The sequence below is a fragment of the Clostridiales bacterium genome, assembly GCA_015243575.1.
Classification (GTDB): Bacteria; Bacillota; Clostridia; order Peptostreptococcales; family Anaerovoracaceae; genus Anoxybacterium; species Anoxybacterium hadale.
On the sequence record CP042469.1, the window covers coordinates 2594804 to 2710146 of the forward strand.

At 43.3% G+C, this 115343-nt stretch carries 111 protein-coding genes, 1 tRNA gene, 1 pseudogene and 1 riboswitch (1 of these 114 cut by a window edge); of the genes and pseudogenes, 28 read left to right on the forward strand and 85 right to left on the reverse strand.

The window, feature by feature from the left end:
* The 10 genes from FRZ06_11465 to FRZ06_11510 all read right to left on the reverse strand — a co-directional run.
* Window positions 1-72, reverse strand: partial view of a hypothetical protein gene (locus FRZ06_11465; protein QOX63905.1) — the 5' end (the start) only. Its footprint begins 1401 nt before the window's first position; the window shows 72 of its 1473 coding nt (coding positions 1-72); the start codon lies at window positions 70-72; its stop codon lies off the left edge, out of view.
* 40 nt (window positions 73-112) lie between these two features.
* Window positions 113-1036: a hypothetical protein gene (locus tag FRZ06_11470; GenBank protein QOX63906.1), complete on the reverse strand. Its 924-nt coding sequence runs from the start codon at window positions 1034-1036 to the stop codon at window positions 113-115.
* 49 nt (window positions 1037-1085) lie between these two features.
* Window positions 1086-2384: a hypothetical protein gene (locus FRZ06_11475; protein ID QOX63907.1), complete on the reverse strand. Its 1299-nt coding sequence runs from the start codon at window positions 2382-2384 to the stop codon at window positions 1086-1088.
* Window positions 2385-2387: 3 nt separating this feature from the next.
* Window positions 2388-3149, reverse strand: a complete 762-nt coding sequence (locus tag FRZ06_11480; protein ID QOX65913.1) for a hypothetical protein — start codon at window positions 3147-3149, stop codon at window positions 2388-2390.
* A 133-nt stretch (window positions 3150-3282) separates the two neighbouring features.
* Window positions 3283-3582, reverse strand: a complete 300-nt coding sequence (locus FRZ06_11485) for a hypothetical protein (GenBank protein QOX63908.1) — start codon at window positions 3580-3582, stop codon at window positions 3283-3285.
* A 13-nt stretch (window positions 3583-3595) separates the two neighbouring features.
* Window positions 3596-4558 (reverse strand): exonuclease, encoded by a 963-nt coding sequence (locus tag FRZ06_11490; protein QOX63909.1) that lies wholly within the window; start codon window positions 4556-4558, stop codon window positions 3596-3598.
* Window positions 4559-4978: 420 nt separating this feature from the next.
* On the reverse strand, window positions 4979-5446 hold the full coding sequence (locus FRZ06_11495) for a hypothetical protein (GenBank protein ID QOX63910.1): 468 nt from the start codon (window positions 5444-5446) through the stop codon (window positions 4979-4981).
* Window positions 5447-5504: 58 nt separating this feature from the next.
* On the reverse strand, window positions 5505-6062 hold the full coding sequence (locus tag FRZ06_11500; GenBank protein ID QOX63911.1) for a hypothetical protein: 558 nt from the start codon (window positions 6060-6062) through the stop codon (window positions 5505-5507).
* A 31-nt stretch (window positions 6063-6093) separates the two neighbouring features.
* The gene (gene ligA / locus FRZ06_11505; protein QOX63912.1) at window positions 6094-8100 is read right to left on the reverse strand and encodes an NAD-dependent DNA ligase LigA; all 2007 of its coding nucleotides are present in this window, start codon (window positions 8098-8100) and stop codon (window positions 6094-6096) included.
* 173 nt (window positions 8101-8273) lie between these two features.
* Window positions 8274-8639, reverse strand: coding sequence for a hypothetical protein (locus tag FRZ06_11510; protein ID QOX63913.1), 366 nt, complete (start codon window positions 8637-8639; stop codon window positions 8274-8276).
* A 233-nt stretch (window positions 8640-8872) separates the two neighbouring features.
* Between FRZ06_11510 and FRZ06_11515 the strand changes: the two genes are divergently transcribed.
* The 3 genes from FRZ06_11515 to FRZ06_11525 all read left to right on the forward strand — a co-directional run bounded on the left by FRZ06_11515 (window position 8873) and on the right by FRZ06_11525 (window position 10984).
* Complete coding sequence (locus FRZ06_11515) at window positions 8873-9349, forward strand: DUF134 domain-containing protein (protein QOX63914.1); 477 nt, start codon at window positions 8873-8875, stop codon at window positions 9347-9349.
* 299 nt (window positions 9350-9648) lie between these two features.
* The gene (locus FRZ06_11520; protein QOX63915.1) at window positions 9649-10479 is read left to right on the forward strand and encodes an Mrp/NBP35 family ATP-binding protein; all 831 of its coding nucleotides are present in this window, start codon (window positions 9649-9651) and stop codon (window positions 10477-10479) included.
* A gap of 136 nt (window positions 10480-10615) precedes the next feature.
* Window positions 10616-10984: a dinitrogenase iron-molybdenum cofactor biosynthesis protein gene (locus FRZ06_11525; GenBank protein QOX63916.1), complete on the forward strand. Its 369-nt coding sequence runs from the start codon at window positions 10616-10618 to the stop codon at window positions 10982-10984.
* A 100-nt stretch (window positions 10985-11084) separates the two neighbouring features.
* Here the strand turns inward: FRZ06_11525 and pcrA are convergent, their stop codons facing one another.
* The 5 genes from pcrA to FRZ06_11550 form a co-directional block, all read right to left on the reverse strand.
* Window positions 11085-13337 carry a DNA helicase PcrA gene (pcrA, locus tag FRZ06_11530; protein ID QOX65914.1) on the reverse strand — a complete coding sequence of 751 codons (2253 nt, stop codon included), beginning with the start codon at window positions 13335-13337 and terminating at the stop codon, window positions 11085-11087.
* A 180-nt stretch (window positions 13338-13517) separates the two neighbouring features.
* Complete coding sequence (locus FRZ06_11535; GenBank protein ID QOX63917.1) at window positions 13518-14078, reverse strand: hypothetical protein; 561 nt, start codon at window positions 14076-14078, stop codon at window positions 13518-13520.
* A gap of 176 nt (window positions 14079-14254) precedes the next feature.
* Window positions 14255-14791, reverse strand: coding sequence for a rubrerythrin family protein (locus FRZ06_11540; GenBank protein QOX63918.1), 537 nt, complete (start codon window positions 14789-14791; stop codon window positions 14255-14257).
* Window positions 14792-15006: 215 nt separating this feature from the next.
* Window positions 15007-15930, reverse strand: coding sequence for a kinase (locus FRZ06_11545; protein ID QOX63919.1), 924 nt, complete (start codon window positions 15928-15930; stop codon window positions 15007-15009).
* Window positions 15927-17582 carry a nucleoside kinase gene (locus FRZ06_11550; GenBank protein QOX65915.1) on the reverse strand — a complete coding sequence of 552 codons (1656 nt, stop codon included), beginning with the start codon at window positions 17580-17582 and terminating at the stop codon, window positions 15927-15929. The genes FRZ06_11545 and FRZ06_11550 overlap by 4 nt, the downstream gene beginning before the upstream one ends.
* Before the next feature lie 134 nt (window positions 17583-17716).
* Here FRZ06_11550 and FRZ06_11555 point away from each other — a divergent pair, with 134 nt between their 5' ends.
* The 3 genes from FRZ06_11555 to FRZ06_11565 all read left to right on the forward strand — a co-directional run bounded on the left by FRZ06_11555 (window position 17717) and on the right by FRZ06_11565 (window position 20581).
* On the forward strand, window positions 17717-17917 hold the full coding sequence (locus FRZ06_11555) for a DUF378 domain-containing protein (protein ID QOX63920.1): 201 nt from the start codon (window positions 17717-17719) through the stop codon (window positions 17915-17917).
* Between the two features lie 899 nt (window positions 17918-18816).
* Window positions 18817-20115 (forward strand): phenylacetate--CoA ligase, encoded by a 1299-nt coding sequence (locus tag FRZ06_11560; GenBank protein QOX63921.1) that lies wholly within the window; start codon window positions 18817-18819, stop codon window positions 20113-20115.
* A gap of 85 nt (window positions 20116-20200) precedes the next feature.
* Window positions 20201-20581: a hypothetical protein gene (locus FRZ06_11565; protein ID QOX63922.1), complete on the forward strand. Its 381-nt coding sequence runs from the start codon at window positions 20201-20203 to the stop codon at window positions 20579-20581.
* A 282-nt stretch (window positions 20582-20863) separates the two neighbouring features.
* Here FRZ06_11565 and FRZ06_11570 read toward each other — a convergent pair whose 3' ends face one another.
* Window positions 20864-21118, reverse strand: a complete 255-nt coding sequence (locus tag FRZ06_11570; protein ID QOX63923.1) for a hypothetical protein — start codon at window positions 21116-21118, stop codon at window positions 20864-20866.
* A gap of 166 nt (window positions 21119-21284) precedes the next feature.
* Entirely contained in the window at window positions 21285-22229 is a 945-nt protein-coding gene (locus FRZ06_11575) for an AEC family transporter (protein ID QOX63924.1), read from the reverse strand.
* Between the two features lie 238 nt (window positions 22230-22467).
* On the opposite strand from FRZ06_11575, the gene FRZ06_11580 reads away from it, so the two are divergent.
* On the forward strand, window positions 22468-24021 hold the full coding sequence (locus FRZ06_11580; GenBank protein ID QOX63925.1) for an ABC-F family ATP-binding cassette domain-containing protein: 1554 nt from the start codon (window positions 22468-22470) through the stop codon (window positions 24019-24021).
* Window positions 24022-24170: 149 nt separating this feature from the next.
* Here FRZ06_11580 and FRZ06_11585 read toward each other — a convergent pair whose 3' ends face one another.
* The 37 genes from FRZ06_11585 to flgB all read right to left on the reverse strand — a co-directional run bounded on the left by FRZ06_11585 (window position 24171) and on the right by flgB (window position 59322).
* The gene (locus FRZ06_11585; protein QOX63926.1) at window positions 24171-25739 is read right to left on the reverse strand and encodes a hypothetical protein; all 1569 of its coding nucleotides are present in this window, start codon (window positions 25737-25739) and stop codon (window positions 24171-24173) included.
* 143 nt (window positions 25740-25882) lie between these two features.
* Entirely contained in the window at window positions 25883-29107 is a 3225-nt protein-coding gene (locus tag FRZ06_11590; GenBank protein ID QOX63927.1) for a HAMP domain-containing protein, read from the reverse strand.
* A gap of 114 nt (window positions 29108-29221) precedes the next feature.
* Entirely contained in the window at window positions 29222-30256 is a 1035-nt protein-coding gene (locus tag FRZ06_11595; protein ID QOX63928.1) for a chemotaxis response regulator protein-glutamate methylesterase, read from the reverse strand.
* A 260-nt stretch (window positions 30257-30516) separates the two neighbouring features.
* Window positions 30517-31011: a purine-binding chemotaxis protein CheW gene (locus FRZ06_11600; protein ID QOX63929.1), complete on the reverse strand. Its 495-nt coding sequence runs from the start codon at window positions 31009-31011 to the stop codon at window positions 30517-30519.
* 125 nt (window positions 31012-31136) lie between these two features.
* On the reverse strand, window positions 31137-31625 hold the full coding sequence (locus tag FRZ06_11605; GenBank protein ID QOX63930.1) for a chemotaxis protein CheD: 489 nt from the start codon (window positions 31623-31625) through the stop codon (window positions 31137-31139).
* Window positions 31622-32242 (reverse strand): CheY-P-specific phosphatase CheC, encoded by a 621-nt coding sequence (locus FRZ06_11610; GenBank protein ID QOX63931.1) that lies wholly within the window; start codon window positions 32240-32242, stop codon window positions 31622-31624. Before FRZ06_11610 ends, FRZ06_11605 begins: the two co-directional genes overlap by 4 nt.
* Before the next feature lie 9 nt (window positions 32243-32251).
* Window positions 32252-32590 (reverse strand): competence protein ComFB, encoded by a 339-nt coding sequence (locus FRZ06_11615; GenBank protein QOX63932.1) that lies wholly within the window; start codon window positions 32588-32590, stop codon window positions 32252-32254.
* A 358-nt stretch (window positions 32591-32948) separates the two neighbouring features.
* On the reverse strand, window positions 32949-33737 hold the full coding sequence (locus tag FRZ06_11620; GenBank protein QOX63933.1) for a ParA family protein: 789 nt from the start codon (window positions 33735-33737) through the stop codon (window positions 32949-32951).
* A gap of 77 nt (window positions 33738-33814) precedes the next feature.
* Window positions 33815-34459: a PilZ domain-containing protein gene (locus tag FRZ06_11625; GenBank protein QOX63934.1), complete on the reverse strand. Its 645-nt coding sequence runs from the start codon at window positions 34457-34459 to the stop codon at window positions 33815-33817.
* Window positions 34460-34492: 33 nt separating this feature from the next.
* Window positions 34493-35926, reverse strand: coding sequence for a DUF342 domain-containing protein (locus FRZ06_11630; protein ID QOX63935.1), 1434 nt, complete (start codon window positions 35924-35926; stop codon window positions 34493-34495).
* Between the two features lie 195 nt (window positions 35927-36121).
* Window positions 36122-36874, reverse strand: a complete 753-nt coding sequence (locus FRZ06_11635) for a flagellar hook-basal body protein (protein QOX63936.1) — start codon at window positions 36872-36874, stop codon at window positions 36122-36124.
* 49 nt (window positions 36875-36923) lie between these two features.
* Complete coding sequence (locus FRZ06_11640) at window positions 36924-37688, reverse strand: flagellar hook-basal body protein (GenBank protein QOX63937.1); 765 nt, start codon at window positions 37686-37688, stop codon at window positions 36924-36926.
* Between the two features lie 11 nt (window positions 37689-37699).
* Entirely contained in the window at window positions 37700-38467 is a 768-nt protein-coding gene (locus tag FRZ06_11645) for a FliA/WhiG family RNA polymerase sigma factor (GenBank protein ID QOX63938.1), read from the reverse strand.
* A 38-nt stretch (window positions 38468-38505) separates the two neighbouring features.
* The gene (gene flhA, locus FRZ06_11650; protein ID QOX63939.1) at window positions 38506-40566 is read right to left on the reverse strand and encodes a flagellar biosynthesis protein FlhA; all 2061 of its coding nucleotides are present in this window, start codon (window positions 40564-40566) and stop codon (window positions 38506-38508) included.
* Complete coding sequence (flhB, locus tag FRZ06_11655; protein ID QOX63940.1) at window positions 40563-41633, reverse strand: flagellar biosynthesis protein FlhB; 1071 nt, start codon at window positions 41631-41633, stop codon at window positions 40563-40565. The genes flhA and flhB overlap by 4 nt, the downstream gene beginning before the upstream one ends.
* Window positions 41634-41663: 30 nt before the next feature.
* Window positions 41664-42431, reverse strand: coding sequence for a flagellar biosynthetic protein FliR (locus FRZ06_11660; GenBank protein ID QOX63941.1), 768 nt, complete (start codon window positions 42429-42431; stop codon window positions 41664-41666).
* Between the two features lie 48 nt (window positions 42432-42479).
* A complete protein-coding gene (gene fliQ / locus FRZ06_11665; GenBank protein ID QOX63942.1) occupies window positions 42480-42746 on the reverse strand; it encodes a flagellar biosynthesis protein FliQ in 267 nt (88 codons plus the stop codon).
* Between the two features lie 16 nt (window positions 42747-42762).
* Window positions 42763-43416, reverse strand: coding sequence for a flagellar type III secretion system pore protein FliP (gene fliP / locus FRZ06_11670; protein ID QOX63943.1), 654 nt, complete (start codon window positions 43414-43416; stop codon window positions 42763-42765).
* 2 nt (window positions 43417-43418) lie between these two features.
* A complete protein-coding gene (locus FRZ06_11675) occupies window positions 43419-43778 on the reverse strand; it encodes a flagellar biosynthetic protein FliO (protein QOX63944.1) in 360 nt (119 codons plus the stop codon).
* An 18-nt stretch (window positions 43779-43796) separates the two neighbouring features.
* Window positions 43797-44156 (reverse strand): response regulator, encoded by a 360-nt coding sequence (locus FRZ06_11680; GenBank protein ID QOX63945.1) that lies wholly within the window; start codon window positions 44154-44156, stop codon window positions 43797-43799.
* A 31-nt stretch (window positions 44157-44187) separates the two neighbouring features.
* Window positions 44188-45441 (reverse strand): flagellar motor switch phosphatase FliY, encoded by a 1254-nt coding sequence (fliY, locus tag FRZ06_11685; GenBank protein ID QOX63946.1) that lies wholly within the window; start codon window positions 45439-45441, stop codon window positions 44188-44190.
* Window positions 45438-46448 carry a flagellar motor switch protein FliM gene (locus tag FRZ06_11690; GenBank protein ID QOX63947.1) on the reverse strand — a complete coding sequence of 337 codons (1011 nt, stop codon included), beginning with the start codon at window positions 46446-46448 and terminating at the stop codon, window positions 45438-45440. The genes fliY and FRZ06_11690 overlap by 4 nt, the downstream gene beginning before the upstream one ends.
* Before the next feature lie 11 nt (window positions 46449-46459).
* Window positions 46460-47272, reverse strand: a complete 813-nt coding sequence (locus FRZ06_11695; protein ID QOX63948.1) for an OmpA family protein — start codon at window positions 47270-47272, stop codon at window positions 46460-46462.
* A 72-nt stretch (window positions 47273-47344) separates the two neighbouring features.
* Complete coding sequence (locus FRZ06_11700) at window positions 47345-48175, reverse strand: motility protein A (protein QOX63949.1); 831 nt, start codon at window positions 48173-48175, stop codon at window positions 47345-47347.
* A gap of 26 nt (window positions 48176-48201) precedes the next feature.
* Complete coding sequence (locus FRZ06_11705) at window positions 48202-48396, reverse strand: flagellar protein FlbD (protein ID QOX63950.1); 195 nt, start codon at window positions 48394-48396, stop codon at window positions 48202-48204.
* 158 nt (window positions 48397-48554) lie between these two features.
* Window positions 48555-50051, reverse strand: a complete 1497-nt coding sequence (locus FRZ06_11710; GenBank protein QOX63951.1) for a flagellar hook-basal body complex protein — start codon at window positions 50049-50051, stop codon at window positions 48555-48557.
* A gap of 71 nt (window positions 50052-50122) precedes the next feature.
* Window positions 50123-50614 (reverse strand): flagellar biosynthesis protein, encoded by a 492-nt coding sequence (locus FRZ06_11715; GenBank protein QOX63952.1) that lies wholly within the window; start codon window positions 50612-50614, stop codon window positions 50123-50125.
* The gene (locus FRZ06_11720) at window positions 50526-51047 is read right to left on the reverse strand and encodes a hypothetical protein (GenBank protein ID QOX63953.1); all 522 of its coding nucleotides are present in this window, start codon (window positions 51045-51047) and stop codon (window positions 50526-50528) included. Before FRZ06_11720 ends, FRZ06_11715 begins: the two co-directional genes overlap by 89 nt.
* A 14-nt stretch (window positions 51048-51061) precedes the next feature.
* A complete protein-coding gene (locus tag FRZ06_11725) occupies window positions 51062-52567 on the reverse strand; it encodes a flagellar hook-length control protein FliK (protein ID QOX63954.1) in 1506 nt (501 codons plus the stop codon).
* A gap of 121 nt (window positions 52568-52688) precedes the next feature.
* A complete protein-coding gene (locus FRZ06_11730) occupies window positions 52689-53138 on the reverse strand; it encodes a hypothetical protein (protein QOX63955.1) in 450 nt (149 codons plus the stop codon).
* Window positions 53135-54439, reverse strand: coding sequence for a flagellar protein export ATPase FliI (gene fliI, locus FRZ06_11735; protein ID QOX63956.1), 1305 nt, complete (start codon window positions 54437-54439; stop codon window positions 53135-53137). Before fliI ends, FRZ06_11730 begins: the two co-directional genes overlap by 4 nt.
* Window positions 54436-55218 carry a hypothetical protein gene (locus tag FRZ06_11740; GenBank protein QOX63957.1) on the reverse strand — a complete coding sequence of 261 codons (783 nt, stop codon included), beginning with the start codon at window positions 55216-55218 and terminating at the stop codon, window positions 54436-54438. The genes fliI and FRZ06_11740 overlap by 4 nt, the downstream gene beginning before the upstream one ends.
* A complete protein-coding gene (gene fliG / locus FRZ06_11745) occupies window positions 55202-56206 on the reverse strand; it encodes a flagellar motor switch protein FliG (GenBank protein ID QOX65916.1) in 1005 nt (334 codons plus the stop codon). Before fliG ends, FRZ06_11740 begins: the two co-directional genes overlap by 17 nt.
* A 20-nt stretch (window positions 56207-56226) precedes the next feature.
* On the reverse strand, window positions 56227-57786 hold the full coding sequence (gene fliF, locus FRZ06_11750) for a flagellar M-ring protein FliF (protein ID QOX63958.1): 1560 nt from the start codon (window positions 57784-57786) through the stop codon (window positions 56227-56229).
* Between the two features lie 140 nt (window positions 57787-57926).
* A complete protein-coding gene (locus tag FRZ06_11755) occupies window positions 57927-58247 on the reverse strand; it encodes a flagellar hook-basal body complex protein FliE (GenBank protein ID QOX63959.1) in 321 nt (106 codons plus the stop codon).
* A gap of 215 nt (window positions 58248-58462) precedes the next feature.
* A complete protein-coding gene (flgC, locus tag FRZ06_11760; protein ID QOX63960.1) occupies window positions 58463-58903 on the reverse strand; it encodes a flagellar basal body rod protein FlgC in 441 nt (146 codons plus the stop codon).
* Between the two features lie 17 nt (window positions 58904-58920).
* A complete protein-coding gene (gene flgB, locus FRZ06_11765; GenBank protein QOX63961.1) occupies window positions 58921-59322 on the reverse strand; it encodes a flagellar basal body rod protein FlgB in 402 nt (133 codons plus the stop codon).
* 468 nt (window positions 59323-59790) lie between these two features.
* Between flgB and FRZ06_11770 the strand changes: the two genes are divergently transcribed.
* From FRZ06_11770 to FRZ06_11805, 8 genes are all read left to right on the forward strand, one after another.
* Window positions 59791-60111, forward strand: coding sequence for a flagellar biosynthesis anti-sigma factor FlgM (locus FRZ06_11770; GenBank protein QOX63962.1), 321 nt, complete (start codon window positions 59791-59793; stop codon window positions 60109-60111).
* Window positions 60108-60632, forward strand: coding sequence for a flagellar protein FlgN (locus FRZ06_11775; protein ID QOX63963.1), 525 nt, complete (start codon window positions 60108-60110; stop codon window positions 60630-60632). The genes FRZ06_11770 and FRZ06_11775 overlap by 4 nt, the downstream gene beginning before the upstream one ends.
* A gap of 17 nt (window positions 60633-60649) precedes the next feature.
* Entirely contained in the window at window positions 60650-62221 is a 1572-nt protein-coding gene (flgK, locus tag FRZ06_11780; protein ID QOX63964.1) for a flagellar hook-associated protein FlgK, read from the forward strand.
* Between the two features lie 28 nt (window positions 62222-62249).
* Complete coding sequence (flgL, locus tag FRZ06_11785; protein QOX63965.1) at window positions 62250-63287, forward strand: flagellar hook-associated protein 3; 1038 nt, start codon at window positions 62250-62252, stop codon at window positions 63285-63287.
* 50 nt (window positions 63288-63337) lie between these two features.
* Window positions 63338-63949, forward strand: coding sequence for a hypothetical protein (locus FRZ06_11790; GenBank protein QOX63966.1), 612 nt, complete (start codon window positions 63338-63340; stop codon window positions 63947-63949).
* Window positions 63950-63964: 15 nt separating this feature from the next.
* Complete coding sequence (locus FRZ06_11795; GenBank protein QOX63967.1) at window positions 63965-64417, forward strand: hypothetical protein; 453 nt, start codon at window positions 63965-63967, stop codon at window positions 64415-64417.
* Entirely contained in the window at window positions 64417-64656 is a 240-nt protein-coding gene (locus tag FRZ06_11800) for a carbon storage regulator (GenBank protein ID QOX63968.1), read from the forward strand. The genes FRZ06_11795 and FRZ06_11800 overlap by 1 nt, the downstream gene beginning before the upstream one ends.
* A 236-nt stretch (window positions 64657-64892) precedes the next feature.
* Window positions 64893-66611 carry a flagellin protein gene (locus tag FRZ06_11805; protein QOX63969.1) on the forward strand — a complete coding sequence of 573 codons (1719 nt, stop codon included), beginning with the start codon at window positions 64893-64895 and terminating at the stop codon, window positions 66609-66611.
* Window positions 66612-66775: 164 nt separating this feature from the next.
* Here the strand turns inward: FRZ06_11805 and FRZ06_11810 are convergent, their stop codons facing one another.
* Genes FRZ06_11810 through FRZ06_11820 form a run of 3 tightly spaced genes read right to left on the reverse strand, consistent with a single transcriptional unit; the run spans window position 66776 to window position 69156 of the window.
* Window positions 66776-67135: a type III secretion protein gene (locus FRZ06_11810; protein ID QOX63970.1), complete on the reverse strand. Its 360-nt coding sequence runs from the start codon at window positions 67133-67135 to the stop codon at window positions 66776-66778.
* Entirely contained in the window at window positions 67122-68750 is a 1629-nt protein-coding gene (locus tag FRZ06_11815; GenBank protein ID QOX63971.1) for a hypothetical protein, read from the reverse strand. The genes FRZ06_11810 and FRZ06_11815 overlap by 14 nt, the downstream gene beginning before the upstream one ends.
* A gap of 34 nt (window positions 68751-68784) precedes the next feature.
* The gene (locus tag FRZ06_11820; protein QOX63972.1) at window positions 68785-69156 is read right to left on the reverse strand and encodes a helix-turn-helix transcriptional regulator; all 372 of its coding nucleotides are present in this window, start codon (window positions 69154-69156) and stop codon (window positions 68785-68787) included.
* Between the two features lie 285 nt (window positions 69157-69441).
* On the opposite strand from FRZ06_11820, the gene FRZ06_11825 reads away from it, so the two are divergent.
* From FRZ06_11825 to FRZ06_11845, 5 genes are all read left to right on the forward strand, one after another.
* Window positions 69442-71658 carry a chemotaxis protein CheA gene (locus FRZ06_11825; GenBank protein QOX63973.1) on the forward strand — a complete coding sequence of 739 codons (2217 nt, stop codon included), beginning with the start codon at window positions 69442-69444 and terminating at the stop codon, window positions 71656-71658.
* Window positions 71659-71707: 49 nt separating this feature from the next.
* A complete protein-coding gene (locus FRZ06_11830) occupies window positions 71708-72517 on the forward strand; it encodes a protein-glutamate O-methyltransferase CheR (protein ID QOX63974.1) in 810 nt (269 codons plus the stop codon).
* 96 nt (window positions 72518-72613) lie between these two features.
* Entirely contained in the window at window positions 72614-74515 is a 1902-nt protein-coding gene (locus FRZ06_11835; protein ID QOX63975.1) for a hypothetical protein, read from the forward strand.
* Between the two features lie 37 nt (window positions 74516-74552).
* The gene (gene fliS / locus FRZ06_11840) at window positions 74553-74933 is read left to right on the forward strand and encodes a flagellar export chaperone FliS (protein ID QOX63976.1); all 381 of its coding nucleotides are present in this window, start codon (window positions 74553-74555) and stop codon (window positions 74931-74933) included.
* 61 nt (window positions 74934-74994) lie between these two features.
* Window positions 74995-75384, forward strand: a complete 390-nt coding sequence (locus tag FRZ06_11845; protein QOX63977.1) for a hypothetical protein — start codon at window positions 74995-74997, stop codon at window positions 75382-75384.
* Between the two features lie 108 nt (window positions 75385-75492).
* Here the strand turns inward: FRZ06_11845 and FRZ06_11850 are convergent, their stop codons facing one another.
* The 5 genes from FRZ06_11850 to FRZ06_11870 all read right to left on the reverse strand — a co-directional run bounded on the left by FRZ06_11850 (window position 75493) and on the right by FRZ06_11870 (window position 80249).
* Window positions 75493-76785 (reverse strand): diguanylate cyclase, encoded by a 1293-nt coding sequence (locus FRZ06_11850; GenBank protein ID QOX63978.1) that lies wholly within the window; start codon window positions 76783-76785, stop codon window positions 75493-75495.
* A 91-nt stretch (window positions 76786-76876) separates the two neighbouring features.
* Window positions 76877-77944, reverse strand: coding sequence for an HD-GYP domain-containing protein (locus FRZ06_11855; protein ID QOX63979.1), 1068 nt, complete (start codon window positions 77942-77944; stop codon window positions 76877-76879).
* A gap of 147 nt (window positions 77945-78091) precedes the next feature.
* Entirely contained in the window at window positions 78092-78967 is an 876-nt protein-coding gene (locus FRZ06_11860; GenBank protein QOX63980.1) for a PHP domain-containing protein, read from the reverse strand.
* Entirely contained in the window at window positions 78964-79503 is a 540-nt protein-coding gene (locus FRZ06_11865; GenBank protein ID QOX63981.1) for a DJ-1/PfpI family protein, read from the reverse strand. The genes FRZ06_11860 and FRZ06_11865 overlap by 4 nt, the downstream gene beginning before the upstream one ends.
* An 83-nt stretch (window positions 79504-79586) precedes the next feature.
* A complete protein-coding gene (locus FRZ06_11870) occupies window positions 79587-80249 on the reverse strand; it encodes a hypothetical protein (GenBank protein ID QOX63982.1) in 663 nt (220 codons plus the stop codon).
* Window positions 80250-80399: 150 nt separating this feature from the next.
* Here FRZ06_11870 and FRZ06_11875 point away from each other — a divergent pair, with 150 nt between their 5' ends.
* Window positions 80400-80894: a MogA/MoaB family molybdenum cofactor biosynthesis protein gene (locus FRZ06_11875; GenBank protein ID QOX65917.1), complete on the forward strand. Its 495-nt coding sequence runs from the start codon at window positions 80400-80402 to the stop codon at window positions 80892-80894.
* 158 nt (window positions 80895-81052) lie between these two features.
* On the opposite strand, the pseudogene FRZ06_11880 reads toward FRZ06_11875, so the two are convergent.
* From FRZ06_11880 to FRZ06_11895, 4 genes and pseudogenes are all read right to left on the reverse strand, one after another.
* Window positions 81053-83056 (reverse strand): annotated as a pseudogene (locus FRZ06_11880) (hypothetical protein).
* Window positions 83053-84576 (reverse strand): ABC transporter ATP-binding protein, encoded by a 1524-nt coding sequence (locus tag FRZ06_11885; protein ID QOX63983.1) that lies wholly within the window; start codon window positions 84574-84576, stop codon window positions 83053-83055. Before FRZ06_11885 ends, FRZ06_11880 begins: the two are co-directional and overlap by 4 nt.
* 91 nt (window positions 84577-84667) lie before the next feature.
* Window positions 84668-85780 carry a BMP family ABC transporter substrate-binding protein gene (locus tag FRZ06_11890; GenBank protein ID QOX63984.1) on the reverse strand — a complete coding sequence of 371 codons (1113 nt, stop codon included), beginning with the start codon at window positions 85778-85780 and terminating at the stop codon, window positions 84668-84670.
* A gap of 213 nt (window positions 85781-85993) precedes the next feature.
* Entirely contained in the window at window positions 85994-86578 is a 585-nt protein-coding gene (locus FRZ06_11895) for a xanthine phosphoribosyltransferase (GenBank protein QOX63985.1), read from the reverse strand.
* 376 nt (window positions 86579-86954) lie between these two features.
* Between FRZ06_11895 and FRZ06_11900 the strand changes: the two genes are divergently transcribed.
* Complete coding sequence (locus tag FRZ06_11900) at window positions 86955-87470, forward strand: ferritin (protein ID QOX63986.1); 516 nt, start codon at window positions 86955-86957, stop codon at window positions 87468-87470.
* Window positions 87471-87627: 157 nt separating this feature from the next.
* On the opposite strand, the gene FRZ06_11905 is transcribed toward FRZ06_11900, so the two are convergent.
* The 7 genes from FRZ06_11905 to FRZ06_11935 form a co-directional block, all read right to left on the reverse strand.
* A complete protein-coding gene (locus tag FRZ06_11905) occupies window positions 87628-89253 on the reverse strand; it encodes a hypothetical protein (GenBank protein QOX63987.1) in 1626 nt (541 codons plus the stop codon).
* A gap of 116 nt (window positions 89254-89369) precedes the next feature.
* Window positions 89370-90662 (reverse strand): copper amine oxidase N-terminal domain-containing protein, encoded by a 1293-nt coding sequence (locus FRZ06_11910; GenBank protein ID QOX63988.1) that lies wholly within the window; start codon window positions 90660-90662, stop codon window positions 89370-89372.
* Between the two features lie 273 nt (window positions 90663-90935).
* Window positions 90936-91400, reverse strand: a complete 465-nt coding sequence (locus FRZ06_11915) for a chemotaxis protein CheX (protein QOX63989.1) — start codon at window positions 91398-91400, stop codon at window positions 90936-90938.
* Window positions 91393-91818 carry a bacteriohemerythrin gene (locus FRZ06_11920; GenBank protein ID QOX63990.1) on the reverse strand — a complete coding sequence of 142 codons (426 nt, stop codon included), beginning with the start codon at window positions 91816-91818 and terminating at the stop codon, window positions 91393-91395. The genes FRZ06_11915 and FRZ06_11920 overlap by 8 nt, the downstream gene beginning before the upstream one ends.
* Before the next feature lie 125 nt (window positions 91819-91943).
* The gene (locus tag FRZ06_11925) at window positions 91944-92252 is read right to left on the reverse strand and encodes a DUF3892 domain-containing protein (protein ID QOX65918.1); all 309 of its coding nucleotides are present in this window, start codon (window positions 92250-92252) and stop codon (window positions 91944-91946) included.
* A gap of 98 nt (window positions 92253-92350) precedes the next feature.
* Window positions 92351-93163, reverse strand: a complete 813-nt coding sequence (locus FRZ06_11930; GenBank protein QOX63991.1) for an alpha/beta hydrolase — start codon at window positions 93161-93163, stop codon at window positions 92351-92353.
* 61 nt (window positions 93164-93224) lie between these two features.
* Complete coding sequence (locus FRZ06_11935; GenBank protein QOX63992.1) at window positions 93225-93506, reverse strand: hypothetical protein; 282 nt, start codon at window positions 93504-93506, stop codon at window positions 93225-93227.
* Between the two features lie 155 nt (window positions 93507-93661).
* On the opposite strand from FRZ06_11935, the gene FRZ06_11940 reads away from it, so the two are divergent.
* Window positions 93662-94585 (forward strand): tyrosine-type recombinase/integrase, encoded by a 924-nt coding sequence (locus tag FRZ06_11940; GenBank protein ID QOX63993.1) that lies wholly within the window; start codon window positions 93662-93664, stop codon window positions 94583-94585.
* A gap of 99 nt (window positions 94586-94684) precedes the next feature.
* Window positions 94685-95749, forward strand: a complete 1065-nt coding sequence (locus tag FRZ06_11945) for a hypothetical protein (GenBank protein QOX63994.1) — start codon at window positions 94685-94687, stop codon at window positions 95747-95749.
* Window positions 95750-95766: 17 nt separating this feature from the next.
* Here the strand turns inward: FRZ06_11945 and FRZ06_11950 are convergent, their stop codons facing one another.
* Together FRZ06_11950 and FRZ06_11955 are read right to left on the reverse strand one after the other, a co-directional pair.
* Complete coding sequence (locus FRZ06_11950) at window positions 95767-98193, reverse strand: hypothetical protein (GenBank protein ID QOX63995.1); 2427 nt, start codon at window positions 98191-98193, stop codon at window positions 95767-95769.
* A gap of 197 nt (window positions 98194-98390) precedes the next feature.
* The gene (locus FRZ06_11955) at window positions 98391-98654 is read right to left on the reverse strand and encodes a GlsB/YeaQ/YmgE family stress response membrane protein (GenBank protein ID QOX63996.1); all 264 of its coding nucleotides are present in this window, start codon (window positions 98652-98654) and stop codon (window positions 98391-98393) included.
* 264 nt (window positions 98655-98918) lie between these two features.
* Here FRZ06_11955 and FRZ06_11960 point away from each other — a divergent pair, with 264 nt between their 5' ends.
* Window positions 98919-99470 (forward strand): hypothetical protein, encoded by a 552-nt coding sequence (locus tag FRZ06_11960; GenBank protein ID QOX63997.1) that lies wholly within the window; start codon window positions 98919-98921, stop codon window positions 99468-99470.
* A 14-nt stretch (window positions 99471-99484) separates the two neighbouring features.
* Here the strand turns inward: FRZ06_11960 and FRZ06_11965 are convergent, their stop codons facing one another.
* From FRZ06_11965 to uvrC, 10 genes are all read right to left on the reverse strand, one after another.
* A complete protein-coding gene (locus tag FRZ06_11965; protein QOX65919.1) occupies window positions 99485-99949 on the reverse strand; it encodes a VOC family protein in 465 nt (154 codons plus the stop codon).
* 426 nt (window positions 99950-100375) lie between these two features.
* On the reverse strand, window positions 100376-101383 hold the full coding sequence (locus FRZ06_11970) for a CPBP family intramembrane metalloprotease (protein QOX63998.1): 1008 nt from the start codon (window positions 101381-101383) through the stop codon (window positions 100376-100378).
* 504 nt (window positions 101384-101887) lie between these two features.
* Window positions 101888-101974: transfer RNA gene (locus FRZ06_11975), tRNA-Leu, on the reverse strand.
* Between the two features lie 290 nt (window positions 101975-102264).
* Window positions 102265-103644 carry an NAD(P)/FAD-dependent oxidoreductase gene (locus FRZ06_11980; GenBank protein QOX63999.1) on the reverse strand — a complete coding sequence of 460 codons (1380 nt, stop codon included), beginning with the start codon at window positions 103642-103644 and terminating at the stop codon, window positions 102265-102267.
* Window positions 103645-103889: 245 nt separating this feature from the next.
* Window positions 103890-104186: a LysR family transcriptional regulator gene (locus FRZ06_11985; GenBank protein QOX64000.1), complete on the reverse strand. Its 297-nt coding sequence runs from the start codon at window positions 104184-104186 to the stop codon at window positions 103890-103892.
* 22 nt (window positions 104187-104208) lie between these two features.
* Window positions 104209-105174 carry a thioredoxin-disulfide reductase gene (gene trxB / locus FRZ06_11990; protein QOX64001.1) on the reverse strand — a complete coding sequence of 322 codons (966 nt, stop codon included), beginning with the start codon at window positions 105172-105174 and terminating at the stop codon, window positions 104209-104211.
* Window positions 105175-105379: 205 nt separating this feature from the next.
* Window positions 105380-105484, reverse strand: a riboswitch (glycine riboswitch).
* Between the two features lie 167 nt (window positions 105485-105651).
* Window positions 105652-107043: a sodium:alanine symporter family protein gene (locus tag FRZ06_11995; GenBank protein ID QOX64002.1), complete on the reverse strand. Its 1392-nt coding sequence runs from the start codon at window positions 107041-107043 to the stop codon at window positions 105652-105654.
* Between the two features lie 181 nt (window positions 107044-107224).
* Entirely contained in the window at window positions 107225-108616 is a 1392-nt protein-coding gene (locus FRZ06_12000; protein ID QOX64003.1) for a sodium:alanine symporter family protein, read from the reverse strand.
* A gap of 129 nt (window positions 108617-108745) precedes the next feature.
* The gene (locus FRZ06_12005) at window positions 108746-109051 is read right to left on the reverse strand and encodes a DUF1292 domain-containing protein (GenBank protein ID QOX64004.1); all 306 of its coding nucleotides are present in this window, start codon (window positions 109049-109051) and stop codon (window positions 108746-108748) included.
* Window positions 109052-109169: 118 nt separating this feature from the next.
* Window positions 109170-111014 (reverse strand): excinuclease ABC subunit UvrC, encoded by a 1845-nt coding sequence (uvrC, locus tag FRZ06_12010; protein QOX64005.1) that lies wholly within the window; start codon window positions 111012-111014, stop codon window positions 109170-109172.
* Window positions 111015-111669: 655 nt separating this feature from the next.
* On the opposite strand from uvrC, the gene FRZ06_12015 reads away from it, so the two are divergent.
* The 3 genes from FRZ06_12015 to FRZ06_12025 are packed head-to-tail and all read left to right on the forward strand — an operon-like array spanning window position 111670 to window position 115220.
* Window positions 111670-112200 carry an NAD(P)H-dependent oxidoreductase subunit E gene (locus FRZ06_12015; protein QOX64006.1) on the forward strand — a complete coding sequence of 177 codons (531 nt, stop codon included), beginning with the start codon at window positions 111670-111672 and terminating at the stop codon, window positions 112198-112200.
* Between the two features lie 13 nt (window positions 112201-112213).
* On the forward strand, window positions 112214-113479 hold the full coding sequence (locus FRZ06_12020) for an NADH-quinone oxidoreductase subunit F (protein ID QOX64007.1): 1266 nt from the start codon (window positions 112214-112216) through the stop codon (window positions 113477-113479).
* Window positions 113466-115220: a 4Fe-4S dicluster domain-containing protein gene (locus FRZ06_12025; GenBank protein QOX64008.1), complete on the forward strand. Its 1755-nt coding sequence runs from the start codon at window positions 113466-113468 to the stop codon at window positions 115218-115220. Before FRZ06_12020 ends, FRZ06_12025 begins: the two co-directional genes overlap by 14 nt.
* Window positions 115221-115343 lie beyond the last annotated feature (123 nt).

Genomic DNA, 115343 nt, shown 5'->3' on the forward strand with positions numbered 1-115343 from the left:
AGAAACAAATATTATTTCTTTTCCTTTTGAATCAGCATTAATACCGTTATTTGATACCATCACATCAAACACAACCAACCACCTCTTTTGAATAAGTTCAATATCTCATATTTTACAGTTTCGAAACAAACTCTTTAATAATTGGTATTAATTTATGATATAGAATTGAGTTAACCCTAGATCGATCTATACGATGAAAGAGGTCATTGCGAGTTTGAATAATCTCACTCAACAGATTTTCTGTTATTAGCTCTCTATCACCTGTAAACGAGTATGTATCTATGCCTTTAGAATTAAAATAATGTAATAATATTTGCCCGCGGTGCTTTTCAAGTCTGAAAGCTTGTCCTGGATTATTCTGTATCCAAATTTTTCGATAGGTGTTGATTATGTGCTGGCCCTCTTTTGATGCGAAGATCTTTTCGATGATCCCATACATTAGTACAAATCTTGATATTTTATCTCTCGCCACCAGAGCATCCAAATATAGTTTGAGATATTCTGAGGAATTCAGACAACATGGTTCTTTGGGTAAATAGAATTGAGCCTTAGCTGGGGACATTACCCCAATTGTCTTGTCCATAAAACAACGTGCTAACATCACAGTATCTTTAAAAACTTTACTTTCTTCTGCATATTGCATTGTTACGCTCATTTTTTTATGAGAGAAAACCGGGCTTCCTGAAGATTGAATTAAATTCGCTGCAGCGCTCTTAATTGTAAAAAAGTTACATAGGTCATTTAAGATATTGTCGCATTCTTCCTCTGTTATTACTTTATGTACAATAATAATAACGTCCCAGACGGATTCGCAGCGATCATCTTCTATGGGATTTATTATCGTATTTTTTATTAACTCGGTTGTTACGGATTCCACCAAGATTTCTCCAATGTAACAGTTTTCCTGATACTTTGGAAGATTAGTAATTCTCAGATACCAAATATTATCCTCATAATCACTTTTTGCAGCTCCAATGCGAATACTGGACGAAATGCGAGTATAGCTGTATTTCGTTATATCATTGATAGTACCCATAATATTAGGATGCCCTTTCCAGTCAAAAGATGCTCTGAAGGAACTTGCATTAGAGTTTTCCTTCATAATCAAGAAACTGAATTGCAACAGAAATTAATGATAGGCAACGTTTATAAAAATAGTCGTAGTGCCTTTTATCCTCAATATCTATTTTTGTAGTCTCATGGTGGCGGATTCTATAGTCATTACCAATCGCAGTGAGCTCATCAAATTCCTTCTTAAATAATTCTATGTAGGTATCTTTATTACCGCTCATATCACGAATGATTCTATTTGCTGATTTCTTCTTATCAAGCGATGGAGAATAGTATGTTTTCAGCCTTTCAAATGCATCCCAGAGTTTTTCAACAGCAATTGTTATATTCCCTTCATCGTAATATTTTGTGGCTTCCTGAATCAGCGCCTTAAGTCCCGCCTCCTGAATTTTGTGAACTGTGCTATTTTTTATCTGGCTGTCAATCGTACTTTCGATTCTACCATTATCTAATTTATAAGCAATACCGTTCAGTTTCAATATTGCATTAACTTGTATTTCAAAATCAGTAGAATGGTTATATTTTTCGAAGAACTCTATCGCATCCATAACACAAAAAGGCGAACTGTGGAATATAAAATCTTGAAGGCTACTAGTTTCAACATACTGCTTTTTATCGTTATAGCACATAGGGGTATAAAATTGCCGTATATCATTAAAAACATTCGCGCTTGTCGAGGTATCGTACTGCCAACCTGTTTCATCGGTATTTCTATAAATATTATTATACTTCTCCAACAGTTGGTATATCTGATTTCTTGCATTGAGTTTAATGGATAATGTTATTTTTTTCTCTTTCTTTGCTTCTGCGTTCCGTTGAGAAAAGGGAATGAAAATATTGCTTTCTCCCGGCTGGTATATTCTCCACCCATAAACATCACGTTTAGATATTTTTTCTGCCGGATAAAGTTCGTATCCATCGTTTTGCAACAATCTATTTATCTCAGAAAGAAACTCTTTCCAATAACCTTTTTCAGATCTGACTACTGGATGAAATATTCCACAAAGAAATTTTAAGTATATCTCATCACTTCCATTTTTCAGTTGAAAGCGTTCATCCTCAAATACCCAACAAAACTGATAGTCGTCATTGTTCACTGTGTGCTGCCTGATGTCACCCTCAGCGTCAGAAAATCTCGGATCCAAGCTTGGCATACTTTTCAGATCATATAACCTCTGGAGAAATTCAATTTCTTCTAACCCGCCAAAATAGAGATAGCTCACTTTTTCTGTTACAAAAAAATTATCTATTTCAATTCCATTGCGAAACAAATCGAAGATATCTCGCTTAGTTATCTCACTTATTCGGTTCACGGTTTAAATACCATTCCTTTCATGAGTGTCCCAAAGAAAACTTACAAGCGTTATGCTACTGCCAACAGCAAGTTTTGCGTGGCGCTCTTCAAGGCCTTTATATGTAGCACTTTTCCCATGTCCACTACCATATGGGTTGCGTAATGCTGCCAAGTTTGCAGCTATCACACGCAAATTACCCAAAATGGCTTTTATCTCAGTAGATCCTGGTACTGTGTCGGGTATGTCTCTGGGCATTAACTTGAGAATTTTCACTGTCTCGCCAGTCAGTTGCCCTACATCCCAGTTTTTATCCCATTCTACTCCATTTTCATCAAGAATGGTTTTGCAGCAACTCTCAATCAATTCCTTAGCTTTTCCAATTGCTTCAGTTGGGTTTTCAGACTGCATTTTTAGCATTAAATCAATCTGTGCAGAGAGATATGTACTTGAAAATTTCTCTTTTAACTCTACAGCGGTAGAAGCGAGCGGGTTTTTGTTATATAAGATACGATCCATTACGTCTTTACACCGTCTATATACTTTTGAATATTCATCATTATTTTCGATTTCATATTCGAAATGAGCTTCGTAGTAGTCCAACAAATCTTTAAACAACTTCAAAGTGTCATCCTCAGAAGCATCATTAATATAAGCCATCAATGATTTGCCTTTAGATTGTTTGTATGTCTCGCATAATGGCACCCCAATGCTTTCCAATGTGAATACATCAAATTCATTGGTGGAGAAATTTAGAATATAACCGCCCCTATTGAACAGCTTCATAAAAATTCCTTTTTCAATCTGAGTTAGTTTAGGCATCTTTCCTTACCTTTCCTTGGTTAATGTTCTAGTAAGACGTCTTCATTGTCTTTATATCCTTGCAAGAGGATAGACTGGGGAAAGAATTATTTACAGGTCAAATCTCTTCTTGATCCTCACTCTCAGCTAGTTCAAATTTACTAAAGTTCGGCTTTTGCATTTCTTTTAGATACGTTGGGTGAATAGATGAAATTTCTTCATCTATTTTAATAATAATTTCATTATCATCAACATAACCGATGACATCACATATGGTAGGCTTATCCGCATAATGCCCCTTATATGTAAGTGTTTTTATAATATTGGACTTCGGAGAAATCAGGCTCCATTGTTTTAACTTTTCAATTTTTTCTTCATTAGAAATAAAATCATTCCATTCACGTAGTAACGTAACCATTTTCAATATCCTTTCAAATTACTTGCTCAAGCATAAATAGCTTTAGGAAGTCTTCTTCATTAAGAATTCTAATATTCGAGCCGTTCATAATCATTTGGTATGCCTTTTCCTCTTTTGAACTCCGGCCATCTTCTCCAACTACGGACTTATCTTGTATACCAACAATTAAGAAATCCGTTTTATTAGAAACACTGCTCTTGACCACACCACCAACGTCTACTATCTTTTGAATTGCGATTGATCTTACCATTGTCTGAAGTTCTCCTGTTAAAACACAATTCTTTAAATAAAGTGGATGATTGGAATCAAATTCCGTCTGGCTGCAGCAAAATTCCGAAATTTTTATATGATTATATTTTTCATACTTTGAATTTTTCTTTATAAATGATTTGGTTGCATTAAGATTACAAAATTGTTTTGCAGGAAGGTTATTTAGAAGGGCAAGCCACACTATTGATGGGGTATTAAGTCTCACCATGGTTTCAGTAACTAATTTTGTGGCCACATATGCATCTTCTAGTGCATTATGATGGTTATCTAAAGGAATATTAAAATATGTAGCACGGTCTTTTAGGCCACTACCAACATGTTCCTCTAAGGCTAACGATGATATTGATATACTGTCGATATAAATGAAATCTGAGCAGGTCAAGTTGTATGTATCTAGACAATTTTTTAAAACTGACATATCAAACTGAGCATTATGCGCCACAACAATTCCACCTTCAAGATAATGTCTTATTTTTTCCCATAGTTCAAGAAATGTGTCTGCAGACTCAACATCTTTGAATGTAATTCCGTGGATCTTAGTATTAGATTCTCTGAATTGACCTCCAGGGGGTTTTATAAAATAATGAAGTTTATCAACAATATGTATCCCTTTAACAGTTACAATACCAATGGAACAAGCACTATCCAAATTATTATTGGCAGTTTCAAAATCAACAACAATAAAATCAAATTCTGAGTTTACCATAACTGTACCTCCAAAATAATCTTTGTATTTACAAATTATACCACATTTACAGCAATTCTTTTAGTAGGGCACACTTTTTTCTTAAAATTTTGCAATAATAATCCTCTCGGTTACCTAGATAGGGATTCTACGAACTGTTTATATCTAATTCTTAGTTTCTGTTTTATTTTATTTTCATCATATGTATTGTCCAGTAATGAGTGTACAATCTCAAGGAACAATTTTTTATCACATACTTGTATCGGCAATTTATAGGTATTATAAATACGGTCCACAATATCATCCGAGTAAAAACCCTTATAATCTCCAATAGGTCCAGTTATGCCCGGTGCAAACATAAATGAGACATCAAAAGAATCAGTGACTTCTTTTTTAATGTACATCGACCTCTACTCAATTTCTGATAAAGGGCGAGAGTTCTTAGAAAACAATATGGATTATGTCAAAATTCATCAACACAAAACCTGGCCATTTAATCATTGTATCTTCGCCGGCAATATCAAAAATCCGCTGAATAAGATCATCTTTTTTCCCACTGGTTGTTTGTCCCAATTCAGTTAGTATTGCTTTTAGTTCAGGAATTTTTAAGCCTTTAATTCTTTCTTTCGGGCTCGATTTTTCCAAGTATCCTTCGGTAATTAGCTCGCGATGGTATCGAGACGGATTTCTTATGCCACATTCAAAAAGAAAATATTGTGCATATTCATTATCAGTTTTTACCGAAGAACTTTTGTGATAAGCATGAAGAAATATGGCTTTTGCATAATCTCCCTGTACTGGCGGGATGTCCACTTTGGCGAGATTAGTACTAGCACTGGGTGAAAATCTTTCTACTTTTTGTGGAGCTTCTGTATTTTTCTTTCCAAAAATAACATCAAAAAATCCCATAACCAGACCTCCTTTTAGTGACAAGCCTATACTTTATACTTTCGATAACCGCTAGAAATCAAAGAACATTACGATTTAATCCGTAGAATATTTTCCGGTTTTCAAGATTTCTTCTATAGGCACATCCTGTTGAGTAAAGCTTATTTTCATGTAAGCACTTCCTCTCATCAGAGCATTTTTCAAATTTACTGCAACATCCAAAACTGGAACTTGATACATAATTTTCAATGCAATATACTACATTTGCCTTAATATAAGTATATAGGCTGTCCATCGATTCATCGAATATAATATGCTTGAAATTCTCGTCAGATTTTAATTCTTTCAGTTTCGCTTCTTCAGGTAATGGAATAGTGTTATACTGCTCATTTCTGATTAATAATTCAATTCCCGACTTTTGTTGTATATTCATAATTAAAGTTCCGTTTTTAGATCTAACTGATTTCTCTTGGGGTGGGTATTCCGGTTCAAAAATCTTTATAGACTTTGAAATTTCAATTCCCTTCTTATCCCCCTTGTTAGATTTGTTAGCATATAAGAAGATTGACGTTTTAGGTAATTCATTTTCTGTAATTATATCTTCAAGCAACTCATTCACCTTTGTTTCAAAGCTCATAAAACACCCTCCTGTAATTAGTAATCTATTTTCACGATAGTAAATCCACTAGTTCTTTCTCCGACAAAATTTGTTTATTCAAATTCTGCGCATCAGTCAATTTACTTCCAGCATTCTCCCCAGCTACGACATAGTCCGTCTTTTTAGATACTGAATTCGTTACTTTCCCTCCGAACGATTCAATTAATTGCGTTGCTTGGTTGCGATCCATTGTTGGAAGAGTACCTGTGATAACAAATATCTTACCACTTAGCCTTTTATCTGTATTACTATTTTGGGATGAATTCAAATTGACGCCATATTCATTAAGTCTGCGAATAATTTCTTGGTTATTGAGATCATCAAAAAAACTGCGAATAGACTCTGCACTGGCATCACCAATATCCGAAACCTGCTTCAATTCATCAACTGTAGCATACTGCAACTCTATTATTGATTTGAAATGTTTTAAAATTTCTTTTGCTGCAGCCTTACCAATATTAGGTATGCCAAGACCAGTCAATAATTTATGTGCTTCATTGGCTTTTGATTTATCAATATTTTCTAAGAGTTTATCTGTATTTTTTTCCTTTCCCAAAATGGAACGTTCAACTAATTCATCTCTGTATTTGAATAAAGAATAAATGTCAGCAATGTCTTTGATATATTTTTTTCTTATGAGCTCAACTACAAATGATTCCCCAAATCCTTTAATATCCATTGCTTGTCTACCAACAAAATTTATTATCAACTTTTCAAGTTGAGCAGGACAATTGGGATTTATGCACTTTAAATCAGCTGTGTCTTCTTCACGTACCGTTTTCTTGCCACATACTGGGCAAGCACTCGGTAACTTATAAGACACATTATTTAATAATGATTCTATTGTTCGTTTTTCAATTACAACGTTTTTAATCTTGGGGATAATTTCGCCAGATTTAAAAACAACAATTGTATCGCCTATGCGAATGTCCAGGTTGTCAATATTGTCTTGATTATGAAGTGTGGCCCTTGTGACAGAGGTTCCACATAAAGATATTTTTTTAAAGACCGCGGTCGGCGTAAGCCTTCCGGTCCTACCAACTGATGTCTCAATATCAAGTAGGATCGTCTCTTTCTCTTCTGGCGGATATTTATATGCTACCGCCCATCTAGGGACCTTTGACGTGCTTCCGACTGTTTCTCTATAACTTAAATTATTTAGTTTGACTACCGCTCCATCAATTTCATAATCCAAAGATCCACGATTCTCACCAATCTTAACAATTGCATCCCAAACCTCGTCTGCTGTTCTGCATAATGAATAGTTTTCAATAACTTTTATGCCTTGCTGTTTTAAGAACTCATACCCCTGAATATGCGTTTCAAAGGCCATTCCTTCAATGTCCTGAATATTAAATATAAAAAGTGATAGATTTCTTTCTCTAGCCACGTTTGGATCAAGTTGAAGTATTGTTCCTGATGCACAGTTTCGTGGGTTCGCAAACTGTTGTTTTCCCAGAAGTTCCTGCTGTTCATTGACTGCCTCAAATGCCTTGGAGGTCATGTATACTTCACCACGCACTTCTAGATACGGTACTTTTTCTTTTAGCTTACCTTTGACATCCTTAATAACTTTAATATTCTCTGTAACATCATCGCCTTCAGTTATACCGTCACCTCGAGTAGTAGCCACACTTAAGTCACCATTTTCATATCGTATGGCAATTGAAAGTCCATCAATTTTCTGCTCCACTACAAATTCAGGATTTTCAAATTGGCTTTGCATATCATTAACAAATTGATATATATCCTCTTTGTTAAACACATCCTGCAAACTAAGCATAGGAACTTTATGTTGGACCTTTACTCCACCTTCTCTTTTTGCACTACCCCCAACCCTTTGAGTAGGTGAATCAAAAGTGACTAATTCTGGATATTCTTTTTCAATTTGTTTCAGCTCTTGCATCAATAAATCATATTTAGTGTCAGAAATTTCCGGATCGCTGAGATCATAGTATTTTTCATTATGATAGTTAATAGTATTTCTAAGTTCATAAAGTTTTTGGTTTATGTCCATATAAATTTACTCCCACCTGCAGGATAACTATAACCAGTTATCCTAAATTAATTATAATTAATTTTCTTAGTTTTTTAAACAAAAGTCATAAAAAACAGGCCACCACTATTGTTTGTTTAATATTATGTAGAATAAACAAATCTACTTCAAGCATTGAATTTAACAATGTTTCTTCAAGCACAAATTGTGTTTTTACTTTTATTCATAAATATATACTTACCGTCTAATTTCCAAGAAAGCAGACCAGTCTGATTTCCCAGCCAATCCTTCAGTGCCCCCGCATCCTTGGTTTTATCAAGGGAAAGCATGGTTTTTTCATGCGCCTCTTTTGGAAGATCGCTGAGAAGCTCATATCCCACATGAATCGTCGGGCTGTTGGACAACACCGTTCCCGTCTCCCGCTCAAGCTCCTGCAGCTCGTCGTAAAGCCTGTCATATTCGATATTCGGCATAATCTCACGGTTTTCCTGGTAGTAAGCTTTTCCCGCCTCGTTTAAGACCTTGACTTTTTCTTTCATCAAATCCAATTTATTATTCATAGTTCCCCCAACTTCAGTTTCATCTTTGCTTTTATTAGGCGTATCCCATTTTTCAAGAACCGATAAGGTTTCAAAGGGAAATTCCTCGATAAAAACGAACCACTCTAATTTTATCGGTTATCAAGGGTTTCGTCAAACACGTTTCGTGAAACAGGTTTCCTCAAACTGTTGACATCTTCTATTTCTATCGATAAACTATAGATTAATCTACTTACAGGATGGAGATGATACTCATGGCAAGACCGACTAAATGGCGAAAAATTGAACATATCCCCACTGTCCCCTATTTTATACCGTCTGAGAAAGATTTCCCAGAGTCAGAGAAAAATATTCTCAAACTGGAGGAATTGGAAGCGATCCGCCTGAAGGATCTCCTGGGTATGGAGCAGGAAGAATGCGCGGCAAGCATGGAGGTTTCCAGACCTACCTTTCAGCGTATCCTGATTTCTGCCAGAGAAAAGGTTGCGGACAGCCTGATCAACGGAAAAACCATCCTGATCGAAGGCGGCAATTTTACACGGAATATCTGCCCTGTAAAATGTGCAGAGTGCGGCAAAGAATGGAAAGAAACCTACGAAAACTTAGACGCGATTAAAAGTGGAGACTACGTCTGCCCCGATTGCGGATCTCAGCAGGTATTCTGTGATCAGAGCTGCAAAGATAAGCCCTGCCGTAAAAGCTGCTGCAGACGTTATCTCTCAATGGACTGAATAAAGGTTGTTATTTTCCGACTTGAGTTTATTTTTATAATAATTTTCTCCTTCCTGATATTAAATTCTTGATTTCCTGCATTCTTCATCCCTATTTGGACATTCCCGAGAAGACCTATCTCTCAATAAATTTCTCCCAACACAGTTGTTGACATATGCTCAATACGGTACTATACTGATATTGTAATGGGCATATGCCAAAAATTCGAGAGCATTTGTCTCATTGATTACGGCAAATATATCATATTGTTTTCAAATGGATCGGTGTATTCATTCGAATCGGTATAAGGAGAAGCATTATGAGTGAAAATTGTAACCAAAGCTGTGGAAGCTGCAGCGAAGACTGCGCAGACCGAAAAAGTCAGCCTGCCAGCCTGCTGGAGCAGCCTCATGAGTGCAGTCACATTGGAAAAGTCATTGCAGTTGTAAGCGGAAAAGGAGGAGTGGGCAAGTCCCTCGTCACATCGATGCTTGCCGTATCTATGAATCGCCTCGGGTATCGCACTGCTGTTTTAGATGCCGATATCACAGGACCGTCTGTTCCAAAAGAATTCGGAATCAAAGAAAAAGCCGCAGCAACAGAATTAGGAATTATGCCCGTCACTACGAAAACCGGAATCGATATCATGTCCGTCAATCTAATCCTTGAGAACGAAACCGATCCGGTGATTTGGAGAGGCCCCATCATATCCGGCATGGTAAAGCAGTTTTGGACCGATGTCATGTGGGGGGATGTGGATTATCTGTTCATTGATATGCCTCCGGGAACAGGCGATGTTCCTCTCACCGTGTTTCAATCCCTTCCGGTGGACGGAATCATCATTGTTACATCACCTCAGGAGCTTGTTTCCATGATCGTTTCGAAAGCCGTAAAAATGGCTGCCATGATGAACATACCCGTCCTTGGACTCGTTGAAAACATGTCGTATTTGGAATGTCCCGACTGCCAGAATCAGATCCCGATTTTTGGAAAAAGCAACCTTGAAGAAATCGCCAAAACCCATGGAATTAAATTGATTGCAAAGCTGCCCTTGAATCCTGCGCTTGCAGAATTATGTGATACGGGAAGAATCGAAGATGCCGACGTCCACCATCTTCAGGAGATCACATCTGATCTGAGCAAGCTGTGAAATCGCCAAGCGTAAAACTGAGCAAGCTGTGAAATCGCCATAAACCCTTGTTTCAATTTCTCTGGCCTGGGTTCTGCCTTGCAGTTCCGGGCCAGGTAAACAATAGCAGATTTATAAAAAATGGAGGAAGAATGTAATGAAACTCGCGTTACCTACCCGTCAAAACCAAATTGACAGTCACTTCGGACATTGCGAATATTTTACTGTATTCACTGTGGACGATAGCCGCAAAGAAATTATTGGGCAAGATCTTGTGGGCTCCCCTGAAGGCTGCGGCTGTAAATCCAATATTGCCGCTGTCCTTGCGGAAATGGGCGTCTCTCTCATGCTTGCTGGTAATATGGGTGACGGTGCCGTCAACGTATTGAACAGTGTCGGAATCGAGGTTATGAGAGGCTGCTCCGGAAATGTCAGAGAAGTTGCTCTGAGCTGGCTCAGCGGTACCTTATCTGATTCCGGAGAAAGCTGCCACGAACACGAACATGGTCATGAATGTCATCACTAATGATGTTGTCTGAAAACTGCCCTCGGCAAGTTACTTTTTTCTCATAATTTGAAAAACTCCATTTCCTTTTGACGGGAATGGAGTTTTTCATTTTTATGGTTTAGATTTTCTTTATCGGAGCCAGGTCTCTTGCCAGTTTTTTCACACCGACTGAATCAAAGGCTACAGTAATCGTGCTGCCTTCGATGGAGAGTACCAGTCCTTCTCCGAATTTATTGTGACTGACCTTGTCCCCCTGGGCAATCGCACCGGCGCCGCCGCTTCCCTTACTTGCAGGCGGTGGTGTGGTTTGGGCCTGCTTAATATATTTCAGCTGCTCAAAGGGCCGGAAAATATTTGTATTGGAGTAGCCGTCGTTTCCGCCGCCCTGACTCCAGCCGCCATTTCCGCCGGAACCGGAATAGTCGGAAGGAGCGCTCTTCTTTTCATAGATCCCATCGCCCTCAACCAGCTTCTTATTCAGCTCCCTCAAAAACTGAGATTCCTTTGTATACTCTGTCTTACCATAAAGGGTTCTTACTTCGGCACTGGTGAGATACAGCTTCTGCATGGCTCTTGTCATTCCCACATAACAGAGACGTCGCTCCTCTTCAATGCCGTCGGGTCTGTCAAAAGCTCTCCAGCCTGGAAACAGCCCATCTTCCATCCCCGGCATGAATACAACGGGAAATTCAAGTCCTTTCGCACTGTGCATGGTCATCAGTACAACAGCGTTTTCTCCGGCGTCATGATTATCGATTTCCGCCATCAGGGCAATTTTCTCCATGAATTCTGCCAAAGACAGCTGAGGATTGTCCTTTTCATAGTCGTAGATAACGGATTTGAATTCCAATAAGTTTTCAATCCGCCCTTCTGCTTCCACTGTATTTTGCGCCTCAAGACTTTTGATATAACCTGTCTTCACCAGCAGCCCATCGTAAATATCCGAAACTTTGAGGTTGTCCTTTTCCTGGCTGTAGCTGCTCAAAACCGAGATCATTTCTCTGACGCTGTCGGCTCCTTTTGCAGGAAGCCCATCTACGGTCTCATCATCGGTAAGTGCTTCAAATAAGCTCTCCCCCCTTACGGACGCAAGGGTGCGCAGCTTCTCGAGGGTCTTCTCACCGATGCCCCGCTTCGGTTCGTTGATGATACGGGTCAAGCTCAGATCATCGGCCGGGTTCTGTACCAGCCTCATATATGCCATGATATCCTTGATTTCCTTACGGTCATAATATCTTGTACCGCCAAGGACGCGGTAAGGCAGCTCTCTGGCCGAAAGTGCTTCTTCAAAGGTTCGGGACTGGGCATTGGTTCTGTAGAGGATGGCGAAATCACTGTATCTCATATCTTTTGTATGGATATGGTCTATTTCCTGCGCAATGTATCTGGCTTCATCCTTTTCATTATCGGCCCTGTAATATTTGAGTTTTTCTCCCTTTTCCTTATCAGTCCATAGTTTTTTGTGTTTTCTCCCCTTATTTTTCTCAATAACAGAATGGGCTGCTTCGAGAATGTTGCCGTGGGAGCGGTAATTCTGCTCCAGTTTAATTACCTTTGTATTTTTAAAGTCCTTCTCAAAATCCAAAATGTTTTTGATATCGGCACCACGCCATTGATAGATACACTGGTCATCGTCCCCTACCACACAGATGTTGTGATGCGCATCCGCCAGAAGCCGCACAAAGCGGTACTGCATAAAGTTCGTATCCTGATACTCATCCACCATGATGAAACGAAACTTGTCCTGGTAATACGACAGTACTTCATCATCCTTTTCGAAGAGCTGCACCGTCCTCAGAATCAGATCATCAAAATCCATAGCGTTATTTTTTTTCAGCACAGCTTCATATGCTGCATACAGTTCATAGATAATCTTATTTTTAAAGTCCATCCCGTTGATCTCAGCGTACTTCTTTGGGCTGACACCCTTTTCCTTGCAGTCACTGATGATGCTTAAAACATAGGACGGCGTGTATTTTTTCTCATCCACATTCTGTTCTTTAATGCAGTTTTTAATAACCACCTTCTGATCGGTGGGATCATATACAATAAAATCCTTTGTATACCCTAAACGTTCTCCGTATTTACGGAGGATGCGCAGACAAGCAGAGTGGAAGGTCAAAATCCACATATTAATACCTTCCCCAATCAGTGACTCCACACGCTCCCTCATCTCTCTTGCAGCCTTGTTGGTAAACGTGACGGCAAGAATTTGATATGGGGCAACGCCTTCTTCCCTGATCAGGTATGCAATCCGGTGGGTCATGGTACTGGTTTTCCCGCTGCCTGCACCCGCTAGAATCAGCAGCGGCCCTTCTTTATGTACCGCAGCCTCTCTCTGCTGCGGGTTCAGTTTGTCCAAATAATCCATATGTTTTTTCATGAAAGATAGTTCCTGTGATCCTTTCCATTCATTTGCAAAGACTCGAAAAAGCAATCGCACCTCTTCCACTTGAAAGAAAGCTTCCAATCCCTTCGCCTCCTTTTTATTTTAGCATAAATTAAGGCCTTTGAGAACTGATGTTTTCTTCCATCACGATCATGACTTACTCTAAAATCCCAGTATTCCTCTTGTCATATATTCTCCGAGATCTGTAGCGTTTAGTAGAATTCTTTCGTAAATTTCAATTTCGCTTTCATAGTCTCCGGCAAGATAAGCCCTGGCTTCCTGCAGATAGAGGGTGATATCGTTATAAAGATACTGCTTCCACATGGCCTCCTCCCAGTATGGGAACTGACCTAAAAAAGCAGCAATTTCATCTGCATTCTGATATAGATCCATGGTGAATTGATCGGCTCCTTCCTGATCCTGATTGGAGAGCGCTTGGTTGAGCTGCGCTTGAAGGACGAGGTGTTTCTGGAAATAGTTCGAAAATTCTTGAGCAATCCGCTCGCCGAAAAACACCCTTAATGTGTTATAGAATTCTAGGGGCAGATCATACAGTCTCTTCCTGATCGCCTCATCCTGAGGAAGATCAAGAAATGTGCTGATCATGAGAGACCTGGTCCAAATTGCGTAACGATTCCATAGCATGATCAGATTGGTAAGGATATTTAATTCTTCAAAAGTATATCTTCTCTCGAGAGGAATCGTATTCTGCAATTTTATCATAATCGGCACCCTCCAGTCCTTCACATTTTTTCTTTTACCAATAATATATGGCTCTGATGCGCAAATGTTGCAAGCAGCTTGAGCCCGCCTCTTCAGGAAGGAGGATCCGCTCTTACGATAAAAAAGCCGGCACAATGCCGGCTTTTCCACTTATTTCATCCTATGCAAGACTGAGCTTAATAATTTCTGGCTTTTAATTCAAAGTATGCCTTGGGGTGATCGCAAACAGGACATTTTTCGTATGCCTTCTGGCTGGTGTAAACATAACCGCAGTTTGCACACTTCCATTCAACAACAGCATCCTTTTCGAATACTTTGCCTTCTTCGATATTTTTCTTTAATGCTCTATATCTTTCTTCGTGCTCTTTTTCCACTTTTGCAACGCCTTCCATTTGAGCTGCGATTTCAGGGAAACCTTCTTCTCTGGCAACCTTCGCCATGTTTGCATACATATCGGTCCACTCGTAGTTTTCGCCTTGAGCCGCATCCTCAAGATTCTCAGAAGTTGTTCCGATTCCATGTGCAAGCTTGAACCACAATTCAGCGTGCTCTTTTTCATTGGCAGCTGTTTCAGTAAAGATCGCGGAGATTTGCTCATAGCCCTCTTTCTTTGCTTTGGAAGCATAATAAGTATACTTATTTCTCGCCATTGATTCCCCCGCAAAAGCTGACAGCAGGTTTTCCAGTGTCTTGGTTCCTTTTAAATCCTTCATTCTTTCTTTACCTCCATGTTCTAAAATTATAACTGCCGAGACTGCAGGGGCCGAGTGATGCTTGTCCCTCGTCGCCAGAAAACGCAGCCTCAGATCTTTAACTAGACTAATTATACCTTATTTCGTTAAGGTTAAAACATAGTATCATCGTTTTTTACCGGATTTATCCATGTCGCTAAGCGTCTCTTGCGATACAGGTAATCCTTCCTGCTATTTTACAGTACTTCCCCGTTAAGTTTTTGTCGAAGCCTGTCCATTGACATCTGATTATTTACTGCGGATTTAGCCTCCATAGCAATTGCCGCCGCCGCCATACCCAATCTTGCAGTCTTCCCGATTCCAAATTCTTTTAAGATTCCGTAGATTACCGCTGCGGAGAATGCATCTCCGGCTCCCGTGGTGCTGGCAATCTCGATCGGTTCAGGCCGTATCAGCCCCTCATCCTTATCGTCCATATAAAATACGCCGCCACCGCCCAGCGTTATAAAAACTCGCTGAACGCCCTGGCCGATAAACCAGCGTGCCGCCTCTTTCAAATCCTGCTCACTCAGGATGCTCAGACCGGAGATCGTTTCCGCTTCCATCCGGTTGGGTTTCACCGTGTGAAACCTTCCGATAACCCCTCTGGCACGCTCTGCTTTGGCGACGGATACTGGATCCAGAAAAATTGGAGTATCCTTTAGCTGTCTTGTGACATATTCCAGCGTGTCTTCTGTCAGATTGGTGTCAATACCAACGACCTTTGCCTTTTTTAAATGCTCCGATGTTTCTTCCAGAAATGCTATAGAAATTCGCTCCAAAACATCCATATTGCACATTGCCAGTTCCATATCTCCCACAAGATTCAGAATAGACATATATACTGCGGTGTTTTCTTCTGGAAGAAGACGAACATGCTCTACCCCCACACCCAAATCTTGAAGCTCTCTAACCGCGCCTCTTCCCGGAAGATCATCTCCCGCAACAGAGATAAAGTCCGCCTTGGTGCCCAGTCTTGCAAGGTTTTCAACGATGTTTCTTCCCACCCCTCCATAGGAGATTGCGATTTTGCCCGGGTTGGAATCTCCATAAATCAGACGGTTATGAGGATGCCCTTCAATATCCGCAGTGATTCCTCCGATAATACTTACTTCACTCATACAAAAATACTGCCTCCGATAAATTCTCTTATAATTGAATTGTTGACAATAATGGAATCTTCCTCAATGGTTTTGAAGAACTGAAGAAATTTCAGCATTCTCACTGCTTCGCTGTACTCCGGTTCCTCCCTTGTAATACTCTTTAGAAGAGGTTCAGCATACTTTTTCAGCACTGCAAGCTCGTAAACATGCACTGAGTTGAAGAACACATCCGCTTCACCGTTAAATGGAAAAATATTTTTATCCTCACCCTTTCGAACCTTGGGCCAGGCATTAATGGTGTTCTGCGCAGAATGACCCCGGAATTGATAATCTCTTACCATTCGCCTTAGCATTCTGGCATCCGTAGTCGGGATACGATTATGTTCATCGATGTTCAGCGACGTCAGCGGACTGATGTAAATCTTGAATTTTTCTTCATCTGGGATTCCATCTGTCAGCTGTTTATTCAAGCCATGGATACCTTCTATGATAATGGGTTGACCTTTCTTTGCTCTGGTAATTCTTTTACCATAGACTTTGGTGCCATGCAAAAAGTCAAATGTCGGTATATCTACCTCATTTCCTAAGAGCAAAGAATTCATATCCCTGTTAAAAAGATCCAGATCAAGCGCAGTGATGTCCTCGAAATTCGGTTCGCCATGCTCATCATGAGGCGTCTGGGTTCTCTCAACAAAGTAATCATCGGTGCCAAGATACAACGGCGCCTTACCATTTACTCTAAGCTGTATACTAAGCCTTCTTGCAAAAGTGGTCTTTCCCGAAGAAGACGGTCCGGAAATCAGAACAATTCTTTTGTTCTGTTTGGTGATCAAATCTGCGATTTGGGCAATTTTCTTTTCATGCAGCGCTTCAGAAATCTGAATAATTTCTTTGTACTCACCACTGTCAATCTTTTCATTTAGGTCGCCTACATACGCAATTCCCATTAGGCGATCCCATTTTTTTGTTTCACCGAAGACTTTATAAAGAAGTATTTCATCTTCGAATTCAGGGATTCGTCCGGGATCTGATGGATGGGGAAAGCGCAGCAATACGCCTCTTCTGTATTTTCTCAGTTCAAAATGGCTGACGTATCTCGCAGAGGGCACCATCTGTCCATAGAAAAAGTTTCGAAATCCCCCGATAGAATAGAATGGAAGCAAGTCCACATCAGAGCGCTGCAGCATTCTTGCCTTCTCATTATGACCCGCCTCAAGAAGAACCTTCATAGCATCTTCCCGCATCATGATCTCCTTAACAAAAGGAGCATCATCCTTCACCAGCTGCTGCATTTTCTGCTCAATGGCATTGACATCTTTGATCGTCAGCGGACGCGGTGTTTTTATTTCCGTATATAACCCTTTATTGAGGGAGTTGTCTATTTCAACAGGTACTTTCCCCAAAACATCTTGGATCGCTTTCAAATAAAGAAGCGAAAGGCTCCTTTGATAAATCAGATTTGCCGCCTGGTTCCTCATGTCCAGAAACTCAATACAGCAGCTATTTTCAATCCGTTTGGTCAGCTCGCTGATTTTGTTGTCAACCTTTGCGGCTAGTACCGTATATGGCAGATCCTGATATTCTGAGATCAGCTGTTCAATGGTTGTCCCCTTTTCCACTATTCTTTCAAAAGGCAGCTCCCGCGGTCCTGTTTTTAATTGAATGATCATATCCATTACTGATTTCCTCTCCTTTTTATATCCCAATTTCTTTCTAATCGTTTCATTTTTTAATGTTCATAATCATTTTATCATAATTTCGGTGAAATGTGGGCATAATCCTGTTTGAAAGGAGAGTGATGTAAATGAGAAATCTAGCTCTTATTTTAGTTATTATTGGTGCAATTAACTGGGGACTGATCGGTTTCTTCCGATACGACCTTGTCTCAAGTATTTTTGGCGGTCAGTATGATGTTGTGAGCAGAATCATCTTTGCAATCGTAGGCCTGGCAGGCATCTACGCGATTTCTTTCTTCTTCAGAAATCGTGAATCTATGCAAGCCTAACTACTGAATAGCATTGGGGAAGCGCTGAATTTCGGGCGCACATCTGCGGCACTTTATTAAATCAGCTCTTCCTTAAATAAAACAATGCGGGCAGTATGGAAATAAAATGTTTTCCATACTGCCCGCATTTTTGTTGTTATCGCTTATATTGATATCATTCAGGCAAGCCGCAGCTTTCGCTTGCTTCACACCGATAGAATAAATGCAGTTCGAACAAAAACTATAATTTTGTTTCGTAGACGCATTTATTTTCCAAATTTCCTGTGTTGACAAAACAATTTTCTCACTGTAATATAGTATCCATATACAGGAAAAAAGATTTTGACAAAAATCAGCAAATCGTAGATTTGTGATTTACAGTTGGAATTTCGTTAGCGGTTCTAAGAACCGGACAGAATGCTAAAAGCGATGACAGGGTAAAGTAAGTTATTCTTTTCGTTTACAGAAAATCGGATAGGATGAGAGCCGATGGCGAAGGTTTAACCGAAGTTCCCCCTTGAGCTTGCATATTGAACTCAAAAGTAGATGTGCACGGATTCCTCCGTTATCGGGATAAGGATTTTATGTCCGGAGTGGCTGTAAAGCAAAAAGAGTGGTACCGCGGGTTTCCCGTCTCTTATGAGACGGAAAACCCTTTTTTTATTTGGTTATGTCCTTGCTATGATCTAGCAACCGCTAGTGCTGGTGCCCAAAATGCCGGGCATGCAGAATAAAATCACAAGCAGCAGGAAGAAGAAGAGAAGGCTGTCGTCAATGCCTCCATAGCCACCATTACAACCCATAGGTAATACCTCCTTATTCGTTTGAAATAGGTTGATTTTAGTATTACTATATGCGATTTCCGTAATTTGGTTACATTACCGAGCGGGAAACAAAATAAAATAGGAGAGTGAGAAAAAATGATTTGGAACGAACCCATGGAATGCATGAGCAGAGATCAAATGCACGATCTCCAAAGCAAACGTCTGAAGGACATGGTTATCCGTGTCTACCACAATGTTGAATTCTACCGAAAAAAAATGCAGGAGCTGGGCCTCGAACCCGGTGATATCCACTCCATTGACGACCTGGTCAAACTTCCCTTTACCACCAAGCAGGACCTCAGAGATAATTATCCCTTCGGACTTTTTGCAACTCCCAAAAGCGAAGTAGTCAGAGTCCATGCATCCTCCGGAACAACTGGCAAATCCACAGTTGTTGCATATACGCGCAAAGATGTTGACATTTTCTCAGAGGTAGTCGCCCGTGCACTCTGCTGTGCCGGTGCAACAAAAGATGATATCGTTCAGGTCGCTTATGGTTATGGCCTGTTCACCGGTGGTCTTGGTCTTCATTACGGCGCTGAAAAACTGGGTGCTGCAGTGGTTCCCATCTCAGGCGGCAACACGGATAAACAGATCACTCTTCTGCAGGACTTCGGAAGCACCGTCTTGGCATGTACTCCCTCCTATGCAGCTCATCTCGCAGAAGCCATCGCGGAAGCAGGAATCGATGCCGCAGATTTGCCCCTTCGAGTGGGGATCTTCGGAGCGGAGCCCTGGAGTAATGAAATGCGTGCGAAAATTGAAGAAGGATTAAAAATTCAAGCGTTTGACATCTATGGTTTGAGTGAAATTATTGGGCCCGGTGTTTCCAGCAGCTGCATCAATCAAAAAGGACTTCATATTGCGGAAGACCATTTTGTTCCTGAAATCCTTGACCCAGCTACCTTGCAGCCGGTTAAAACAGGAGTTACCGGAGAGCTGGTCTTTACGACAATCACAAAGGAAGCGATGCCGCTGCTCCGTTACCGTACGCGGGATCTCACAAGTCTGGATGATACGCCATGTTCCTGCGGAAGAACAAATGTGAGAATGGCAAAGATCTTCGGGCGTTCTGATGATATGCTGATTATCCGCGGCGTCAATGTATTCCCATCTCAGGTAGAAAGTGTTCTTCTTGAAATACCGGAAGCAAAGCCTCACTATATGCTGATTGTAGATCGTCAAGGCACAATGGACACACTGGAGATCCAGGTTGAAGTAGATGAAATGTTCTTCTCCGACGAGCTCCCGCAGCTGAACAATATTCGCAACAAAATTAAGCATAAAGTGGAAAGTGTACTGGGCGTTAGTGTCATAATAAGCTTAGTGGAACATAAAACCATAAAGCGCAGTGAAGGAAAAGCGCAAAGGGTCATTGACAAACGTAAAATCTAATGAAATACTGATTTTAGTAAGCGTTTCCCTAAAGAAGCGCAGAAGGAATCAGCGTTTTCCTAAGTTTGAAAGGAAGGTGTCCTGTATGATTATCAAACAGTTATCTGTTTTTCTGCAGAATGAGCTTGGAAGACTGGAAGAAGTTACTGACATTCTTTATAAACACTCCATTAATATTTCTGCCCTCTGTATTGCGGAAACAGCGGAATATGGCGTGCTCAGAATGATCGTAAGCGATATCGAAAAGGCGGCAGAAGTACTAAAAGATGAGGACTTTTCCGTCAAGATCACGAACGTTATCTGTATGGAAACGCCGGATGTGCCCGGCGAGCTGCATAAAGCCCTGAAGGTCTTATCAGCACAGGGAATTAATCTCTCCTATATGTATGGCTATTCCAATGGCGGAACCGCTCGTCTGATCCTCAAGGTCAGCGATCCGGAAAAGGCTATGGAATTACTGAAATAAAACGGAAAAGCCTCCAGTTGTGCCCCTAAGAAACCGCTCACTTCGTTCGGACGGTTTCTACGGGGCACAGCTGGAGGTCTTTTTTATTTGCAGTAAGCGGGGCCAATTGCGGTTCCTGCCGAGAATATAGCAGCAGGTTGTTTTTTTTATTGCGTAATCCGTGTTGGCCGTGCATGACGGTTTCTACGGGGCACAGCTGGAGGTCTTTTTTATTTGCAGTAAGCGGGGGCGCTAACGGGGTACGGCAAAACCGGCCGGAGTGGATCCGGCCGGCCATAACATTTACTGAAGCTGTAAACCAGTTAGCAGCTCTGAAAGCGATTTGGCTTCTTCCTTGTTCATTGTAATTCCACGGCTCATGTGGGAATGGTCTTCATCCCACTCTCGAAGATCAAACTTTGCTGCATTGCCGTTCCAAGCTACCATATTCAGCTCTTTTTTCCAACCCGTTTGAGATACGCTGATTACACCGATATGCTCCTCAACCTGAAATGTAACTTCACGATCCTTATCCTTGTCCTTTTCCCTTCCTGCCATAAAACATCCTCCTTTACTTCACCGTGTTGCTCTTGCTTTGAATTCACCGTCTGCCGGAGCTGACTGCTTCGGCACGATTTAGTATTATATTAACTTATTTGTAATTAAATGTCAATTAATATTTTGGTTATTTCTCTATCAGCTTCTTAAGAGAGCTCTGATACGATTAGTGGATCCCTAAATATAGCGTAAGCAAAATCGCGTAGATCGGGATTGAGATCATCGACAGCATGGTGGTAAGGAATACACCTTGGGAAGCAATCTTTGTGTTGGTCCCGTAAATATCTGAAAGTACGGGGATCACCGCCGCAGAAGGCAGCGTCATGGCAAAGATGACGATGCAGAATGCCAGCGTATTAAATGGCAGCCACACAAAGATACCAAACAGTAAGGCAGGCAGTACGATCAGTTTTAAAATCATGGTAATGTAAAGGTATTTATTCGTCAGCACGTCCCGAATCCTGCTCTCTGCAAGCTGAATCCCTATAATAATCATAGATAGTGGAATGGTCATATCGCCGATGGTCTTCAGGAAATTATCCACCAGGGAAGGCAAATGGATTCCCAGGAAGAACATCAGTAGTCCTATGACACTGGTGAGAAATGGAATCGAAACAATGGATTTCATTGCCGATTTAAGATCAATTTTGCCATCCTTATCGTAGATAAGAATAATCACACCCACTGAATACAAATAGATCATAAATACTGCGTTGGCAATGATCATTAGGAACAATCCATCTTCTCCGAAAATAGCCAGTGAAAGCGGATACCCCATAAATCCATTGTTGGTAAAGGTTAGTAGGAGCCTGTAGACACCTCTGTCCGACTGCGGCACCTTCATCCATTTTACAACTGCTATAGCGATCAGCGCTGTGACAGTCATGGCAAGAAGCATGAGCCCTGCCGATTGGGTTACAGAAGCAAACGTATCCTCAGTCAGCACCTGCCTGCTCATAGAATATACAACAAGGCAGGGACTGGCAATGTTCACAAGAATCAAGGAAAGATACTTTGTGGATTCAATGGGCAGCCACTTAATTTTGTTTGCCCCATATCCAATAAAAGTGATCCCGAATACACTCAGAATCTTCGCAAATATAATCAGCAAGTTTCTTCCCTCCTTCTCTTCTTTCTTGCAAATTCAACTTTTTATAGGATATGCTCCCAATCCTGCAAAGTCAAGCAAATGGATGGAATTTCTCATAAATTTCATTTTCTTGGAAGCTGCTGTATAAAATTCATCTCCATTGACAGACTGCTCATAAATCGATAGAATAATGAGGTATTTTGTTTTACAGAATGCTTACTTTGATTGAAAAAAGAAATAACATATTCAGGAGAGTTTCATGAGTTTATTAACAGTAGAAAAAGTAACCCATGGTTTTGGTGGGAGAAGGATATTGGAGGATGCCTCCTTTCGTCTATTGAAAGGAGAGCACATCGGCCTGATCGGTGCAAATGGAGAAGGGAAAACCACTTTTCTAAACATCATCACCGGGCAGCTCTCGCCGGACGAGGGAAAGGTTGAATGGTCGAAGCGAGTAACGGTAGGCTATTTGGATCAGCACTCTACCCTAAAAAAGGGAATGACCATCCGTGATGCATTGCGAGAGGCTTTTCAGGGTATGTATGACCTTGAGAAGGAAATGCTGGCACTTTACGACGCCATGGCAACGGCAGACAGTGATATGGAAGCAATGATGGAGGATGCGGGAGAAATACAGCAGATTCTGGAGCACAGCGGCTTCTATACGCTCGATGCCAAAATTGAAGAGATTGCAAACGGTCTTGGGCTGGGCAGCATCGGACTGGATAAAGATGTTTCAGATTTGAGCGGAGGTCAGCGTACTAAGGTTTTACTTACCAAATTGCTGCTGAAGGACCCTTCGATTCTAATTCTAGACGAGCCGACAAATTATCTTGACACGGAGCACATTGAATGGCTGAAGCGTTATCTTCAGGAATATGAGAATAGTTTTATCCTGGTTTCCCATGATATGGAATTTCTGAATTCCGTTATCAATGTTATCTATCATGTGAATGAGGGCGAGCTTACCCGTTACTCAGGTGACTATGAGAAATTTATGCAGATGTATTCCGTAAAGAAAAATCAGGAACTCAAAGCATACGAGAAACAGCAGCAGGAAATCGAACGGATGGAGGATTTCATTGCTAGAAATAAAGCAAGAGTAGCAACCAGAGGAATGGCAAACAGCAGGCAAAAAATGCTGGACAAAATGGAAGTCCTGGAACGTCCAAGGGAAAAACCAAAGCCATCTTTTGAATTCAAGGAAGCCAGAACCCCAAGCCGTTTTATCGTTGAAGGCAAAGATGTTATTTTGGGCTATGACGAGCCGCTGACAAGATCAGTCAGCTTTGCCCTGGAACGTGGCCAGAAAATCGCTGTAATCGGTACCAACGGGCTAGGAAAGACAACGCTGTTAAAGTCCATTTTGGGAAAAATAGAGACGCTGGAAGGAAGCATGGAATTGGGTGATTTTCTCCAGCCAGCTTACTTCGAACAGGAAGCCGATAGAGACAGCTCTGAAACTGCATTAGAATCGGTTTGGAAAGAGTTTCCCTCTTATACCAACGCCGAAGTCCGTTCAGCACTGGCCAAGTGCGGGCTGACCAACGAACATATCACCAGTCAGATGAAGGTACTGAGCGGCGGCGAGAATGCAAAGGTAAGACTATGCAAGCTCATGCAGAGAGAATCCAACTGGCTGGTTCTGGACGAACCAACAAACCATTTGGACGTAGAAGCAAAGGCCGAATTAAAAAAGGCTCTCATTGATTTTAAGGGAACCGTGCTGCTGGTTTGTCATGAGCCTGAATTTTATCAGGACTGGATAACAGACGTATGGAACATTGAGGATTGGACGCTGCGAATCATCTGATTGATTTCAAAGTAACTGATCCAATATGAAACAGGGTATCAAATGCAGGTTGCGATTCACGGCCAGTCTGGGTGAAGAGCAACAATGGTAAGCATTTGATACCCTGTTTTTTTCATTCAATTGATTTCTGATTTTCGTTCATTCAAAGCCTAAGTCAGTCGTTCCAGCTCTCGAGCCGCTTCCATACGGTATCGCTGAACGATTTTCATCTGTTCCGTTGCCTTTTTTGCCTTATGATCCATATCCTCCACAATCGCTTCTATCTCGGTGGTGGTTTCTCTGGACTGCTCGGCGAGGTTTTTGATCTGCTTCGCCACAACGGAAAATCCTTCCGCTGTGCTTTCCCCATACAGCTTGGAAGGGATTCCAACCTGTAAAAATCCAGGCTTGTCTTTTCTACCTACACCAACGTATTTAAATACGCGATTATCCAGCGTTCGAAGGGAAGGCGGGGGTGATACAATCAGATTTGGGTTCGAAATAATTCGCAAAAACGGTGCTGTCTGCCCCTCATTTTGGAAAACAAAACCGATACCCGCTCGAATATTGGTTAGCTCAACCGCAGCATTTTCATCGGCAATCCAAATTTCTGCAATATCAATCTTCTCGCCCAGTTCTTCCATCTGGTCTATGGTAATATCCGGTCTCCGCTCAATCAGCAACGCTACCAGCTTCGCTTCCGCGGTCATGTGCCGGTTCAGCAGATTGTCAAAATCCTGCTTGTCATTGGTAGAGTGGGCGGCTTCAATCGCCGCTCTCACACCGAGAAGATTCGTTTGCCGGGCGATATTGATCAGTTCCGTCAGCGGTGATAAGATACTCTTAAAATACTTCCTTGACTCATCAAAATCCATATCAAGCTGTTTCAATGTTCCTTTGAGATCATCCAGCCGCGCCTCCTGCTCTTTTAGAGGAACCGCTTCTGCCAAAGCAGCTGCTTCTGAACATGCTTTGATTCCCTTGTCTGCCTCATCATAAATCGTTTTCAGCCTCTCAAGCATACTGCCGAGTTCATTCGTCAGCGCTGTAATCCTTGCCGAAATCTCTTTCGAAACATCAGCGAGCCGCTTTGCCTCCTGCGCAACGACTCCAAAACCATCAATTGCAAGCTGACCCTTAGGCCGAACAAAATGAGCCCCCGTCTGAATAATCCCAGGCTGATCCAATCTGGCAACTCCCACCGTCTTCTGCAGCTCACCATCAAATCCGTTTCCTACGGAGGGAAGCGCAATTTCAAGTTCGGGATTCTTCAGGATTCTTAATATTTCAGATGATTTTAAGGCTGAGTTTTTCCATGAAGGCATATTTGTAAACTGTACAATACCTTCACTGTCAGTAACATAAAACTCCTCCATGCCACATTCTCTTGCAAATGCGCCTCCGTCCTGATAAAAGAAATCGGGATCATACTCAAGAATCTGTGATATAATTTTTGCCTGTATCATTAAATTCTTTTCTACGATTTCTTCAAAACTGGCTAACAGATCCGAAGCATGAATGGTCTCTATCGATGCGTTGATTGCCAAAAGATTTGTTTTATTGGCAATTCCCTGTACCGATTTAATTTTTAGGAAAACTTGTTTGATCAAAGTATCGTATTCACGGATTACTTCCCTGATCGATTCCATGCTACTGCTTAAGCTCATCAGCTTTGTATTCAAGCCATCCCGCTTCTGCAAACCGTATTCGGTTAATTCAGCCGCATTGATCTTATTCATTTAACCCACCTTCCCGAATCATCATGTGTATGAAACTAGTATTACTATGTATTTATCGGCACAGTATGGCACAACTTAAGTAGATTTTCATTTACATTTTCCGGGAGAATAACCTCTATTTCGACTTTTTTTAGTAAGATGGATTAATATTTATCCTGATCATCCTCCCCAAGTAAGATTCTGACACCGATATTCTCCGGCTTTTGACGATTTCCTTGAGGAGTTTCCGTCAAAAGTTCTGAATCAGCACCGGGTAAAGCCTTGGTGCCCTTATTCACCTTGAACCTTCCTACCATTTCTTTCAACAGTTCTGCCTGTCCGGAAAGTTCTTCACTGGCTGCGGCGCTTTGCTCTGCAGTTGCTGAGTTATTCTGAGTTACCTGGGACACCTGCTCGATTCCCTTGTTGATCTGAGCGATTCCCGTCGCTTGCTCGTTGGATGCTTCTGCAATATTCCCTACCAGGCTGGCGGACTTTTCGATTCCTTCTACGATTTCCACCAGTGCTGCGGCTGTTTCGTTGGCAATCTTCGTTCCTGTCTGGACCTTGCCGATGGAGCCTTCGATGAGTTCTGTCGTCTCTCTGGCTGCGGCTGCGCTTCTTGCCGCAAGATTTCGTACCTCCTCGGCTACTACAGCAAAGCCTTTTCCGTGCTGGCCTGCTCTGGCTGCCTCTACCGCCGCATTCAGCGCCAGGATGTTGGTCTGAAACGCGATATCGTCTATAACCTTGATGATCTTTGAGATGTTGGCTGAGGAATCATTGATGTCAACCATTGATCTCAGCATTTCCTTCATCTGGCCATTGCCCTTTTCCGCATTATCTCTGGCATCTGCCGCAAGCTCACTGGCCTCATTTGCATTCAGTGCATTCTGCCTTGTCTGGGATGCAATCTCAGCGATAGATGCAGTTAGTTCCTGAATGGAGCTTGCCTGCTCTGTGGAGCCCTGGGAAAGGGCCTGGCTTCCGTCGGACACCTGCCTTGATCCTGCAGCCACCTGTTCCGCCGCTTCGCTGATCTCGCTCATGGTTTGACTTAATGACGTTACAATTTGATTCAAAGAGTCTTTGATCGCTATGAAATCCCCTTTATAATCCGCAGTAATTGCTTGATCAAGGTTGCCCTCACTGATCTGGGCAAGCACATGTGAAATTTCACTCACGTAGCTCCTGATATTGTCTATTGTCTCATTGAGTGCATTCTTAATCGCCGCATGGTCGCCCTGATAAGCTCCATTCATGCTGATCTGCAGGTTTCCCTTTGCCATTTCCTGAAGCACCTGAGATGCTTCAGCGACGGGCGCGATCACAGCATCCAGAGTCTGGTTTACGCCTCCCACAATTTTTTGATAGCTTCCCTGATGATGCCCTTCATCCGCTCTGACATCCAGCCTTCCTTCCACTGCTGCCTGCGCAAGCATATCCACATCATCCAACATGGATCTCAGGGCACTCACGCTCTGTTCCAGGCTCTGATTGATCTTTTCAAAGTTAAAGCCTATTTCAGCAGTATCCGCATCGGTGGTCTCAACATTCAGAGCAAGATTCAGATCACCGACGGAAATTTTCTCAAGATTATAGATCAGTTTTTCTACCTCAGTCAGCTGGAATCGGGCCTGTTTTTCAGAGACCTTAACTGCATTTTTAATGTGAGTTTGATCTGTAAATAACTCGATAGCTCCGATCACATGGTTGCTGCGATCCTTGATCGGTATGCCCGTATATTGGATCTCAAGGGCTTTTCCGCATGGACGTGCGTCAGTTTCTTCCGTAACCCGTTCATCCCGTTCCATTGCTTGGAAGCAGGCACACTTTTCAGTATGACATTGGCTGGTTTGAAATTCATCCCAACATTTTTTTCCGATCACTTCCGCCTGGGGTTTTTCCAGAAGAGCTGCTCCTGAGTGGTTGATATAACGAACTGTGAATTCTCTGTCAATAATCAGGACCGGCGCAGGCATCTCGTTAATGTATCCCACCAAAGTGTCCAGTGTTAGATTTACACCATTCACAATTTTTGCAAAGTCCCCGTCATATCTGGCTTCATCGCCCCGGGCGAGCAGATTGCCGTTGAGGGTCATCTCAGATAGTTCGTCCATGCCATCAACGAGCTGATTGACAGTCCGTATGCAGGTATTTATATTGTCCTTGATCAGATCAAAGTCGCCCCGGTAGTGCTCAGTAATTACGGGAGGAATATCGCCTTTACTGATTCGCTCCATATAGTTTGCCGCAACTTTTAAGGGATTGATCAACGAATCCAAAGCAGCATTGACTCCTGCAACAATGTCATAGTATCCTCCCTGAAAACGTCCGGCATCTCCCCTGACTTCAAGATTTCCTTCTACTGCAGCAACGGTTAACTTCTCTGCTTCTGTCACAAGCGCATTCAGGTTGTCTGCCGTTGTTTTGATCACCGGACTGATTTCATCCTCGGGATCAGTATTCTCGATTTCAATATCCAGATCTCCTTCCGAAATCCTTTTCAAGGCCCCTATCACATTTTTCTGCAGATTTTCAGCATACTGGTCGAGGGTTTTCCCCATGACCCCTATTTCATCTCTCTGATCGAGATTCAGGCGCCTGCTCAGCTTGCCTCGTACCATTTCCTGCAGCATCAGCACAGATTTTTTCAAAGGGCCGGTAATAGATCGTATTACAAAAATCGACAGAACCGAAGTGATAAGCAGCACACCAATGTTGATAATTGCCATAATCATTACCATCGTGTTTTTGCTCAGCTCATTTCGGTCAATTTCTTCCCTGGCCCCTGCCTCTACCAGCCTGCTCAGGGCGTCCAGATGCTCACGAGAACTGGCGAAGAGATCTTCCCAATCATCGCTGACAGTATAGGTACTTGCAATCTGCCCCGACAGTTTCAACCAAGCAGCAAAATCCTTTTCAAAGGCTTCATAATGCTCAAACGCAGTCATTCCGGATATTTCATCAGGAAGATTCTCCCAGCGTGTTTGGTCCTCCGCTAAAACGTACATCGTCTTTTTTGTGTTTTCCTGTATTTTCAAGGTATACCCATTAAATTCTTTTGTATATTTAAGCTTTAACGCCGGATCCATCAACCCTTTGCTGTCATCTAACAGAATTGCGTTAATGCAGTCTCTGGCCTGAAAGAGATCGCCTTCTGCGCTGAGAACGAAAGAGATATTGTTGAAACTCTCCTCATACAAGCTCTTTGTCAGGCTATCACTTATTTTGTCAACATAAAACAAACCGATAAGGGTCACAGTAATTGCAGCCGCAAGCGGCAGGACGATCAGAATCGCCAGCTTCGATCGAATGGATAATAACTTTAGTAGCATATAATTTCTCTCCTCTATGATGTTGATCAATTCCGGTCTCCCGGACGCCATTATTTTATCGGTTGGTTATGCGATTACTTAACAAAAAAATCCACAATTTTTTACAATTGTAGATTTTATTTTTACTTATTATATTAATTTCACTTATAATCAATTTAGGATCGATTATTTAATCGACAAATGGTTGCATATTTCTTGTGGGATACGATCTAGTGGCAGCTGCTTGGCAACAGCACCGATGTTATACGACACCATAGGCATCCCATATACCGTGGATGATTTTTCATCCTGCCCTATGGTGTATGCACCCTTCTTACGCATATTCAACAAACCCTTTGCACCATCTGCCCCCATTCCGGTTAAGATTACGCCGATGGCTTTGTCCTTTGCTACTTCTGCGACGGAGTCAAAAAGTACATCTACGGAGGGGCAGTGGCCGTTCACCTTTTCTCCCTGCGCACATTTTACATAATAGCCGGTAGGACCCTTTGCCAATCTCATGTGAAAATCACCTGCAGCCACTAGCACCCTTCCCGGTTTTACCAAATCGCCGTCTTGGGCTTCCTTCACTTCCAGTTTACAGGAATTGTTCAGCCTATCCGCATAAAGTCTTGTAAAGACTGGAGGCATATGCTGAACGATGAGGATTCCCGGCATATCCCTGGGGAATGCTGTGATTACCTTATAAATCGCTTCGGTTCCTCCTGTGGAAGCTCCGATGGCCAAAATCATATTAGAGATATCGGTTCCATGCTCAGAAACGATACGGGCCGCTTCATAATCTTTTTTATAGCTGCCAACCTTCGCGGTCGATGCTATTTTTATCTTAACGATGAGCTCATTAATGAAGGAATTCATTCCCCCCTGCTTGCTGACATCAGGTTTGGTAACAAAATCCACTGCGCCTGCGTCTAACGCTTCAAAAACATTTTTTCCGATGGAGCTCACCACAATTACTGGCAACGGATATTGCGGCATCAGCTTTTTCAAGAAAGCAATTCCGTCCATTTTAGGCATTTCAACGTCTAAAGTAACAACATCCGGCTTAAGTTCCAAGATTTTATCTCTTGCCATAAACGGATCTTCCGCAGTTCCGACTACCTCAATTCCAAAATCCTTCCCAACCTCTCTGGCCAGAGTCTCTCTAAACAAAAGTGAATCATCTACTATTAGCACTTTTATCTTACGCGACACTTTCATCCAATTAACCCCTTTCCTTAGGCACTTTATCTTCAGCAGATCGTAATCCTGCACCCATTGACTGTTTCAATTAGCATATACCCGGTTTTTCGAAAGGCCAAACGCACCCTAAAACCCGTTATTTCTGCCTCACAACAACAGAAAAAGCCATACCGTTAGAATCAGTATTTAGCTGGCTTTTTCACTTACCACTGTTCTGTTTTTATGATTTTTCAGCATATGCGGCTAAAGCAGCCCAACACCAAACAAAGATCCCAGTTTTAGTTGATGGATTCAATGAGTTCCATTTCGTCTGTCTTTAATAGTCTCTCGCAGTCCAGAAGCAACTGAACCCGTTCTCCTGCCTTGCCGATTCCTTTGATATATCTGTTTTCGAATCCGGTTTTATTGGCTGGGGGTGCTGCGATGTCCTGATCATCAATGGTTAATACTTCATCAACATTATCTACGATCAGTCCCACTGAAACTTCACTGATATCGATTACTACAATACAGGTTCTATCATCATATTCCATGGGCTGTTTTCCAAATTTCAGCCTGACATCGATTACCGGAATAATTTTTCCTCTTAAATTGATGATGCCTTTTACATAATCTGGAACCTCAGGTACCTTTGTAATAGATTGGATTCCAATGATTTCTGTGACGTACTTTATTTCGATCCCATATACTTCATCCTCTAAAGTGAAGGTCAGAAATCTGCCGTGCTGGGTATCCTCTTCTAAAACTTTGCTTTCATCATATACATCAGACATTGTTATTCTCCTTTCAATTTGCTGGATGCTAGTCTTTCCACAAGTCCGCTTTCAATCTGCTTTGCAGATTGGGCAGGTTACTATCCGTAGTTTATATATCGGCCATAAGCTGTAAAACTTAACGTTTAAAATTCTTTTATGCTTCGACTGAGGGACTGAACCTTCATAATACCGGTATCCAAGTCAAAATAAACGGTTCTTCCATAGTTGAGGCCGGTATCCTCTGCAATGATTGGTATCTTCAGACTATATAGTGCGTTCTTTACGCTGACAATATTTCGCTCTCCAATGGTACCGATGGCACTGCCAGGCTGAACTTCGAACATTTGAGCTCCTCCCGCAATTTTTGCAACAAGTTTGCGGCTGTCGGCACCAAGCCTTGTCAGATCTCTTACAAGATCCACAATTGCGGTATCTGCAAATTTCATTCTATTTACTTCATTTTTCGAAAACATGCTGCTTTCAGGAAGCATGATATGGGATAATCCACCAACCTTAACCTGCCTGTCATAAAGACATATTCCTACACACGACCCGAGCGCATACGTTACAAATACATTCGGACATCTGGCCAGTTTATAGTCAGAAATTCCAACGACCAGTAATTCGCTCATATTCCAAGTCCTAATCTTTCCATTATTATTTTTAATGTTTCAATTTCTGCAAACATGATGATATTGCTTGTGAGATTATTCTCTTCTGCAGAAAAACATTCTTCAATAAACATTACCTTATCACCTACAGATCCAAATTCAATAATCGGTACACTCATCAACGCTCCTGCCATGTCAATTGCAATATATGGAATGGAAATATTTATGGTAAGCCCTGTAAGTGTTGATATGGAATTGATGTAGGAGGAGCCTAGAATATTGCCGATTTCCTTAATAGCAGATAGTTTTAGTTCACTGAGCTGCCCATTGTCCTCACCCTCATCCTGAATCAATATGCTCATAATTGCTTTTGCATCTTCCATATTCAGAAGAAACATAATCATTCCGTTGGCTTCACCTGAAAAGTTTACCAGAACGCCCACAGTCATTGTTTCAGCACCGCCAAGAGCATTGACAGCCGTATCAAAATCAGTAATTCTTACTCTGGGCAGGCTGATTTCAACTCGCTCGTCCAAGATAGTGGAAAGAGCGGTGGCAGCATTTCCTGCACCAATATTACCAATTTCTCTTAGTACATCGATCTGTACGTCATTTAGTTCATCATAATTTGTTAACAAATCTTCACCTCATTTTTTCATGTGCCTTGGAGAAGCCTTAACACGAACACAGGCTTTCGTCAGCGCAGCCAGAATATCTGTTTCATATTGCTTTTTATAAGTATCCAGCTGGATAGACTGCTTGCCCTTATCAGCGGTAACGTATTTCGCAGGAAGTGAATTCAGCGTAAGTGCCGTAATATCACTGACACAAGTTTGGCAGGTACACACCTTCATTTTTTCCATAACCAGCCCAATCTTTTCTTTGACCAATACCTCAGCCAGATTAATCAATCGACCACTTTTTTCAACAGCAGCACTGAGTTGGCTTTCCGCAGCCGCAGGCTCAGAGGCTTCCGACGCTATCATAGGTTTCGGTTCCGATTCCGGTTCTGGTTTCGGCTCCGGTTCTGGTTTTGGCTCCGGTTCTGGTTTTGGCTCCGGTTCCGGTAGAGATTTCTCTTCTGGCTTTGGGAGAGGTTTGGATTCTGGCAGGGGTTTCGATTCTGGCTCCGGTTCCGCTGCCTTTGATACAGCTTCGGTTGGTTCAGGCATCGGGATCCTAGCTGCCGATTTCCCTCTCTTGGGCTTTTCTGCTTTTGGAGGCTCGTCCGGTTTTGAGGCTGGTGCATTACTGCCGCTTACGGCAAACTCCTGGGGCAAACCAAACAGATCGTCCTGATCCGCATCATCATTCTTCGTAATCAGCTTCAGAACGTGTTCCGTTTTATTGCTTTTCTTCGCCATCCAGTTTCATTCCCTTCTGAGTAATCAACTCATCAACAAGCTGACGATAGTCCTTTGTCGTATTCGCCCTGGGTGAATATTTATATACGCTTTCTCCGTGGGCCGGTGCTTCCGCAACGGAAACAGAGGAACGAATTTTCGTTTTAAATACTTTTGTATCCAATTCTTTGGCTATGATTTCAGCCATTTCTTCCACATCTTTTGTCAGAATTCTACGTCTATCGTATTTATTCAAAAGAATGCCTAATACTTCAATCTTTGGATTATAAATCCCCTTTACCAATTCAATGGTCTCTCTCAGCTGTGAAATTCCAAGGAGACTTAATATTTCCGGAATCATGGGGATAATGATATTGTCTGTAGCGGTATATGCGTTAACCGTTAGGATATTGAGCGCCGGCGGTGTATCGATTACGATATAGTCATAATTCCCTCTGACTGGAGCGATGCCATTCTTCAGCAGATATTCTCTTCCAAGCTGAGAAAACTCCAGTTCTGCTCCGCTGAGAAGAATATTGGATGGGATAATATCAATGCCTTGATTTCGCTGGATTACCTGCTCAACAGGCACAGTCCCCTTCATCAGCTCATATACTGTTGGACTGTTGTCTATTTCTGCGCCAAGACAAAATCCCAAATTACCTTGAGGGTCAAGATCGATCGCCAGAATCTTATAGCCCTTCTCCGCTAAACCGCTGACTACAGCACTCGCTGTGGATGTCTTACCCACCCCGCCTTTTTGATTTGTTATCGCAACTGTTTTGGACATCAGCCCCGCCTCCATTCGTCATTTTCATGTTATGGAAAATACCAACAAGATTTGTATCCAAATCAGTCTGTACTCCCCTAATTTATATCATCGCTCATTCGCGTCAGTCTTCTGTGATTTTCAAGCTGCTTTTTAAATACGTATTCACAGAGTACTCGTTCCTCTTCTCCTCCGATTTCAAGGAACCTGCAGCCATATTTGAATCGATAGCCCCCGAAATGTCCTCTTTCTTTTCTGAGGATTTCCGCCCGAGCAATAAAGCCCGGCTTTATCATGCTGAAATCAATGGTTACAATTTGTTTTTTCAGCAGCGTACGATTGGAAAAAAATGCTACGCCTCCGAGACTGATATCTCTGGTTTGTATCCCTTCGTCGATCAGATAGGATCGTTTTCTCTTTCCCTTTGAATAAGCCCTAAGGAGCTTTGTTTTTAAGTCTGCCTTTACTTTTAAGTAGGTTCTTCTTTCCTGCTTCCCGTCAGTTTTAATAATGTCCAGATTGACTTGAGATGTCGTGGAAAGAGTAACCCTTCCGCTCATGAAAACAACTCCGTCTTTTAAATATCCTGCTATGTCCACTACAGATTTATGAGGAACCAAATCAAAGTCTTCCCCCCTCAGTATGATCCTGTTGTCAAGAACACTGATATTATTGGAGGAGACCGTCGATTGTCCCTCAGAGTAAAATACACTGATTTTTATATAAGAACTATTTTCCGTCAAGCTGTTCTCACCTCACATTTCAGGATCGATTATCTATAGCATACCGTGAACAATACTTCCCTCACTCCAAAATATCCTGCAATGCTCTATGTTGTCAAGTTCAAAGTGGAACCGTTCCTCACCAAAACTGATCTTTACCCCCTGGTAGATCTTTCTTTTACATAAAACCGCGCCGGGAAATTCCATTGTCCATTCTTTTTCAAGCTGTTGAATCTGTGAATTCAGCAGTTCTATTTTATCTTTCAGCGTCATTATCTGCCTCTTCGCTGTGGATAACTGCTCCATTACAGATTCTCCCGCACCCATTCTGGATTGGCTAAGCTTTGCGGTATTCTCAGCCAGCTGCTGCAATCTGACACCAAGCTCGTCTCTTTGATTCACCAGCTTTTCTATCGATTCCGTATCCATAATTTTTACGCCTAATACTTCAATTTTTGTAGCTCTTTCACTAGCTGTTCCAATGTCTTTCGCACGAAGCTGACCAAGAACTTTGATCTCTCCTCCAGCGATAAGCTCTCTGCTTCCGGCTAGCTCAATATTTCCCATACAGGTCACATTGCTGTCGATAATATAGTCGGCATTGATGTTTCCTTCTACATGAATCTTTGCGTGCTCAATGTATTTACATTTCAAATTTCCGCCCACAAAAATCCTAAATTGTCCTCCGCCGTTGATCCCATTTGAAATATGAACGTTTCCTGCAGCTTCAATATCCGCATCCTCCACCACACCCTTGATGATGACATTGCCGCCGGATTTCACAGAAAATCCGTCACAAACATCACCTTCAATGGTAACATCGCCGGAGAATTTAATATTTCCAGTGAGCTGATCCACGCTGGACTTAACTTTCAGCATGTCATTTACATCCACAGAATCCCGAAGGAACCGAATGACACCATCGCAATCTGCCACAAGCTGGGTATTGTTCTCAATCAGATGGGTATTCTTCCCAACAGGCGATCCTGCGGGTCTGCCGCTTCTGGAGGGCACAATACCGCCAAATATATTTTTTCCGTCAACGCCTTCTGTCTCTTTTTTGATCTCGGCAAGAACCTGCCCTTGGCTAACAATCTGAAAATAGTCAAGATTCTTATAATCAATGGCACCTTCAAGATTATACTCAGGATGATATTCAGAATCTCTTTTTACAAAGTATGTAATTTGCCCATCTTCCCCGTCCACCGGAGGAACTCCTTTGGCAACTTCAATCCTGATATTATAGATGGGTCTTGCTGCCAGCTTTTCTACGGAGGTTTCTTTGATGCCATATATGATTTTATTCATCTGCAAGGCTTCCATAAGCTGCTCTTGGGTCACCGGATCAGGATCTGGACATTGCTTGATCATTTTGATATAGCCTGTCATCCCATCATCACTGGAACTGGCCTCAATTAACGTCACCGGTTTACTCTGGGGAATTTCTTCCTCATTCAGATTGTTTTGCGAAGTTTCAACTTGGTTCATTTTCCTCTCCTTACCTTGATCGAGCAGTTTTTTGAGGGTCTCTTGCAATAGAACGCGGGGAAACTGCTGTTTGAAAATCAAATAAACGATTCAGCTGCATGATTTTTCCTGTTAATTGATGATAGCACAGATTTCGATCATATTGCACTAAAAGTTTCGATGAAACTAAACGAATCGTCAACTGATGTTAAGGTATTAGCGGAGCTGGTTGATAATTTTTTCCATCTCGTCGGCTGTTTGTACAATTTTAGAGCCAAAGGAGAATCCCTTGGAGGCTTCGATCATCTTTACAAGTTCTTGCGCAATCTGTACTCTGGATCCTTCCAGAAAGCCGCTCTTTACAGCAGGTGTCTCCATTGCCTCGGCCTCTCCTGAAGCTTCCGTCTCTCTGTATTGATTTCCTCCAATGACCTCAAGGCTATATTGGTTTGGAAAGGTATAAACACCGACCATAGAAGCTTTAAAGCCTCCCTCTGTAACAGTATTTCCATTTGAATCTTTTTTCGTTGTAGTTTCTGGAACAACGATCCGTTCGCCGTCCGCATCCAGCACGTAGTTTCCTGCCGAATTCACCAGGTATGCCTCTGAATCATCCAAACTCACTTTAAAACTGCCATCCCGACTGTAGGTAAGGCTGCCATCCTCACGATTTTCAATAGCGAAAAATCCGTCTCCCATAATGGCGCAGTCCATAGGCTGATTCGTATTTTGCAAATCACCCTGGTTGAAATCCGTACCGGTTTTCTCAACCCTTACACCATGTCCGGTCTGAATATAATTATTCTCACCGCCTCCTCCATAGAGGCTTTGATACATCAGTGCAGAGAAAGCTGCCTGCTGCGGCTTAAATGCCGTAGTATTGACATTGGCAATATTATTTGCGATCGTATTGAGATTTGTCTGCTGGCTTATGACACAGGATGTCCCTGAATAAAATCCTCTGATCATGTATTTTTCTCCTTATATTATACTAACAGTTGAAATCGATCCAATCGATCTAACCGATCTTTCCGATCTGATTGACGGCGATCTGATTAATCGCATCATACATCTTTACGATCTGGGTACAAGCCTGATAATGACTTTGCCCTGCGATAAGCCGGCTCATTTCCTTTGCCATATTGATGTTGGACTTTTCAACGGTTCCCTGCATTAAGTAATAGTTTTCCGTCTCAGCCTGATCATAAGCCTCATCCTCTACAGTAAAGACACCTGGTCCTACGCTTTTCAGAACCGCATCTTCATCGGGTACCGCAATATACAGACTATCCGCTTCTTCTCCATCAACGCTGATCACACCTGTTGGGCCTACGGTAAAGCTGCTGTTCGCTAAATTAATAGAGCTCTCACCGTCATTCAGTACCTTCCCTACTCCGGGAAGATAAAGATCTCCATCACCGTCGATTTCAAACTGACCGTTTCTCGTCAGCACCGGTCCGTAGGTCTCACTCTCGACAAGAAAGAAACCATTCCCATTAATCGCCATATCGACAGGTCTTCCTGTAGATTCCAGGCTGCCCTGCGTGAAGTCTGTCTCTTCCGAGCTGTTGATTGTGATAAATGCACCAGGCCCGATATTGCTGTTTGAAACACCGTCCAGCTTGCTCATTCTCGCTACCAGATGCTCTCCAAAACTGGATTCCACCGTAACGCTGCTTTTATAACCGGCAGTGGAGGCATTGGAAATATTGTTTGCAATTGTATTCATTGCTTTCTGCCGAGTAAAGACTCCGGCAGCTGCAGAGTAAAAACCTCTTACCATAACGAGCCCTCCTAATAATTATTTAATCGATTTTTCATCTTAATGATTGCTGCGGAATGGATTTGAGACACTCGGGATTCTGTGATGCTCATTACTTCCGCAATTTCCTTTAGTTTCAAATTTTCATAGTAGTATAGAGATACAACCAGCCGTTCTTTTTCGTTGAGCTGATCGATGGCTTCCATAAGTTTTTCTTTCAGTTCATCATACAGCAGCCCTGCTTCCGGCGTTTCCTTATCACTTTCATTTACGATGAGAGGAGACGCGATCATCATCTTTTCATTGATGGCTTCTTCATACGACAGAATGATGGAGTTATGTCTCTGCTGCAGAATTTTATCCAGATTGGTAAGGGTTACCCCCATCTTATCTGCCATTTCCTGCTTGGTGGGCTCATATCCACGCTCAGCATACAGTTCGTTATAGATTTCATCCAATTCTTTGGATAGGTTTCTCTGGTTTCTCGGAACCCAGTCCTGCTTTCGCATAAAGTCGATAATCGAACCCTTTATCTTGAGAGAAGCAAAGGTTTCAAATTTATTGCCCATATCAGGATCGAATTTTTCTACGGCATCAATCAGTGCGATGATCCCCTGATTTACCATGTCGTCCAGCTGACCAAAATTGCTGTAACTTCCCTTGAATCTCAGAACGATTTTCCTGACAAGATTGGTATATTGTAACACAATTTCATTTCTTGCTTCAATGCTTTTATTCCGTTTATAACAGTCCCACAGCCGTAGGAGCTTATCGTCTTCATTCACTTCAGCAGAATACATGAAACCTCACCTCTTTTCCTGAAAATCTTGTATTTTCACTAATCTTTTATCTGAATAATACCAATGGCCTGAATCTGTATATTGGTGTCAATTTCATTAAAGGACAGTACCGTAAGATTCGGCAAAAACTGGTCTATCAGTCGTTTAAAATAAATTCTAACAATGGGCGATGTGAGAATCACCGGTTGATGCATCAGGTCTTTTACTTTTTCAATCTGCTCCGACGCACCTTCTACAATCCGCTGCACCACCTGCGGTTCAATGGCAAGGTAGGTGCCGTGTTCACTTTTCTTTGCAGAGCTAAGGATTGTATTTTCTATGGTCTGGTCGAGGGAGATCACCTTGATGCTGGCTCCGTCGGTATATTTTCTTGTAATCGTACGTTTCAGCTTCTGTCTCACATATTCCGTCAGCAGGTCGGTGTCTTTGATTGCAACTCCTTGATCGCCAAGGGTTTCCAAAATACTCTCCATATCCCTGATGGGGATGCCTTCCTTCAGAAGGTTCATGAGGATCTTTTGAAGATCTGAAACGCTGATGACTCCCGGGATTACATCATCTACAATAGCCTGGTTTGCCTTTGACGCGTTCTGCAGAAGGATATTAATGTCCTGTCTGCTGACAAGCTCGTGAATATGCTTCTTGATCATCTCGGACAAGTGGGTTACGATAACCGACAATGCGTCAATTACTGTGTAGCCATAAACCTCAGCCATCTCTCTTTCGTTTTCCGTGATCCATTTTCCTGGGATTCCGTAGGCGGGCTCGATGGTGTCAATCCCCTCGATAGGGCCGGTACAATTCCCCGGGTCAAGGGCCAGATAATAATCAACCAGGACTTCTCCCCGTGCTACCTCTTCTCCTTTGATCTTGATCAGGTACTGGTTTGGGTTAATCAGCCCGTTGTCGCGAAGCCGAACGGTGGGAACAACAACGCCCATTTCCATGGCAAACTGCTTCCGGAAAATGACGATTCGATCGATAAAGCTGCCTCCGCTGCCTTCATCAACCAGTGGCAGCAAAGAATAACCGAATTCCATTTCAATGGGTTCCACTCCCAAAAGGTTGTATACATTATCAATATTGCGATAAAAGTTCGCTTCGTTGCTCTCCTCTTCGAGGAACTCCTGCATTTCGGTGACTTCTTCCTTTTTCTGCTGCACCGTAGCAGAACGCATTAAGCTGATCCCTAGTGCGATGAGAACAAAGGCCAGCACCGCGATCTGAATCACCGGAGCACCGGGTATCAGGCACATCGCCAGGATGACAATTCCTGAAATCAAAAGCACTTTCGGCTGTGACATGAACTGCTTCCTAACATCCTCATTGAGATTACTTTCGGATGCTGCTCTCGTAACGATCATGCCTGTGGCTGTTGAGATCATAAGCGCAGGCAACTGGCCGACAAGACCGTCGCCTACCGTTGCAATGGAGTAAACGGCAAGGACCTGTGTAAAGGACATTCCCCCCTGGATCATACCGATGATCGTTCCTGCAATAAGGTTTACCATGGCGATGATGATCGATGCGATGGCATCGCCTTTTACAAGTTTCGTAGCTCCATCCATTGCTCCGTAAAATTCTGCTTCTCTTTGGATGTATTTTCTTCTTTCTCTTGCTTCCTGTTCGTTGATCAAGCCTGAGCTCAGGTCGGCGTCGATTGCCATTTGTTTTCCTGGCATCGCATCCAAAGTAAATCTCGCAGATACTTCCGCAATTCTCTCTGCACCCTTTGTGATAACGATAAACTGAACAATTACGATAATAATAAATACGATAAATCCTACAATTGCATTGCCGCCCAGTACGAAATTACCAAAGGTTGCAATTACCTGTCCAGCTTCTCCTCCGTTTGAAAGTATCAAACGGGTGGATGAGATGTTCAGCGCCAGCCGAAGCAGAGTTGTGATGAGCAGGAGGGAAGGGAATATGGAAAAATCAAGAGGCCCTCCAATGAACATCGTCGTAAGCAGAATGATTAGTGAGATTGTGATGCTTATGATGAACATAAAATCCAAAAAAAACGGAGGCAAAGGGATAATGATCAGTGCCACTATCATGACAACAAATAACACCACTACATTTTTTAGAAATTTCATACTGCTTTTTTACCTTTTTCTCTCGTGCTGTATACCCAAGCCATGAGTTCTGCCACAGCCTGATACAGCTCAGCCGGGATATAAGAGTTTACTTCAACGGTTTCATATAAGCTTCTTGCCAGAGGCTTATTTTCCGTGATCAGGATATGATGTTTTTCTCCAGCAGCGATAATCCGCTTGGCCATATGATCCTGCCCTTTTGCAAGAACCATGGGTGCCATATCCTTTTCCAGGTCATATTTTAAAGCCACCGCAAAATGGGTGGGGTTTCTTACAATAACATCAGCGTTTGGAACCTGCTGAATCATTCGATTCATACTCATTTTCCGCTGCTTTTCTTTGATCTTGCCCTTGATAAACGGATCGCCTTCTGTTTGTTTATATTCGTCCTTTACCTCCTGCTTCGTCATTCTCAGCTTCTGCTCGTAATCAAATTTCTCATATGCGAAATCCAATACCGCCACTGCGACGAAGATCAGGCAAATCTTATAGACGATGGACATGATTCGGTCAAGCATGAATGAAATACTTTGATCAAAGCTGGTATGTAAGAGATCCGGGGTTACCACCAGAAGATCCTGAATGCTGGTATAAATAATCCAGAGGATAACAGCTACTTTGATCAGTGACTTCACAAGCTGAACAACAGACCTTACGGAAAACATCCGTTTGAATCCCTGAAGCATACTGATTCTGTTATATTTAAATTTCAGCAGTTCACCAGATACCAGGAAGCCTGTCTGCGCTCCTGTCATTACAACCCCTGTGACCGTGAGCACAATGAGAATCGGCACTGTTGAAAGGAAGAATACAACCATGGATTCCCTCATGATTTGAAGCGCACCAGGAATGGAAAGTGCGTAAAGGCCGCTCATCTTCTGAAGCTCGCTGACGTATAGCTCTCTGATCTGTGAGACAATAAAGCTGCCCAGCTTGCTGACGAGGATGAAGCCGATAACGATGGTGGCTATGCTGACCACATCTCTGCTTTGAAACGCATTTCCCTTTTTCCGTTCGTCCTTCTTTTTTTTCGGGGTCGCTTTTTCGGTTTTATTCGTTTCCGCCAACGTGATCCCCCCTTTCCCGGATTACCGCTTTTACATAAAGTATAAAAGAACCTTTTCCAGCCGCTCCAGCATGATCATATTCAGCTTGCCCATGAAATGGACCAATACCGGTATGATTGTTATTATGACGATCATACCAACGATCAGTTTGAGCTGCAGATTTACGACAAAGACGTTAATATTGGGAACGACTCTCATCAGGATTCCCACAGCCATCTCAACCAAAATCTCAGTAACGACAACAGGCAAAGCCAGCTGAAGAGAATATACCAATATATATCCAAAAAGTTCTACAAAATAGACTCCGATCTTTCCGCTCATTCCGCCGACGCCTATAGGCACGACCAGAAAGGATTTAATCGCAATGGCCAAAAGATTAATATGACTGTTGGTAATAAAGAACAACAGTGTATACATAATCGTCAGCAGATTTCCGCTGATAGAAATCTGTGAATTGCTGGTGGGGTCATACATCTGCGCCATACTGACACCCATCTGAAGGTCGATGAGCTCTCCTCCGATATGAAAAATAGAGAGAAAGAGCTGAACAGCAAACCCCAATGCCAAACCCACTGCTAATTCCTTGGTTATTGTAAGCAGCATATCGATGATTGTGTAATCAGCAACCTGGAGATCCAGCATCCCGTAGGATGCATTCAGTGAAATTCCCAGGGCCAAGCCGATTTTCACCATGGTCGGAATATTTCTCCTCCCAAAAATCGGGTTAAAGAAGATTACGCCAGCCATTCTGCAGCTAGTAAACAAAAAGATATAAAAGCTATTTAAATCACTTAACAACCCAGTCCCCCATACGCATCCCTTGCGGAATTATCATCGTGTTCTTAGCTATATGGATGTGCCAATGAACTCAAAGATCCGGTTTACCAGGTCTACCATCTGCTGAAGCATCCATCCTCCGAAAACCACTAAAATCAGTGCAATGACAATCAGCTTCGGTACAAAGGTCATGGTCTGTTCATTAATGGAAGTCGCTGCCTGTATGATCGAAATAAACAGGCCTACCAATATGCTTACAATTAGGATTGGAGCTGCGACCTTGAAACCGGTTAAGACGGCATCTCTGAATATTTCTGTTAATTGTATCGTATTCATTTCGTTGCTCCCTTCCTCAGTTATACGTCATTACAAGGGTTTTAATCAGGAGACCCCAACCATCTACCACCACGAAGAGCATCACCTTAAAAGGAAGTGCTATCATAACCGGCGGGAGCATGATCATTCCCATGGACATCAGTGTACTGGCTACGATCAGATCGATGACCAGAAATGGGATGAACAGCAGGAAGCCGATTAGAAAAGCCCGCTTGAGTTCGCTGGTCATAAATGCCGGCACGACAATATGCAGCGGCAGATCAGTTCCCTCCAGTGCAGAAATTTCCTCGTTGGCAGATAGGTTTTTAAAAAGCTGTACTTCGGTGCTTGTGGTCTGTTTTAGCATAAATTCCTTCATTGGAACGGCGGCTCTGTCTAGAAACTCTTGTGTTTCGATCAAACCATCATTATATGGCTGAAGCGCAGTCTCATTAACCTGTGACAGCACCGGCTGCATGATAAAAAAGGTGATAAACAGAGCAAGGCCAATCAATACCTGATTTGGCGGAGTCTGCTGAAGACCCAGTGCATTTCTTAAGAAGGAAAATACGATGATGATTCTGGTAAAGCAGGTCATCATTAACAATAAAAAGGGCGCGAGGCTGATCATCGTCATGATGATGATCATTTTAACCACATCGGAGCCCTGTCCGTTGATGATGAATTCCATAGCTAGTCAACACCTTTCCATTTCTTGAGAATATCGGCAAAGCTTTTTAGGCCATCGGCACCAACCAGCCCTTTCAGACCCTCTCCTCGTTCATGATCCGCAAGCGAAATATTTTGCTCAAGCTGCATCAAAATCTGTACATTCTGGTCGCTTACCCCCATCAGGTACTGGCTTCCATTGATTTCCACGATGAGAAGGGAACCGGTTTTACTGACCACTAGTCTGTCAATTACCTTGATATGTCTTCCCCCCGCAATGGGGCCCATGCGCTTAGCATACCATCTGCTGGCATAATAAGTAAGAAGTATGATGCAAACTGTGCCGATCAAGGCGAACAGCATCGAAATAATATCTCCTATCAAAGTTCACGCCTCCACGGATTATCCAAGTACGTTTTTGACCGTCTGGATCAGCCTTTCCGGTTTGAATGGTTTTACAATAAAGTCCAGTGCACCCAGTTTAATGGCTTCTACAACCATGCCTTCCTGACCCATAGCGGAGCACATGACTACTTTCGCCTGAGGATTGATTTGCTTGATCGCCTGAAGAGCCTGAATCCCATCCATAACCGGCATGGTGATATCCAGCAGAACCATATCCGGATTGTTTTCTGTATATTTGGTTACCGCATCCTGTCCGTCTCCTGCTTCAAGAAAATCGGTGTATCCCGCCTTTTTGAGATTGTCTTTTACCATCATTCTCATAAAAGCTGCGTCGTCAACTATCAAAATTTTTGCCATCTTCATTTACCTCTCTTGTTTTAATTATCTGTTATTTATTTGCTTCGGCGTTGGTATCCTTCGCCTTGATGATTTCGGTTATTCTTACGCTGTAGTTATCGTCTACAACGACAACGTCTCCCTTTGCGATCAGGCGCCCGTTGGCTACTACGTCAACCTGGTCACCGGCTTGCCTGTTCAGCTCCACAATATTCCCAACGGTAAGCTCTGCGATATCCTTGATCTTCTTTTTCGTCTTCCCTAGTTCTACGGTAATTTGAACCGGAACAGACATAATCAGCTCAAGGTTATTGTCATCGATACCGAGTTCGGCAGCCTTTTGTGCAACCCCAAGCGGTTTATAGTTATAGGGGGTTGCCTGAACTTGTTGTTTGGGAGCCTGGTCAACCATAGCAACTCTTGGATCCATATACATCTGCTGCGCCGCCGGCTCTCCGTAATACATCGGTTGCTGATAAGACATCTCCTGCATCGGCTGCATGGATGGCTGTGGTGCGTAAGGTGCCTGGGGCGCGGTCTGTCCAGGCGGTGCCTGGGGAACGTGTGCGCTTTGAGCAGCATATGCTGCAGGTGCCGGAGCTGGTGCTGCCTGCGCTGCTGCAGGCGCAACGGACGCCGGTTGGGACGAATCTGCATGGCCTGTCTCAGAAACACTTGCTTCAATATCCGCAGCTTCATCTTCCATCGCGCTGGCTCCAAGAGACATCTTTACTATTTTTTTCGCCAGCTGCGGATCCATAGCGCTGATAAATTCGCTGTCCACCAATCCATCAATACTGAGATTAAATTTGATGCTTACAAGTGAATCTCCTGTCAGAGAGAAGATTGTTTTAACATTTTCTGTCGTATCCAAAATCTCTGGCGGAGAGATGTTGATGATCTGCCCTAAAAAGGATGCCAGTGCGCTGGCGGCTGAACCCATCATCTGATTCATGATCTCCGAAACGGCGCTCAGTCCAATTTCATCAAGCTCTACCATCTCTGCGGGATCCATGGAAAGAAGATTTCCGAGAATCTTCTTCAGATCCTCCTCTCTCAGCAGCAGGACATTGGTTCCGTCGATACCCTCGACATACTTTATCAGAACTCCTATCACTGGCTCCAGATAAGAAAATTCAAATTCCTCAATTCCCAGGGTTTCTATCCGCGGCGTTGTAATATTGACCTTTCTGTCCAGTATGGTGGACATCGCCGTAGCGCCCGCGCCCATACTGATATTCATTACTTCACCGATGACATCGATCTCCATCGGTGTCAGCTTGTAAATTTCATTGTCATTTGTCATCTGATATGGTCACTTCCTCTCTTAATCGGCTCCTTGATAGCGATGGCCCTCTTCTTGTTGTAAGAACCCATCTCTCCCCGGAACCATACGGTCTCTCCCACAGCCAGATCCACCATGGAGTTTTCAGGTTTGTTCAATTTAATGATGTCTCCGACTTCCAGATCGATCAAATCTCTTGACATAACCTCAATCGTACCCAGAATCGCTGTGATCTCCAGCTCTGACTGACTGATTTCGCTGAGGATATCTTTTTTTCTTTGAGCCTCCAGCAGTTGATCTCTTCGTTCTCTCTTTTTGCCTAGTGCATTCTTCATTCGGAACATGGTTTCCAGAGTCGTTGCAGGGATGCAGATATTCATTTTTCCCTGTGTCTCATTGAGCATAAAATTCATTACCACAATTACGACGTTTTCATCTGCGCTGATTCCCTGGAGAATCCTGGCATTTGTTTCAACCTTGATCATCCTGGGTGCTACCTCCAAATAATCAACCCAGACATTTTTCATAAGATTTACCATGCCACGCATCAGATGCTCGAGGATGCCGATTTCGATTTCCGTGTACTCACGATCTGCCTCTAAGGGTTTTCCTGAACCCCCAAGCAGCCTGTCGATACAGCAAAAACCGATGTCTTTCGAAATATCCATTAGCACCAGATCTTCTTCATTGTGATCTTCCTTCAGAGAAAAATCGATGGTGCCGATCAGCACTGAGTCTGGCAATGCATTATTGAACTCATAATATTGCTGTTCCTCTACCTCTATGATTTCTACAAGGGTATAGGTCTGCAGAATACCGGTGATATGTGAGGATAGGATTCTGGCATAGTTTTCATAAATGCTGTATAACAACTTTAGTTGTTCCCGTGTAAAAAGCTTCGGGCTTCTAAAGTCATAATCTTTCACCTTTTTCCCCGCATTTTGCTCCGGAGGTTCCATTTCCTTCGTACCGCTCGTCAAACTGCTCAGCAAGCTGTCAATCTGACTTTGGGAAAGAATTTCACTCATAATGCTATCTCCTACTCGTTGTCCTGTCCTGTACTTGTACCGTAATCAAGACTGTAAATTTTATCAAGCTCATCCTGAAGCGTATCTTGCTGCGCGATGAGGATCTCAACTCTCCTGTTCTTTGCCCTGTTCTCTTCAGAGTCGTTGGGCGCAACAGGCCGGTAGTATCCATATCCCACTGCCATCATCTTCGCAGGCTCATGGACGTAGCGGGTTTCCAAATATCTTAGTACCTCATTTGCTCTGTCTGTGGATAATCCTCTATTGTCCACCGTACTTGTGCCAGGCGCCGCTTCTGCGGTATGTCCGTCGATGCGGATAAATTTGATATAGGGTTCTACTTCACCAAGCGCTTTGCCTACATAATCAAGGATTTCTGTCCCACCAGGCCTCAGAACAGCCCGGTCTGCCTCAAAGAATAATGAGGACATAAACCTGACATAGACTAGATTTTTTCCCTTTTCTATCTGAACCGAATCTTGAAGGTTATTTTCATTCACATAAGCCTTGAGATAATCATACAGCTTATTCAGGTCATCTATTTTTTCACTTTCGCTCTGAGCATCCTGCTGAGCCTCATTCTGCTCTTCGCTATCTGATGATCCCCCTTGGTTGTCATTATCCGTGTTCATCTGTCGAATCTGCTCCAGCGTTGCAGGATCAGCGGTAAAAGCTTCCACCAGCATCCGGTATTTCTCCTGATCGATGGTGGACATCGAATAAAGAAGGATGAAAAATACCAGGATAAGGGTGATCATATCTGCGTAGGTATTGAGCCATGCATCTTTATTAACTTTATTACTTCTTCGTTTCCTGTCCATCATTTATCAACTTCCTTGTAATTTTCCAATAAGCACCGAGTTTCTGATTGATCATTTCTGATCTGCACTTTTCACTTATTCATTGCTCTTTCTTTTGAAGAGCCCTTTTCGCTCGCCGTCTGAACTTGGCGCTTTTTCATTCTCTTCCAGGAAATTTAATAGCTTTTCATGTATAAATTTAGGGTTCTCACCTTCCTTTATTGAAATTACCCCTTCTATGATCAACTCTTTGTAAAGTCTCTCTCTGTCGTATGCCATTTCAATTTTGTTAGCCATTGGGATAAATAAACAATTCGCCATTAAGGAGCCGTAGAACGTAGTAATCAGTGCTACAGACATATTTTCTCCCAGAACCTCAGGTCCTCCGTCTAAATTCATGGCCTTTAGCATATTAACAAGACCAATGAGGGTACCAATCATACCAAAGGCTGGAGCCAAAGCCGCTCCCATCTGGTAAAATTTAAGTTCTTCCTCAGTCCTCCGGTCTATATTAGCCATTTTTTGGTCAAACCAAATTTTAAGCTTATCGGAATCAATTGCGTCTACAATAAGCAGTACGCTCTCCTTTAGAAATTCATCCTCGAAGGTCAGTGCTTTTTCTTCTAAAGACAGCAAACCCTTTTTTCTTGCCTCTCTGGAGAGGTCCGTTATAATTTCTATGTATTCATAGGGATCCTTTTGATCCCTGCCAAAGATCAGTCTAAAATGCTTCGGCACGTTTTTGAAAGTTTTGAACGGAAAGGCTGCCAGCAATGCAAAACAGGTTCCTCCAAGAGTGATGAATATGCTCTGTCCGTTGATAAAATTTTGAATGAGGGCAAAACTGATGCCGTCGTCGGTAAAAACAATGCCGAAAACCAGTGCAAGTATAATTGCGATATAGCCTATCAGAACGCTGAATTCCATTTATAATTACTCCTTGTTGGTTTGGTTTATCTGCTGTAGATGCTCCTTTTAAAGGTTACAACTTTTGAGATCACTTCAGCGGAGCTTTCCGCCACAACAAAATGTTTGCCGTTGACAAGACGGATGGTAGTATCAGGCCGCTCCTCAATGGTCTCAATAAGCTCGCAGTTCAAGATGAATGTTTCATTGTTGTTCTTGTTCAATTTGGTAAGCTTAATCATGATTAATCTCTCGCTCCTTTTTTAGGGAAGCGCTGATTGATTCCATTCAATGACTGAATTCAATCAGCGTTTCCTGAATACAGTATTGTTCTTTTATTATGGTTATTCCAGTTAAGCGGGGGTTGCCTCCCGCTTAACCGGGAACTGCTTTTACTTTATTAACGCTTCATATTGACCAGCTCTGACAACATTTCGTCAGATACGGTGATCATTCTTGTATTTGCCTGGAAGCCTCTCTGCGTAATGATCATTTCAGTAAACTCTCGTGAGAGGTCAACGTTTGACATTTCCAAAGAACCAGCAAGGAAGTTACCTGTTCCGCCGCTTCCTGGAGTGGTTGCTACCGCTTCTCCGGAGTTGGTGGTTTCCACATAATAGCTTTCGCCGTCCTGAGAAAGACCGTCAGGGTTTGTAAACTTAACCGCTGCGATATGCGCGATCTTTTCCGGCTTACCTGCTCCAGGCCCTGCCGTACCGAGAACGGTATCTTTGAGATCATCAAAGTCCAGTGATCCAAAGGCTGCTGAATCAAGCTCAAGGGTAATGTCACCTGCCGTCAAAGTAGCCGTATCGCCGTTTAATGTGACAGTCCCGTTTATGGTAACCGGAGTACCTGCTTTATTGGTTGTGGTAAGGGTTACTGCAACGCTGTCAGGAACTACTGTACCAAGGGTAAGTGTACCAGTAGCAGGAAGTTTAACACCATCGGCTCCAGTTGCGTCAACTTCAACTGCAACAGTAGCGGTTCCTCCTGAAATGTCAGGTACTGAAAAAGTATAATCTCCATCGCCTGGCGTTCCTTCAGTACCGGTAATGGTCTTGGAAGCACCACTTTTATCTTTATAACTTAATACAACGTCTGTGCCATCGTACCCAATTGTTACTGGTCCCTGAATGTCTGCACCTGCTGGAAAACTGATCGTTCCTGTAAATGCCGTACCGTCAGTGTACTTCCCCTGCATCAATTTAACGTTAGCAGACGGTGTAGCAGATGAAATCGTTACGCTGCCTTTGTAAAGGGATGAGGAATTTAAGCTGGATGTTTTTACCCAGCTGGTTCCGGATCCAAGGGTCAGCGTGGGGTCACCCTCTTTAATAGCGGTAACTTCGCCGTTTTGACCAATTGCAATACCTGTATATTTATCCAATTCGGAGGGATCTACTTTGATTCCTACAAGATTCTGTACATTTGAGGTGCCGTCAGAATTCAGCTGTGCATTCTTGGTGGTTTCGTCTAAACGGAAGCCCAGAACCTGGTTTCCGTTTCGATCTACCAGATTTCCTGCCAGGTCAAAGCTCAAAACGCCGACTCTTGTATACTTGACTACGCCATCTCCTGTTTTAACAGGCAGATAACCGTCGCCGTTGATATATACGTCCAGTGCACGGTCTGTGGTTGCGCTTCCTGCACGGGTATTAATTACGTCAATAGAGCTGACTTTCGCACCGTAACCCAGCTGTGTGGGGTTGGTTCCTCCCCCATTTGTGGTAGGAGCGGAAGCTCCGTTAATTGTCTGGTAAAACACATCGGAGAAGGTCACACGGCTTGCTTTAAAACCATAGGTGTTTACGTTGGCGATGTTATTACCGATGACGTTCATTTTTGTCTGATGTGCTGACAGTCCTGAAACTGCAGAATACATTGATCCTAACATTTAAAATCCTTTCTGCGCCCGCGAGCTTATCTGTCGTTCAAAGCTCAATAGCTTCCTGTTTCAAGGTCCGGCTATACGAACAGGGCGCCGTCAATATTGGTGAATACGTTGCTTTTCATTTCATTTTTATCAACTACTGTGATAACCACTTTATTGGTTGCGTTTACAATAAAGGCCGAATCGTTCATCACGATGAGCGCATCCTTGATGCCTTTTTGCTGTGCTCTGTCACAAGCATCCGCAAGACGGCTCATATCACTCTCCGTGATGGTTATATTTCTTTCTTCCGTCCTTTGATTCGCATGTTTGGAAAAGGACAGTCCCTCTTTAAGCTGTTCATTCAGGATTTCCTGAAATGATCTTCCACCGGCATTAGTGCCCGCTTCTTTCGCTTTTCCCGTTGGATCACTGTTAAGTCTTTGGGTCTGGCGAATGATGGAATCCGTTAAGTTATAGCGACCGCCTAAAATTTCATTAGACATCTCCGCCGCCTTCCGTTGTATCCGTTGACTCTGTGTCTGAAGTGTCTTCCGGGTCGGTGGTGTCCTCAGGCGTCTTGACATCAGGGTCCGGTATGATAATATTCGGTTCTCTTACTGCCATTACACTGCTGAGACCGTAATTTTTTCCGTCGACCACGATCTGCGCACTTCCGTTATAAAGTGTCACACCTTCAACAATTCCATTTATGGTACTGACGGTACCGTCGTCATTATACGCAGCAAGAGCAACTTCTTTACCGATGAGGTTGACACTGTAATTGGTTGTTGTCAGCGTGCTCAGATCCGATAATGCCTGCACCATGGAAAACTGAGCCATCTGTGCGATAAACTGTGTATCATCCATCGTGTTGTACATATCCTGGTTCGACATCTGGGCAACCATCAGCGAGAAGAAATCATTCATATCCAAAGTATTTTTGCTGGCATCTTTACCATTTTCTCCAGCTACTGCTACACCTGCTGTCCAGTAATTATTTACAGAACTAACTGACATTGTTTTTCTCCTTTCTATACCGAATAGTTTAATCTGTGCAGGTTAACCTGCCTCAAGTTCTGAATCATAGCCGGGATCGTCTCCTGTACTTCGGTTTGCGAAGTTCGGCTGGAACCGGTCAAGCTGCCTTCGCTATGCGTCTCTTTGTGCAGCTGTTCCTGGTTTCGCTGTTGGGAAAAGTCCATTCCGAAGTTCATACTCTGCCATTGACTTTGTCCGCCGTTGCTCTGTTGATTCATCTGCTGGCTCACATGAACACTTTCCACTTGCACATTCTGTAGACCCATACTTGCGATCAGCTTATCTACCTGACCTGTCAAAAGTGTTTGAGTCTTTGCATTTGCTGCCATAATGTCGATGGTCAATCTGCCTTCACTAAGCTTCAGTTTGATATCGATTTGTCCCAAATCCTCAGGCTGCAGCTGCATTCTGAATTCATTTGAATTTTTCTGTTCCAGTCTGGATAGAATCTCATCACTGATCTGGCTGTACTGCTCTGCTTTTCCTGATGTCTGTACGCTTTGATTCAGTATCCCGCTTTCTTTGACAGGATCGGTATAATGGATTGTGTTTAGATATTCTTGTGCTGAGGAAGTTTGAACTGCTCCATCACTTTTCAGCTCATCTGCTTGGACATTTTTTCCGTCTCTGCTTGGGTTAACAGCTGCGATATCATCTGCTGCTGTCATTCCGGGACCTAAGCTTTCGGTTTTCTGCTCATCTCTTTTCAATGAAGAAAGATCAAAAGCTTCTGTTTCCCCACTATCCTGCAAATTGACCAGTCCCGCACTTTCTTCAACGGGGGCACCATCCTTCATTAGGATAGGAACACCATTTCGTCCGGTTTTATTTTCTGCTGATCCTGATACCGCAGAGATCAATTCTCCGGCGGCCATAGAAACGCCCTCACTGCTTTTCGCTGTCTGATTCAAGGTATTCACAGTCTCTCCAGCTTCTGCAGTCTGAGCATACAATGCTCCTGCCCGAAAATCAACGCCTTGTCCTTGCCCCTGTCCTTGTCCAAACTCCAAACTCCCAAGTAAGTTACTCCGACTTGCAGGGATCATTTCAGAAAGCGGTTCATCACCATTTAGCAACGATAATCCAGCTGCCTGTGTTCCCTCTTTACTGTCAGTATGCTCTGAATTGGCAGGCAACGCTGCTGCAGGCAACCCTGACATCAGCGCCAGTAAGATTTCCAGTTCGCTGTTTTCTTCCTTTAATTCAGACTGCCCTTCCCCTTGTAAAATTCCAGCAGTACCTGCGCTTTCCCCAGAAAAAAACAGTTCCATCAAAGCGCCAGTTTTACCGGAAGCACCGCTGTTTTCTGTGGCCAACAGGTTTCCTTGGATTGATCCTCCACTCTGATTGTTCATTGCGGTTAGCTGGGCAATCATCTGCTGAAAGACGGAGCCATCAGGGCTTGCCCCACCGATGCTGCTCTGCTGCATGGTTCCGGCAGTACCGCTGCTGATGCCCATGGAATTCCATGCCGTCAACGGAATATTTGTCGTATTCATTCTCTCACCTCCTTTCAACGATCTGGCTGGTTCTTTCGAGCCGCTAATAGGCTTTGGTCCGGAAGTCACGAATCAACGACTCGTAACGTTCCATGGAAATTGATTTATGAGAACGAAGCTCCTAGACCGTTTTTCTCAGAATACCGGCGGTGGTTACAAACTCTTCCAGCTGCAGTTCTTCTGCTTTTGCACCTTCTTTGTTGTACTCATCGAGCCGTGTGCTCTTCAAGGTCTCCAGAGATTTCGTTTCCAGCTTAAGTTTTTTGATGTTCTCAATTTGTTTCTCAATCTGATGAGAGATATTCTCTACCAGCCGTTTGGCCAGCACGATCTGTTCTTTTAAATGCTCGCCGTAATAGATGTACATCCTGCAGGTAGCAGGAGTGGTTTTCTCCAGCATTTTGCTTTCATAGTCAGTCTGGCATTGAACTTGCTCCGTCTGCAGAAGAAATAGTTTATTCTGTGCTTCGGAAAGCTGACTGTTGAGTACAGCCAGCGTCATCATCTCGCTGTCCAGCATCTGCCCTTTATACGATAGCAATTTTTCTAAATGAAATTCGAATTTCTTCATGTGATCGCTGCCTTCATCATATCAACACTCTGGCTGAAAGGAATTTTCTCATCAACCTTTTGCATTAGAAAACCGTTAATTTTATCTATTTTCGTCAGGGCTTCATCCAGCGCTCTGTTGCTTCCGCTTTTATAAGCTCCGATGCTGACCAGATCGTAGTTTGTATCGTAAACTGACATTAGATTTCTCAGTATGCCCGCAGTTTCCAGCTGATCCTTCTCGGCAATATCGTTCATCAGCCTGCTGACACTGCCTAAAATATCAATTGCCGGATAATGGTTTCTCATGGCAATTTTTCTTGACAATACAATGTGCCCATCAATAATACCTCTTACCGTATCCGCAATGGGCTCATTCACATCGTCCCCTTCTACAAGAACGGTGTAAACACCTGTGATAGAGCCTTTCTCAAAATTCCCGGTTCGTTCCAGCAGCTTCGGCATCATGGAATAAATCGAGGGTGTGTATCCTCTTGCAACCGGAGGTTCTCCTGTGGCAAGTCCGATTTCTCTTTGTGCCATAGCAAATCTCGTCAGTGAGTCCATCATCAGCAGTACATCCTTGCCTTGATCTTTGAAGTATTCTGCAATTGTCGTCGCGACCATAGCACATTTCATTCTCTGCATAGGCGGCTGATCCGAAGTGGCCACCACAAGAACCGATCGGGCAAGACCCTCTGGTCCCAAATCTCTTTCCAGGAATTCTCTGACTTCCCTGCCTCTTTCTCCGACAAGTGCGATAACGTTGACGTCAGCCTTTACATTACGGGCAATCATCCCCATCAGAGTACTTTTCCCAACACCGCTGCCTGCAAAGATGCCCATTCTCTGGCCTTTGCCTATGGTGAGAAGTCCGTCGATCGCCTTCACTCCAAATTCCAAAACATCCTGGATTCTTGGCCTGGACAAAGGGTTGGAGCTAATGCTTTGCACCTCATATCGTGTATTGCAGGCAATGGGTTCTCCTCCATCAATGGGTTCCCCCATGGCGCTGATGACTCTCCCAATCAGTTTCTCCGACATGTCAATTTTAAGAGATGAGTGGGTCGCTTCGACCAGATTTCCGGAGCTGATTCCTTCCGGTTCCTCATAGGGCATGAGCAACACTTTATTTCCTCTAAACCCGACTACTTCGGCACTGATATATTTCTTACTGCCGTGCCCATAAATTTTGCAGAGGTCTCCCACTTTGCATTCAGGGCCGTTAGATTCAATCATCATTCCAATGACCTTATCTATTTTTCCATAATAGCAATAGGAATCTGCATTTCGTATTAGGCTGCAATATTTTTTTGAATTCATCGTTCTACCGCTTTTTTCAATTGTTCCAGCTGCACCGGCACGCTCATGTCCACGATACCGCCTTCATTTTCACTCATCATCAGATCTTCTTCCTTGATGATGACAACCTTGGTTTCTCCGGCGAGCTTTTTCAGCTTCTGAGCGACTGATTTATCAATTCTAAAGCCTAAGCTTCTCTGGTATTCGGAAAGAAGAATTTTCATACTTCCCTCATTCTCTTGGATGATTTCCTCCAGCATTCTGGTAACGGCAGTTTCATCAGCCTGCACATGATGTTTCATGATCTTTTTGGCCAACTCAAATGCAATCTCGATCATCTCATGCTCTTGCCTTTTTAGAGTCTCTCTCTGCTCATCTTTAAAGCATTGAATCAATCGTGCAAGTTCATCAAGTCCTTCTCCTGCCGCCTGTTCGGAGGCACTTGCCCCATCCACAAGTCCGCGAAGATAGCCCTCTTCATAGCCTTTTTTCTCAGCCTCGCTCATGATCTCACGACTGTTTCTCATAGCGTTTTCCATGATAGAATCCGCTTTTCTCTGAGCCTCATTTTCGATGTGCTGAGACTTTTTTATAGCTTGGTTTAAGATGGCTTCCTGCCTCTCAATCATACCCATATCGCCTGATGCCATTTCGGTATTTGCTGCAATGCTCTCAGCACTGCCCGAATTTGAGACACTTGGCGAATTGGCAGAATAAGCGAAATTGTCTACAGAATAATCATTGCTTTTTGGTATGTAGGTCAGCAATTTGGCTTTTACGATACTAGACAATGATATCATCCTTTCCGCCCTTGGCTATGATGATCTCTCCTTCTTCTTCCAGCCTTCTTATGATCGCTACAATTTTCTGCTGTGCTTCTTCAACATCTCTGACTCTTACGTTATGGAGATAATCCATTTCACTGCGTACGGTTTCCCCCATACGCTGTGACATGTTTTCAAAGATCACATTTGCAACGTCCTTATTGGCGCCCTTAAGCGCAACAGACATTTCCTTTGTATCCACCTCTCTGAGGAACCTTTGAATTGCGAGAGGATCCAGTATAATGATGTCTTCGAATACGAACATCCGCTTTCTGATCTCTTCTGAAAGTTTGGGATCGTTTCTGCTGAGCTCGTCGAAGATGAATTTTTCTGTTCCGCGGTCGATATTGTTCATGATCTCCGCTATGTAATTGATGCCGCCAACCTCCAGCAGGTCCACAGATATGACAGACTCGAATTTTCGTTCCAGTATTGCTTCTACCTGCTTGATTACCTCCGGAGAGGTCCTGTCCATCCTTGCGATACGCTCAACAACATCTACACGGATATTCTTAGGCAGCTCGGCAATGATGGAAGATGCCTGATCCGCCCTTGCATAGGACAGAATCAAAGCAATCGTCTGTGGATGCTCGTTGACGATCATGTTCATCAAATTTTTATAATCGGCCTTCCGAATAAATTCAAAAGCTTTTGTCCGCAGCGTTTTTGTGACTCGCTCAAGCAGCACGGTACCCTGCTGAATACCGAAGGCCTTCTCCAGAACGTTTCTCGCGTAGGCAAGACCGCCCTCCAGGTAGACCTTCTGTGCCACGCACAGTCCATAAAACTCATCCATGGCCTGATCAGAAAATTCAGGCCGGACACTTTCCTGTCGGGTAATTTCATAGGTCAGCTTTTCAATTTCTTCTTCCTGAAGATGCTTGTAAATACTTGACGCAATATCAGCCCCCAAAGCAATTATAACCTGAGCTGCTTTTTGCTTAGATGTCAAAGAATCAGACATACCTATCATTGCTTCACCCTCTATTCTTCATTACGGAGCCAGGAACGGATCATCTGTGCCGCAATCTCAGGATTGCTCTTGGCAAATTCCTTAATCTCCGTTATCTTTCCATCCTGAATCGGTACGATCGGCTTGATCGGATCATGTTCAACAGCCCCAAATATAGAGTTCAGAGCTTCGCCAGCTTCAAGATCTTCTGCTGTTGCCATTGCCATAGCCTCCTCCGCTGCTGTCTTTCTTCGTCTGCTCAATACCAGGAACGCAATGAGCGCTGCCAGAACAAGTACTCCGGCTGCAATTCCACCAAAGAGAACCGCTCTGTTGATTCCGCCTTCCTCAGGAGGCAGCCCCGGCAATGTGTCTTCCGAATAGAATTGGAAATTCTGCACCGACACACTTTCAGGCGCAACACCTGCCGCGTAAGCAACCAGCTGTACGATGCTTTCCCGCTCACCGGGATCGAAAGAGGACTTATCAATTGCGATACCAATTGAAATGCTCTCAATACTTGCTCCCGATTTCTGGCTTTGAGATTTGGTCTGGCTGACCTGATATTTTATATTTTCGCTTGTACTTGTGGATGAACTTTCGCCAGTAGATCCGCCGGCAGGATAGGTCGGTATCTCCGAATTGGAACCGGTTCCTGCGACTCCACCGCTTCCCTGCGCAGAAGTTGACGATTCATCACTTCTTGTTTCTTCGTTGATCACACCGGAGTTATTTCCATCCGGGGAAGGAAGATATGTAGTGGACTCAGTGACCAAAGCATCTGTGTCAACAGTAGCTGTCACGGAAACCTTAAACTGTTCCCCTCTATAAGGTCCGAGAAGAACCGCAGTTATTTTCTTTTTAATATCGTTTTCGATCTCTCTTGTTATATTGATCTTTGAGAGCTCCGGGTTATTCCCCGTAACGTCTCCCAATAAATCATTTCCCAAGCTATCGGTTAAAGCGATATTTTCAGGAGTAAGACCATTAACTGCTTTGGCGATCAGATTACGAATTCCGAGAATTTGGCTTTCTTTCAGCGGGTTCCCGTCTTTCATATGGATCACAACGGATGCTGAGGGCTTTTCCTTTTCCTGAAGGTAGAACACCTCATCCTCGGGTATGGTAATAGTTACCACTGCATCCTTTACTCCTTCAAGGGTTCTGATACTGGCTGCGATTCGTTCCTGAAGCTGAAGATTCATATACAGCTTGCGCTCGTAATCCGTTGTCAGCATCCCGCTATTCTGTTCGATCAGATAATAGCTCAGCCCGCTCTTTGGATATCCTGCAGTCGCCAGGTTCATTCGAACCTGCGATTCCTCCTCTTTCAGAACCATGATTGCTCCGGATCCGTCCACTTTCGCATCGACTTTCATCTCACTAAGCTTGGAGAGGATTTCAGAAGTCTCGGTTTCTGACAATTGTTCAAATATAACGACATAGTCCTTTTGATTTAATAGGATACTAAAAGCCAGAGCGACAATTACTGCAATTATCACTCCGCCTATTATAATCCGCTTCACCAATGTAGAGGTACCACCCCAAAATTGGCTCAAGGGTTCCAAGGCTTTCCTTATTTGCTCATTCATATTTTAATCTTCCATCTGTTAAAATTTGACTATCGGTAATGGTAATAAGAACAAAAATTCCGCAATTATAACACACCAGCAAAAAATCAAAAGACTTTTTACGTCTGCGCGTTTCAAAGGCACGGAGATACCGTTCCTTTTTATAAATTGATCCTCATAATTTCGGAATGTGCTTCAAGAAACTTATTTCTAAGTTGAACCATAGTCTGCAGAGCGACGTCAGCTTTTGCAGCATTAATAATCGTGGTATGTAAATCATCCACGTTCCCAATGGATAGATTATATGCATCCATCTTTGTAGCTGCTTCCGTCTCTTCTACATTTTTGACGACATCCTGGAAAATCTCTTTAAAGCCGAGGCCGGAGCTTTCTCCGGAGGCGTTTGTCGATTTGTCAGAACTTGGACTTAAAGAATTAATACCATTGGTATTAATGTTAGAACTCATTGGAATTATAAACACATCTCTACCTCTTTTATTACACTAAATATCTACACACAATAAAATCTACACAATTTTTACTGCTTTACCGGCTAAAATCTACACACATCTTTACACATCTTTACACATCTACACACATCTACACACATCTTTTTAACATTTTTACACATCATAACGACTTTAATTTTTTTGCAAGCTGATTTCTTTTCCTGTCGGCCGCCATTTCCTTTGGGCCATTACCTGCCAATTTCGAGCGCCTTCAGCGCCATTGCTTTGGTTGCATTGAATGCAGTAACATTTGCCTCATATGCCCTGCTTGCACCGAGCATGTCGATCATTTCCTGCGCTCTGTTCACATTTGGAAGCATCACGTAGCCCTCTTCGTTGGCATCGGGATGACCAGGATCATAAACAGGAACCAATGCCGACTGATCTTCAACAATGCCAGCCACTTGTACGCCGCCAGTCTTTGCAGCAGAAGCCTTTTCAAATGCGCTTTTAAAACTGCTGGTATTTCCAGCCATGCTGCTGAGAACAACCATCTTTCTACGGTATGGTGCGCCGCTTTCTGTTCTGGTTACTTCCGAATTCGCAATGTTTTGAGAAATCACATCCATGCGCATTTTCTGCGCCGTCAGTCCAGAACCCGAAATGTTAAGTGAGCTTAAAAAATCCATTGAAACCTCTTCCCTTCCTATTTCCTGCCTTCACTGATCGCATATCTCATTCTTGAAAACATATCGGTCATGCTTCGCGTCAAATATTGATATTGGATCTGCGCTTTTGCCATCTCAATGTTTTCAAGTTCGAGATTTACATTGTTTCCGTCAGCGCGCTCTGTAGTCGTATTGTCAGAAAAAACGCTTATCTCTGAATTCTTGATCGCTTCCAGGTTCTTTGGGATACTTTTTGTTTCTGCGATGCTCTTGCCAAGCTTCTGAATTTCTTTGTCCAGATTTGCTTCAAAGGACACCTTTACCGCTTTGTATCCGGGGGTTTCATGATTTGCGATATTGTTTGCGATGGCTCTCTGCTTCTGCCAAGTGCCGTCTAAGGCCTTCTGCAGGATTGCAGATACTGCTGAATCTCCGATCATATGCCCACCCTTTCATCGTTTTCTCTTTGAAACGCATACCATAAACATCTGCATTTTGTGACTGTCGAAATTTGTTGTGCTGCGTCGTATAATATAGTATGCTTCGTACATGATTTTACTACAATTTGCACGTTTAGACAATTACTTTTTTATACCGCGGGCAGGAAGATTCTAACATGATTTTTTTCAAGTCAAAGTCGAATTCCGCTGCCTTTCCTGGGCTGGATATTTCCTTTTATTTGTTTTTAAATTTAATTTTTGTCGAATCCTGTATTATTTTGACTTAGAATCAATTTTTCCAGTAAATTAATTCCATAAATTATTTTTTTTATGTAGTCCTGCGTTTTTTCAGAATTTTTATTAAGGTTTTTTTTTGATTTGCCGATATAATAATCAAGATGATTCAAGACCGAACGTAATGATTCTACGATTAACAATAAAATCCACAGTTGAAGGGAGGTTATATTGATGGAAATCTCATTTGTAAACAAAAGCAAATCCATTCAGCCGCAGCAGATACCGGACTACAGCAATGATCCCGCAAGAAATATCAGCACTGAAGAAAACAAGAAGTATTCTCTTAAGAACAAGGTTGACAGTGCAGAGATATCCAGCAGCCACAGCGGTTCCTTTGAAGACAAACGATTGTCTGTCGCAAAATCCGCAATCCTTTACGATGTATCTGTAAGCACATCGGCAGGCCGCATCAGCGAATTAAAAAAATCGGTTGAGAACGGCACTTACGACGTACCTGCCAATCTCATAGCAGATGCGATTCTCAAAGAATGAACATGGAAAGCCGGGAGGTTATAATGGCTGATAAGAATGAATACAACCGTGTCCTAGACAAGTTTTACGAATACCTCTGCGGAATTCTTAAGATCTATCAAAATGCAGTCCCGATCCTAAAGGACGAACTGGATGCCATCATGAAGGATGAAGTTGAACGTCTGGATGAGAGTCTAAAATCACAGCAAGCCTTACTCCTTCAGACAAAGAACTTTGACAGACAGGTAGCAGACTATCTCGATGCCCTTGGAATTAAGGCAAAGAATCTTTCCGATATGGCAGGTCAGCTTCCAAAGGAAGAAGGTCTTCGCTTCTTTGGTCTGCTCGGGGAATTTGATCTGACCATGGCAGAAGTCAATTATTATAAGGACAAATGCAGAATGCTCCTGCAAAGCAAGCTTTATACCATCGACAAGGTTCTTTCCAGGCAGGAACTCCCAAAGGACAATACTACCTACAACAGAAGTGCTGCCGAAATTCACGGCACTTTGTTTCCAAAGGCTTTTGAGAAGAAAATATAGCAAAAGGGGATACGATTATGAGACCTACATTTTTAGCCTTTCAGACGGCCAGCAGAGCAATGGCTGCAAGCCAGGCCAACATTGATGTTACAGGCAACAATATCGCAAACATGAACACCGACGGTTACACGCGGCAGCGGGTTGATCAGAGTTCTTTTTCCAACAGCGGGTTTGTACAAAGATATAATACACCTAACACAAATACCGGCCTTGGTGTTGTGGTGAGCGGAATCAGCCAGATCAGAGATCCTTTCCTTGATGCTCGTTTTCGTCTTCAAAATGCAGAAACCTCTCAATATGATACGCTTCTTGCCGGATTATCTGATCTTGAGAATGTCATTGATGAAGCATCCACAGAAAAACTCCAAAAGCAACTCTCAGATTTTATCAAGCAGTTGCAGACGTTTTCAGGAAGCCCCAGCAGCAAGGATCTGGCTCTTGTGGTCAGAACAGCGGCACAAAAAGTAACTCAGATTTTGAACGTTTACTCAAATCAGATTAACGAAGTACGGAATCAACAGATTCACGATCTTTCCAAGGTTGTCATAGATACAGATTTTAATGCAACCGTTAAGGGCATCGCTGATCTTAACACTCAAATCAGGAACGAGCTTGTACATGGAAATACACCAAACGAATTGTATGATCAAAGAAATATACTGATCGACAAGCTTTCTGGAATGGCGAATATAAAGGTAACTACCACACCGGAAAAGGTCTCCGAAGACCTTACGATAGAAAATTTGAACATATCCATTTACGATACCAGTACCGGAAAATCTCTCGGTATTGTGCAAAATGGTTCCTATAATACATTATCCGCTAAGTTGAATGAAACGACAAATCAGATGGAGATCAATATCAGCAGCAGCTTTGGAGGCTACTATGGAAATGTAACCAACTATTTTTCAGGCGGCGGCTCCATCAATGGATATCTGAACTTGATCAACGGCAACGGAACCTATGCGGACACCAGTTCCGGCTCAACAGAGAACAGCTTCCGCGGAACCCTATACTATGAAAGCTCCATGAACACTTTTGCATCCAATTTCGCCAAGCTGCTCAACGATTTGAACGCCGATTCCAGCGGCACTGCAAAACCTCTTTTCTCTGCTTCGGACGGTTCTTCCTCCATTACAGCCGGGAATATTGCAATATCAGACGAATGGCTGAAAGATGCAGCATTTATCACGACAACAACCAACACCAATACCGGTGGCACCGGCGGTGAAGGAGATAATATAACGCGAATGATTAACGCGCTGAATGCCGACATGAAATTCTACCGTGATCCCTCGAATCCAAGTTCAGAAGTGATGTTCGGAGGCACGATCCATGAGTTTGTAGTAGGCGTCATCGGCGAACTCTCCTTGGACGTAGAGCTTCATGAAAACTTCGCCGATACTTCTTCTACCGTGCTGAACAATTTGTATGCAACCAGAGAATCTATCTCCGGAGTCAATCTCGATGAAGAAGGAATCCAGCTGATGGCTTTTCAAAAATCCTATAATGCGGCCGCCAGGTACTTCAACGTACTGGATGAAGCCGTCGATAAAATTATTAATGAGATGGGTCTCGTAGGCCGTTAACAGAGAATGACCAAAAGGGGGCAACAAAATGCGCATTACCAATAAAATGATTACGACAAGATATATTCGTTCGCTGAATACCATGTCTTCAGACCTGAACAAGTATAGCACAATGATCGAGTCTGGTCGGGCTTTTTCCAAATCCTCAGAAAATACCGCTGCGGCAGTTAAGGCTTATCAGCTCCGAACGGATATGAGCAAAGTAGAAAGCTACCAATCGAATATTGCCCATGCGCAGTCTGCGTTATCCAACAGCGAATCGGTGCTTATGAATATAGAAGATCTGATGTTGGAAGCAAAGGACAAGATTCGAGCTGCAAATACAGGCAGTGCCAGCGCAGATGAAAGAAAAATCATTGCTACGGAGCTAAAAAACATACAGGATCAGTTGTTACAGGCACTGAATGCCAATTCCTCCGGCTCCTATTACTTTGGCGGAACAAACACGGATACTGCACCCTTCTCCGTGGGCTCGGACGGCAGGCTAGAGTATAACGGTATTTCCCTGAGCACCCAAGACACCAACGACCTGGCAACATTGGAAGGTTATAAGGACGATTCTATGTATGTGGATATCGGCATGGGATTAACGCTGATCGATGATCCAGAGGATACGAACACACCGCCTAGAAAGATACCCGATCCCAGATCAGTCTTTCAGTATTCCTTGCCGGGAATCAACATCGTGGGCAGCGGTATGACAACCATAAACGGAGTTGATGTGCCCAATAATCTGTATGATCTTCTGGGCTCAATCGCAGATGGGCTGGAGTCAAGTTCTTATACTTATGATAAGGTGAATGCACTCTATGAGAAGTTTGATACCGCAACGAAGGAAATTATATATAGTCTCACGGAAGTTGGCGCTAAAACTTCCTACCTGAGCTTTATGACAGAGCGATATGAGACACAGACCTTGAATATGCAGGAACGGCAGCTTAAAGTGGAAGGCGCAGATCCTGCCCACACCATTATACTCTTTAAATCCCAGCAGGTTGCGTATAATGCTGCGCTTCAGATGGGAACAAAAATTTTACAGCCATCCATTTTTGATTTTATGAGCTGATATATGCTTCGGCATGCAGATATAAATTCTTGACCGGGAGGTGATTTCGCATGGATCCATTGATAACCATTGAAACAGTGCCTATCTCCATCGAATATGTTGAAAAGAAGGCCGCTCATCCTTCAAATCATTCAGCGAATCTGCGATTTTCTCAGGAAGCGGATCGACTGACGATTCAAAGCAACCCCATCGATATTACACCGGTGGATACCTTTGAATACAACAACTCTGTAGATTTGTACAATCTTTCCTACACCGCCACCGCACAGTATTCCAGCGACGGTAGTCTCAGTATGCATGTACAAATGGGAAATTATAAAACAGACGCATTTAATTACAATCATGTGAACCGTGGAATTGACAATATTGTAAGCTTTCTCCCTCAGGCGCTGCGGTCGTCTCCAAAGCAATCCTCTGGATTGGAAAACCTTCAGATTAATTTTGATGTGAGTCAGGTCAGCAATCTGCCGCCTGTGAGCAACATCAACACCAGCTTCCTACCGCCAGATTTGGAGCTAAAGGTTGTAGAGCGGCCAAAGGTCATCATAAAATATGTCGGCGGACCTCTTTACATTCCCAAAAGCGCAGACCCTGAATATGTACCCCCTGAGGATTTCAATCAGATATTCGACGGCAGACCCAACATTGACATTAAGGCATAAGGAGACCGGCAGACTATGACGATGAATATTCATACAAGAGATTTCGGTATCATTCCAGTCGAGGATGATGCCGTATTCGATTTCCAAGACGGGTTATACGGCTTTGAGGATAGTAAACGATTTGCTGTTTTTGAAAAGTCTATTGATGACATTTCATTTCTCTATTTGCAGTCTCTGGATCATGAAATCCCATGCTTTCTTGTATTTGAGCCTTGGGATCTTCATCCCGATTATCGTCCTGTCCTTTCACCAGAGGACCTTTCGCGCTGTCAGGTGAGCAGCATTGATGAGTTGATCTTCTTAGCAATCGCCAATGTTCCATCAACCATCGAAAATCTTTCCATCAATATCAAAAGTCCTGTCGTATTAAATCCGAAGACCCGAAAGGCAAGGCAGGTAATTCTTCAAAATCCAGAGTATACCGTGAAATACCTACCCTTTCAAAAAGATGGAAAGGCAGGTGCCTGATGTTAGTAATCAGCAGAAAGCCCGGTGAATCACTTGTGATTTCCGATGAAATCAAGGTTACAATCATCTCCCTGGGCAGTGACAAGGTCACCATCGGCATTGATGCTCCCAGAGAGGTCAAGATCGTCCGCGAGGAATTGATTGAGACCATCGAAGCCAACAAGGCCTCCAGTGAAAGTATTGAGCAAACCGGATATCAAGGGATTGCAGCATTATTAAAGAATAGAAAAAAAGGATAAGAAGCGCCGGAAGCGGCGCGATCTCTTTTTTCGACAGAATTTGTAGAATTATTTCTTATTTTGTCGAAAACAAATCGAAATAAATATCTAAAGTATATCCGGCAATTGCCGATATATATACTGAAGCGAAAAAGCTTTGTAAAAATTGGTCTTCTCAGCGTACGGGGGCGGATCAAAAAACAATAAGTACTAGCCGGGAAGGATCTCGGCAAAATAAGTTTCAAGGAGGAAACAAAATGAGAATTAATCACAATATCGCTGCTCTGAATACATACAGACAGCTTTCATCCAACACTAGCTCGACTTCAAAGTCACTGGAAAAACTGTCATCCGGTCTGAGAATCAACAGAGCGGGCGATGATGCTGCAGGTCTTGCGATCTCCGAAAAAATGAGAGGCCAGATCAGAGGTCTTGATCAGGCTACAAGAAACTCACAGGATGGTATCTCCCTGATCCAGACTGCTGAAGGTGCCCTGAGCGAAACGCACTCCATTCTTCAGAGAATGAAGGAACTGGCTACACAGGCATCCAACGGAACAAACACAGACGCTGACAGAGCTGAAATCCAGAAGGAAGTCAACCAGCTTTCATCCGAAATCAACAGAATCGGTAACACAACCGAATTCAATACTCAGAGCCTGCTGAAGGGCGATGGAAAAGCAAAGCTAGATAAGACAACTCTTGTAACTGACGGAAAACTTACAGGTGGTGAGGCTACAAAGTATACTCAGGCAACACAAACTACTAGTATTGACACTGCTGCCACTGTAGCAGGCGAAGGAATTAAATTTAATTTACAAGGTATTGAATTATCAATAACAACAGCTACTAGCGGTACTAATGCTGCCGATTTTGCAGTGACTACTGCCGGTACAGCTGCAACAATAAACTTAAGTAATCTTGATGACGCAGACAAGCAAGCTGCTGGTATGAGGGATGCATTACAGGCTCTCATCGACGGAAACGAGGTCCTAAAAGGTCAGTATAAAGTTTCCGGCACTGATGAAAACATCATAGTCACTGCTGTAGAAGGTGGCACATTCCAAGGTGCTTCAGGCAATATTGGAGCCGTAGCAGCAATTAATTCGACTACTATAGCTGCTACGGGGGCCGCTAATGCAGGCAAAACTGACGCAGCTACCGCAGCTACCGGCACTATTGATCTTACTAGTTTAGATGATGCCACTAAGATTTCAACATTAGTTGGAAAAGGTGTTACCATCAATGATCAGCAAATCGAGTTCTATAATGCTGAAGACGGTGTGTACACTGGCAATGCGATCGGTGTTGACATCAGCAAAACTGCTGATGCATCAGAGCTTGTAGATACGATTGTTGCTCAAGTGGGCGATAAGCTCAAAGGTGTAACCTTAACAGCAGGAGCAACCGGAACGATTACTGTTACTGCTTCCCAAGCTGGAGTAGATGGAAATAAGCTTGAAATCAAGGACGGCGGCATCCAGAAGAACTACAAGACAACCTTCCAGGTTGGTGCAAATCAGGGTCAGTCCTTCGCGATTGAGTTCAGTGATATGAGATCTGATGCACTGGGCATCACAGGAAAAGAAGCTGGCGGCGCTGCAAGCAATGGAGCTGTATACACGAAGGTTCTCGACGTAACCAACGGAACTGATGACGTTAACGTAGAATATGCGCTTGACGTATCCACAACAAAGAATGCATCCAACGCAATCAAGGTTCTTGATGAAGCGATCACTACTGTATCCGCTGAAAGATCCAAGATGGGTGCTTATCAGAACCGTCTTGAACATACAATTAACAACTTAGGTACTACTGCAGAAAACCTGACCGCAGCTGAATCCCGTATCAGAGACGTGGACATGGCCAAGGAAATGATGGAATTCACAAAGAACAACATCCTCTCCCAGGCTGCACAGGCAATGCTGGCACAGGCCAACCAGCAACCACAAAGCGTACTTCAGTTATTACAATAAATATAACAGAAGGCATAAGATCTACACATCGGCAAACGGCCGCCAGCAATGGCGGTCTTTTGCTTTGTAGAATTAGAATCAATCCGAAATGCTTAGCTGTACGAATAGCACTCTTCTGGATCAAAATATACAAGAAATAGAAAACCGGCTCTGCAAAGAGCCGGTTACTTATTTTTCAGTTCTGCCAAATCCAGCAGTGATATATAAATGTTTACAACAATTTGATACAGCTCAGGAGGAATCTCCTGCCCCAGTTCAAGCTTAGCAAGCATGGTTGCCGCACTGTCGTCATGGTAGATTGCCACGCCGTTTTCCATGGCTACCTGGAGTATTTTCTGTGCGATATGCCCAGATCCGGCAGCGACCACGCATGGCGCTCCGTTTTTTGCCTTGTCGTATTTTAATGCCGCTGCGCTGAGGGATGCCAGACTTTGCCGCCTTGCGCCGTTTCCACCTTCAGCCGCACTCAAACTTCTGCTTGCACCAGCGGTATCCTTTTGATGCTGCTCTTTAGACTTTGACATCAAGACCCACCTTTCTTCCTGCCAGCTTTGGAAATCGAAGTAATATAGGCTGGCTCTCCTGATAAGCTCCCACCTGATAGCTGATCAGCCGATATCCCTGTTCTTCTATGATGTCTCTCCATCTGCCTTTGGTTTCTTTGATGGTACTGAGAAGGTCATCCGGACACCTGATATCAAGGTCAATCTTCTTGTCTTTGACCAGGAGATCAACTTCAAAATTCCCGTATTTATCAGACTGGATGGTAAAAAAGATATTTTTTGCATCCTTGGCCTCTCCCCTACGATCCTTGCATTCCTTATCCACAAAAAATTCTCCGTAGGTGTTCTCGTCCATATAGCGGAACGGGATTGTAAAGTGGATCAGTGCCATCATGGGGCTCTCATTTTGCAGCATATTAAAAAGAAGGTTCTGTGCAATATTGCTGACTTTTGAAGGGCCTGCTGGATCAAGGGCTTTACTCAGAAGGGAAGCCATATCGCTATCCTCCTGCTCCATGCCAAGGCGATTTATGGAGAGCTCTGTCTTCCCTTTGTCTCCCAACTCCAATTCTTTAACCGCATGCTCAAATACCAGACGTCTCATTTCGATGATGTCTTCGTCGCTGAGCTTTGTTAATGGTTTCAGTTCGTCTCCCAATTGGAATATCGCATCCTCTAGTAAGCTGGGATCTGCTTTATCATAACGCACAATGCTATGCACAATTGCCATCACCTGGCTGTGGATTCGTTCACTTCCCTGGTGACGCTTCGCTATTTTGCCCAGTTCCGGAATGATTTCGTTTTTCAGGTAAGTTTTAATTTCCGTTTGGCTCTCCTGATCCAGGCTGATCAAGCTGTTCAAATCAAAATTCCCTTTACCGCTCTTCCCTCCGGCCTTCTGTGATGATTGATTGCCTTCAAGCTCAAGCAAAAGCTCGTCGAGCCGAGCCAGTGGATCCATATTGGTCAAAGGATTGTTTTGCGGCGTCCTAATCGCTGACAGAGCACTGCTCTTTCTGAGATTACTAAGACCTACCATAGTTTCCAGTGCTTCAAATTTCTCAAGGATTGCCTGCATCTCAGACTTTGATAGCTTCTTCAAAAGGTCCTGTCCCAGAAGAACAACTGCTTTTAATGAATTTTCTTGATTCACATAGCCGTCAAAGTGTTTTAAAATTGCCACGATGGCATCCCTGATCCGAGGCTGTCCTTCCAGCTTGGCAAGCATACGCAGACTGTCAAAAAACTCGCCGGCAAATATAGTTGCTCCTTTTTCCCTCGTCAGCAGTTCTGCCAGCATCTCCTGAGGCCGAACAAAAACTCTGTCTAGAAAAGCATCCGAGAGGTTTCCCGCAGAATTCTCAAAAAGCCGTGCCATAAGTACGAGTTTCCTCACGCCATCGGCCTGAGTTCTCGTGCTATGAAGCAGCGGCTCAAAAATTTCCTTATTGAGATTTTTTGCCAGCGATTGTTTGCTTCCTCTATCCTCCTCCTGATTTTTAACCTTAGGCTGCTCTTTGATTACCTGACCAGGGTTTGTGATATCAAAGGAAGCATCAGTAGGAAGCTTGCTGGGTATATTCTGTACTTTGCTCTTTATGGAAATCGGTGAAGTGATCTTTAGAACATCAACCACATTAAAATCTCCTTATATGTTTCGCCGAAGACCATTATCTTTTCTTCAATGCTTCCAAAAGCTTGATCGCAACAACGATATCATCATTTCTGGAATCGAAAGTTGTCAGCATCAGCCGTTTTACTTCCGGACGCTGATTAATGGTCTCCAGAATTTTTCTGTTTTCTTCATCCTTCTGAAGCTGCTGTGCGTCGCCGCCGTCAGCCAGAATTTCCGCAAGTCCTACGTTAAGTACCTGACAGATTTGATTCAGTCTGCTCATGTCGATAGAATTTTTTCCAATCTCCCAAGCAGATACAGAGCTATGCGTTACATCCAGTGCTTCAGCCAGTTCCTTTTGAGTCATTTTCCTCAGTTTTCTATAACGCTTGATATTATTACGTGCAATATCATTGATGGATTCCATTTTATATCCTCCCCGACGAATCTAACGCTAATAAGATAATTGATTATATCTCGAATCGCCATGAAAATCAATAAAACGACAACAATTTTATGAATCTGTGATTTAGATCTAATCTTTAGCGTTTATTTGCCGATAAATATATATGATAGTGTAGACTGGTAAAGTTGCAATTTTTAAGAAAACGCTGGAGGACTTAGTGAAAGAAGAACGCCTACAAAGCCAAAAGCTGGATATTTCCCGCTTGTTATCAGTGTTTTCAGAAATAAAGTAAAGGTGGAGTTAACGATGAGTGACTATGATTTTGCAAATGATTCTATGTTAGAAATGTATTTATTTGAATCAACCACCCTCTTGGATCAACTGGACGAAATATTGCTTCAGTCTGAGAAGGCGGCCAATTTATCCACTGAAAATGTAAATGAAATTTTCCGCATCATGCATACGATCAAAGGTTCCTCTGCGATGATGGAATTCGATACCATATCTCTTGTGTCCCATAAATTGGAGGACTTGTTTTATATTATTCGAGATAACGGATTGGATGATGCTTACTTTCAGGAATTGTTTGATCTCGTACTTAGAGTGTCGGATTTTCTAAAGGAAGAAGTGGAAACGATTCAAAACGGAATGAAGCCCTCTTCTGATAATGAAGGGTTGATCTCAGAGATTCTGGACCTAATCGACAGAATGAACGGCAACGGTCCCGCTGTAAAAGACGAGATCGTACCTGCACCGAAAGCAAAAGCCTCAAAAGCAAAGACAGCGGATGCATCCGTTCCATCATCCTCGAAGGATTCAACAGCGCCGCAAGCAGCTTCAGTACAATCTGAAGGTAATGTTACGGCTTCCGGATCAATACAAGCAGCAGCAGAAACGTCAAGTCCATCTGTCGCAAGCAGTAACAGCAAGGTCTATCATCTTCATGTTAATTTCACAGCTGACTGCCAGATGGAAAATATTCGGGCATTTATGCTTGTTAATAAGCTCGAAACCATAGGAAAGGTGATTGCTACCATTCCTGAAGAACTGAACACGAACAAAGATGCCTCCAGCATCATATCGCAGAATGGCTTCTATTGCAGCATTGAGACAAGCCTCCCCCAAGAGCAAATCACTGCTATGACCAAGGGGACATTATCTGTTTATACCGTTGAATTTATCAGTGCCTTACCCAATGCCGCTGCTAAGGTCGAAGCCAAGAGCGTTTCCACCTCCTCTGCCGCCGTCGAGGCTACGCCTGTTGCAAGCAGTGGATCCGACCCAGAGGCTGTGAAATCCGCCCCCAGTGGTACCGATCCATCAGGCGATAACGGCAAAGGAAAAGCAGGAAAGCAGAATCTAATCAACGTTGATTTAAATAAACTTGATACACTTATGGATCTTGTGGGAGAAATCGTAATTACCGAGTCCATGGTTTCTGGGAGCTCTGACCTTGCCGGGCTTGAGCTTGATAACTTCAATCGAGCTGCAAGGCAGCTCCGAAAGCTGACAGACGAATTACAGGACATCGTTATGTCCATCCGAATGGTACCGATTGCATCTACATTCCAGAAAATGCGCCGAATCGTCAGAGATATGGGCAAGAAGCTTGATAAGGATGTGGATCTCGTTCTCATGGGAGAAGCCACCGAGGTAGATAAGACCATCATTGACGGCATCGCCGATCCTTTGATGCATCTTGTTAGAAATGCTATGGATCACGCTATTGAAGATAAGGATAGCAGAGCTGCCGCAAAGAAAGATCCTGTAGGCCGAATCATTCTATCTGCACAGAATATCGGCGGTGATATCATTATCTCCGTAAGCGATGATGGAAAAGGCCTCGATGCAGAGATGATACTGGAAAAAGCAAAGGCAAAAAATCTTCTGACGAAGCCGGAAAGTGATTATACAGAAAAGGAAATCTTTAACCTTCTGACAATGCCCGGTTTTTCTACGAAAGAAGCCGTTACCGAGTTTTCCGGTCGAGGCGTGGGCATGGACGTGGTCAAAAAGAATATCGAGAAGATCGGAGGCACCGTTACCATTGAAAGCGTTAAAGGAAACGGAACCAATATCTTCTTCAAAATCCCCCTCACCCTGGCGATTATTGCAAGTATGGAAATCAAGGTGGGCAGCAATGTCTATGCAATACCGATCAACAACATCCGCGAATCCTTCAAGGCCACTCAGAAGCAGCTGCTTACTGATCCTGACGGAAACGAAATGATTATGATCCGCGGGGTATGCTACCCGATTATACGGCTGCATAAAATCTTCCATCTCCAAGATGCTCAGACAAACCTCACAGATGGAATTCTGCTGCTTGTGGATTCTGGGGATCGATTGGCCTGCATCCTTGCAGATGAGCTTTTGGGCAAGCATCAGGTTGTTGTTAAGCCTCTCCCAGTTTATCTCAGCAGATACGCTGCAAAGGGAGTTGGAATCGCAGGCTGCACCATACTGGGTGATGGAAGCATCAGCTTAATTTTGGATGTCCAGGGGATATTAAATCAGTATTAGTAAATAAAAACATTATTGACAAAGAGACGAACGACGAGGAGACCGCTCTATGATATACATAAACGATGATGAGTTCAATGCCATCACCTCCTATATCAAAACCAACTACGGTGTCAATCTTACTCAAAAAAGACCGCTGATCGAAGGCCGGCTTAGTAATTATATTGCTGGTCTGGGCTTCACAAATTACAAAGACTATTTTGAATATGCGAAGAATGACCGGGTGAATGATGAGATGACAATGTTAATCAATAAGCTGACCACCAATCACACCTATTTCTTCAGAGAAAATGAGCATTTTGAATTCTATAGCAACATTGTGCTCCCTTGGATTGAAAAAACTCTAAAATCCAAGGATTTAAGAGTATGGAGCGCAGGCTGTTCTTCCGGTCAGGAACCCTATACGCTTGCAATGATTACCTTGGAATACCTAGGCGCAAACGCCGCAAGCTGGGATCATACGATTCTTGCTTCTGATATATCCAACAAAGTGTTGAACATAGCCAAAAGCGGCATCTACACCCGGGAGGAGCTTGGAGAAGTTCCCCACAGTTGGATCAAGAAGTACTTTAAAGCATACGAAGAAGATAAATTCGCCGTTTCGGAAGGGCTAAGAAAGAGCGTTGCTTACCGAAATTTCAATCTTTTGAATGAATTCAGCTTCAAGAAACAGTTTCAGTGCATCTTTTGCCGGAATGTGATGATTTATTTTGACATGCCGACAAAAAATGCTATTATCAATAAATTTTATGATGCTTTGGAACCGGGGGGCTATTTTATGATCGGACACAGCGAATCACTTTCCTCCTGTGATCATAAATTCAAGTATATTAAGCCCTCGATCTACCAGAAGGTTTAATGCTACTATCAGGGGATGAAAATCTTAAAATTAACGTCTAAGCCTTAAGTTTTCGGCTTAGAAGACGATATATTAAATATCAAGGGGGTGCAAACAATGGCAGTATCTAGTACAAGTTCAAATTCAATATCAAATCTCAGCGCAAAAACCGGAATGGGCGGCTTGGTCTCAGGCATGGATATTGACTCTTTAGTGGAAAAAATGACAGCAACCAGTAGACAGAAAATATTGAAGCAAAAGCAAAATGTCCAAAAGCTGGAGTGGAAGCAAACGGCCTACCGTTCCGTCACCACTGCTCTAAAGGAATTTCAGACCAAATATCTGGATGTGCTTTCCAAAAGCAATTTCCGCAGTACAGCTTTTTTCAATACAATCAAGGCTGCTTCTTCCTCAGACGCAGTTTCAGTGACTTCAACATCTGCAGCTATTACTGGCAACATAAAAATCGACTCCATCACACAGCTTGCGACAAATCAAACCATTACCATGGCGGAGGGCGCGACTGCAACAAAGGAGCTTACGTCTTCCGGTTCCGTTAGAAGCTTTATTGATGGTCTTGAAGCCGGTGATTCCATTAGTTTGACACTTGATGGCAGGGTAAGAACAATCACCTTTGACAGTGACTTTGTCAATGCTGTTCAAAACGGTACTCTGACAGATGCGGATAAGGCTCAGCTCTTTGAATCAAAGTTTCAGAGTCTGATTAACACAGCCTTTGGATCTGACGGTTCTAACAGTGTTATTTCTGTTTCTGTAAATAGTGACAAGCTCACTTTTTCAGCAGAGGGATCTCGATTAACCCTCAGCTCCGTAAACGACAATGATACACTGACAAAACTCGGCTTTACGAGCGGTCAGTCCAATAAGATCGTCCTCGGAAATTATCTTTCCAACCAAAATCTAAAAACACCGATGACCGCATCAAGCGACGGATATTATCGATTTGAAATCAACGGTGAAGAATTTGAATTTGATAATACAGCCACTTTATCTGCTGTGATTGAAAAGATCAATTCCAGCAAAGCCGGAGTGACTATATCCTATTCATCATTGAACGATCGGTTCACGATGACCGCAAAGGAAAGCGGAAGCGGTGACAATATTACGATAAGTGATAAAGATGGCAGCAATCTGATGAAAGTTCTCGGTCTGAGTGAAGACTCCGGGGCCGTATCCACTGCCGGAGTCAACGCAATTTTAAAAGTAAACGGGCAAACAATCAGCAGAAGCTCCAATTCATTTGAATTGGACGGTGTGAAGCTTACATTAAATAAAACGACTGACGAAGCCGTTACCCTTACTATGACAAATGACGCTACCTCATTAAAGGATACGATCAAATCCTTTGTAGAGGATTACAATGCTATGATTAGCCTCGTCAATGGCCTCATAACAGAAAAGGCAAACTCCGATTATCAGCCTCTGTCTGACGAGGAGAAGAGCGAATTGTCAGAGACAGAAATCAAAAACTGGGAGACCAAGGCGAAATCTGGTATTTTAAAGGGAGACAGCTTACTTCGAGATATTTCTTCCAAGCTGCATTCATCCATGCTTGGCATTTCTGTGAACGATTTTTCTCTTTACAGTATGGGGATCACTTCTGCCGGATATACAGAAAACGGAAAGCTCGAAATAAATGAAGAAAAGCTTGAGGCTGCTTTGGAAACCAAGGGCAGCGAAATCAGGAATCTCTTTACTGAAATCGGCGGAATCGGCACTTCGCTTAACAACATCATAACCAACGCAACGAAAACAAGTGGTGTAAAGGGTTCCAGAGGTACTCTCGTTGAAGCTGCCGGTGTGGAAAATACAATTTCCCAAACAGAGAATTCCATCTACGAACAAATTAAACGAACCAACAAGACAATTACAACATTACAGTCCCGGCTCACAAATGAAGAAACCAGGCTCTGGAAACGGTTTACAGCTATGGAAACAGCAATCAACGGATTGAACACGCAAAGTTCCATCCTATCGCAGTTCAGCAGTAATTCTTAACGGCCAGAATAGAATAGAAAAGAATGAGGTGTAAATCATGCAGCAGGCAAATTTATATCAGCAGTATAAATCACAATCCTTAGAAACGCTTACGAAGGGAGAAATCGTAGTAAAACTCTTCGAGGAAGCATCAAAACAGATCAGCATAGGCATATTTTTTGCCAATAATGGTAATGCACCAAAATCCTTCAGCAGCATTGTAAAAGCGCAGAAAATAATCCAGACGCTAAATTTTTCGTTAGACAAAAAATATGAGATATCCTCTCAGCTAGGAGATATGTATCTCTTTCTTCATCAAAAGCTGGCCGAAGCGAATACCAACAAAGACGTGTCTCTAATGAAAGAAATTCTGTCACTGGTAGATGATCTTAAGGATACCTTCAGACAGGCTGAGAAATTGGCAAGAGTCCAAAGATAAGATTTGCTGATTTTAAAGGTTACTGCAAAGATGGCAGAATAAATGTAAGGGAGTTGCCGGGATGGATTTGACACAGGAATATTACCAAAAGAAAAAAGCGCTTCTGAATCAGTGTCTTCGACTCAGCGAAGATATTGCAAGCGGCCTTGAGCAGTGGGAAAATCTCGAAAGCATATTGTTGGAACGAGAAGGTATTCTCGATCAAATCAAGAAATTAGAGCTCGAGACAACAGAAGAAGCAAAACGTTCTCTTTCCCAGGAAAAAAGACGTGATCTGGATCAGTCAATCAAGTTGATCCTCGACTTTGATCAGGATACCATAAAAGCAATGCGCAAAGAGCAAGAAGATATCATGTCCTCACTGAAAGCCAATATTCAGGAGCAAAAAACCATCCAGTATGGTACCTCTACCCAGCCGACCAGCGGCAGGCTCATGAATTATGGATTATAGAAAGCAACATGGGATATAAGCTAAAATCATAGTGGAATTTGTTTCTCATTATAGCAAGATAAAGAAAACCTCCAGGCATCGAAATGTCCGGAGGTTTTTATTTGAATATTAGAAGTGGTTTTTTCCTTTTCGGTTGAAACCCAGGATATCGGACAACTTATATTTTCCAAGCTTTGCTTGAAGCATTTCCTCCTCATTGAACTCAGTCTCCGGGGCAGGTGTTCTAAGCACAGCAGATTCCAATGCCAATTGGATCATCTCCTCCATACTTCCTCTGTAAACGCTGATACAGGCGAAATAAAGCCGATAGTCAAGGTAATCCTCGGTCTCACACAAAAGCAGCAGCTTTTCCAGTGCAGCTTCCGCTTCCTCTAGTTTTGTTTCTGTAAAAAGAATGGAAAACGAAGATTCATTGCACCGACCGATGAGATCTGTTTTTCGTGTATTGCCGCAAAGGATCTCAGATACGTAGGAAATACAGGCATCAAGCTGATTTTCATCCGGGTGATCCTCAAGCTCTGAGACTGGTTCAATTCTAACGACAGCCAGAGAAAGAGGGTTGCCGTAGCGCTGACTTCGCAGCATTTCCCGTTCCGCTTGTTCTACAAAACCGCTGAGGCTGTAGATTCCTGTCAAAAGATCGATTTTCGTGATGGCCTTCATGAAGACTTCTTCCCGATCCACCTTCGGCAATGCCTGCGCAAGATATTTGAATTTCAGTATCGTCGGCTTAAGGTCCGTATAGCCTAAGCAAACCCGCCAGCTGCTGCCGTCAAAGGCCACATACTTTTGGGTGTTTTCATCGCAAATCTGGCCTGTTGCGATCTGCATCTCTGTTAAGCCCACAGAAAACTGATAGATTGTGGGGTAAATCACTCCTGCATAATCGCAATTGTTATACTTGCGAAAATATGTAATCTTGTAATTCCCTAGTTTATAGACCTGCGAAACTGCTTTTTTCCATTCCAGAAAGTCCTCTTGGGGAATGTTTTCAATATCAATTCTGGTCAATTTTTGATAGGCATTTTCCCACCGCTCATTTACCGTATCGCAAAAAAAATCATCTAAGACCCTTGCTGCGGAGGCTTCTTCCTTTTTTGCCTCCCATACTGGGTCTGGTTGACTCTTTTCCTGTTGTTTTTCCTTATTTATGACCGTTGAAGCAAAAGGTTTTGCCCCGTGGTACCGCATCCACTCAGCGTGATACTCTTTGCGCTTCCTGCTGTCTCCTACCACACCGTAAGCAACATTGATGTCCTTCATCCGCTCTGATGCAATCGGACTCTTGTTGATATCCGGATGGTACATTTTGGACAAGCAACGATAAGCCGCATCAATAATATCTTGACCGGCATCATGATGCACCTGCAGAGTTTTGTAAAAGTCGATATGCTTATTCATTTCACTTGTCCTTATGCTGTCTTTAAATTAATCATAACACTTCTGAATACATAGAAATGCAAAATGAAACATTTAATCTCTAGTATTGTAATTATACAATTTCAAAAACTGTTATATTTAAGGATTGATAATCCGCCAAATCCATCTCGTAAGGTTCGACATCCTCTCCGTGATCCATAAAGATCCTGACTCTCGGCCGCATGCAGAGCTCCTCATAGTTTTCGACTACGATTCCTGTAAGTCCATTGCTGAGTCTGACGCAGGTGCCAATGGGGTATGGTGCAATTTTCTTGACAAATACCTCCACAACCTTTGGGTCAAATAGGCTCATGGTGGATGCCATGATATATTCCATTGCATCGGAAGGAAGCATCGCTTTTCGATAAGGTCGATCGGAAGTGAGTGCATCGTAAACATCGGCAACAGCAATAATTCTGCCGTACCAGGAAATTTTATCGCCCTTCAGATTGTTTGGGTATCCGCCGCCTTCATACTTTTCATGATGATCCAAAATTCCCATATAGGAAGAATTGGAGACACCGTAGCCCTTCTTGATATGATTGCAGCCAAGCAGAGAGTGCGTCTTAATTTCCTCAAACTCAGCGGGACTAAGCTTTCCTGGTTTATTGAGGATATCTTTATTGACAAACACCTTCCCAATATCATGGAGCAGTGCAGCAAATCCTAGATTACACAGCTGATCGCGCTCCAATTCCAAAGCTACCCCAAGAACAATGCTCAATACAGCGACATTGACCGAATGATAGTAGGTATAGTCGTCAAAAACTTTCATATCGATCATATTTACCATAAGGTGCTTATTGGCAAAGATTTGATCTACTATATTTTCAATTTGCAGCTTCGCAGACTTAATGTCTGTTTTGGCCTCAGGGCTGCCCTTCTCACAGTGGATAAAGATATCCTTTATCCCTTTTACCGTTTGGGCTCTAACGCTGTCATTGATTATGTTAATAATCTGAATATCCTTGGAAATGTCATCTTCAATATAAACACCGTTGTATTGAAGACGCTCGATCGCCTTTACGTACTCATGGCTCAGAACTGTGCCGCTCGTCAGCATAAGGTCTCCATAGTTATTGTACAGGTTATCACCAAGAATCATGCCTTCCCGCAAGCAGTATGTCGGTACAAATCTCATATTTTAAGGCTCCTTACCGTAACCCTGTCATTCAACCAAGCCATTAACATATACAAATACCCTCCAAAGAAAAATATCGCCTTTATTCTCCCGGCGTTCTCTCCAACTACCGAAGATCAGTCAATGGAACCATTATAGCATTATTTTTCAATAAATACCATTCTGAATTTCTGAGGCCATCTTATTTTCGTCAAATTTCGCGTCGGTGTAAAATCCACCGATTCGAATGCCGCTCTCGTATTCGGTTCCGTGAAAATCCGAACCTGCAGTAGTGATCAGCTCGTACTTTTCCGCAAGACTTACCAGCTGTTTCGTTTCCTCCGGAGTATGGCTGCTGTAATAGCACTCCATCCCCAGCAACCCCAAGCCCTTTAATTTTGCAAGCTGCTTGTCCAGCCCGTCCCAGAAGGTTTCATTTTCATTCTTTACCAAACGGGCAATCTTCATCGGATGAGCCAGCACCGGGACACCTCCTGCCCCTCGGATCAGCTTGATTGCTTTTTCTGCTGATATTTTTTCCCGATGAACGCGCCTTACAGTTTCAGACCGCATGAATTGTCCCTCTGCATACGCATCTCCATAAGATGAGATATATCCCTTACGCAGCAGCGCCAAAGCAAAGGTAGGCTTGCCGATATAATCCTGCCCGCTGCGAAGCTGCAGATCCTCCATGGTCAAGTTGCAGCCGATTTCATTCAATGCAGATAGCAGTTTCTCATTCCGTTCTACACGCTTTTGCCTTATGCACTCAATTTCCTCGTTCATTTCTGCATTGTTCAGGTCAAAACCATATCCCAGGATGTGCATATAGATCTTTTCGTCATCTTCCGTGGATAACTCTACACCATGAATTACATGGATGCCGTGACGTTTCCCTGCGTCGATCCCTTCTTTAAGACCTCCCATACCGTCATGATCCGTAATTGCAATGGTACGTACTCCATTCTCTTTTGCAAGCAGCACAAGTGCTTCCGGCGACATGGTACCATCAGAATAGTATGTGTGCAGATGAAGGTCAATCATACAATCATGGCCTTTCTGAGTCTCTGAGCAGTCTCTTCATTTTTCAGCAGCGCAACAATTGCAAGCCCAAACTCAATAGCGGTCCCAGGTCCTCTTGAGGTCAGAAAATTTCCGTCGCGCACAACTCTATCTTCTGTATAATCTGCGCCAAGCAGCTGCTCCTCAAAACCCGGAAAGCTGGTAGCCCGTTTTCCCTCAAGCAGAGACAAACCTCCTAAAACGCTGGGGGCAGCACAAATCGCAGCCAGCCACTTCCCTTTTTCTGCAAAGTTCTTAAGGTTTGATGCAAGGCCCTCATGGGCAGCCAGATTTTTCGTACCTGGCATTCCCCCCGGAAGAATGATCATTTCGCAGAGATCGTAGTCGGCTTCTTCAAATAGAAGGTCTGCTGCTACATAGATATCATGAGCGCCTCTAACAGAATGCTCCTTTGATATCGAGACCATTTTGACCGGAATTTCAGCCCTCCGCAAAATATCCACTACAGCCAAGGCTTCAATTTCTTCGAAGCCATCTGCCAAATGTACATATACCATTGTTTCCCCTCCTATGCGTTATCAATTGGAGCCTCCCTCTTTTTGAAAGAGTCTGGCAAGATTGAATCAACTTTTCCAAGATTTTATGAATAAAACATTCTCCGCGGTTTTGTCAATTTCCAAGTCGCGGAAGCAAGAATGAGCAGTAAAACGAATGCTACTGCAGAATTAGCAAATACGCTGAGCCTGGCAAAGCGCTCCGTAAACATCAGGGGCAATACATCGTCAGCCCCATAAGATATCGGAAAGATTAATTGGTAATAAAATAATCGAATGGATTCTATATTAAAAGTGATGTGAAGAGCAGCCTGCGCTGCTACAAAGAAGACAATACCCAGTTTGAATGCTCCACGCAGTTCATATTTCCACTTCTTATGGAGAAAAATCCAGTAAAGAGCAATCATAATAAAAGCAAAGCCTCCAAAAGCGTAGAGACTATCATTTAACAGCTTACGCGCATGCTCCATATTGATTTGTTCCACAGTTCCAAAGACATTCTGATCCCGATCTCTGTATTCGATAAAGAGATCGAATTCTTCAATGGATCCTTTCATAAAATCCGAGAAGAAAGTGCCCAATTCATCATCACCCATGCCCAGGTCTATCTGAGATGATATTTCCTGACTATTAAACTCATAGATATAAATATCCGGCATTCGGAACACAATATTGCAAGCGCCCAGTATGGTGACCGCCGCCACGCAAACTGCAACGAAAACAGCTAAGATTTTATATAAAATACGCATTGCTACCATCCTTATTATCATCAACAAGACATTAATTCTTGTGCTTATCTTTTTGCTTATACTTGTGCTTTATACTACTATCATATAGAATATTTATATAAATTCAAGTGATAATTTTTATTAGATATAGTTACGGAGGGTCTTATTATGATCTACAAAGTCGGAATCATAACTGCTAGCGATAAAGGCTATGCAGGAACAAGAAAAGATCTGAGCGGTCCTGCTATCGAAGAGGTTCTGTCTCACTTCAAAGGGTTTCAGGTTCAGAAATACGTTATGCTGCCGGATGAAAAGGATATGCTTTCCAATATGATGCGTCAGATGGCAGACGAAGACCAACTCGATCTAATCCTGACCACAGGAGGTACAGGCTTTTCCAAGCGGGATGTCACTCCTGAAGCAACTTTGGAAGTGATCCAGCGACGTACGCCGGGTGTTCCGGAAGCAATGCGAAGCATTTCCTTCCAAATCACTCCCAGAGCAATGCTCTCCAGAGCAGAAGCCGGAATCCGAGGGAATACACTGATCGCGAATATGCCGGGAAGTCCGAAATCAATCAAGGAGATTTTGGAATATATTCTTCCCTCCATTGAGCATGGTCTCGATATTCTAAAAGGCAATACCGCAGAATGTGCACGTCCTTAGCCTTCTATAATAACGACCGCAAACGCGCACGGCCTTAGCATTCTTTAACAAACCGCAAACGCGCACGGCCTGAATCCTCTTCAAACAAATAATAGAAGGAAGTCCCTGCCTATAAAAGAAAAACAAGCCCGCGGCGATGAACCTCCGCGGGCATTTTCTTATCGGTCTTCTCGGAAGTACGGAACACTCAAATCTCCAGGCCCCATATCTTCCTTTCTGCTTTTTCTGGTACTGATAATTACGATGATAATCGTCGCCAGGTACGGGATCATATCCACCAGATACTGTGAAACGTGAATGCCCATACTCTGAAGCCTGAAACCAAGGATATTCAGTCCACCGAACAAAAATGCTCCGATCAGCGCCTTCGATGGTTTCCAGGAGGCAAAGATAACCAAAGCTACTGCAATCCAGCCTCTTCCTGCAACGACATTTTCCTGCCAGACAGGAATGGTTACAAGCGACATGTACGCACCCCCCAGGCCGCAAAGCGCGCCTCCCAAGATGATGTGAACATATTTATAAAGATTTACATTGATTCCGGATGCATCGGCGGCAGCCGCATTTTCACCAACGGCTTTCAGGTTGAGGCCTTTTCTCGTCTTCCAAAGATATAAAGACGCGCAGATGGTGATAAGGTATCCGAAATAAATGAAGATGTCCTGCTTAAAGAACGTCGGTCCGATCACAGGGATGCTGCTGAGAAGCGGAATCTCCATAGTTGAAAAAATCGCCTTCACCGAAGCCGGTGCAGGAACTCCCATGAAGCTCTTCCCTACAAAGCTCGCATAACCGCTTCCGAAAATCGTAAGGGTCAGTCCTGTAACAACCTGATTCGCCCGCAAGGTTACCGTCAGCACAGCATAGACAGCTGCACCCAAAGCACCTGCTCCGATGGCTCCCAAAAGTGCAAGGAAGGGATTTCCTGTCCAAAGCCCAACTGCAAAGCCCATTACTGCACCCATCAGCATCATTCCTTCGACACCCAGATTCAGGTTTCCGGCTTTCTCGGTAATCAGTTCACCAAGGGTTGCGAATAATAGCGGTGTACCAGCAATGATTGCGGCGGCTAAAAATGCTGTCATTTACGCCACCTCTTTCTTTCTACTCTGAATTCCCGAAAAACTCAGCTTATATGTGAGGAAAAATTCACTTCCTAAAACAAAGAACAGGATGATGCCCTGGATCATGTCTGCTACCGCCGCAGGAACTGCCATGGCAATCTGCAGATAAGCCCCTCCCTGAAGGAGAATCGCAAAAGAAATACAAACAACCATAATAATCGGTGCCGACAGTCGTCCCAGCCAGGTGGTGATGATGGCAGTGAAGCCATAGCCTCCTGATAGGGTTGCCGTCAAGGTTCTTTCAATCGCGGAAGCCTGGATCATACCGGTAAGTCCGCAGAGCCCTCCGGAGATCAGCATGGAAGTGATGATAACAGAATTGATGTTCATCCCTGCATATCTTGCTGTCTCGATACTCTCTCCTACAACGGTGATCTCAAAGCCTTTCTTGGTATGGTTGATGAAGATATAAACCAGTGCAACCAACACAAGCGCAAAGATCCAGCCAATATGCACGCCAAATAAGGACGGAAGTACCGCATTGGGTGTAAAATTAGCGATTTTGGGAAAACCCTGAGATGCAGGATCCTTCCATGGACCATACTGCAGGAAGGTGACCCATTTAATTCCAATATAGTTCATCATTAAGGTAAAGATTGTTTCATTGGTTCCGAATTTTGCCTTGAATATTGCCGGGATAAATGCCCAGATTCCGCCGCATACGATAGCGGCGGCGGCCATCGCTGTCAAAGCCAGTGGCGTTGCCAGAGTTTCTGGTATATTCAGTGCAACCAGCGTCGCACCAAAGGCTCCCATGATGATCTGGCCTTCTCCTCCGATATTCCAGAATTTCATCTTGAACGCAACCAGAATACCGAGGGATGTAATGATCAGTGGAATCGCCTTTACGATGGTCTGCTGAATCCTGAGTTCGGTACCTAATGCACCCAAAACGATCTGCTGAAATACAGCCAGCGGATTAAATCCAAGAATTGCGATAACCAATCCCGCACAGATGAGAGAAAATAGGATAGCGATGGCTCTGATCACATATTCCTGACGTTTGGGCAGCTCTGCCCGTTTCGTTATCTTAATCATGCGGTCGCCTCCTTCTCCATGGTGCCGCCGGTCATCAGCAATCCGATTTCTTCTTTCGATACGACAGACGGATCGACGATGCCGGTAATTCGCCCATTACACAGAACCATAATGCGATCGCAAAGATCGATCAATACATCAAGATCTTCCCCGATGAAGAGTACGCCAACTCCCTTTTCCTTCTGCTCATTCAGCAGGTCGTAGATTTTGTAGGACGCACCAATATCAAGTCCCCTTACCGGATATGCGGTAATGAGAACCTTGGGATCCGAGTCTATTTCTCTTCCCAAAAGAACCTTCTGAATGTTTCCTCCCGAAAGTTTTTTAACAGGAGAATGAATTCCCGGGGTTTGAATATCCAGCTTTTTTACTATTTTGTTAGCCTTATCTACACAATCAGCACGTTTGAGAAATACACCCGGCTGATTTTGATAATCTTTTAGTATAATGTTATGAACAATATCCATCGAGCCTACAAGTCCCATGCCCAGACGGTCTTCCGGAATAAAGCCCATACGGATGCCAAGCCTTATGATATCTCGCGGTGTCTTTCCCACGATATTCTCTCCGTCGAAGAAGATCCTGCCTTTTTCAGCGTGGATCAGACCGGCAATGGTTTCGCACAGTTCCTTTTGTCCGCTGCCTGCAACACCAGCAACACCGAGAATTTCTCCCCCGAACAAAGTAAAAGACACGTCCTCAAGGGCATGCTTCTTCTCACTGTCTATCACCTGTACGCCATCAACATCAAGCAGCGTCTTTTTTTCTTCTAGTTTCTTCTTTTCGATGGCAAGATCCACCTTTTTCCCAACCATCATTTCAATGAGGTTTGGCACGGCTACGCCTGCGGTCTCCACAGTTTGTATGGAGCACCCTTTTCGGAGAACAGTAATCCTGTCACTAATCTCCATAACTTCATTGAGCTTGTGAGTGATGATGATCACTGCGCAGCCCTGTTCTTTCATATTTCGAATAATCCGGAAGAGCTTCTTGATTTCCTGCGGCGTAAGAACGGCAGTAGGCTCGTCCATGATTAGTATTTTCGCGCCTCGATATAAAACCTTAATAATCTCCAATGTCTGCTTTTCTCCCACAGACATATCGTAAACCTTTTTATCCGGGTTGATATCCAGACCGTACTGATCGGATATTGCCTTTACCTTCTTGGTCAGTTCCCTGCCTTTCATAAAGAAACTGCCGCTCTGTCCCAGAACGATATTTTCCTTAGCGGTCAGAACATCGACCAATTTAAAATGCTGATGGATCATACCGATCCCCAGCTTAATGGAATCCTTTGGTGAAGAAAAACGAACTTCCTGTCCCTGTATAAAAATAGAACCGCTGTCGGGGCTATAAATCCCCGACAGCATATTCATCAAAGTGCTTTTTCCGGCCCCGTTTTCTCCCAGAAGGGCGTGGACCTCTCCGCTATATACAGTTAAGTTCACATCTTCGTTGGCTTTGATAACCCCAAAGGTCTTGGAGATATTCTCCATTTGAATTGCAACATTTGATTGCATGTTAAGCCCTCCAGATGATTACGAGTGAACCGTTTATTTAGTTATGCCCGGCGTGTTTTCCACACCGATGATTCTACTTAGTGTTTGTATCTTATTGGCTGGCTCCGGTTGCTCCTTCAACGAGGTAATCCATTGTCCAGATTCCCGCTCTGTCAAGAGTGGTTCCTTCAGGAACAACGATATTTCCTTTGTTGTCTTTGATCGGTCCGACGAAGATCGGGAATTCACCTGCTTCAATCTTAGTCTGAACTTCCTTTACCTTGGCCTGTACGTCTGCAGGTACGAGATCAGACATGTCTGCAAGTCCTACATAACCGTCTTTCATTGTACCATAGTAGCTTTCCGGTTTCCAGGTTCCAGCCATGATTTCTTCGAATGTTTTGATAAAGAATGCTTCGTGCTTCCAGATCGGTGCTGTCAGGAATGCCTTTGGAGCAGCAGCTCTGCTGTCAAGATTGTATCCAATCGCGTATGCACCAGTAGCTTCAGCCGCAATCTGCGGTCCTGTTGTATCACAGTGCTGTTCCAGTACGTCACAGCCCTGAGCAAGCAGCGCTTCAGCAGCAGCTTTTTCGTTGGCAGCATCTACCCATGCATTGGTGTAAACAACTTTTACTTCAGCATTGGGGTTCACGGATCTTGCACCTAATGTGAACGCATTGATTCCGATGAGAAGTTCTGTATAAGGGAACGCCGCTACATAACCGATTTTGTTTGACTTGGTCATGAGTCCTGCAACCATTCCTGCCAGATATCTTGGTTCTTCCATAGCACCAAAATAGTTTCCGAAGTTAGTATCATTCATCTTGTTTCCGGAGAAGTGGATGAATTTCACTTCCGGGTATTCGCCAGCAAGTTCTTCCAGCGCATCCATGAAGCCATAGCTTGTCCCTACAATAACGGTAGCGCCCTGATCGATCATGTTGATTGCTGCGCTCTTGACAGACTGTTTTTCTTCCGGAACAGATTCTGCCACCAGCGTTGCGACTTTACCGCCGAAGTAATCTTCCATTGCCTGTCTGCCTCTGTCCTGAGCCTCTGAGAAACCGCCGTCACTCTTTGGTCCAATATATATGAAACCAACGGTCAGTTCTGGTCCATCTGTCTTTCCGGGCTCCTCAGCAGATTCTTTCTTTCCGCCGCAGCCAGCTAAAGATGACATTACGAGAGCAAGTACAAGAAATAATGCTAAAAACTTTTTCATAACTTCATTCTCCTCCATAATCCTTGTTAGCCTCGGTTGCTTTTACAAACCGTGTTATACTTTGTCAGCCGATGCTATTTAACAAGTGAAATAATTATAATATATTATAACCACGTCATTTCCCCTACGTAAAGAGGAATCCGGTAATTATCTTTATTATTTCGGAAAATAAATGTTTATAGTTCGTGTTATGCCGAACATCCACGCATCATATTATTTGAGTCGTTCGGAAAATGTAATCTCGCCATCTTTGATTGCTTCAATCACCGCGAGTGATTCGACACGAATATCCAGATCACGAAGACGCTTGCTGCCACCTTGAAACTGCTTTTCGATCACCGAACCCACACCGGCCAAGCTAGCACCTGCTTGCTCCACTAGATTGGAAAGGCCTAAGGCCGCTTCTCCGTGAGCGAGAAAGTCATCGATGATCAAAACCTTATCTTCTTCTTTGAGAAACTTCTCCGAAACCCTGACCACGGAGGTAGTTCCTTTTGTAAAGGATTTGACCTCAGCGCCGTAAAAGCCTTCCGTCATTGTACTCGGAGCAGCCTTTTTCGCAAAAACAACAGGAATATTTCCAAAATGTCTGGCTACCATGCAGGCTACTGCAATACCGGAAGCTTCAACGGTAAGAATCTTCGTCACTTCACAGTCCCGGAACCGCTCTGCAAATTCCTGGCCGATCTGGTCGAGAAGCTCAACGTCGATCTGATGGTTTAAAAAGGAGTCTACTTTTACGATTTCCGTTCCGATCGCAACTCCGTCTGCTACAATTCTGTCCTTAAGAATCTTCATTTATTCCTCCAAGCGTTCCATTCCGCTGCCATTCTATAAAGTCTGCTTCTCATCCTTTGTCAAAGAAGAGTATCTGCCAATAAAAACACCAAATACATTCTACAGAATTCGACTTTCAAAATCAAGGATAATGTCAGATTCGGATGAATGTATTTTTTTCACCAATTTCAATCCTGCTGCTTCTTTCTTAAATTGATTCCTCATTTATCATATTTTATTGAATTGTCATGAATATCTTTTTCCAGGAAGGGTAGAAAATAATCAGAGTAAGAGGAAAACTTACCTTATAAAATATACGTCTATGCCATACGTTATAATAGGACACGATGGAAAACCGTGTTCATTACCATAAAATAAATAACAGGAGGGAACGATTATGTTATCAAAAGAAGTAACGAAGCTCTTAAACGAGCAAATCAACAAAGAGTTTTATTCAGCCTATTTGTATTTAGATATGTCAAACTACTATGATCTGAAAAATCTCAACGGCTTCTCCAACTGGTTCAAGGTTCAGGCTCAGGAAGAGCGAGATCATGCACTGCTTTTCATGAACTATCTACAGAATAATAATGAAGAGATAAAGCTGACGGCCATTGCCGCACCTGATCAAGCCTATAGTGATTTCAAAGCACCGCTTGAAGAGTCACTGCGGCATGAGAGAATGGTAACCGCCTCCATCTACAATATATACGAGGAAGCAACGAAGCAGAGGGATTTCCGGACACTTCAGTTTTTAAACTGGTTTGTCACAGAGCAAGGAGAAGAAGAGAAGAATGCAGAAGATTTGATCGACCGCTATGAACTCTTCGGCTACGATGCAAAGAGCCTGTACTTACTGGATGCAGAACTGGCTGCAAGAGTCTATGCAGCACCCACTTTGGTTTTGGACTAAAACGACGCAGTTCAGGTTCCTGCCTATTGTTGGCCGAGCCTGATTATAATAAGCTCCGCAAGCATGGAAACATGCTGCGGAGCTTTATTAATCCCATTAACAGTTATGTCTGCCTCTTCATTCGGTTAATCATCTCTTTCAGTTAAGCGTACTGTATTCAATTCAGAATACCTTTGCAGGCGGTTCCCGTAGACGTATTATAGAAATAGATGGTCTTACCGACAATGTCAACGTCTCCGATCTGTGCTGTATCCGAGGTCTTGAAAACAACATTGCCTGCCTTGTCAAAGACCATGATCCGGTACTTTGAAAGCTCTGTTTCTTGAAAGGTACAAATCAGATACTCATCTATATTTCCTGAAAGCTTCACTCCCTCCAGCGCTGCTCCAAAGTTTAAATTCACTCCTTCACCGCTGTAGAGATTATGATTCAGCCCATCCTGCCAGTAAACGATTCCTCCAAGAACGGCAAACTTCTCAGCGTAGTTGGGCAGCTGGACCATCTGCCTGACAAACTCCTCACTGCCATCTTTCAATGAAATCTTATAGAGAGCGCCTTGGTGCTGATAATATAAATAGTCCCCTTCTTTCTGAAAGCTCAGCGCTTCATACCTGCTCATGCGAACCGTTTCATTTGTCTTGATATTCACACGGTAAATTCCGTTTGTTTCTTCCTTAGTTCCGTTCATGTAAAACCCAAGAATGTAAAGATATTCTCCGTCAAGATAAACGTCGTCTGACCCGCTTCCCCCGCTGCTGTCCGCACTGACAACCCATGCCCATCCATAGAGATAATCTGGATTCCCAATGGGCTTAGGTTCTCCGTCTCCGATGGCAATGAATAAATTCCCCGGCCCCGGCGCGCCTCCTGTCCAATAAGAAACTCGTTTCTCACCAAAAGTCTTGGATCGTGTATAGCTGTTTTGCAGCACAGCAGTACTTCCATCATCGTTGAGCTGGATTAAATGGTCCGATCCCATAGTAGCTCCGCCCTGATGGTAAAACAAATATGCCGTTCCCTTTTCAACGTATAAATTTCCGTATACAAATTCCCCCTGACCATAACTCCAGATGGGAAGCTGATAAATCGTCTTTGTCTTAACCGGTTCCGAAAGACTCACCTGAACGATCTGTCCTTTCGTGTCCTCATAATATGCGGCCGTTTTGGTTATCGTTGCATTTTCTGGAATGCCCTTGTTGTTCTTTTTAGCATTTTTGCCTGCGAAATTAATTTGCGCTAAGGTTACATTATCTGAATTGATAACCAAGCCGTCCTTTGCGTCGAATCGGTAGTCCCATCCGAATTCATTGACCCCAAACTCCCAGGTCATAGGAAAATAAGTAATATCACGGAAGGAGAGAAGCGGATATTTTAATTTGCTGTTATCGACTGTATTTCCGTTGACTTTGATGGGAAATACAGGGATGCTTGCCTGATACGATCCCTTATTTGTCACTGCTGAAGCATAGGGCAGATATGCTGCCGTGATACCTGTTTTTTCTACAATGAGTCCATCCTTATTCCCCTTCCATTGTGTTTCCAGTCCTAGAAAACGGCAGCCGCTATAGGTCATAGGGAAATAAGTGATCCCTTCATATACGATGAAGGGATATTTACTTTTTTTATAATCAACTGTAGTTCCGTTTACAGTAACCGGATATCCCGGAAGTGTTATCGTTACTTTTTTTTCAGCTGTTGCCCCAAAAACTGGTTGGGATATGCAGACTGCAATCGTGATAACAATCAGCAGCCACACCTGCCGTCTCACTCTGATTCTACTCATACGCTCCTCCACAAAGCGTCCGCGGGCGCAGACACTCTTCTCCTTTAAGGTATACCCTTACGGCATACCCCTCATTGATCAACTTCCGCCGCAGATTTCCTGCAGCGGCACAACGATTAATCCTTATAAATAGAAATAGATCCGTCAGCCTCCTGATGCAGATAAGAAGGAATGCAGTCTACCGTTCCATAATGCATTCCAAATGCACCCACTTCGGGTCTCCAAAGGTGATAAAGGGGGTAGGTGTCAAAATCTTGATACTTGTTATCATTTGCATTGGTTTCTATGCTGGCAGCCGAATCCGTATTCCACCCTTTTGTGACTTGCAATGCCCTGATTTTCGCTCCTTCTGATTGAGAAAAACAGTTGGTACCATCAAAGGGATTTGACATTGCCATGGCAATTACGGCTTTTGCTGATGTGCTGCTGAAATCCATAACCGCAGAAGGCTTCCTGACCACTTCTCTTCCGTCAAGGTCAATGACAAGATCCACCTGTTCAGATGATACGCACTCACTGTAGAACCGAATCCTATGGGTGGAACCCTGCTCTAAAAGAATATTCTGACCCCAGCGCCATTCACTTCCCTGCCGTAAAAACACAGTCCATCGGTTATACCCCGGATGTGACGGGTCTTCGATAAACTGAAATCCACCCTCCGCATTCCCGCCATCTCCTTCCCAGTCAAAGCCAAAGTAGACATAGGGGCAGTCTCCTTTTTCAGCCAGTGAAACTTTCGGCAATGTTACTTCCGCTTGAATTCCTGTAAAGCCATTAAAGCCCAGCTGCTTTCTGGAAAAAATACCGGTCGTGCCACCATTGATATTAAGAGGTGTGAGATTTTGATTTGAGTAAGAATTCGCTGTAACCAAACGTGTTTTGCTGTCCCAGCTGACTTGATATCCATAAGCTTCAAAAACTGTGCGGAGCGGCAGGTAAACTCGATCTGCTTTTATTACTGCTGGAGCAGACGTGTTCACTTTTTTTCCATTCAAATCGATTTCGTTTTTTCCAACAGGTATGGTAACCTTTGTGTTACCCTTCCAAGTGATTACGGTCTTTGTTTCGTCATCCCAGCTTACCTCACAGCCAATGGCGCCAAGGCAGGCACGGACGGGCAGCATGGTGCTGCCTGTATCGGAGAGGTATGGGAACCCGGATTTTTCATTGAATTCCACTGGTTTCCCGTCTACAACAACGCCAGGCGCTGCTTCCCCAATGCCCGCAGATTGAGCGCCAGCCCTTTCCGTTCCAATCCCCAGAGATTCTGCTTTAGCCCTTTCCGTTCCAATCCCCAGAAATTCTGCTCCAGCCCAGGCTTCCCCTCCAAGCGAGGCAAAAAAAAGAATGCCTGTTACAGCAACCAATAAAAGTCTTCTCAATATCATCCCCCCAAATCCCCTTGCCATTTCGTTATTTGTCCTGCGAAGTGTTTCCGCTGACTTGTCACGGTTATCATATCAAGATAAGGGTCTCATCTCAATAGTCTCGCTGCTTTCGTAACGAAAATGTAAAGAATAGAGGCAGCCACTTGCATAATAAGAGAAAATCTCATGATGACAGGGAAAGGGGGTGCGTCAGGACGAAAAAAGGGTGTCTCAAGACATTGGATTTATTTCGTAGAATCCGACTGTCGTATTGAGGCACACCCATTTATAATACGTCCATTTTTATTTAATAAATCAATTCATTTTAAGCTGAAGTTTAATGTCCACCACACCGATTTCTGAGTCCAGCTTCGTGGAGAATATGTATGTTGTTTCATCGCCGGCCATTTCGCCACTGACTTCATTAACCTTTGGCGGAAGAATATCGCAGATTACATTATGAGTAGAGAGGTCGGTCACCGCGTTTCCGCTGATAATATTTGCAATTTCTCCAAGTGCAGAGGTTACAAATTCGTCGATCTCCGTAAATTCCATTCCACTCATCAACTTTACAATTTCTAGACTTGTCTCCGATGGGAAGCGATATTGTATTTCACCGCTGAGATCCCCGGTAAGACCTATTGCAACCCCTACCTGATCATTGTTTTCAGCTTCAGTGTTTTCGTTTTGATTCGCAGCCTCCAACGTGTCTATATCGAGCAGAAGTTTGAGCGTCTGACGTGCTGCATCTGTAAATGGCACAAGATAATCTTTACTCATTTTGCTCAGCCTCCTTTTTTCTTGCATAGTTGGCAATCTTCTGATCATCCGCAGCAACATGATTGATCAGCCAAGCGAGAAGCTTTCCCGCAAACTGCTGAATCAAAACTTCCTCATATCCCGTTTTCTCATACTGCTCGGAAACAGTTCCTACATATGCCACCATATCATTATGTACCTTTTTATGTGCTGCTGCTTCAGGGTAACCAATTTCAGCCTGATACGCTTCTTCATCTTGAAAATGGATTACGACGTAGTCCTTCATAAAGGAAAGTGTCTCGTTTACCTGGCTAACCTTTTCGCTCCATTCCTTATCTGAGCGAAGGGTTTCGACAAAGGCAGTAACACGAGCAAAAAGCTCTTCGTGCTGGGTGTCAATCTCCGGAACGCCCACATTGTACTTTTCTCTCCAAATCATTTTTCGGTCCCTTTCTGTACAGAATATTTTTCTTATTCTATCATATATACACAGAAAATGACATTTTAAAACAAGATTCTACAAAGAAAAAATCCGCCGAGCTTTGATATTTCTCGGCGGAGTGGCTACATTTCGTCCGGTGTCATGGACGGCAGGTTACCAAGGTTATTGCCATCGCTTTCATCCGGAAGTGATTTGAGATATTCACTTCCATTTCGAGTAGCGACACCAACTCCTCTGATTCCATCCTGTTTCGCCAAAGCTACAGCCTCTTCCTTGTTAAGAATCTGTCCGTCTTCCAACTCATAGCCTGAGATTCTGCCCTGCTCCTTGACCAGCGCCACTATTTTTTTTGCATTTTCATTGGGCGTAGGAATATATTCCATGGCCAGCATCGGCAGCCTTGACAAATCCGCATTTTTCTCCTGCATCATCATTCCTCCAGTATCCTGATCATTTAAATTAGCTTATCAGGTTTAGTTTCTTCTGATTGGCAAAAGATATACGGACGATTCACTCAGGAAATCAAATCTCATTCTGCGAGAAAATCCATCAATTCTCTATTAAACCGTTCCATTTGATCATAGAAGAGAAAATGACCGCAAGATTCAAAGGGAACCAGCTTTGAATTACGAATTCCATTCTTCTGGGCCTCCGCCAGCGGGAAGAGGCAAACCTTGTCATCAAGGCCGTGCAAAATTAATGTAGGAACGCGAATCTCATCCATATCCCTGAAAAGAACTTCCTGAATCCAGGTGTTTGCAACCGCGGCAGTCGCCCATCCCGAGGCTTGGAGGCCCAGCTGATAAATCCAGTCAGCCAAAGAAGGAGTTACAAAGTTATGAAAGATCATCTTTCCAAAGCCCACAAGCATATTGGGCCGATCGGTATATGTACCTTCAATGATATCCAATACCGCCTGTTCCGGCAATCCGTAAGGGAAGTAAGGCCGCTGAATCAGACTGGGTACTGCTGCAGCAAACAACGCAAGCTTTGATACGCCATGCCCCTGATGCCTTGCCATATAGCGTACCGCAATTGCACCTCCTGTAGAGTGGCCTCCCAAAGTGATGTTGCGAAGCCCCAGTGCATCAATTACTGCCCGGATATCGTCAGCAAGCCTGTCATACCCGTAACCGTGCCAGGGTCTGTCTGACTGACCAAAGCCTCTGGTGTCCACGCCAATGCAGCGATATCCATGCTTTGGCAGCTGATCATACTGATACTCGAAAAGATTATGATTCCCAGGCCAGCCATGGATGAACAGAATGGTTTTTTCTCCAGCAGGATTGATATCCTCCACAAAGACATTGACATCCGGCTCTACGTTTACATAAAAACCCATAAAAATACCCCCTAAGTTTCTGTTTTTTTCAGAATACTCATTTAGGGGGAATAATGTGACTCTATAGGATTTCAAAACCCTTTTCTAATCCGTGTTTTACCCGATCCGCTTCTTCCGCGCGCTTCCCATTGTTCCACGTGCTCAGGTTGCCGGTAAGGTAACCGGTTATCCTGCGAATTCTTTCGAATGGCTCCGGCTGAAACTGGTAGCTAAGATCCGCATATTCTCCATCCAAGGTGATTTGCAAGCTCTCCAGCCTGCGATTGTACTTTTTCTCCAAATAATCTACATAAGCCTGTTTTTCTTTTCCATTGATCTCTTGACCTGTTACTGTAATTTCCATGTCTCTCCCCCCTATCAATTGTGTTGTGATATTATTTTATTCCCATATTTGGTAGGAGTCAAACAAAATCAGCGTTTAATTTCATCCATCTATATTCAAAGCGCAAAAATAGATTCATAATAGAAATATCAAAAGAACTACGGAGGAAATTATACATGCTAAATCTCGCATCTTTGTACACATCCTATCTCGATTACTGCCAGTACCAAAAGAATTTAAGTATTAAGACACTGAAAGCATACCGCATAGATCTTACTCAATTCTTAGTATTTATTAATGAGCTCGACGGTTCTCTCACCAAGAAAAATCTGTCTGAATTCATGACTTCTTTACATAAACGATATCAGCCCAAGACTATTAAACGTAAGATGGCTAGTATTAAGGCGTTTTGCAGCTGGCTCGAATATGAAGAATATATACAAAACAATCCCTTTAACAGGATGAATATGAAATTCCATGTACCCCACATTCTACCCAAAACCATTCCGCTGGATATCATCGAAACGCTTTTATTGGCAGCTTACCAAGAATTACAAGGCATAAAGACTTCTGAATTTAAAGAATTGGTTGTACTTCGAGACATAGCGGTATTAGAGCTTTTGTTCGCCAGCGGTATGAGAGTATCGGAGTTATGCTCCTTAAACTCTGATGATATTAGCCTGACAAGCGGGCAAATACGCATTTATGGTAAAGGGGCAAAGGAGCGTATCATAACTGTCACCAATTCATCAGTTCTCAGCGCATTAAAAAAATACAAAGTAGAAGTAGGGAAGCAAGTGGGTTTTTCCGAATGCTTTTTTATCAACAGAATGAAAGACCGCCTCTCAGAGCAGTCTGTTAGAGCCATTATAAGAAAATATGTTCAGAAAGCAAAAATCAACCATCACCTGACTCCACACATGTTTCGTCATTCCTTCGCGACACTTTTGTTGGAAGAGGATGTAGATATTCGATATATACAGCAGTTGTTAGGTCACAGTTCCATTACAACTACCCAAATTTATACTCACGTTTCAGTAAAAAAGCAAAATGATATTCTGAGTTCGAAGCATCCTAGAAATAAACTGTCAATTAAATAGTTCCTGACATTGGAAGGGCTGGTGTGGAGCAAATCACATCGGCCTTTTTGAGTGAAGGATAATAGGTAATTATCATGAGTTGAGAAAGGTGGAAGCAATATGGATAGTTTAAACTTGGAGGAACTTTGGAAAAATACAGAAGCGACACTTCAAAATGTTATATTATGCGTAGTTTGCAATACACAGGCCAGTTCGCCTGAACTTTTTCAAGGAAAATTTAGTATGACAACTGAATATTTATCTGACGATGAGTTTGAGCAAATTATTTGTATGTTTAACACATTGCAATGTAAAACTAAATTTTTTTTTAACGAAGATGAGTTTATCGAGTATTATTTAAATAATAAGAACCGAATGACACCTTATATAATTGTCTATAATTCTGCGCAAAGCGGTTTCGGAGCAGGGAGAAAATCGCTTATTCCATCATTTTGTCAACTCCATGCTCTTAAATTTACTGGTTCAAATGCCTATGTAGTATCGCTTTGTCGTCATAAGTTTCATGTTAATAAAATCCTATCAGAAACGGGGGTATCCACACCCAAAGCGTGGCTTTTTACTAATGGAGGATGGTTAGCCGAAGAATCTCCTCCAAACTCTATGAGATTATTGCTGAAGCCTATTTTTGAATCCGCGAGTATCGGAATAGATCAGGATTCTATTATTAATTACCATCCTTCTCTCGACGCATTCATTAGGGAACGATCATGCCAGTTACATCAACCAATCATTGCTCAGGAATTCATAGAAGGATATGAAGTTGAAGTTCCATTAGTACAAGCTGGTAATGCAATCAATATAATGCCTCCTATAGGAATTTCAATTGATAACAAACAATTGTTAAGAAATGAGATTCTAGATTATAATCGTATATATTTTGAAAAGTACTCTTTTTATGATTTTACAAGAGAAGTTTTTCATCTGGAGGGACTTTACAAAACAGCTACTTCGACGGTAGAGATATTAGGCATGGAGGGATTGTGTCGAATTGATTTCAGAGTGAAATCTGATGGCGAATACTTTGTGACAGATGTCTCAACAAATCCCCACTTCATTTCTCATAGTTCGGTTAGCTACTCATTTCTATCTAAAGGCTATAAAACAACAGATATAGTGCGTACTATTTTGAGTGCTGCTATTGCGAAAGGTAATGCTAAAGTTTAAATTTAAAACCCAAACTTTTATGGTTCTGACCAAAACTGTATATCGGAGTAAAGAAAACCCCGCCCGATAAATCCCCATCTCTTTTCTAGTGGCTGATCCTTCTCCGTAGAATTTCTCAATAAATATTCGTCAAACTCAAGCGGATCTGTAATATTTTCTGATTCCATTATATGAATCCAGAAATCAGTTCGCTGGTACAAATATTTTTTTTCAGATTCTTTACAGAGCAGAGGAGGAGTCATACAACTGTTGCGCATAAGATCAACAGCTTTTTTTGTATTGCCAAGCAGATATTGAATCGCTGCAATGTTTGCTCTTAAATAATAAAGGAAGTAGTCGTCTTTGAGAAGGTTACACTCTTCTTCCAAACGTGTAAGTATATCAAGTGAATTAAACAATTCTCCCTCGAGAGCTAAGAAAATGGCGCAGTTCATCTCCACAATAAACTTCCAGTCCCCAGACGAAAAACAAGAAAATTCATGATATAATTTCTCATATGCTTCCCTAGGGGTTACACCACGGTTTAATACTTTGCAGACGAAAAAATTATTGAGAATGTATATTTTATTAACTGCAATATTTTTGTATGTGTGAATAAAATCCAATGCCTCAACTAAAAATTTCTGTGCCTCATCCAGGCGATATAATACCATCAAGTTAGCTGCATGGTTATTTAAAGCCATAATATATTGAGAAGAAAACACTGAATCCCGAAAAAAATCAACACTACTCTGAGTTTTATAGACTGCACGTTCCACAGAAAAAATTGCATTCCATTTCCGCTCCAATGCATGGATACCTTTTTTAGCAAAAGGCGAATACCCCTTTTCAGTATAATAATAAGTCAATTCTTTGTTAATTATTTGGGCTTGCCGAAGATCTCCATTTAAATTAATATAAAAGGTCAGTAGTATTGTCATGCAGTCACACCAGAAACCCTCCTCGATCTCCTTAGCACGTGCCGTAACCTGCTCTAAGGTAACCAATGCACTTTGTTGCTGTTCATAAGTTTCCCCAAATCTGTACATGGAAAGGCTCAAAAGATATTCCTTTAGTAGTAGTAGCCTTATAGTAGGAGGAGCTGGAGAATACTCAAGGATGTCAAAAGCATTTGCGTAGTCTAATTTTTCGATTGAAGCATAATAAGAAGTTAATGCATTCCAATATGATTCTAATCCGCATTTGCATGCAAGGGAGTTAATCTTTGCGGCAAGCTCCTCCGAATGTTTGAAACCCTCCTGTATAACTGTATTGTAAGAATAAATATATAGTTCACAGGCAAGCATTAATTGTCCTGCATTTTCCAGATGATACGCACGTGCTAGATAATCATGGGGGCTGAAGCAATAAATCGCTTCGGCAATTGCTGATGAAATCTCTTGGAAATTCTCTTTCAATCCATAGTTATAAAAATAGCCCCATATTTCTCTATAATAAAACTCACCATATGCAGTATCACCTTTGGTTAAAAATTCTTCCTTACTCCGTTTTAGAAGCATATCACAATTGGCTTTCGAATCCAAAACTTCTTTAAGCAAAGGTATAGAAAAGGAACTTCCTATTGCAGCCGCAATCTTCAACGTATCTTTCAGAAGATTTCCTGTCATGCCCATATTAGCGAACCTACAATCTAACGTCATGTTAATAAGTTTATCCGGTGCTACAGACTGGCTGGTTTCTAGATGATTAAAATTTAGGTGGCGAGCTAATATCTCAATAACAGAAAGACGCCCTCCCGAAATGCGGTACAACTTTTCAGTATCAAGTGGTTGCAATGCCAGTTCCGGTATAATTTCATTTATTATTTCATTCATGTCAGCTGCATCTGGATTTTTAAACTCAAGATCTATATGATTGTAACGTAACACATCTGCGTATAAGTCCGAGTTTTCATCACTATCACATAAGAAATAATATGTCGTCTTCTCTAGGAAAGGAAAATCATTATCCAGTTTTCCAGAAAGGAGCAAGTGTACCAATTCTTTCGAAAAGGAATCATAGATCGGATAGCCATAGAACAAAAACGTTGATGGTGATTGAGAAGCTGCCTTTTCAAGCCGAACCATAAGGTCATTTCCGCGTTCGGTCAGAATTAATGAATTTCCCGAGAGCTTCGTTGAAACGTCAGCAACTATACTGGCTAAAGTTTCTGACTTAGTAATATCTTTTACAATGCTTTGAGCTAGCTTATGGTCGCTCGGCTTTTTCAATCGATCCTCTATAATGGCCTCTACAAATGGCAACAGGGGACTCACAATATCCAAATTTGGCTTAGCTATCACAAATTTAATTACACCGCTCTCCTGTAAATACTCTTGAAATGTATTAAAAATATGATAGGGTGATTGCAAATCTTTCCCCTTTATAAATTGAATTCTTTCTTTAGTTTCATCACATAGGTTTTTAAAGTCCTTTTCTTGCCAAGAAAACATATCAAAACTCATTTATTCCTATTCCTATTCCTATTCCTATTAATGATAATTACCTATTATCCTTTCTAAATTATAGCATAATAATTAACATTTTTCAATATTTTCCCACATCTTATATTTATTATAGATATGTTCTTTCCTAATAGACGCGAAAAAAAGAAGGCCAGCATGGCCTTCTTTTGAGTAAATTGGAACAAAAGTAAGTTTGTTTAGTTATAATGTGCTTTTCTTGTAAATGCATTAACGATTAATAACAGGACGATTGCACCGACACAAGCGACTACTAAGCTCCATAGATTAAATCCGGTCACACCGACGCCTCCGACAAGATTCATGATCAATCCGCCGATCAATCCTCCAACGATACCTACAATAATGTTTTTGCCAGCACCCATTTCTTTATTGTTGCCCGTAATCATACTTGCGATCCAGCCTGCGGCGGCACCGATAATGATCCATCCTATAATACCCATAAAATAAAACCTCCTTTTGTATTTTAGTATTTACAAAAATAGGTTTTTACATTCATAAAAGCAATTTTATTTGTCATTATCCGGTGCTGTCAGTTTACTGACATTCCGAATCTTAATCCATTTGAAAATAAAAGCCGTAATCACATATCCCACAATGATATCAAACCTACCGCGAAACTGCGAAAAAGGTTTTATTTACACGATCGATTTCATATTTATTATAAATCAGTAATTATCAAGATAAAAATGCGAGGTGAATAGGATATGGCTTGGTATCACAGAACAGTCGAACTGCCGGAAAATGCAGATGTTCCGATTTCTTTGTATAAATCAATGCAGGGAAAATATTTTGTAGGTTATGCTGATAATCTCGATTTTACTGGGCCAGGAGTCAATGCCTGGGCGAGCTTATACAATCCGCCGAATTCGGGCGTGACTCTCTATATCAATGTCTGGACCGCCACCAGCCTTTATGGCATCTTTCGCGCACAAATATGGTTTAACGCAAGAATGCCTGGGACGCCCAACTTTTCAAGTCTGGTAACGGCGGCGAATACATCCATTGATCCGATCCCATCTCCGAAAACATTGCTGCTTGAAGCAGCAAATACTACAGGAGAGCCTGTCGGGGGTGTGAAAGCTTTTGTCAGAAGAGGCGGACCTGAGAGTACCCTTACTTCAGAAGTTGGCGGACGATATATCTTCGGCCCCGGCGGCTCTTTCTCTATCTTGCTTTCTAATCCTGAAACACCGCAAGAACCTGCGTCAGGACGAGTAGCCTTCGGATGGTGGGAAGAACCAATTTGCACATTTTAGGGTTAGAAAGGGCTTTATCGTTCTGGCGTCTGCATCCAGCTTTGCAGTTCAATAATGTTCCCTTCAGGATCTTGCGCATAAATAAAAACTGCCGTCCTGTTGTTGGGATACTCTGCTGTAACCAATTCTCCGACCGTGCTTCCACCTGCCTTAAGTATTTCAGCAAGTGTCGTCTCAACATCATCTACTTCGAAGGCGATATGCGCGATACCGGGACGGTTGATTTCGGCTGAGACACTTTGCTTCATCTCATCGTAAGAGAAAATCTCAAGGGTTGGATGAGCGTCTTCATAACCCGGCAGAAGTAAATGCTCCCCCCTGATATGGGCACCATTCAAACTAGTCAGCTGATCAAGCCATTCTCCGCTGAGATCCCGTGACTCGCTAATACTCTTGCAGTGAAGCACCTTTTTATAGAAGTCGATCAACAACCTTGCATCCTTGGCAATAATGTTTGTATGGACATATCGAAACAATATCAACAGCTCCTTTCCAATTCCTGCATGGCAGATAAATATGGGCAATTTCATTGTAATTCTATCACTTTATAAATGATAAGTCTACATTGCAAAGGCGATAAAGCATCTACAAGAGGACTTTACAGCTGTGCCTTCGTCGGATCTGCCGCACTCGCCCAAACACAGGGCTTCGGGCCATGTCGTTGAAAACCATCCACGATGGTTCTCTTACCGCTCCATGCCTGTTCAGGGTCTCGTCCGCTTGCTCCAGCGGTCGTTGCCTTTTTCGCTGCTGTCCCATTTTGCACTATGGCCTGACTGTCCGAAAAGTATCCATTGAAAACACACTTTCCACAGCAAGGAGGAAAACAGAAGGAAAGGCTTTGTATTTAAGAGCATCCTTTCGAAACCGTCAATTTAGTTGCAGGCTTCTTACGGAGCAAAACCTTATTTCTGCCCCAACGGCCCCTCTTCTTGCCGGTGCGCTTCGTTTTTACCCAACGTTGTTTTACTGCCCGCCTTTATTAGCAATATAACAGCTAAAACGATAAACGGAAGTCCGCCAATAAGTCCGGTGATTGCCGGGCCAAACAGTGGGTTATATCCGCTCTTTGCAAAAATGATTGGCAGTGCCGCGCCCGCGTTCACCGTTGAATGGATCATGGCGGCTGGAATGGCGCTTTCCAGTTTGATTGATATATAGCCTTCTATAATTCCAAGTACAACACAAAAAATAATCATGGTCAGAATGCCGAGCACTGGATAGCCCCAATAGCTGGTTCCGTAATTGTGACCCATCACGATAATGGGTAAATGCCAGATTCCCCATATTGCTCCTGAAATAATTAACGAGGCCCTGTCAGATAAAAACATGCGCAGTTTAGGGAGCAGATACCCCCGCCAGCCAAGTTCTTCGCCCATGGTGGGTATGATATTTACAATCGGTCCGATGACAACAAAAGTCAGAGCTTGGATAATTAGCAGCGTGGACGCGGCAAGTCCCTGTTTACCACTTGAAGCAACCATCCCTTTTAAAGTTGTAAGCTCCGGGTCAAACGAACCGGGGAAAATCAGGAAATAAAGCGCTCCGCTCAGAATCAACAAGACTGTCGGACCGAAGTACACAAGCAGATACTCTTTCACATGTCCCTTTAAGTGAGGGCGAAGATACATATTCCCAAAGCCTTCTTTTGTTATAAGCCGTGTTAATACGCTGCTCAGCGCTGGGACAAACATAGCTACCATAGTGATTACCACAGCCAAACCGGTTCCGTAGGTCAGCCCACAGATCGGTATCAACAAGAACACAATCCAAGTAATGACGATTGTAATCACAATAAATAGTATCAGCCGTTTTTTTTCCACCAATTTCTCTTGTTGCATAATAACCTTACCTCCTGTTATCTTTTCCTTGCGCTTAGTGACAAGCACTTTTGCAATATTAATTTCCTTCATATCAATCACCTCTGACTATATTTTAGTTGGTAAGCAGAAGAAAAACCAATGGATTTGCAGTTGATAAAGGTTAAGCAAATCAACCTACGCGATACTTTTAATCGGAGCTGTTGTCATATCGCATTAGATGGGGTAAATAGTACAGCAGATAAACTCAGCTTAACGGCATAGTTTGTATACAAATCAGTGGCTGCCAAAATTAATGGCCTTCCCCTGATTTTGTACTATTATCATCTATTTTTATGTCATCTCATCGCTAATTTCAGTATCTTTTTCATTCAGCGTAGTTTTGATATGGCTTCACGGTTCCAGGCAAGAGGACTTTGCATCTTTGCTACGCAAATCTGCCGCCCGGCGCCGCCTCATTCAGGCGGCTTGGGCCGCTCACTGAGAAACAGTCTGCTGGACTGTTTCTCTTCCGTTCGCGCCTTTGCAGGTTCGAGTCCTCTTTCCCCCTTCATAGAACGAAAAAAGAGATAGGTCAAAACCTATCTCTTTTTTCGTTGGTGCAGGCAAGAGGACTCGAACCTCCATGAAGAAATCCTCACACGGACCTGAACCGTGCGCGTCTGCCAATTCCGCCATGCCTGCATGGCACTTAAATAACTTACTATAAAAACAAGCTTGTGTCAAGTGTTACAAGGAAATTATTTTAGTGAAAAATTTTTAGGATCGCTCAATGTTTGTATCGGATCTGAGGATGTCTTGTCAAAACCCACGAAAATGAACGTCAATGGATTTCATCGCGCTTATTGTATCCAAATCACAAAAAACAGGCGGCGCAGCGGCACCGCCCTTCGATTGCATCACCAGAGTCTAGAAATAACCATTGAAAACTTCCGGCTTTACTTACACGATTAATATTTTTTTATCCGATATCATTATTTGTACTTTTCAGCCAAATTTCTTGCCGCTAGGACACCGCTTGCAGAAGCCTGAGACAGTGAGTGGGTCACACCGGAGCCATCGCCAAGAGCATAGAGTCCTTTGACATTGGTTTCAAGATTGCTGTCAACGCTTACCTTTGAGTTGTAGAACTTAACTTCAACGCCATATAGCAGCGTATCCTCGTTGGCTGTACCGGGGGCAATTTTATCCAGGGCATAGATCATCTCGATGATATTATCAAGCTGTCTCTTGGGGATTACAAGGCTCAGATCCCCTGGAGTTGCCTGCAAGGTAGGTCTTGTAAAGCACTTTTCCATCCGCCTTGCGCTGCTTCTTCTTCCTTTTACAAGATCTCCAAACCGCTGGAGAAGTACACCGCCTCCCAGCATATTGCTGAGTCTTGCAATGGATTCTCCGTATTCATTGCTGTCCTTGAACGGCTCGGTGAACTGGTTGGATACCAGAAGTGCAAAGTTGGTGTTTTCCGTACGGAGATCGGGATCCGCATAGCTATGACCATTTACTGTAACGATGCCGTTGGTGTTTTCCGCAACCACCTCACCGTAAGGGTTCATACAGAAGGTCCTGACCATGTCATTATATTTGTCCGTCTTATATACAATTTTACTTTCATAAACGTCATCCGTGATGTGTTTAAAAATTTCTGCGGGCAGCTCAACGCGTACGCCGATATCCACTCGGTTTTTCTTGAGGTCAATTCCGAATTTGTCGCAGACGCTTGAAATCCACTTTGAACCGGAACGCCCTGTTGCAAGAATGAGCTCACTGCACTCATACTCTTCCTGCTTGTCTGTTACGATGCGAAAGCCTTCTTCCAGCTTTTCTACATCGACAACCTGAGTGTAGAATTGGGTATCGATTCTTTCCTTTATATATTCGAAAATTCTCTCCAGTATTTTTACGTTTCTATCCGTTCCCAGATGTCTAACCTTCGCATCCAATAAATGCAGGTTATTTCTCAGTGCCAGCGTCTTCAGATCTGAATTCGCTGTGGAATAGAGTTTTGCGTCTTCTCCTCCCATGCTGCAAAGTACTTGATCCACATATTCCATCAAATCCAAGGCGGCCTCAGTACCGACATAATTGTGCAGGTCACCGCCAAACTGGGTCGTGATGTTATATTTTCCGTCAGACAGGGTTCCGGCACCGCCGTAGCCGTTCATAATATGACAAGGCACGCAGCGGATACAGTTTTTAACCTTTCCCAGCTTGATGGGACATACTCTTTTCTCAAGAGGCGCACCTTTATCAATCATAAGGACTTTGGCATTATTGGTAAGCTTGGTCAGTTCGTATGACATAAAAACTCCGCTCGCGCCAGCACCCACAATAATGATGTCGTATTTTTTCATCTTTATCTCCACTTTCTTTCTAATCTCAATGTTATATGGAATTTCACCAACAGAACTATTATATGTTCTTCGCTACATTCTAGCAATAGATAATTTTATGCAATAGAGAGGATGCAGCAGCAGCTGGAATCCATTGCACTAAAAAAGAAACAATGAAACAAACGAACGAAACTAAGCCGTTCAAATCCATTTCATTGCCTCACATTTTTATATTGTTGCTTATTGAAATATGATGATCTGCATAGTTAAGCGATCTGAGTCGCGATCATTCCTTCGATTTCCTTGGACAGACCCTGAATGGAATCTGCTGCACGGTTTCTCGTATCCAGCATTTCTGCTGCGTATTTGTAGAATACCTTACCGTAGTCGGTCAGGAACGCCTCTCTCCCCGTCCGGTCGATCAGTCTGACTCCCAGCTCTTTTTCCAGTGAGGAGATTCTCGCACTGATGGTTGGCTGAGTCAAAAAGCAGACATCTGCAGCTTTTGAAAAACTCTTGTGGTCAACCACCGATACAAATGCCTCAATTTGTTTAAAATCCATAATCGTCTCCTTTCCCTTTCCCCTAAGCAGTTTCTTCCGTTTCTTCAATGTATTTTCCGGCCTGCACTGCGGCAATTGCACCGTCTGCTGCAGCAGTGACTACCTGCCGCAGGCTTTTCTCTCTGATATCACCTGCTGCAAATACCCCGTCAATATTGGTTTTCATATCCTCATCCGTGATAATATAGCCTTTGTCATTTAAATTGAGCTTGCCCTGGTACAGTCCCGTTGCCGGGGAATAGCCGATAAATACAAATATGCCAAAGGTACCGTCATTTGGGTCAGCCTTGATCTCTGTAACCGTGCCGTCCTTAACGTTTTCCAGCACCATGGATTCCAGAATACCATCCCCCTTGACTTCCTTAATGACCGTATGATACATGAACTTCAGTTTATCTGTCTGAAACGCCTTTTCCTGAATAGACTTTGCAGCCCGCAGAATGCGTCTGCGGTGGAGTACCGTTACCTGCTTTGCAAATTTGGTGAGATACATCGCTTCTTCCAGTGCCGCATCTCCTCCGCCTACCACATAAACGTCGAGCCCTCTGAAGAATGGTCCGTCACAGGTACCGCAATGAGAAATACCCCTGCCTATAAAATCATCTTCTCCCTTGCAGCCGATGGGCTTAGCAGTGGCGCCTCCTGCAATGATAACCGTTTTGGCTTGATATCTGTCCCTGCTGCCTACTACGGTCTTAACCTTGCCTTCTAGCGAAACTTCTGTTACTGTATCATAAACTTGTTCGATTCCAAACTTTTTGACCTGTGACGACATTCTGTCGATCAGTGTTGCTCCGCTTTCCTCAAGCTCAGAGCCCGGATAGTTTTCTATCTCTGCAGTCTGAAGAATTTGTCCTCCATCTTGCGCTTGCTCAATGAGCAATGTATCCAGCATGGCTCTTCCTGCATAAATCCCTGCCGAAAGCCCCGCTGGACCTCCGCCGATAATAATCAAATCATAAGTTTTCAAATTGTCACCTCTAATCATAACATTTAGCCCAAAAATAAAAACAGAGCAGAAGGAATAAACGCCTTCCGCTCTGTTATTAACCTGAGAGATTCCTCCTGATAGGAGTTGCCCCTTCGGTGCAACTTAAAAATTGCATCCCAGCTTCAACTGGGCAATTTCTGTATGGCACCCCCAACATTTTCCTATGAAAATGTGTTTAGGTACGCAACGCTTTCCAGAGTTCTGTCCAGCTACGGTCCACTTTACCTGAGATCATCACGCAGATCATTGGCGTGATCAGCGCTTATTCCTTCGGTGTTGCCAGAGCAATCTCTCCCGCAGCTTTCATCCAGATTCCTATTCAATTTTTTAATAACGATCAATATTTTCTATAGCGATTTATATTATACCAACGAAACCATATTTTAAGCAACCATTTTTTCACAGAAACAGATATCTGTTTTTCACCAAATTATGATTTTACCTGTGCAGATTCCGTCGCTTCATTCGAAACATCTACTTTCGTATCTGCGGAATGGGTGACTCATCAATTTTTTCGATATTATCGTCTGTTAAATAATATTTTGTTTCCTTCGCAATAATTCCGCTAAGGAGCAAAATACAGACTAGATTCGGAATCGCCATGAGCATGTTTAGTGCATCAGCAATATTCCATACTGTTCCAAGGCTCGCAACCGCACCTACGAAAGTGATCGCAACATAAATCAGCTTATATGGAATAATCACTTTTTTTCCGAAGAGATATTCTGCACCTCTTTCACCGTAATACGACCATCCGAGAATTGTAGAAAATGCAAAAGTAATCAGTCCAAAGGTCAGAACGATCGGCCCAACAACAGGAATCTGGTTAAAAGCATGGCTTGTAAGCACTGCTCCGTCCACTGCACCGCCTCCGTCTGCTGTCACATTGGGATTGGCAATGATCGTGCTGACGAGCACCAGTCCTGTCATTGCACATACAACGACCGTATCCCAGAAAGTACCCGTTGCGGAAACCAGTGCTTGTCTCACCGGATTTCTTGTCTGTGCTGCAGCTGCTACGATAGGAGCAGAACCCATTCCGGATTCATTGGAAAAGAGTCCTCTGGCTACACCAAATCTCGCGGCCATCATGACACTCGCACCGATAAACCCTCCGCCGGCAGCGTGAGGTGTAAAAGCTGATTTACAAATCAAAGCAACAGCATCAACAAGATATGCTCGATTCATCACAATAATAATCAAACATCCGATTACATAAAAAATTGCCATAAAAGGAACAAGGGTTTCACATGTTTTCGTGATGGTTTTAACTCCACCCAGAATAACCACTGCAACTAACACCGCCATGATTAAGCCGGATGCCCAAAGCGGAATCTGAAAGTTCTGAAGAACAACTTTGGAAACAGCATTGGCCTGCACCGAAGCACCTATCCCGAATGCCGACAAGCCCGCAAATAAGGCAAACAAAACGCCGAGCCATTTCATCTTTAACCCACGCTCGAGCGCATACATCGCACCTCCCAGCATGGTACCATCCGAGGTCTGTACCCTATATTTTACTGCAACAAGTGATTCCGCGTATTTTGTAGCAATTCCAAAAACACCAGTGAGCCACATCCATAAAACTGCGCCCGGACCTCCCAGTGCAATGGCGGTTCCCACGCCTACAATATTCCCCGTTCCGATGGTTGCAGCCAGTGCCGTCGTCAGTGCCCCGAACTGTGAAACGTCACCGATTCCGTCCTTATCCTTTGTAACGGACAGCTTAATCGCAAGGCCAATCTTCCTTTGTATAAAGCCAGTTCTTACAGTCATAAAAAGATGAGTGCCAAATAATAAAATGAGCAGCGGCGGTCCCCAAAGGTAACCGTTCAGCCACGTGAAGAAGTTATTTACAGCTTCCATAATAATAGATATCCTTCCTTTACTCTGTTTTTATTTATTACTCTGACTATTATATAGATTTTTTTTATAGTTGGCTATTTTTTTTATTATAATTTAAAAATTATTTTGTATGCATTATTTTTATTACATATTAAAACGCACCCTTTTTCTAAAGGATGCGCATAACAAAATCTCTTTGAGGTTAATTTCTGATTTTAGGAATTGGTGTTTTGTCAGATTTTTGAATATTGTCATCGGACAGATAATATTTTGTTTCTCTGGCAATCACCCCGTTCAGAAGCAGGATACAGATAAGATTAGGAATTGCCATGAGCATGTTCAGCGCATCTGCAATATTCCATACCGTACCGAGACTCATAATAGATCCTGCAAATGTCACAGCGACATAAATCATCTTGTAAGGTAGAATTCCTGCTTTCCCGAAGAGATATTCTGCGCCTCGCTCGCCATAATAGGACCAGCCGATCATGGTTGCAATAGCGAAAGTCACAAGCCCGAACGTCAGAACAACGGTTCCTATGATGGGAATCTGGTTAAAAGCATGACTGGTCAAAACAGCGCCGTCGATGGCTGCCCCGCCGTCTGCCTTTACATTGGGATTTGCCAGAATGGTACTGACAAGCACCAATCCGGTAATGGCACAGACAACGACCGTATCCCAGAAGGTTCCAGTGGAAGACACCAACGCCTGTCTGACTGGATTTCTAGTCTGGGCAGCAGCCGCTACGATAGGAGCAGAACCCATACCCGATTCATTGGAAAACAAGCCTCTCGCCACCCCGTATCTGGCCGCAGTCATCACACTCACTCCTATGAAGCCTCCACCAGCAGCTTGTGGGGTAAAAGCAGAAGTAATGATTAGAGCCAGTGCCTCAACAAGATAGGCTCTGTTCATTATGAGAATAATAATACAGCCCACCGCGTAAAATGCGGCCATAAAGGGAACCAGTGCTTCACAGGTTCTCGTAATGGATTTTACGCCGCCCAAAATTACAATTCCAACTGTGACGGCCATCACCAGGCCGGACAACCCGAGTGGAATGTCAAAATTCTGATGGAGTACCTTGGAAACAGCATTGGCCTGTACCGATGCCCCCACACCAAAGGCGGAGAGTCCCGCAAATGCCGCAAATAAGGTGCCTAGCCATTTCATATTCAGACCTCTCTCAAGTGCATACATCGCTCCGCCCAGCATCGTTCCGTCAGAAGTCTGAACCCGATATTTTACCGCTACCAAAGCTTCCGCATATTTCGTAGCAACGCCGAAAACTCCCGTGAGCCACATCCAAAGAACCGCACCTGGCCCCCCAAGCGCAATAGCGGTTCCAACACCGACAATATTTCCAGTTCCCATAGTAGCTGCCAAGGCTGTTGCCAGTGCCGCAAACTGAGACACGTCTCCTACGCCGTCCTGATCCTTTGTAACAGAAAGCCTGATGGCTAGCCCCATCTTTTTTTGTATCACACCGGTTCTCACCGTCATAAACAAATGGGTGCCGAACAGCAAAATAAGAAATGGGGGTCCCCAAAGACAGCTGTTCAGCCAGGTAAAGAAGTTATTTACACTTTCCATAAAAGTACGCATCCTTCCCATGCCTCTGTTTTTCCCTACTGTTCATTGTATTTACCCTTTCGCCTCATTATGACAATGTGTAAAAGCATAAAAAAAGAACCCTGCGCAGCAGGGCCCCTTGCATTTCAATTACTCTTCAACTGTGAGCTTTTCGAATTCTGCAACAACCTTTTTAAACTCTTCGTCATCTTCGATGTCGATCAGTTCAAATTCTTCCTCAGTTGTTTCTTTATATCCATAGATGTATACATCGTCGGTGCCGTCATCGGGGATCAGAGCGATGTATTCCTTACCTTCAAACTCGAATACGCCCATGATCTCGCACTCCACTTCCTGTCCGTCATCGAACTCAAGTGTGAGGTAATCTGCGTCATCCTCGGCACAGCTGCAGTTATCCCCGCATCCGCCGTGAATTACTTTATCTTTATCTGCCATAATTATCCTCCATTATCTTCTAATTAGAAATTGGTATATTTTCAAGATCGCAGTCCCATTAGGCTGCCTGCGACGGGTTCATTATAACATTATATTTTACGTTAATCAATTGAAATATTCATTTTTTCGCCGCCCATGCCAGCACCTTTTCAGCTGCAGGCTTTGTAATTCCCGGAACTTGACACAGTTCTTCCCAAGTCGCCTCCTTTATCCTGTCGATACTGCCAAAATGCGACAAAAGAGCATTTCTTCGCTTCTCACCAATTCCTTCTATCGTATCCAGTGCCGAGCGCTGGAGGGATTTTTTTCTGAGATCCCGATGATAATCGATGGCAAAGCGATGAACCTCCTCCTGAACGGAAGCCACAAATTGATACAGCACCGGATCCGTTTTCAGATCCAGCTCTTTTTCCGTACGAAGCAGTCCTCTGGTACGGTGCTTATCATCCTTAACCATTCCCGCCACTGGAATATCAATCTTCATCGCCGCAAGCACCTGCTCAGCAGCGGAAACCTGCGGCTTACCCCCATCCATAAGGATCAAATCAGGCATTTTGGCAAAGCTCAGATCTCCCTGAAGACCTCGTTTAAAACGACGGTAAAGCACCTCCTGCATACTTCCGAAATCATTAGGGCCCTCCACGGTTCTAATCTTAAACCTCCGATAATCTTTCCGCTGTGGACGGATACCCTGAAACACAACCATCGCACCCACAGAGTCTACTCCGTTGGTATTGGAAATATCGAAAGCTTCAACCCGGTAGTCCAAGTCCGCTTCCCTGTGTTTTTTCCGCAAGGAGGGAATAAATGCCTCCAAGGAAGTGCGAATGGCGGCATTCCTTTCCCTTTGCAGATTTGCCTTTTCATCCAGGGTTTTCATCATTTCGATTACATCACGCTTGGCGAGATCCAAAAGTGCTTTCTTGTCTCCCTTTTGGGGAACCGTTATCTTAACCTGGCTGCCTTTCAGCTCCGCAAGCCAAGATTCGATAATCGAAAGTTCAGCTGGCTCATTCTCCACCAGAATTTCCTTTGGGATCATCGTACTGCCGGAGTAATACTGCTTGATAAAGGCAGAGACCACCTCTTCCAGCCCATCTTCCTCCATGGCTTGAAGATGATAACTTTCCCGTCCGCTAAGCCTTCCCTGTCTGACAAAGAATAGAATCACATGAGCATCGTTCTGTCCTTTTGCCCCTAAAATCACATCCATGTCACCGGCAGAGAGCAGAACCACCCGCTGTTTTTCTGCAATCGCATTTACTGCCGCAATGTAATCACGGTATTCTGCCGCCCGTTCATAATTCATTGCTTCTGCTTCTTCCGTCATCTTCTCATTGAGGTAGTCCAGTACTTTCTTGTTCTTACCATTTAGGAGCTCAATGACCTGATCCAGAACCTCCAGATATTCCTTGGGCTGCACATTGCCGGTGCAAATTCCCTTGCACTGGTTGATATGGTAATTCAAGCAAGGTTTGAACCCCTTTGGAAACTTCTGTGCAGAACAGCGTTTCAGCGCAAAGATACCATTCATCAAATCAATGATCTGATTCACAGCGTTGACATCTGCATAGGGTCCGAAATACTTACAGCCATCATGAAGGATCCTTCTTGTCTTTAGAATCCTTGGGTACGTTTCATTTGTGGTAATTTTAATATAGGGGTAAGTTTTATCATCACGCAGCAGTACGTTGTACTGAGGCATGTATTTCTTGATCAGATTATTTTCCAGAATCAGCGCTTCCATCTCTGTATTTGTGGTGATGTACTCAAATTCCTCGATATGAGAAACCATCGCCCTCACCTTTGGATCCATGTTTCTGGACGACTGAAAATACTGACGCACCCTGTTTTTCAGTGAGATTGCTTTTCCCACATAAATAACCTGCCCCAGTTTATCTTTATGAAGATATACGCCCGGTTTATCCGGGAGTTTTTTTAGATTTTCTTGTATGTCGAACATATTTTTTTCTTAACTCTTATTCCTTGATTTTCTAAAGAAGCATGGATTCAATCAGCATTTCCCTTATACTATTTTCAATCCGATGATTTAATATTTCCATTTATCCTGCAATCCCATTCTATCATTTATGTTATTAATTGACAAGCCGCCTACGCTTTGCAAAGCTTGCGCTGTGTTTCCTTTATATTTGTAATGCAAAAGACCCGTACAAAATTATTGCTGCCAGTGAAAAAAATATCATATTGACCGTACAAATTGATATCAATTACTACAAACGATACTTCAAAAGGCTCTACATCATCTATTTCATCTGCGATTCCTTTATCTACGGAACAGCCCACTGCGGAACTTTAGTATCTGTGATTCCTGCTGACCGGAATCTATACGGAATATGTCAGTGCCAATCTTATCGCGACAATCGCCTTGCGGCATCCATATTGAATCCCTTTACGAATCGTCAGCACTTGAACACTTTGGATAAGTTTAAGTGAAAAATATAACAATTTTTCGTTAATTACATCACAATTCCATAGACAAAAGCCTCTGCTTTGTTATATCATTAGCTTAGCATCGGGTCAAATTTGTCTTTACATACCGTGTTATATTTTGTCAACCGATGCTGCGAGTTTGAGTCTATATTTGCATTAAAGTAGAAATGCAAAGACTGGAAGGAGTAAGACAAATGAATAGCACCAAAACCGAAAGCTTTGGTATTCTTACCCGCGAACTGGCTCAGGAGATTGATAAGACCATCAATCATTACCGGAGCAACTCCACGAAGCTGGTAGGAATTCTCCTGGACATTCAGGACATTATTCCAAAGCAGTATATCCCAAGGGAAGTAGCCGCTTACGTCAGCGAGAAGATGAATATCCCGCTCAGTAAGATCTACGATGTCATTTCTTTCTACGCAGCCCTCTCCGATGTGCCGAGAGCAGATTATGTCATTCAGTTGTGTGACAGCGTCGTCTGTAAAGTTACCGGCAACACCACTCTCCGCGATACTATTTCTCAGCTGCTCGGCATCAAAGAGCAGGAATCCACACCAGACGGTAAATATTGGCTCGAGTATACGCCGTGCTTCGGAGCATGCGACATTTCACCAGCCATGCGTATCAACGGAAAAGTATTCGGTCACCTGACGACACAGGACAGCGTCAAAGCTGTTCTGGATCAGTACCGTTAGAGGAGGAACTGCTATGTCTAAAACAGTTGCTATTATTACTGAGAATTTCGGTCAGTATGACCCCGGTTCCATCCATTCTTATTTATCCATTGGCGGCTTTTCCGCTGTAAAGAAAGCACTGACCATGTCCTCTGCCGAAATTATCGAAATGACAAAGAAAGCTGCAGTAAAGGGACGAGGCGGAGCCGCTTACGATACGGGCAGAAAATGGGCTCAGGCAGCGTCAGTTCCGGGCGAAGACAAAGTCGTCATCTGCAATGCAGACGAGGGCGAACCTTGTACCTTCAAGGATCGAAGTATTCTGTCAAAGGATCCGTTCCGTTTGATTGAAGGCATGATTATCGCAGGATATACCGTAGGTGCAAAAAACGGATACATCTACCTCCGTGAAGAGTACCGCCATTTGAGACCATTGATTCGAAACGCTATTGACGAGTCCTTGTCCAACGGCTTTCTCGGAGACAATATATTAAACACAGGTTTTTCCTTTCAAATTCATCTCTATTCCGGTGCAGGCGCCTATGTCTGCGGAGAAGGCTCTACCCTTATCGAATCCATCGAGGGAAAGAGCGGAAGACCGAGAATCAAACCCCCTTTTATCAAAGAATGCGGACTGTTTCAGCTGCCCACCCTTGTCAATAATGTTGAAACTCTGGCCATTGCTGCTGCTTTCATACAGCATGGCGTTGAGGAATACTTAAGCCACGGAACATCGGGCTCTCCGGGAACCAAGATTATCAGCCTCGCCGGCAACATAAAAAATCCCGGAGCATACGAAATCCCCTTTGGTCTTACACTGCGGGAAATCATTTACGACATTGGCGGGGGCATTCCGGACGGCCACGAACTAAAGCTATTCCAACTGGGCGGGGCCTCGGGCAAAATCGGTCCCGCTTCTATTGTCGATACACCCTATACCTATGAGGATCTGGCAAAAGAAGGTCTGGTGGTAGGCTCTGGCGGTATCCTCGTTGTAGACGATAGAACGAGGGTCATCGACTTCGTAAAATCGATACAGGACTTCTTTATTCATGAAAGCTGCGGTAAATGTACGCCTTGTCGCGAGGGAAACAGGCAGATCGCAAAAATTATCGACCGCTTCGTAGAAGGCAGTCAGCGCCCTGATGATTTGCAAACAGCAGAACGCTTTGCCAATATCATGAGCAACTGCGCATTTTGCGGGCTTGGCGAAACAGCTCAGAGCACACTTCTCTCTGCCATAAAGCATTTTCCACAGGAGTTTGGTTTAACGGAGGTGGCTGAAAATGAAAAACATTAAGATAAAAATTGATAATATCGAAGTAATCGTACCGGAAGGCACCACAATTTTAGAAGCTGCGAAGAAGGTAAATATCAACATCCCCCATCTTTGCTACCACCCTGACCAGGCCATCAAAGCAAACTGCAGGCTTTGCGTTGTCGACGTTTCGGGTAGCAGGAAGCTCACCGCGGCATGTTCCTCCTTCGTCTATGAAGGTATGGAAGTTCACACCAATACCAAAAAGGTTCGGGATATGCAAAAGGGCATCCTTGAGCTGATTCTTGCCAATCACGATCAGGATTGTCTCAAATGTCTGCGGAACGGAAACTGCGAGCTTCAGGCACTGTGCCAAAGATTTAACATCTCCAAGACCAATCTTGTGGATACCGTAGATGCTCTTCCGCTGGATGATACAAACCCTTCCCTGATTCGTGATTCTGCCAAGTGCGTCAAATGCAACCGATGTGTTGATGCGTGTCAGAAGGTTCAGGAAGTTCATGTTTTGACCCATTCCCATCGTTCCGTGCATTACAACATCACTCCTGCGTATGAAATGCCGCTCGAACAGACCTTCTGCGTTTTCTGCGGTCAGTGCGCCGCAGTCTGTCCTGTGGGCGCCATTGTGGAAAAGGATGACACGGCAAAAGTTTGGGATGCCATCTATGATCCGAAGAAGCATGTGATCGTTCAGGTTGCTCCGGCGGTGAGAGTCGCACTTGGTGATGCTTTCAATCTGCCAAAGGGCACCATCGTAACTGGTAAAATGGTTGCCGCTCTGAGACGTCTGGGCTTTGACAAGATCTTTGACACCAACTTTACCGCAGACCTCACCATCATGGAGGAAGGCAACGAGCTGATTCAGAGGCTGACCAAAGGCGGAACGCTGCCGATGATCACGTCCTGCTCCCCTGGTTGGATCAACTTCATCGAAGGGCGCTACGACCATCTTCTCGCACATCTCTCCAGCTGCAAATCACCACAGCAGATGTTCGGTGCATTGTCCAAGTCCTATTATCCTGAAATGGCAGGCATGGATCCCAAGAACGTTTACACAGTATCCATCATGCCATGTACAGCCAAAAAATATGAGGCTCAGCGTCCTGAAATGATGACAAACGGAGTGGCTGAGGTGGATGCAGTTCTTACAACGCGAGAGCTGGCACGGATGATCCAGTCAGCCGGTATCGACTTCGTCGCCCTTGAGGAGGATCAGTTTGACAATCCTTTCGGCATCGGCACAGGCGCCGGCGCCATCTTCGGCGCTACAGGCGGCGTCATGGAAGCCGCACTGCGAACCGCATACGAGGTGATCACCGGCAAGGGACTTCCTTCCCTCAACTTTACAGAGGTCAGAGGTCTTTCCGGCATCAAAGAAAGCATAGTTCTCATCGACGACATGGAACTGAAAGTTGCGGTTGCCCACGGTTTGGGCAATGCGAAGATTCTCCTGAAACAGATTGAAAAAGGAGAATCCCCTTACGCCTTTATTGAAATCATGGCCTGTCCCGGAGGCTGCATTGGCGGGGGCGGACAGCCGATCAAATCTACCAGAGATGTAAAGGAAAAGCGCATTGAAGCAATCTACAAGATTGATGAGGACCTGCCGCTGCGCAAATCTCACAAAAATCCAGACATTCTCAAACTTTACGATAACTATCTCGGCGAGCCGCTGGGACACAAATCCCACCAGCTTCTTCATACTCATTACCACTCCCGCGGCATGAAGTATAACTTCAGCGAGCTGCCAAATCACAAATAGGATTATCGCTGGCGTATTATAGTATGGAGCAACGGTTTGCACGTATGATATAATAAATACAATAGATGAAGCAAAATTTGCGATTTTGCCTGCTGAGGTATTTATTGTATCGGTGTGAAGCAA

Bases quoted from the DNA above. Each gene is read 5' to 3' on its own strand.
- FRZ06_11825 (QOX63973.1), top strand. From the start codon at position 69,442: ATGAGTGACTATGATTTTGCAAATGATTCTATGTTAGAAATGTATTTA.
- FRZ06_11800 (QOX63968.1), top strand. From the start codon at position 64,417: ATGTTAGTAATCAGCAGAAAGCCCGGTGAATCACTTGTGATTTCCGAT.
- fliS (QOX63976.1), top strand. From the start codon at position 74,553: ATGCAGCAGGCAAATTTATATCAGCAGTATAAATCACAATCCTTAGAA.
- flhA (QOX63939.1), bottom strand. From the start codon at position 40,566: ATGAAATTTCTAAAAAATGTAGTGGTGTTATTTGTTGTCATGATAGTG.
- FRZ06_11635 (QOX63936.1), bottom strand. From the start codon at position 36,874: ATGATCAGAGGATTTTATTCAGGGACATCCTGTGTCATAAGCCAGCAG.
- FRZ06_11930 (QOX63991.1), bottom strand. From the start codon at position 93,163: ATGGGTTTTTATGTAAACGTAGAGCCGGATGTCAATGTCTTTGTGGAG.
- FRZ06_11555 (QOX63920.1), top strand. From the start codon at position 17,717: ATGAGAAATCTAGCTCTTATTTTAGTTATTATTGGTGCAATTAACTGG.
- FRZ06_11955 (QOX63996.1), bottom strand. From the start codon at position 98,654: ATGGGTATTATAGGATGGATCATTATCGGTGCCGCCGCAGGCTGGATC.
- flgB (QOX63961.1), bottom strand. From the start codon at position 59,322: ATGATCGGAGATTCAGCAGTATCTGCAATCCTGCAGAAGGCCTTAGAC.
- flgK (QOX63964.1), top strand. From the start codon at position 60,650: ATGAGACCTACATTTTTAGCCTTTCAGACGGCCAGCAGAGCAATGGCT.
- FRZ06_11535 (QOX63917.1), bottom strand. From the start codon at position 14,078: ATGATAAAATTGCAGAATACGATTCCTCTCGAGAGAAGATATACTTTT.
- FRZ06_11510 (QOX63913.1), bottom strand. From the start codon at position 8,639: ATGAATAATAAATTGGATTTGATGAAAGAAAAAGTCAAGGTCTTAAAC.
- FRZ06_11905 (QOX63987.1), bottom strand. From the start codon at position 89,253: ATGAGTAGAATCAGAGTGAGACGGCAGGTGTGGCTGCTGATTGTTATC.
- fliQ (QOX63942.1), bottom strand. From the start codon at position 42,746: ATGAATACGATACAATTAACAGAAATATTCAGAGATGCCGTCTTAACC.
- FRZ06_11545 (QOX63919.1), bottom strand. From the start codon at position 15,930: ATGAGTGAAGTAAGTATTATCGGAGGAATCACTGCGGATATTGAAGGG.
- FRZ06_11870 (QOX63982.1), bottom strand. From the start codon at position 80,249: ATGCGTATTTTATATAAAATCTTAGCTGTTTTCGTTGCAGTTTGCGTG.
- FRZ06_11895 (QOX63985.1), bottom strand. From the start codon at position 86,578: ATGAAGATTCTTAAGGACAGAATTGTAGCAGACGGAGTTGCGATCGGA.
- FRZ06_11540 (QOX63918.1), bottom strand. From the start codon at position 14,791: ATGAAGGATTTAAAAGGAACCAAGACACTGGAAAACCTGCTGTCAGCT.
- FRZ06_11960 (QOX63997.1), top strand. From the start codon at position 98,919: ATGGCTTGGTATCACAGAACAGTCGAACTGCCGGAAAATGCAGATGTT.
- FRZ06_11795 (QOX63967.1), top strand. From the start codon at position 63,965: ATGACGATGAATATTCATACAAGAGATTTCGGTATCATTCCAGTCGAG.
- FRZ06_11580 (QOX63925.1), top strand. From the start codon at position 22,468: ATGAGTTTATTAACAGTAGAAAAAGTAACCCATGGTTTTGGTGGGAGA.
- uvrC (QOX64005.1), bottom strand. From the start codon at position 111,014: ATGTTCGACATACAAGAAAATCTAAAAAAACTCCCGGATAAACCGGGC.
- FRZ06_11485 (QOX63908.1), bottom strand. From the start codon at position 3,582: ATGGTTACGTTACTACGTGAATGGAATGATTTTATTTCTAATGAAGAA.
- FRZ06_11860 (QOX63980.1), bottom strand. From the start codon at position 78,967: ATGATTGACCTTCATCTGCACACATACTATTCTGATGGTACCATGTCG.
- FRZ06_11820 (QOX63972.1), bottom strand. From the start codon at position 69,156: ATGGAATCCATCAATGATATTGCACGTAATAATATCAAGCGTTATAGA.
- FRZ06_11855 (QOX63979.1), bottom strand. From the start codon at position 77,944: ATGAGATTTGTACCGACATACTGCTTGCGGGAAGGCATGATTCTTGGT.
- flgL (QOX63965.1), top strand. From the start codon at position 62,250: ATGCGCATTACCAATAAAATGATTACGACAAGATATATTCGTTCGCTG.
- FRZ06_11790 (QOX63966.1), top strand. From the start codon at position 63,338: ATGGATCCATTGATAACCATTGAAACAGTGCCTATCTCCATCGAATAT.
- FRZ06_11590 (QOX63927.1), bottom strand. From the start codon at position 29,107: ATGGCGTCCGGGAGACCGGAATTGATCAACATCATAGAGGAGAGAAAT.
- FRZ06_11525 (QOX63916.1), top strand. From the start codon at position 10,616: ATGAAACTCGCGTTACCTACCCGTCAAAACCAAATTGACAGTCACTTC.
- FRZ06_11925 (QOX65918.1), bottom strand. From the start codon at position 92,252: ATGATGCAGGAGAAAAATGCGGATTTGTCAAGGCTGCCGATGCTGGCC.
- FRZ06_11770 (QOX63962.1), top strand. From the start codon at position 59,791: ATGGAAATCTCATTTGTAAACAAAAGCAAATCCATTCAGCCGCAGCAG.
- FRZ06_11690 (QOX63947.1), bottom strand. From the start codon at position 46,448: ATGAGTGAAATTCTTTCCCAAAGTCAGATTGACAGCTTGCTGAGCAGT.
- FRZ06_11605 (QOX63930.1), bottom strand. From the start codon at position 31,625: ATGAGCGAATTACTGGTCGTTGGAATTTCTGACTATAAACTGGCCAGA.
- FRZ06_11680 (QOX63945.1), bottom strand. From the start codon at position 44,156: ATGGCAAAAATTTTGATAGTTGACGACGCAGCTTTTATGAGAATGATG.
- FRZ06_12000 (QOX64003.1), bottom strand. From the start codon at position 108,616: ATGGAAAGTGTAAATAACTTCTTTACCTGGCTGAACAGCTGTCTTTGG.
- ligA (QOX63912.1), bottom strand. From the start codon at position 8,100: ATGGACATAAACCAAAAACTTTATGAACTTAGAAATACTATTAACTAT.
- FRZ06_11645 (QOX63938.1), bottom strand. From the start codon at position 38,467: ATGTATTCTGCTGAAGTGAATGAAGACGATAAGCTCCTACGGCTGTGG.
- FRZ06_11720 (QOX63953.1), bottom strand. From the start codon at position 51,047: ATGTCAGTTAGTTCTGTAAATAATTACTGGACAGCAGGTGTAGCAGTA.
- FRZ06_11810 (QOX63970.1), bottom strand. From the start codon at position 67,135: ATGTCAAAGTCTAAAGAGCAGCATCAAAAGGATACCGCTGGTGCAAGC.
- FRZ06_11940 (QOX63993.1), top strand. From the start codon at position 93,662: ATGCTAAATCTCGCATCTTTGTACACATCCTATCTCGATTACTGCCAG.
- FRZ06_11600 (QOX63929.1), bottom strand. From the start codon at position 31,011: ATGTCTGATGTATATGATGAAAGCAAAGTTTTAGAAGAGGATACCCAG.
- FRZ06_11730 (QOX63955.1), bottom strand. From the start codon at position 53,138: ATGAAGAAATTCGAATTTCATTTAGAAAAATTGCTATCGTATAAAGGG.
- FRZ06_11495 (QOX63910.1), bottom strand. From the start codon at position 5,446: ATGGGATTTTTTGATGTTATTTTTGGAAAGAAAAATACAGAAGCTCCA.
- FRZ06_11565 (QOX63922.1), top strand. From the start codon at position 20,201: ATGATTATCAAACAGTTATCTGTTTTTCTGCAGAATGAGCTTGGAAGA.
- FRZ06_11470 (QOX63906.1), bottom strand. From the start codon at position 1,036: ATGGGTACTATCAATGATATAACGAAATACAGCTATACTCGCATTTCG.
- FRZ06_11775 (QOX63963.1), top strand. From the start codon at position 60,108: ATGAACATGGAAAGCCGGGAGGTTATAATGGCTGATAAGAATGAATAC.
- FRZ06_11890 (QOX63984.1), bottom strand. From the start codon at position 85,780: ATGAAAAAGTTTTTAGCATTATTTCTTGTACTTGCTCTCGTAATGTCA.
- FRZ06_11515 (QOX63914.1), top strand. From the start codon at position 8,873: ATGGCAAGACCGACTAAATGGCGAAAAATTGAACATATCCCCACTGTC.
- FRZ06_12025 (QOX64008.1), top strand. From the start codon at position 113,466: ATGAAAAACATTAAGATAAAAATTGATAATATCGAAGTAATCGTACCG.
- FRZ06_11480 (QOX65913.1), bottom strand. From the start codon at position 3,149: ATGAAGCTGTTCAATAGGGGCGGTTATATTCTAAATTTCTCCACCAAT.
- FRZ06_11740 (QOX63957.1), bottom strand. From the start codon at position 55,218: ATGATATCATTGTCTAGTATCGTAAAAGCCAAATTGCTGACCTACATA.
- flgC (QOX63960.1), bottom strand. From the start codon at position 58,903: ATGGATTTTTTAAGCTCACTTAACATTTCGGGTTCTGGACTGACGGCG.
- FRZ06_11920 (QOX63990.1), bottom strand. From the start codon at position 91,818: ATGATTTGGAGAGAAAAGTACAATGTGGGCGTTCCGGAGATTGACACC.
- FRZ06_11935 (QOX63992.1), bottom strand. From the start codon at position 93,506: ATGGAAATTACAGTAACAGGTCAAGAGATCAATGGAAAAGAAAAACAG.
- FRZ06_11980 (QOX63999.1), bottom strand. From the start codon at position 103,644: ATGAAAAAATACGACATCATTATTGTGGGTGCTGGCGCGAGCGGAGTT.
- FRZ06_11805 (QOX63969.1), top strand. From the start codon at position 64,893: ATGAGAATTAATCACAATATCGCTGCTCTGAATACATACAGACAGCTT.
- FRZ06_11725 (QOX63954.1), bottom strand. From the start codon at position 52,567: ATGAATACGACAAATATTCCGTTGACGGCATGGAATTCCATGGGCATC.
- FRZ06_11910 (QOX63988.1), bottom strand. From the start codon at position 90,662: ATGGCAAGGGGATTTGGGGGGATGATATTGAGAAGACTTTTATTGGTT.
- trxB (QOX64001.1), bottom strand. From the start codon at position 105,174: ATGATTAGAGGTGACAATTTGAAAACTTATGATTTGATTATTATCGGC.
- FRZ06_11700 (QOX63949.1), bottom strand. From the start codon at position 48,175: ATGGAATTCAGCGTTCTGATAGGCTATATCGCAATTATACTTGCACTG.
- FRZ06_12015 (QOX64006.1), top strand. From the start codon at position 111,670: ATGCAAAGACTGGAAGGAGTAAGACAAATGAATAGCACCAAAACCGAA.
- FRZ06_11995 (QOX64002.1), bottom strand. From the start codon at position 107,043: ATGGAAGCTGTAAATAACTTCTTCACGTGGCTGAACGGTTACCTTTGG.
- FRZ06_11490 (QOX63909.1), bottom strand. From the start codon at position 4,558: ATGGTAAACTCAGAATTTGATTTTATTGTTGTTGATTTTGAAACTGCC.
- FRZ06_11970 (QOX63998.1), bottom strand. From the start codon at position 101,383: ATGAAGGAAATTAATATTGCAAAAGTGCTTGTCACTAAGCGCAAGGAA.
- FRZ06_11595 (QOX63928.1), bottom strand. From the start codon at position 30,256: ATGAAAGTGTCGCGTAAGATAAAAGTGCTAATAGTAGATGATTCACTT.
- FRZ06_11570 (QOX63923.1), bottom strand. From the start codon at position 21,118: ATGGCAGGAAGGGAAAAGGACAAGGATAAGGATCGTGAAGTTACATTT.
- FRZ06_11615 (QOX63932.1), bottom strand. From the start codon at position 32,590: ATGATAGCGTCGGAAGCCTCTGAGCCTGCGGCTGCGGAAAGCCAACTC.
- FRZ06_11520 (QOX63915.1), top strand. From the start codon at position 9,649: ATGAGTGAAAATTGTAACCAAAGCTGTGGAAGCTGCAGCGAAGACTGC.
- FRZ06_11865 (QOX63981.1), bottom strand. From the start codon at position 79,503: ATGGTATATGTACATTTGGCAGATGGCTTCGAAGAAATTGAAGCCTTG.
- FRZ06_11985 (QOX64000.1), bottom strand. From the start codon at position 104,186: ATGGATTTTAAACAAATTGAGGCATTTGTATCGGTGGTTGACCACAAG.
- FRZ06_11830 (QOX63974.1), top strand. From the start codon at position 71,708: ATGATATACATAAACGATGATGAGTTCAATGCCATCACCTCCTATATC.
- FRZ06_11850 (QOX63978.1), bottom strand. From the start codon at position 76,785: ATGAATAAGCATATCGACTTTTACAAAACTCTGCAGGTGCATCATGAT.
- FRZ06_11620 (QOX63933.1), bottom strand. From the start codon at position 33,737: ATGTCCAAAACAGTTGCGATAACAAATCAAAAAGGCGGGGTGGGTAAG.
- FRZ06_11695 (QOX63948.1), bottom strand. From the start codon at position 47,272: ATGATGGACAGGAAACGAAGAAGTAATAAAGTTAATAAAGATGCATGG.
- FRZ06_11900 (QOX63986.1), top strand. From the start codon at position 86,955: ATGTTATCAAAAGAAGTAACGAAGCTCTTAAACGAGCAAATCAACAAA.
- FRZ06_11585 (QOX63926.1), bottom strand. From the start codon at position 25,739: ATGAATAAGATCAATGCGGCTGAATTAACCGAATACGGTTTGCAGAAG.
- FRZ06_11945 (QOX63994.1), top strand. From the start codon at position 94,685: ATGGATAGTTTAAACTTGGAGGAACTTTGGAAAAATACAGAAGCGACA.
- FRZ06_11885 (QOX63983.1), bottom strand. From the start codon at position 84,576: ATGCAATCAAATGTTGCAATTCAAATGGAGAATATCTCCAAGACCTTT.
- fliF (QOX63958.1), bottom strand. From the start codon at position 57,786: ATGAATGAGCAAATAAGGAAAGCCTTGGAACCCTTGAGCCAATTTTGG.
- fliI (QOX63956.1), bottom strand. From the start codon at position 54,439: ATGAATTCAAAAAAATATTGCAGCCTAATACGAAATGCAGATTCCTAT.
- FRZ06_11560 (QOX63921.1), top strand. From the start codon at position 18,817: ATGATTTGGAACGAACCCATGGAATGCATGAGCAGAGATCAAATGCAC.
- fliY (QOX63946.1), bottom strand. From the start codon at position 45,441: ATGACAAATGACAATGAAATTTACAAGCTGACACCGATGGAGATCGAT.
- FRZ06_11550 (QOX65915.1), bottom strand. From the start codon at position 17,582: ATGATCATTCAATTAAAAACAGGACCGCGGGAGCTGCCTTTTGAAAGA.
- fliP (QOX63943.1), bottom strand. From the start codon at position 43,416: ATGGAATTCATCATCAACGGACAGGGCTCCGATGTGGTTAAAATGATC.
- FRZ06_12020 (QOX64007.1), top strand. From the start codon at position 112,214: ATGTCTAAAACAGTTGCTATTATTACTGAGAATTTCGGTCAGTATGAC.
- FRZ06_11845 (QOX63977.1), top strand. From the start codon at position 74,995: ATGGATTTGACACAGGAATATTACCAAAAGAAAAAAGCGCTTCTGAAT.
- FRZ06_11835 (QOX63975.1), top strand. From the start codon at position 72,614: ATGGCAGTATCTAGTACAAGTTCAAATTCAATATCAAATCTCAGCGCA.
- pcrA (QOX65914.1), bottom strand. From the start codon at position 13,337: ATGGATTATTTGGACAAACTGAACCCGCAGCAGAGAGAGGCTGCGGTA.
- FRZ06_12005 (QOX64004.1), bottom strand. From the start codon at position 109,051: ATGGCAGATAAAGATAAAGTAATTCACGGCGGATGCGGGGATAACTGC.
- FRZ06_11950 (QOX63995.1), bottom strand. From the start codon at position 98,193: ATGAGTTTTGATATGTTTTCTTGGCAAGAAAAGGACTTTAAAAACCTA.
- FRZ06_11705 (QOX63950.1), bottom strand. From the start codon at position 48,396: ATGATTAAGCTTACCAAATTGAACAAGAACAACAATGAAACATTCATC.
- FRZ06_11715 (QOX63952.1), bottom strand. From the start codon at position 50,614: ATGTCAAGACGCCTGAGGACACCACCGACCCGGAAGACACTTCAGACA.
- FRZ06_11915 (QOX63989.1), bottom strand. From the start codon at position 91,400: ATGAGTAAAGATTATCTTGTGCCATTTACAGATGCAGCACGTCAGACG.
- FRZ06_11500 (QOX63911.1), bottom strand. From the start codon at position 6,062: ATGAGCTTTGAAACAAAGGTGAATGAGTTGCTTGAAGATATAATTACA.
- FRZ06_11640 (QOX63937.1), bottom strand. From the start codon at position 37,688: ATGGTAAGAGGTTTTTACTCTGCAGCTGCCGGAGTCTTTACTCGGCAG.
- FRZ06_11710 (QOX63951.1), bottom strand. From the start codon at position 50,051: ATGTTAGGATCAATGTATTCTGCAGTTTCAGGACTGTCAGCACATCAG.
- fliG (QOX65916.1), bottom strand. From the start codon at position 56,206: ATGTCTGATTCTTTGACATCTAAGCAAAAAGCAGCTCAGGTTATAATT.
- FRZ06_11630 (QOX63935.1), bottom strand. From the start codon at position 35,926: ATGAACCAAGTTGAAACTTCGCAAAACAATCTGAATGAGGAAGAAATT.